The 115,343-nt window shown below is 73.1% G+C and carries 77 protein-coding genes, 1 tRNA gene and 3 pseudogenes (1 of these 81 running past the window's edge); 43 read left to right on the top strand and 38 right to left on the bottom strand.

Translation table 11 applies throughout. The features are described 5' to 3' along the window. Positions 1-478, top strand: the end of a protein-coding gene (locus tag ACGFN2_RS21975) for an MFS transporter (protein WP_393362909.1). It extends 2,165 nt beyond the left edge of the window; the window shows 478 of its 2,643 coding nt (coding positions 2,166-2,643); the start codon falls outside the window, past its left edge; its stop codon occupies positions 476-478. Between the two features lie 131 nt (positions 479-609). Continuing rightward, positions 610-1,551: an alpha/beta fold hydrolase gene (locus ACGFN2_RS21970; protein WP_393362906.1), complete on the top strand. Its 942-nt coding sequence runs from the start codon at positions 610-612 to the stop codon at positions 1,549-1,551. On the opposite strand, the gene ACGFN2_RS21965 is transcribed toward ACGFN2_RS21970, so the two are convergent. After that, positions 1,542-2,393, bottom strand: a complete 852-nt coding sequence (locus ACGFN2_RS21965; protein WP_362601240.1) for a class I SAM-dependent methyltransferase — start codon at positions 2,391-2,393, stop codon at positions 1,542-1,544. The genes ACGFN2_RS21970 and ACGFN2_RS21965 overlap by 10 nt on opposite strands. 294 nt (positions 2,394-2,687) lie before the next feature. Between ACGFN2_RS21965 and ACGFN2_RS21960 the strand changes: the two genes are divergently transcribed. Then, positions 2,688-3,803, top strand: coding sequence for a hypothetical protein (locus ACGFN2_RS21960; protein ID WP_393362903.1), 1,116 nt, complete (start codon positions 2,688-2,690; stop codon positions 3,801-3,803). A gap of 16 nt (positions 3,804-3,819) precedes the next feature. Here the strand turns inward: ACGFN2_RS21960 and ACGFN2_RS21955 are convergent, their stop codons facing one another. Both ACGFN2_RS21955 and ACGFN2_RS21950 read right to left on the bottom strand, forming a co-directional pair. Next, positions 3,820-4,695, bottom strand: a complete 876-nt coding sequence (locus tag ACGFN2_RS21955; RefSeq protein WP_393362900.1) for a serine hydrolase — start codon at positions 4,693-4,695, stop codon at positions 3,820-3,822. Positions 4,696-4,935: 240 nt separating this feature from the next. Beyond that, positions 4,936-5,739, bottom strand: a complete 804-nt coding sequence (locus ACGFN2_RS21950; protein WP_362601231.1) for a helix-turn-helix domain-containing protein — start codon at positions 5,737-5,739, stop codon at positions 4,936-4,938. 460 nt (positions 5,740-6,199) lie between these two features. Between ACGFN2_RS21950 and ACGFN2_RS21945 the strand changes: the two genes are divergently transcribed. From ACGFN2_RS21945 to ACGFN2_RS21925, 5 genes are all read left to right on the top strand, one after another. Then, positions 6,200-7,033 (top strand): M55 family metallopeptidase, encoded by an 834-nt coding sequence (locus ACGFN2_RS21945; protein WP_393362897.1) that lies wholly within the window; start codon positions 6,200-6,202, stop codon positions 7,031-7,033. After that, positions 7,026-8,390: a M20/M25/M40 family metallo-hydrolase gene (locus ACGFN2_RS21940; protein ID WP_393362894.1), complete on the top strand. Its 1,365-nt coding sequence runs from the start codon at positions 7,026-7,028 to the stop codon at positions 8,388-8,390. Before ACGFN2_RS21945 ends, ACGFN2_RS21940 begins: the two co-directional genes overlap by 8 nt. Before the next feature lie 43 nt (positions 8,391-8,433). After that, the gene (locus ACGFN2_RS21935; RefSeq protein WP_393362891.1) at positions 8,434-10,461 is read left to right on the top strand and encodes a prolyl oligopeptidase family serine peptidase; all 2,028 of its coding nucleotides are present in this window, start codon (positions 8,434-8,436) and stop codon (positions 10,459-10,461) included. Next, positions 10,458-11,390, top strand: coding sequence for an LD-carboxypeptidase (locus tag ACGFN2_RS21930; RefSeq protein ID WP_393362888.1), 933 nt, complete (start codon positions 10,458-10,460; stop codon positions 11,388-11,390). The genes ACGFN2_RS21935 and ACGFN2_RS21930 overlap by 4 nt, the downstream gene beginning before the upstream one ends. Positions 11,391-11,605: 215 nt before the next feature. Next, complete coding sequence (locus ACGFN2_RS21925) at positions 11,606-13,420, top strand: CocE/NonD family hydrolase (protein WP_393363050.1); 1,815 nt, start codon at positions 11,606-11,608, stop codon at positions 13,418-13,420. 107 nt (positions 13,421-13,527) lie between these two features. Here the strand turns inward: ACGFN2_RS21925 and ACGFN2_RS21920 are convergent, their stop codons facing one another. Together ACGFN2_RS21920 and ACGFN2_RS21915 are read right to left on the bottom strand one after the other, a co-directional pair. Beyond that, on the bottom strand, positions 13,528-13,722 hold the full coding sequence (locus tag ACGFN2_RS21920) for a ferredoxin (RefSeq protein ID WP_362601217.1): 195 nt from the start codon (positions 13,720-13,722) through the stop codon (positions 13,528-13,530). A 34-nt stretch (positions 13,723-13,756) separates the two neighbouring features. Then, positions 13,757-14,944 (bottom strand): cytochrome P450, encoded by a 1,188-nt coding sequence (locus ACGFN2_RS21915; RefSeq protein ID WP_362601214.1) that lies wholly within the window; start codon positions 14,942-14,944, stop codon positions 13,757-13,759. 310 nt (positions 14,945-15,254) lie between these two features. On the opposite strand from ACGFN2_RS21915, the gene ACGFN2_RS21910 reads away from it, so the two are divergent. The 4 genes and pseudogenes from ACGFN2_RS21910 to ACGFN2_RS21895 all read left to right on the top strand — a co-directional run bounded on the left by ACGFN2_RS21910 (position 15,255) and on the right by ACGFN2_RS21895 (position 19,405). Next, a complete protein-coding gene (locus ACGFN2_RS21910) occupies positions 15,255-15,806 on the top strand; it encodes a GNAT family N-acetyltransferase (RefSeq protein WP_393362884.1) in 552 nt (183 codons plus the stop codon). A 13-nt stretch (positions 15,807-15,819) separates the two neighbouring features. Then, positions 15,820-16,194 carry a glyoxalase superfamily protein gene (locus ACGFN2_RS21905; protein WP_393362881.1) on the top strand — a complete coding sequence of 125 codons (375 nt, stop codon included), beginning with the start codon at positions 15,820-15,822 and terminating at the stop codon, positions 16,192-16,194. Positions 16,195-16,365: 171 nt separating this feature from the next. Then, positions 16,366-17,271, top strand: a complete 906-nt coding sequence (locus ACGFN2_RS21900; protein WP_393362878.1) for an arginase family protein — start codon at positions 16,366-16,368, stop codon at positions 17,269-17,271. Between the two features lie 108 nt (positions 17,272-17,379). After that, a pseudogene (locus tag ACGFN2_RS21895) lies at positions 17,380-19,405 on the top strand (DUF5107 domain-containing protein). Between the two features lie 22 nt (positions 19,406-19,427). Here ACGFN2_RS21895 and ACGFN2_RS21890 read toward each other — a convergent pair. Then, positions 19,428-20,756 carry an aldehyde dehydrogenase family protein gene (locus ACGFN2_RS21890; protein WP_393362875.1) on the bottom strand — a complete coding sequence of 443 codons (1,329 nt, stop codon included), beginning with the start codon at positions 20,754-20,756 and terminating at the stop codon, positions 19,428-19,430. A gap of 63 nt (positions 20,757-20,819) precedes the next feature. Between ACGFN2_RS21890 and ACGFN2_RS21885 the strand changes: the two genes are divergently transcribed. The 3 genes from ACGFN2_RS21885 (at position 20,820) to ACGFN2_RS21875 (ending at position 23,133) form a co-directional block, all read left to right on the top strand. Then, positions 20,820-21,476 carry a TetR/AcrR family transcriptional regulator gene (locus tag ACGFN2_RS21885; RefSeq protein WP_393362872.1) on the top strand — a complete coding sequence of 219 codons (657 nt, stop codon included), beginning with the start codon at positions 20,820-20,822 and terminating at the stop codon, positions 21,474-21,476. 101 nt (positions 21,477-21,577) lie between these two features. Next, on the top strand, positions 21,578-22,501 hold the full coding sequence (locus tag ACGFN2_RS21880; protein ID WP_393362869.1) for an NADP-dependent oxidoreductase: 924 nt from the start codon (positions 21,578-21,580) through the stop codon (positions 22,499-22,501). Between the two features lie 113 nt (positions 22,502-22,614). Further along, a complete protein-coding gene (locus ACGFN2_RS21875; RefSeq protein ID WP_393362866.1) occupies positions 22,615-23,133 on the top strand; it encodes a protease inhibitor I42 family protein in 519 nt (172 codons plus the stop codon). Positions 23,134-23,206: 73 nt separating this feature from the next. On the opposite strand, the gene ACGFN2_RS21870 is transcribed toward ACGFN2_RS21875, so the two are convergent. The 4 genes from ACGFN2_RS21870 to ACGFN2_RS21855 all read right to left on the bottom strand — a co-directional run bounded on the left by ACGFN2_RS21870 (position 23,207) and on the right by ACGFN2_RS21855 (position 27,357). After that, entirely contained in the window at positions 23,207-23,566 is a 360-nt protein-coding gene (locus ACGFN2_RS21870; RefSeq protein ID WP_362601189.1) for a VOC family protein, read from the bottom strand. A gap of 37 nt (positions 23,567-23,603) precedes the next feature. Further along, complete coding sequence (locus ACGFN2_RS21865; RefSeq protein WP_362601186.1) at positions 23,604-24,782, bottom strand: CapA family protein; 1,179 nt, start codon at positions 24,780-24,782, stop codon at positions 23,604-23,606. A gap of 122 nt (positions 24,783-24,904) precedes the next feature. Next, positions 24,905-25,720, bottom strand: a complete 816-nt coding sequence (locus ACGFN2_RS21860; protein WP_393362862.1) for a class I SAM-dependent methyltransferase — start codon at positions 25,718-25,720, stop codon at positions 24,905-24,907. A gap of 155 nt (positions 25,721-25,875) precedes the next feature. Continuing rightward, complete coding sequence (locus ACGFN2_RS21855; RefSeq protein ID WP_362601180.1) at positions 25,876-27,357, bottom strand: phosphatase PAP2 family protein; 1,482 nt, start codon at positions 27,355-27,357, stop codon at positions 25,876-25,878. A 129-nt stretch (positions 27,358-27,486) separates the two neighbouring features. Here ACGFN2_RS21855 and ACGFN2_RS21850 point away from each other — a divergent pair, with 129 nt between their 5' ends. The 3 genes from ACGFN2_RS21850 (at position 27,487) to ACGFN2_RS21840 (ending at position 30,499) form a co-directional block, all read left to right on the top strand. After that, positions 27,487-27,936 (top strand): GNAT family N-acetyltransferase, encoded by a 450-nt coding sequence (locus ACGFN2_RS21850; RefSeq protein ID WP_393362859.1) that lies wholly within the window; start codon positions 27,487-27,489, stop codon positions 27,934-27,936. Positions 27,937-28,060: 124 nt separating this feature from the next. After that, entirely contained in the window at positions 28,061-29,278 is a 1,218-nt protein-coding gene (locus ACGFN2_RS21845) for an aminotransferase class I/II-fold pyridoxal phosphate-dependent enzyme (protein WP_393362856.1), read from the top strand. 45 nt (positions 29,279-29,323) lie between these two features. Continuing rightward, positions 29,324-30,499 (top strand): MBL fold metallo-hydrolase, encoded by a 1,176-nt coding sequence (locus ACGFN2_RS21840; RefSeq protein ID WP_393362853.1) that lies wholly within the window; start codon positions 29,324-29,326, stop codon positions 30,497-30,499. 175 nt (positions 30,500-30,674) lie between these two features. Here the strand turns inward: ACGFN2_RS21840 and ACGFN2_RS21835 are convergent, their stop codons facing one another. After that, positions 30,675-31,319, bottom strand: a complete 645-nt coding sequence (locus ACGFN2_RS21835) for a DedA family protein (protein ID WP_393362850.1) — start codon at positions 31,317-31,319, stop codon at positions 30,675-30,677. Then, the gene (locus ACGFN2_RS21830; protein ID WP_393362847.1) at positions 31,319-32,098 is read right to left on the bottom strand and encodes an MBL fold metallo-hydrolase; all 780 of its coding nucleotides are present in this window, start codon (positions 32,096-32,098) and stop codon (positions 31,319-31,321) included. The genes ACGFN2_RS21835 and ACGFN2_RS21830 overlap by 1 nt, the downstream gene beginning before the upstream one ends. A gap of 224 nt (positions 32,099-32,322) precedes the next feature. On the opposite strand from ACGFN2_RS21830, the gene ACGFN2_RS21825 reads away from it, so the two are divergent. The 6 genes from ACGFN2_RS21825 (at position 32,323) to ACGFN2_RS21800 (ending at position 39,572) form a co-directional block, all read left to right on the top strand. Then, the gene (locus ACGFN2_RS21825) at positions 32,323-34,458 is read left to right on the top strand and encodes a phage holin family protein (protein WP_393363047.1); all 2,136 of its coding nucleotides are present in this window, start codon (positions 32,323-32,325) and stop codon (positions 34,456-34,458) included. A gap of 87 nt (positions 34,459-34,545) precedes the next feature. Then, positions 34,546-35,952 (top strand): amino acid permease, encoded by a 1,407-nt coding sequence (locus tag ACGFN2_RS21820; RefSeq protein WP_393362844.1) that lies wholly within the window; start codon positions 34,546-34,548, stop codon positions 35,950-35,952. Between the two features lie 251 nt (positions 35,953-36,203). Beyond that, the gene (locus tag ACGFN2_RS21815) at positions 36,204-36,626 is read left to right on the top strand and encodes a hypothetical protein (protein ID WP_362601163.1); all 423 of its coding nucleotides are present in this window, start codon (positions 36,204-36,206) and stop codon (positions 36,624-36,626) included. Between the two features lie 231 nt (positions 36,627-36,857). Further along, entirely contained in the window at positions 36,858-38,207 is a 1,350-nt protein-coding gene (locus ACGFN2_RS21810; RefSeq protein WP_362601160.1) for a TerD family protein, read from the top strand. Between the two features lie 225 nt (positions 38,208-38,432). After that, on the top strand, positions 38,433-38,933 hold the full coding sequence (locus tag ACGFN2_RS21805; protein WP_362601157.1) for a lamin tail domain-containing protein: 501 nt from the start codon (positions 38,433-38,435) through the stop codon (positions 38,931-38,933). Positions 38,934-39,158: 225 nt separating this feature from the next. Further along, entirely contained in the window at positions 39,159-39,572 is a 414-nt protein-coding gene (locus ACGFN2_RS21800) for a nuclear transport factor 2 family protein (RefSeq protein ID WP_362601154.1), read from the top strand. A gap of 40 nt (positions 39,573-39,612) precedes the next feature. On the opposite strand, the gene ACGFN2_RS21795 is transcribed toward ACGFN2_RS21800, so the two are convergent. The 3 genes from ACGFN2_RS21795 to ACGFN2_RS21785 form a co-directional block, all read right to left on the bottom strand. After that, positions 39,613-40,428: a helix-turn-helix transcriptional regulator gene (locus ACGFN2_RS21795; protein ID WP_362601152.1), complete on the bottom strand. Its 816-nt coding sequence runs from the start codon at positions 40,426-40,428 to the stop codon at positions 39,613-39,615. Between the two features lie 189 nt (positions 40,429-40,617). Continuing rightward, positions 40,618-40,977, bottom strand: a complete 360-nt coding sequence (locus tag ACGFN2_RS21790; protein ID WP_362601149.1) for a hypothetical protein — start codon at positions 40,975-40,977, stop codon at positions 40,618-40,620. Positions 40,978-41,587: 610 nt separating this feature from the next. Then, positions 41,588-42,019 carry a hypothetical protein gene (locus ACGFN2_RS21785; protein WP_362601146.1) on the bottom strand — a complete coding sequence of 144 codons (432 nt, stop codon included), beginning with the start codon at positions 42,017-42,019 and terminating at the stop codon, positions 41,588-41,590. Positions 42,020-42,434: 415 nt separating this feature from the next. On the opposite strand from ACGFN2_RS21785, the gene ACGFN2_RS21780 reads away from it, so the two are divergent. Continuing rightward, on the top strand, positions 42,435-43,532 hold the full coding sequence (locus tag ACGFN2_RS21780) for an ArsR family transcriptional regulator (RefSeq protein ID WP_393362838.1): 1,098 nt from the start codon (positions 42,435-42,437) through the stop codon (positions 43,530-43,532). A 220-nt stretch (positions 43,533-43,752) separates the two neighbouring features. Here the strand turns inward: ACGFN2_RS21780 and ACGFN2_RS21775 are convergent, their stop codons facing one another. Together ACGFN2_RS21775 and ACGFN2_RS21770 are read right to left on the bottom strand one after the other, a co-directional pair. Continuing rightward, entirely contained in the window at positions 43,753-46,050 is a 2,298-nt protein-coding gene (locus tag ACGFN2_RS21775; protein ID WP_393362835.1) for a tetratricopeptide repeat protein, read from the bottom strand. A gap of 77 nt (positions 46,051-46,127) precedes the next feature. After that, on the bottom strand, positions 46,128-46,595 hold the full coding sequence (locus ACGFN2_RS21770; RefSeq protein WP_393362832.1) for a hypothetical protein: 468 nt from the start codon (positions 46,593-46,595) through the stop codon (positions 46,128-46,130). 300 nt (positions 46,596-46,895) lie between these two features. Between ACGFN2_RS21770 and ACGFN2_RS21765 the strand changes: the two genes are divergently transcribed. Together ACGFN2_RS21765 and ACGFN2_RS21760 are read left to right on the top strand one after the other, a co-directional pair. Continuing rightward, positions 46,896-47,390 carry an IS5 family transposase gene (locus ACGFN2_RS21765; RefSeq protein WP_393362829.1) on the top strand — a complete coding sequence of 165 codons (495 nt, stop codon included), beginning with the start codon at positions 46,896-46,898 and terminating at the stop codon, positions 47,388-47,390. A gap of 232 nt (positions 47,391-47,622) precedes the next feature. Then, complete coding sequence (locus tag ACGFN2_RS21760) at positions 47,623-47,934, top strand: 4a-hydroxytetrahydrobiopterin dehydratase (RefSeq protein ID WP_393362826.1); 312 nt, start codon at positions 47,623-47,625, stop codon at positions 47,932-47,934. 29 nt (positions 47,935-47,963) lie between these two features. Here the strand turns inward: ACGFN2_RS21760 and ACGFN2_RS21755 are convergent, their stop codons facing one another. The 3 genes from ACGFN2_RS21755 to ACGFN2_RS21745 form a co-directional block, all read right to left on the bottom strand. Next, on the bottom strand, positions 47,964-48,908 hold the full coding sequence (locus tag ACGFN2_RS21755) for a YihY/virulence factor BrkB family protein (RefSeq protein WP_362601131.1): 945 nt from the start codon (positions 48,906-48,908) through the stop codon (positions 47,964-47,966). An 86-nt stretch (positions 48,909-48,994) separates the two neighbouring features. After that, on the bottom strand, positions 48,995-50,374 hold the full coding sequence (locus tag ACGFN2_RS21750; protein ID WP_362601128.1) for a deoxyribodipyrimidine photo-lyase: 1,380 nt from the start codon (positions 50,372-50,374) through the stop codon (positions 48,995-48,997). Between the two features lie 70 nt (positions 50,375-50,444). Then, positions 50,445-51,551, bottom strand: coding sequence for a DUF1266 domain-containing protein (locus tag ACGFN2_RS21745; RefSeq protein WP_393362821.1), 1,107 nt, complete (start codon positions 51,549-51,551; stop codon positions 50,445-50,447). A gap of 102 nt (positions 51,552-51,653) precedes the next feature. On the opposite strand from ACGFN2_RS21745, the gene ACGFN2_RS21740 reads away from it, so the two are divergent. Then, entirely contained in the window at positions 51,654-52,568 is a 915-nt protein-coding gene (locus ACGFN2_RS21740) for a class I SAM-dependent methyltransferase (RefSeq protein WP_393362818.1), read from the top strand. Between the two features lie 53 nt (positions 52,569-52,621). Here the strand turns inward: ACGFN2_RS21740 and ACGFN2_RS21735 are convergent, their stop codons facing one another. The 5 genes from ACGFN2_RS21735 to ACGFN2_RS21715 form a co-directional block, all read right to left on the bottom strand. Continuing rightward, positions 52,622-53,413, bottom strand: coding sequence for a VOC family protein (locus ACGFN2_RS21735; RefSeq protein WP_362601121.1), 792 nt, complete (start codon positions 53,411-53,413; stop codon positions 52,622-52,624). 203 nt (positions 53,414-53,616) lie between these two features. Then, positions 53,617-54,450, bottom strand: coding sequence for an aldo/keto reductase (locus ACGFN2_RS21730; RefSeq protein ID WP_393362815.1), 834 nt, complete (start codon positions 54,448-54,450; stop codon positions 53,617-53,619). Positions 54,451-54,491: 41 nt separating this feature from the next. Further along, positions 54,492-55,562, bottom strand: coding sequence for a hypothetical protein (locus ACGFN2_RS21725; protein WP_393362813.1), 1,071 nt, complete (start codon positions 55,560-55,562; stop codon positions 54,492-54,494). Between the two features lie 109 nt (positions 55,563-55,671). Then, positions 55,672-57,498: an AMP-binding protein gene (locus ACGFN2_RS21720; protein WP_362601113.1), complete on the bottom strand. Its 1,827-nt coding sequence runs from the start codon at positions 57,496-57,498 to the stop codon at positions 55,672-55,674. Between the two features lie 254 nt (positions 57,499-57,752). Beyond that, entirely contained in the window at positions 57,753-58,616 is an 864-nt protein-coding gene (locus tag ACGFN2_RS21715; RefSeq protein ID WP_362601111.1) for a LysR substrate-binding domain-containing protein, read from the bottom strand. A 224-nt stretch (positions 58,617-58,840) separates the two neighbouring features. Here ACGFN2_RS21715 and ACGFN2_RS21710 point away from each other — a divergent pair, with 224 nt between their 5' ends. Next, positions 58,841-59,914 (top strand): bile acid:sodium symporter family protein, encoded by a 1,074-nt coding sequence (locus ACGFN2_RS21710; protein ID WP_393362810.1) that lies wholly within the window; start codon positions 58,841-58,843, stop codon positions 59,912-59,914. Positions 59,915-60,073: 159 nt separating this feature from the next. On the opposite strand, the gene ACGFN2_RS21705 is transcribed toward ACGFN2_RS21710, so the two are convergent. Together ACGFN2_RS21705 and ACGFN2_RS21700 are read right to left on the bottom strand one after the other, a co-directional pair. Beyond that, positions 60,074-62,023, bottom strand: a complete 1,950-nt coding sequence (locus tag ACGFN2_RS21705; RefSeq protein ID WP_393362807.1) for an exo-alpha-sialidase — start codon at positions 62,021-62,023, stop codon at positions 60,074-60,076. Between the two features lie 255 nt (positions 62,024-62,278). Further along, positions 62,279-63,223 (bottom strand): zinc-binding alcohol dehydrogenase family protein, encoded by a 945-nt coding sequence (locus ACGFN2_RS21700; protein ID WP_393362804.1) that lies wholly within the window; start codon positions 63,221-63,223, stop codon positions 62,279-62,281. A gap of 138 nt (positions 63,224-63,361) precedes the next feature. On the opposite strand from ACGFN2_RS21700, the gene ACGFN2_RS21695 reads away from it, so the two are divergent. Then, on the top strand, positions 63,362-63,805 hold the full coding sequence (locus ACGFN2_RS21695; RefSeq protein ID WP_393362801.1) for a MarR family winged helix-turn-helix transcriptional regulator: 444 nt from the start codon (positions 63,362-63,364) through the stop codon (positions 63,803-63,805). A 29-nt stretch (positions 63,806-63,834) separates the two neighbouring features. Here ACGFN2_RS21695 and fdhD read toward each other — a convergent pair whose 3' ends face one another. Further along, complete coding sequence (gene fdhD / locus ACGFN2_RS21690) at positions 63,835-64,692, bottom strand: formate dehydrogenase accessory sulfurtransferase FdhD (RefSeq protein ID WP_393362798.1); 858 nt, start codon at positions 64,690-64,692, stop codon at positions 63,835-63,837. A gap of 774 nt (positions 64,693-65,466) precedes the next feature. Between fdhD and ACGFN2_RS21685 the strand changes: the two genes are divergently transcribed. Further along, on the top strand, positions 65,467-65,853 hold the full coding sequence (locus ACGFN2_RS21685; RefSeq protein ID WP_362601099.1) for a chorismate mutase: 387 nt from the start codon (positions 65,467-65,469) through the stop codon (positions 65,851-65,853). A gap of 375 nt (positions 65,854-66,228) precedes the next feature. Then, positions 66,229-67,824: an aldehyde dehydrogenase family protein gene (locus tag ACGFN2_RS21680; protein ID WP_362601096.1), complete on the top strand. Its 1,596-nt coding sequence runs from the start codon at positions 66,229-66,231 to the stop codon at positions 67,822-67,824. Between the two features lie 21 nt (positions 67,825-67,845). On the opposite strand, the gene ACGFN2_RS21675 is transcribed toward ACGFN2_RS21680, so the two are convergent. Next, complete coding sequence (locus tag ACGFN2_RS21675) at positions 67,846-69,159, bottom strand: DUF2254 domain-containing protein (RefSeq protein ID WP_362601465.1); 1,314 nt, start codon at positions 69,157-69,159, stop codon at positions 67,846-67,848. Positions 69,160-69,285: 126 nt separating this feature from the next. On the opposite strand from ACGFN2_RS21675, the gene ACGFN2_RS21670 reads away from it, so the two are divergent. From ACGFN2_RS21670 to ACGFN2_RS21655, 4 genes and pseudogenes are all read left to right on the top strand, one after another. Continuing rightward, positions 69,286-69,370: transfer RNA gene (locus ACGFN2_RS21670), tRNA-Leu, on the top strand. A 335-nt stretch (positions 69,371-69,705) separates the two neighbouring features. Continuing rightward, positions 69,706-69,816: pseudogene (locus ACGFN2_RS21665) on the top strand (carbohydrate-binding protein); the annotation flags it as partial. Between the two features lie 721 nt (positions 69,817-70,537). After that, on the top strand, positions 70,538-71,518 hold the full coding sequence (locus ACGFN2_RS21660; protein ID WP_393362794.1) for a hypothetical protein: 981 nt from the start codon (positions 70,538-70,540) through the stop codon (positions 71,516-71,518). Between the two features lie 107 nt (positions 71,519-71,625). After that, positions 71,626-73,848 carry a condensation domain-containing protein gene (locus ACGFN2_RS21655; RefSeq protein WP_393362791.1) on the top strand — a complete coding sequence of 741 codons (2,223 nt, stop codon included), beginning with the start codon at positions 71,626-71,628 and terminating at the stop codon, positions 73,846-73,848. 318 nt (positions 73,849-74,166) lie between these two features. Here ACGFN2_RS21655 and ACGFN2_RS21650 read toward each other — a convergent pair whose 3' ends face one another. From ACGFN2_RS21650 to rfbB, 6 genes are all read right to left on the bottom strand, one after another. Next, a complete protein-coding gene (locus ACGFN2_RS21650) occupies positions 74,167-74,385 on the bottom strand; it encodes a hypothetical protein (protein ID WP_393362788.1) in 219 nt (72 codons plus the stop codon). 17 nt (positions 74,386-74,402) lie between these two features. Then, positions 74,403-74,654, bottom strand: a complete 252-nt coding sequence (locus tag ACGFN2_RS21645) for a PqqD family protein (RefSeq protein ID WP_393362785.1) — start codon at positions 74,652-74,654, stop codon at positions 74,403-74,405. 220 nt (positions 74,655-74,874) lie between these two features. After that, positions 74,875-75,873, bottom strand: coding sequence for a Gfo/Idh/MocA family protein (locus tag ACGFN2_RS21640; RefSeq protein ID WP_393362782.1), 999 nt, complete (start codon positions 75,871-75,873; stop codon positions 74,875-74,877). Continuing rightward, the gene (locus ACGFN2_RS21635) at positions 75,852-77,306 is read right to left on the bottom strand and encodes an NDP-hexose 2,3-dehydratase family protein (protein ID WP_393362779.1); all 1,455 of its coding nucleotides are present in this window, start codon (positions 77,304-77,306) and stop codon (positions 75,852-75,854) included. Before ACGFN2_RS21635 ends, ACGFN2_RS21640 begins: the two co-directional genes overlap by 22 nt. Then, positions 77,296-78,072 carry a thioesterase II family protein gene (locus ACGFN2_RS21630; protein WP_393362776.1) on the bottom strand — a complete coding sequence of 259 codons (777 nt, stop codon included), beginning with the start codon at positions 78,070-78,072 and terminating at the stop codon, positions 77,296-77,298. Before ACGFN2_RS21630 ends, ACGFN2_RS21635 begins: the two co-directional genes overlap by 11 nt. 6 nt (positions 78,073-78,078) lie before the next feature. After that, on the bottom strand, positions 78,079-79,122 hold the full coding sequence (rfbB, locus tag ACGFN2_RS21625) for a dTDP-glucose 4,6-dehydratase (RefSeq protein ID WP_393362773.1): 1,044 nt from the start codon (positions 79,120-79,122) through the stop codon (positions 78,079-78,081). Between the two features lie 280 nt (positions 79,123-79,402). Between rfbB and ACGFN2_RS21620 the strand changes: the two genes are divergently transcribed. Further along, a complete protein-coding gene (locus ACGFN2_RS21620; protein WP_393362770.1) occupies positions 79,403-80,176 on the top strand; it encodes an NAD-dependent epimerase/dehydratase family protein in 774 nt (257 codons plus the stop codon). Here ACGFN2_RS21620 and ACGFN2_RS21615 read toward each other — a convergent pair. Both ACGFN2_RS21615 and ACGFN2_RS21610 read right to left on the bottom strand, forming a co-directional pair. Further along, positions 80,134-80,811, bottom strand: a complete 678-nt coding sequence (locus ACGFN2_RS21615; protein ID WP_393362767.1) for a response regulator — start codon at positions 80,809-80,811, stop codon at positions 80,134-80,136. The two genes, ACGFN2_RS21620 and ACGFN2_RS21615, sit on opposite strands and share 43 nt — an antisense overlap. A 43-nt stretch (positions 80,812-80,854) precedes the next feature. Then, positions 80,855-82,822 carry a sensor histidine kinase gene (locus tag ACGFN2_RS21610; RefSeq protein WP_393362764.1) on the bottom strand — a complete coding sequence of 656 codons (1,968 nt, stop codon included), beginning with the start codon at positions 82,820-82,822 and terminating at the stop codon, positions 80,855-80,857. 187 nt (positions 82,823-83,009) lie between these two features. On the opposite strand from ACGFN2_RS21610, the gene ACGFN2_RS21605 reads away from it, so the two are divergent. From ACGFN2_RS21605 to ACGFN2_RS21595, 3 genes are read left to right on the top strand one after another with little or no spacing between them, the layout of a single operon-like run. Continuing rightward, complete coding sequence (locus ACGFN2_RS21605) at positions 83,010-83,993, top strand: ABC transporter ATP-binding protein (protein ID WP_393362761.1); 984 nt, start codon at positions 83,010-83,012, stop codon at positions 83,991-83,993. Next, positions 83,990-84,829, top strand: a complete 840-nt coding sequence (locus tag ACGFN2_RS21600) for an ABC transporter permease (protein ID WP_393362758.1) — start codon at positions 83,990-83,992, stop codon at positions 84,827-84,829. Before ACGFN2_RS21605 ends, ACGFN2_RS21600 begins: the two co-directional genes overlap by 4 nt. Positions 84,830-84,889: 60 nt before the next feature. Next, positions 84,890-85,021, top strand: a complete 132-nt coding sequence (locus ACGFN2_RS21595; RefSeq protein WP_393362755.1) for a hypothetical protein — start codon at positions 84,890-84,892, stop codon at positions 85,019-85,021. 82 nt (positions 85,022-85,103) lie between these two features. Here the strand turns inward: ACGFN2_RS21595 and ACGFN2_RS21590 are convergent, their stop codons facing one another. Next, positions 85,104-86,267, bottom strand: a complete 1,164-nt coding sequence (locus ACGFN2_RS21590) for a macrolide family glycosyltransferase (RefSeq protein WP_393362752.1) — start codon at positions 86,265-86,267, stop codon at positions 85,104-85,106. A 396-nt stretch (positions 86,268-86,663) separates the two neighbouring features. Between ACGFN2_RS21590 and ACGFN2_RS21585 the strand changes: the two are divergent. The 3 genes and pseudogenes from ACGFN2_RS21585 to ACGFN2_RS21575 all read left to right on the top strand — a co-directional run. Beyond that, positions 86,664-99,776, top strand: a pseudogene (locus tag ACGFN2_RS21585) (SDR family NAD(P)-dependent oxidoreductase); the annotation flags it as partial. Positions 99,777-99,852: 76 nt separating this feature from the next. Then, positions 99,853-113,790, top strand: coding sequence for a type I polyketide synthase (locus tag ACGFN2_RS21580; protein ID WP_393363044.1), 13,938 nt, complete (start codon positions 99,853-99,855; stop codon positions 113,788-113,790). Between the two features lie 222 nt (positions 113,791-114,012). Beyond that, positions 114,013-115,343: type I polyketide synthase (locus ACGFN2_RS21575; RefSeq protein ID WP_393362749.1), on the top strand; the 1,331-nt coding region annotated here is incomplete at its 3' end.

Here is a 115,343-nt window from a genome sequence, read left to right as displayed (position 1 = left end):
CGGCGACGGCACCCCCGTACGCGACGCCATGGTCACCCTCACCGACGTCCGCGGCGAGGTCGTCGCCACCACCCGCAGCGGGCGCGAAGGCGGCTATGTCATCGGGGAGTTGGTGGCCGGCGAGTACACCCTGGCCTCCAGTGCCCCGGCCTTTCGCCCGGCCGCGCTGCCGGTGACCGTCCAGGCCTCCCGGGAGACCCGCCAGGACATCGAACTCGCCGGTGGCGCGGTGCTGCGCGGGACCGTACGGGCCGGCGGCGGCCGGCCCGTCGAGGACGCCAGGGTCACCCTGCTGGACGCCGCCGGCAATGTCGTCGACACCGCGACCACCGGACCCGACGGGCTGTTCCGCTTCGTGGACCTGTCGGCCGGCGAGTACACCGTGATCGCCGCCGGATACCCGCCGGTGGCCACCGTCCTCCAGGTGGCGGGCGGCGGCCGCACCGAACGCGACCTCCAGTTGGGGCACGAGGACTGAAGGCGCGGCGACCGTTCCCGGCACGGGAAGAGTTGACGCTACGTCAAATATGCCTCCAGATAAGGAACATGGGTTAGAGGCCGGGCCACCGGGTGGCCCGGTGGCGGGGGCGGCCGTGATGGGATGGCCCCATGGCGGAGATCAGCTTTCCGGAGCCGCGCATCGGGCCGGAATGGGCGCGGCGGCGTATCGGGGCGTTCCGGGACAGGGCGGCGTTCGAGCGGTTCGCCGCGGTGTACCGGGAGGCGATGGACACCCTGCCCGAGCCCGATGAGCAGCGGACCGTGGAGACCTCGTACGGGACGGTGCGGGTGTACCGGTTCGGTACGGGGGACGGGGTGCCGCTCGTCCTGATGCCGGGGCGGCAGTCGTGCACCCCGCTGTGGCGGACGAATCTGCCGGGGCTGATGCGGAGCGGACGTCCCGTGTACGCCGTCGACGGGCTCGGGGAGCCGGGGTGCAGTGTGCAGTCGGCGCCGATGACCACCGGTGCCGACCAGGCGGCCTGGATCGACGAGATGCTCGCCGGGCTCGGGCTGCCGCGGGTGCATGTGCTGGGGGTGTCGATCGGGGGCTGGCTGGCGGTGCAGGTGGCGCTGCACCGCCCGGAGCGGATCGCCTCGGTGATCGCGCTGGACCCGGCGCACACCTTCGCCCCGCTGACCTGGAAGATGCTCGTGGTCTCACTGGGCAGTGTGCTGCCCGGGATGCCGGAGGGGCTGCGCAACCGGCTGCTGGGCTGGATCTCGGGCGGGATCGGCAATGCCTCGGAGCACATCGAGGGCCGGCTGGTCGCCTCCGGTATGCGGGACTTCAAAGTCTGCTTCCCGGCCCCGGCCCTGCCCGGCGAGGACGCGCTGCGCTCCCTCGGCGTCCCGGTGCTCGCGCTCATCGCCGGGAAGAGCATCGTGCACGACGCGGGGAAGGCCGCGGCCCGCGCCCGCACCCTGCGCGAGGGCACTGTGGAGATCTGGGCGGAGGCCTCCCACGCGCTCAACGGGGAGTACCCGGACAGGCTCGCGGAACGGGTGCGCACCTTCCTCGACGAGGTGCCCGGCGACCGTCAGGGCTGACCCGTGAGGGAGGCGGGCGCGGCGCCGAACCGCAGCCGGGTGATGAGCGGGCGGTCCGTACGGAGCAGGGGGACGACGGCGGCGCGCGGTGCGAGACGGCCGAGGAAGCCGCGGCCCGCGGGGAGCGGTACCTCCGACACCTCGCTGATGGCCGGATGGGCCCGCCACAGGTGCCCCCGGTCGGCGGCGTCCATGCCCCAGGGCATCGGGGGCAGCCGGTGGCCGCCCGGCCCCTTCGCGCCGATGCGGGTGCGGGCGCTGAAGCGCCGCGAGACGGTGTCGAACACCATCGTGCCGCCGGGGAACGCAGCGGCGCAGTCGGCGATCAGCCGGGTGGCCTGCGCGGGCTCCAGATACATCAGCAGGCCCTGGGCGGTCACCAGCACACCCCGCGCGGGATCGATGCCCGCCATCCACGCGCGGTCCCGGACGTCGCAGGCCACCAGCCGCTGCCGCGCCCCGTGGGGGAGCACCCGCCTGCGCAGTGCCAACGGGCCGTTGAGGTCGACGGTGACCCACCGGGCCCGGCCGTTGTCCACCCGCCAGAACTGGGTCTCCAGGCCCTCGCCGAGCGCGACCACGGTGCCGTCCGGCCGGTCCGCGAGAAACGCGCGCACCACCCGGTCGAAGCCGAGGGCGCGCAGCGCGATGGCCTGCGCCAGCCAGGGACGGGCGGCGCCCATCCGCTCCTCGAAGGGGAAGACGAGGTCGGTGCGGAGCTGTACGGCGCGGGGGTCGGGCAGCACGGTGTCCGGGCGGGCGGCTTCGGCGGCGCGGTGGTGGAGCGTCCACAACGCCGTTTCGGGAACTCCCCTGAGGTCTGCTGTGACGCGGCCTGGCACCGGGTTCCTCCCAGAGTGCGGGGTGGGGCGGTGAGCCCGCGGCGCGGAGGCCCGGCGGGCCACCGGGCGCACCGGCTCGCTCATGCCGCGTTGATATCCCGGCGCCGCCCCGTACGGGGCCGTTCGGGGGACCGGTCACCCGGGGGAGTGCAAAGTCCTACCGCCGCGTCGAACGGCGGGCGGGACGGGCCGTGAGCGCCGGTGACCCGTCAACGGCCCCTGTGCGCAGGGCGCGTAGGGTGCTGCCGCGGGTTCGGGGGAATCCGCCGCGGTACCGAGGGGGTCGGGGGAGCCATGGCGGCAGCGGGGTGGCGCAAGCGGGTCGTGAGCGGGCCGGCGGTGGTCGCCGTCGTCCTCGTTCTGGTCGTGCTGGCGGGCGGTGGGTACGCCGCGAAGCCGCTGTGGCAGCCGTGGTGGTACGCCTCGCGGGTCTGCGCGGGGCTGCTCTCCGCGGACGACCTGGCGGATGTGCTGCCCGCCGAGCAGCTGAAGGCCGGCAGGGAGGAGGCGGATCTCGCGCACGGCCGGTTGCGGTGCGGCGTGGACACCCCCGACGACCACTTCTCGCTGCTGGTAGAGGTCGACTCCGACCCGGACGAGGTGGACCGGCGGCTCCAGGGTGAGTTCGCCCTTCCCACCGTGCCGCGGTTCGTCTTCCCCGCGGGAATCCCCGGCTTCCAGGGGGACTTGGGGCACTACATCGTGCAGGAATGCCCGGATCTGCGCCGGGACTCCCTCGGCCGCAAACGGCGGCTGGTCACCCGGGTGACGGGCAGGTGGGACGAGAAGCGGGGCACCCCGGCCACCCTGCGGATCGCGGTCTCGGCCGCCAACGGCGCGGCGGAGAGGTCCGGTTGCGGTGCGCCGCGGCTGCCGCTGCCGCAGCGGGCGGCGCTGCACCCGAAGGCCGTGCCCCCGGCGCGGGGCGGCGCCGGCTGCGGCCGGCCGGCCCGTACCCGGCTCCCGGAGAGCCCGGCGGGCGGGCCCTGGCGGGTCGTCGCGCGCTCCGACGCCCATGCGGCGATCACCCGCTGCGCGCTCGTCGACCGCACGGGGGCGGAGTACGCCGAGCTCAGCGCCTGGTACGGAGACTGGACCGACGAGCCCTTCAGGACGCTGATCACCGGCAACGTCCGGCTTCCGCGCGGCTTCCCGCCCGGCGGCCAGGTGATGAGCGAGGACTTCGGCACCGCCGCCGCCCGCTGCGCCGGCGAGTCCGCCCACTACGAGGTGAGCGGCTCCCGGGCACCGGAGGGCCGGCGCCCGGCGGGGCGTGAACTGCGGCCGCTGCTGGTCGCGTTCGCCCGGGAGCAGGCGGAGCGGCGGGGCTGTGACCGTCTGGCGCTGCCGGGCAAGCGGATCTTCCCGAACGGGAGGCCGGGGGAGCCGGTCCTCCCGGAGGAGGGATGAGCCGGGCCGCCGGAGGTCAGTGCGTCAGATCGCGGTGGATGACCCGGGCGGCGCGCTCGACGGCGGCCACGCCGTCGTCCATGGTGTGGTTGCCGGTGGAGAGGACGGCCATGCCGTAGTCGTTGCCGTGGCCGTCGAAGGTGCCGACGCTGTTCACCCGCCAGCCGTCGGTCTTGCGCGGCAGCCAGCCGTTCTTGACGTGCACGGTGGCGGAGCCGGGGGCGCCGGCCGGGACACCCCACCGCTGGTCGGCGACGACCCGGTGCATCAGGTCGAGGGCGTAGGCGCGGGAGGGGGTGGTGAGCACCCGGTTGTCCGTGCTGAGCAGCTTCATCAGGGTGAGCTGGTCGGCGGCGGTGATCTGGGTGAGGCCCCAGGCGCCGTGCGCGCCCGGGACGGTGTGCCGCATCCCGGCCAGGGACAGGAAGTGCTTGATGCCGGCCGGGCCGACCCGGCGCCAGAGCTTGGTGGTCGCCTCGTTGTCCGACTTGGTGATCATGGCGGTGGCCAGCCGCTTCTCGTGCGGGGTCAGCGGATGGCGGGTCTCCTGGGCCTTGCGCAGCAGCGCTCCGAGCACCGTGACCTTCACCACACTCGCCGAGTCGAAGTGGGCGCCGGCCTGGAACTCGCAGTGGGTCCTGGTCCGCCGGTCGTAGATCGCCAGTGCCGAGGCGCCCTCCCGCCCGTGGAGGGCGTCGGCGAGGTCCTGGGACAGTTCGGGCGCCAGACCCGGCTGCTGCGAGGTGCACACGACCTCGGAGCGGCCCACCGGCGCACTGGCGGAGCCGGCCGAGGCCGGGGTCGCCGTGGTGAGCACCGTGAGCAGCGATCCAGCAGCCACGGCCGCGGCCAGTCCGCGGCGCGCGCAGCGCGATATGCGTGATCCGTGCATGGAGGTGGTGTCCTGTCCCGCTGTGTATCGGAGGCGCCGCCGGGCGGCCGGCCTCGGGCGGACCGGCTCCGTCGGGTCGCCGGGGCCGTAGGGCCGGCCGGTGTCCCGCTTCCTGGGTCACGGCGACGATACGGGGCAGGGTGCGGACACCCCGGAGGTTATGGGGTGGATTGTCCGTATTTGGGGGGTGTGGTCAGGGTGTGACATTCGCCAAATCCGGGGGCGAATGACATCGGACCTCTAGGGGCGTGGCAGGGCCTTTCGGGGCTTGGTGGTGCTGCGCGGTCGGCGGGTGGCGGCCGCGCGCCGTCGGCGGGCGCCGGCCATCAGCTGGCGGGTGCGGAGCGCCATCTCGATCTCGAAGCGGGTCCGCGGGTCCCGGAGGCGGGCGCCGAACAGCTTCTCCAGCTGGCGCATCCGGTAGCGGACCGTCTGTGGGTGGATGCTGAGCGCCTTCGCCACCTCCGGAGCCCCCATGCCGCCGAGCCAGGCGAGCAGGGTGGCCTCCAGACGCTCACACCGCTCCGGCGTCAGCCCCGCGAGCGGGCGCAGGCGGCGGGCGATCAGGGTGTGGGTGAGCGACTCGTCCTGGAGCAGGACGAGGGAGGAGAGGTGGTCGTCGACGAACATCACGCCGGCTTCCGGGCCGTCGTGCGTCGCCGCCAGGTCCAGCAGCCGGGACGCGGCGCGTACGGACGCGGCGGCATCCGTCGGCGACACCGCATGGCCGACGACCGCGGCGCGATGGCGCAGGACGCCCTTCAGTCGTGCCCGTCCGTTCCGGCCGTCGGCCAGCTCGGCGGGGATCAGCAGCCCCGGCGCCTCGTCCGGTGCGCTGACGAGGCAGTCGCCCAGTGCGGACGCCACCAGATGGATGTCGGTGTCGCTGCGCAGCATGACCGCGCGCACCTTCTCGGGCAGCGGACGGCCGGACCGTAGGACGCCCTCGATCAGCCGTGCCACCTGCTGGTGGCCGCCCCGCTCGATGACTTCCTTGAAGTTTGGGTTGCGATCGCAAAGGGCTTGCGCGATCAGTTCAGTCAAGATCGCGAGTTGGTCTTCACTGTCGGCTCGCGTGTCACCGCATTGCAGTAACTGGTCGCCATGGAGTGCCTCGCTCACCATTCTGCCTCTGTTTCCTTGCGTGGAAAGCTGGTCCGGCCTGTTGTACCCCACCTGGCATGTGCCGTCGGCAGCTGACAGAACTCGTTCGGAAGTCCTTACGGATTCCGTCAGAAGTCCTTCCGCTTTGCGACAGAAACTGTGCGAGATGCGGTGGGACACGAGCGTACCCCCAGCTTCCGCTTGGAAGGAATCGTGGTGCCGAGATGAAGAAGTTGTGCGCTTGTGCGCAACGGGGCAACCCTGCAACGCGCTGGACGGGGCGTCAGGACGAAGGCCCTGGTTAGGCTGGGCAATCCGTTCGGGATCGCCGAGACTGGGGCGACCGGACGGCGTCGGGTGTCGTGCGTACCGCCTTCTAGCTGCGACGGGACTGGTGCATGTGAAAATCCTCATCTCCGCGGACATGGAGGGCGCCACGGGCGTGACCTGGCCGGCCGACGTGCTGCCGGGGACGCCCCAATGGGAGCGCTGCCGCGCCATGTTCACGTCCGACGTCAACGCGGCGATCGCCGGGTTCTTCGCCGGCGGGGCCGACGAGGTGCTGGTCAACGAGGCGCACTGGACGATGCGCAACCTGCTGCTGGAACAGCTCGACGAGCGCGCGCAGATGCTCACCGGGCGGCACAAGTCGCTGAGCATGGTCGAGGGCGTGCAGCACGGAGACGTCGACGGGATCGCCTTCCTCGGCTATCACACCGGTGCGGGCACCGAAGGCGTCCTCGCACACACCTACCTCGCCAACACCCTCACCGGCGTCTGGGTCGACGGCACCCGCGCCAGCGAGGGCTATCTGAACTCCCTGGTGGTCGCCGAGTACGGGGTGCCCGTGGTGCTGGTCACCGGAGACGACCGCACCTGCCAGGACGCCCTCGGATACGCCCCGCAGGCGCCCGGGGTGGCGGTCAAGGACTATGTGTCGCGCTATGCGGCGGTCTGCCGGCCGCCGGCCCGTACGGCGGCCGAGATCCGGGCCGCCGCCCACAAGGGAGCGGCGCTGGCGGTGTGTCACGAACCGGCCCGGCGCGGCCCGTTCCGCCTGGAGCTGGAGTTCGACGCCGAACACCTGGTGGGCGCGGCGACCTGTGTGCCCGGCGTGGAACGCTGCGGGGAGCGCCGTATCGCCTACACCAGCCCGACCATGTACGAGGCCATCCGGTGCTTCAAGGCGGTCACCACCGTCGTGTCGTCCGCCGTGGAGGAACAATATGGCTGAGGCGGAGTCCGCCGGGGAGCCCGGGACCGGAGCGGCCGCCGGTGTGGACCGGCAGGCGCTCGACGAGGTGGTGCGGTTCACCTCCGACCTGATCCGGATCGACACCAGCAACTCCGGTGACGGCACCTGTCAGGAGCGCCCGGCCGCCGAGTACGTCGCCGAGCAGCTGGCCGGGGCCGGACTGGCGCCGACGCTGCTGGAGCGGCGCAAGGGCCGGACGAACGTGGTCGCCCGCATCGAGGGCACCGACCCCGCGGCCGACGCACTGCTGGTGCACGGCCACCTCGACGTGGTGCCGGCCGAACCCGCCGACTGGCGCGTGCACCCCTTCTCCGGGGAGGTCCGCGACGGCGTGGTCTGGGGCCGCGGCGCCATCGACATGAAGAACATGGACGCGATGGTGCTCGCCGTGGTCCGCCGGTGGGCCCGCGACGGGGTGCGGCCCCGGCGGGACCTCGTGCTCGCGTTCACCGCCGACGAGGAGGCCAGCGCCGAGGACGGCTCCGGATTCCTGGCCGACCGGCACCCCGGACTCTTCGACGGCTGCACCGAGGGCATCAGCGAGTCCGGGGCCTTCACCTTCCACGCCGGCGACGGCACCCGGCTGTACCCGGTCGCGGCGGGGGAGCGCGGCACGGCCTGGCTGAAGCTGACCGCCCGGGGGCGGGCCGGGCACGGCTCGAAGGTCAACCGCGAGAACGCCGTCAGCCGGCTGGCCGCGGCCGTCGCCCGGATCGGCGCGCACGACTGGCCGGTCCGGCTCACCCCGACGGTGCGCGCCGCGCTCCGCGAACTCGCCGCGCTGCGCGGCATCGAGGCCGATGTCGACGCGCCGGACTTCGACGTCGACGCGCTGCTGGGCCGGCTCGGGCCGGCCGCCAAGCTGGTCGAGCCGACGGTCCGCAACAGCGCCAACCCGACGATGCTGGCGGCCGGTTACAAGGTCAACGTGATCCCCGGAACCGCCGTCGCCCATGTCGACGGCCGGGTGGTCCCCGGCGGCGAGGCGGAGTTCCGCAGCACCCTGGACGACCTCACCGGACCCGACGTGAGCTGGGAGTACCACCACCGCGAGGTCGCGCTCGAAGCCCCGGTCGACGCCCCGGCGTTCGCCGCGATGCGGGCCGCCATCGAGCGCTTCGACCCGGGCGGCCGGGTCGTGCCGTACTGCATGTCCGGCGGTACCGACGCCAAGCAGTTCTCCCGGCTGGGCATCACCGGCTACGGCTTCTCCCCGCTGAAGCTGCCCGAGGGCTTCGACTACCAGGCGCTCTTCCACGGCGTGGACGAATGTGTGCCGGTCGAGGGGCTGCACTTCGGTGTCCGGGTGCTCGATCATTTCCTGCGCGCGGCCTGACCTGCCGACGCGTGCCCGACCGGTGGTGGAGAGGAACGACAGCATGGTGACCACGGCTCCGTACGGTGGCTGGACATCCCCGATAGAGGCCCGGACGGTCGCCGCGCACGACGGCCGGCCCGCCTTCGTCGGCGTCGTCGGCGACGAGGTGTGGTGGACCGAGCCGCGGCCCGCCGAGGGCGGCCGGCGCGCGCTGGTGCGCCTCCGGCCGGACGGCACCGAGGAGTCGGTACTGCCCGCGCCCTGGAACGTCCGCAGCCGGGTGCTGGAGTACGGCGGCCAGCCCTGGGCCGGTACGGTCACCGACCGCGGACCGCTGGTCGTCTTCAGCGACTTCGCCGACCAGCGGCTGTACGCCTACGCACCCGACAGTGACCAGGCGCCGCGCCCGCTCACCCCGCACTCCGCCGTCGGCGACGGGCTGCGCTGGGCCGACCCGGTGCTGTGCCCGGAGCGCGGTGAGGTGTGGTGCGTCCTGGAGGAGTTCACCGGCGACCGGCCGACCGATGTGCGCCGGGTGATCGCGGCCGTGCCGCTCGACGGCTCCGCCGCCGAAGACCGCGCTTCTGTAAGGGAGTTGACCGACGACCGGCACCGCTTCGTGACCGGCCCACGGCTCTCCCCGGACGGCCGGCGGGCCGCCTGGCTCGCCTGGGACCACCCTCGGATGCCCTGGGAGGGCACCCTGGCGATGGTGGCCCGGGTCACCGGGGAGGGCGCGTTCACGGACATCCGGCCGCTCGTCGGTGACCTCGGTCCCGAAGGGCCGCACGGCGGCGCGGCCGGCGAGTCCGTCGCCCAGGTCGAGTGGGCGGCCGACGGCTCCCTGCTCTTCGTCTCGGACGTCAGCGGCTGGTGGGAGCTGCAGCGCATCGACCCCGATGCCCGCGGCGACGGCGTGGTGGCGAGCCGGGCGCTGTGCCCGGGCCGGCAGGAGGAGTTCGGCGGACCGCTGTGGACCGTCGGCCAGCGCTGGTTCCTGCCTTTGGACAACGGCACCCTCGCGGTGATCCACGGTCGGGGCGCCACCCGCCTGGGCATCCTCGACACGGTGAGCCGTGAACTGGTCGACGCGGCGGGCCCCTGGACCGAATGGGCGCCCAGCCTCGCCGTGCACGGCAGCCGCGTCATCGGCATCGCCGCCGGTGCGCACAGCTCGTACGAGATCGTCGAACTGGACACCTGCACCGGACGCGCCCGGGTGCTCGCTTGCCGGCACACCGATGTGCTGGACCCGGCCTACTACCCCCGGCCGGTCGAGCGGACCTTCACCGGCCCCGACGGGCGCGCCGTCCACGCCCACCTCTATCCGCCACACAACCCCGACCACCGCGCCCCCGACGGCGAGCTGCCGCCCTTCGTGGTGTGGGCGCACGGCGGCCCCACCGGCCGGGCCCCGCTGGTGCTCGACCTGGAGATCGCCTACTTCACCACCCGCGGCATCGGCGTCGCCGAGGTCAACTACGGCGGCTCGACCGGCTACGGCCGCACCTACCGGGAGCGGCTGCGCGGCGAGTGGGGCGTGGTGGACGTCGAGGACTGCGCCGCCGTCGCCCGCACACTGGCCGACGAGGGCACCGCCGACCGCACGCGGCTGGCGATCCGCGGCGGCAGCGCCGGCGGCTGGACCGCCGCCGCCTCCCTGACCACCACCGACCTCTACGCCTGCGGCACCATCAGCTATCCGATCCTGGACCTGACCGGCTGGGCCACCGACGAGACCCATGACTTCGAGTCGCGGTATCTGGAGTCGCTGGTCGGCCCGCTCACCGAGGTGCCCGACCGCTACCGCGAGCGCTCGCCGCTGCACCGCGCGGACCGGATCACCGCACCGTTCCTGCTGCTCCAGGGCCTGGACGATGTGATCTGCCCGCCCGCGCAGTGCGAACGGTTCCTCGCCGAGGTCGCCGGGCGCGCCGTACCGCACGCCTATCTCGCGTTCCCCGGTGAGGGACACGGCTTCCGCCGCGCGGAGACCATCGTGCGCGCCGTGGAGGCCGAACTCGCCCTCTACGTCCAGACCTTCGGCATCTCCCGCGGCGATGTCCCGGCGCTGGAGCTGCGCGGATGACGGGGGCCGGGCTGGTCAGGCCCCCGCGGCTGCGGCCCGGTGACCGGGTGGCGGTGGTGGCGCCCAGCGGCCCGCTCGTGGCGGAGCGGCTGGACCGGGGGCTCGATGTGCTCCGCGGCTGGGACCTCGACCCGGTCGTCGCGCCCCATGCCCGCGGCACCCACCGCACGCTGGGCCATCTCGCCGCCACCGACGAGGAGCGGGCCCGCGATCTCCAGGAGGCGTGGTGCGATCCGTCCGTCAGGGCGGTGTTCGCGGCCCGCGGTGGCTACGGCGCCCAGCGGATGGTCGACCTGCTGGACTGGGACGCGCTCCGCGCCGCGGCCCCCAAACCGCTCGTCGGCTTCAGTGATGTGACGGTGCTGCACGAGGCGTTCGCGGTCCGGGCCGGGGTGGCCACCCTGCACGGCCCGGCCGTCGCGGGGGAGGTGTTCCTCAAGGACGACGCCACCCGGGACCATCTGCGGCGCACCCTGTTCGCGCCGGAGACCGTACGCACCCTGGCCTCGCCGTCCGCCCGGCCACTGGTGCCGGGCCGGGCCCGCGGGGTCACCTTCGGCGGCTGTCTGGCCCTGCTCGCCGCCGAGCTGGGCACCCCGTGGGCCCGGCGGGGCGCGGCGGGCGGGCTGCTCCTGCTGGAGGACGTCGGGGAACCGCCGTACCGCATCGACCGGGCGCTCACCCAACTCCTGCGCGCGGGTTGGCTGGACGGCGTCGCCGGGATCGTCCTCGGCTCCTGGGCCCGCTGCGGTCCCTACGAGCGGGTGCGGGAGGTGCTGGTGGACCGGCTGGCCGGGCTCGGGGTGCCGGTGGCCGAGGAGTTCGGCTTCGGACACGGTGAGTCCGCGCTGACCGTGCCGCTGGGCGTGGCCGCCGAGCTGGACGCGACGGCCGGCACGCTGACCTTCGAGGCACCGGCAACGGCGTGAGCCCCCCGGCTTGGGGCAGGTCCCCCTGCCGTACGGGGCGTCCGCGGTCGCCCCTCGCCCGTGGACACCTCCGCCTGCGCCCGCGGACGCCCCTGAACGCACGTCCTAACCCCGACGCGGCTACGGAGCGTTGACTCGCCGTCACCCGTGCCGCAGCATGAGCGCGCCGCTACCGACTGGTTGGTACGACCTGTGTGGAGGTCCCCGTGCCCAGCGTGTCCCGAGCCGTGCCGCGCCCCGTGCTCCGCGGGTCCCTCGCCCTGCTGGCCTGCTCCGCGCTCGCCGCGCCGCTCGCCCTGACCGGCCCCGCGGTCGCCGCGGCCGACCCGTACACCGTGACCGCGCTGAAGGTCACCGTCCCGGCCGGGGGCCGCAGTTGCACCCTGGACGCGGACGTCTACCGCCCGGCCGGGGTGGACGCCGCGCACCCGGCGCCGGCCGTGCTGACCACCAACGGGTTCGGCGGCAGCAAGAAGGACGGCTCCACCGACGGCCTCGCCAAGGCCCTCGCCGCCCGCGGCTATGTGGCGCTGGCCTACTCCGGGCTCGGCTTCGGCAAGACCGGCTGCCCGATCTCCCTCGACGACCCCGGCGTCGACGCGCGGGCCGCGAGCGGGCTGGTCGACCTGCTGGCCGGTACCCGTACGGCCGACGACGGGACCCGGGTCGACTACGTCACCAAGGACAGCGCCCGCGACCCACGGGTCGGAATGATCGGCGGCTCCTACGGCGGCGCCATCCAGCTGGCCACCGCCGCCGTCGACCACCGGGTCGACGCACTGGTCCCGTTCATCACCTGGAACGACCTCTCCTACTCCCTCGACCCGAACAACGCGGGCCGCACCCACGGCGTCACCGGACCGCTGCCCGGCGCCTACAAGTGGCAGTGGACGAACGGGTTCTTCCTGATCGGCGAGGCACAGGGGCTGCTGCATCCGCAGCTCGACCCCTCGCGGACCGGTGGCTCCGGCTGTCTGCACTTCGTCGCGCGGGCCTGCGAGACCAAGCGGCTGCTGGACTCCGGGAAGTACCCGGCGGAGCGCACCGAGGCCGTGCTCCGCTACACGCGCAGCGTCTCCCCAGTCTCGTACCTGTCCTCGGTCAGGGCGCCGACGCTGCTCGTACAGGGCCAGAACGACAGCCTGTTCAACCTCAACGAGGCGGCCGCCACCTACCGGACCCTCGCCGCGCAGGGCACCCCGGTCAGGATGATCTGGCAGGCCTGGGGCCACAGTGGCGGGATGCGGAAGCCGGCGAAGGGCGAACTCAACCTGGCACAGGGCAATCTGGACACCAGTTACGTCGGGCAGCGCGTCCTGGCGTGGTTCGACCACCATCTGCGGCACCGGACGGCGACCGGAACCGGCCCGGCCTTCGCCTACCACCGGGACTGGGTGACCGACGGGTCCGCCTACGCCACCTCGCCCGCCTTCCCGGCGGGCACCACCCGGCGGCTCTACCTCTCCGGGGACGGCACGCTCGTCACCCGCCGCGCCGCGGTGACCCGCGGCAGCCGGGAGTACCGCAACCTGCGGACGCCCACCAGCCATTCGGAGAGTTCGCTCTCCGGGATGCTGGGCCTGCCGGACGTGGCCCCGTACGACGCCAGGGGCACCCACCTCGACTGGACCTCGCAGCCGGTGGCGGGCGGGCCGGTGGACGTGGTGGGCGCGCCGAAGGTGACCCTGAAGGTCGCCTCGCCGCAGGCCGAGCGGGCCCAGCGCTCCGCGGACGCGGCCGACCGGCTGGTGCTGTTCGCCAAGCTCTACGACATCGCGCCGGACGGCCGGAAGACGCTGGTGCACCGGCTGGTGGCCCCGGCCCGGGTGCCCGATGTGACCCGGCACTTCACCGTGGAACTGCCGGGCATCGTGCACCGTTACGCGCCGGGGCACCGGCTGCGCTTCGTGATCGCCGCGAGCGACGACGCCTATGTGGGCAATCGCGGCGTGAAGCCGGTGACGGTCAGCAGCACGCCCGAGGACACCGGCGTCCTCGAACTGCCCGTCACCCAAGGGGTGTTGCGGTAGCGGATGGGGTGGAAGCCGTAGGGACAGGTGGCAGGGCGGAGCGTCGCGGGCGCGCCCCGGGCGTCAGGCGCCGGGTGCGTCGGCCGGGTCGTCCGCGAGGGGGCGGCTCAGCCGTCCGTGACCGCGAGGGCCTGCACGGGGCAGGCCCTCGCGGCCTCCCGCACCAGCGGGTCACCCGCACCGTCCTCACGGCCCGGCAGCAGGGCACTGAAGCCGTCGTCGTCCTGTGTGAAGACCCCCGGCGCGGTCAGGGCACACTGCCCCGAACCGATACAGCGGTCGGTGTCGATCGCGATCCGCATCCCGGACCCCTTTCGTCGGTCTGCCGGCCGGCCGCTACCAGGCCAGCGGAAGTTCGATCATTCCTTGCAGGGTGTCTCCGGCCTTGAACGGAATCCCCTCGGCCGGCACCGCGAGCCGCAGCTCCGGAATCCTGGTGAACAGCGAGCGCAGCGCGATCTCCATCTCCGCGCGGGCGAGGTTCTGCCCCAGGCACTGGTGAATCCCGAAGCCGAACGCCACGTGATGGCGGGCCGAACGGTCGAGGTCCAGCTCGTCCGGTGACGGATAGGCGGCGTCGTCCCGGTTGATGAGCGAGGTGGGGAACAGGACCCCGTCATCGGCGCGGATGACCTGCCCGCCGATCTCGATGTCCTCGGTGGCCACCCGCAGCAGCCCGTCCGCGATGGACAGGAACCGCAGCAACTCCTCCACGGCGGCCGGCATCAGGCCCTCCTCGGCCCTGAGCTGCGCCAGCTGTTCGGGGTGCTGCAGCAGGGTGAACGTGCCGAGCGAGATCATGTTGGCGGTGGTCTCGTGACCGGCCACCAGCAGGATCATGGCGAGCCGGACCAGCTCCTCGCGAGTGAGCGAGCCGGCCCGCAGCCGGTCCTCGATCAGCTCGTCCAGCAGCCCGTCGCCCGGCCGCTGCTCCTTGGCGGCGATCAGCCCGGTGAAGTACTCCTCCAGCTTCAGCCGGGCGTCCTCCGTCTCCTCGGCCGTCCGGCCGCTCAGGATGCGGCGGGACTCCTCCTCGAAGAACTCGTGGTCGCCGTACGGGACGCCGAGCAGGGAGCAGATCACCATGGAGGGGACCGGCAGGGCGAACGCGGAGACCAGCTCGGCGGGCGGGCCCTGGGCCAGCATCCGGTCGAGCAGCCCGTCGACGACCCGCTGGATCTCCGGGCGCAGCGCGGCGACCCGCTTGACGCTGAAGCTCGGGATCAGCATCCGGCGCTGGGTGTTGTGCTCCGGGTCGTCGACGCCGATCAACGGGGTCCGTACCCGGCGGATCGCCTCGAAGCGCTCGACCGGTATCGGGAAGGCCGGGTTCTGCCGGTCGGCGGAGAGCCGCTGGTCGGTCAGTAGCGACCGGGCCTCGGTGTGGCCGGTGACCGCCCAGACCCTGCGCCCGTCGTAGAACGTGACCTGGGTCAGCGGCCCGGCCTCGCGCAGCGGCCGGTAGCCGGCGGGCGGGTGGTAGGGACAGGTGCGGTCCTGAAAGTAGGGGACGGCTTCGGTCATGGAGTTCCTCCCGTACGAGGCTCGCGTGGCGCGAGTGGCTCGCGTCTGAGATGGCCCTGCTGCGGCGCGCCGTGCTCACCGCGCCGATCTCACCTCATGCCGGGGATGCCGGGCACGTCTACGCGTAGATCGGCCAACTTCGTTGAAAGCAGCCCGTGTTCGTGCCGCTGCGTTCCGTTCCGTGGCGGGGTGAGGGTGTCGCTCACGCCGTCCGGAGAGCGGTCGCGGCCCGGCCGGTGCGGTGCGGACGCTCCGGTGTGGCGGTAGCGCCCCGGAGGCGTCCCGCCGGCGGTCTGCGTACGATCTTCCGGTGACGAGCAACGACCGCTATCTCGCGCGCGGCCCGCGGGTGGGCATCCGGCACTTCACCGCCGCCGACCGGGACGAGTTCACCGCGCGGGCACGGGAGAGCGCGGAGCTGCACCGCCCCTGGCTCTTCCCGCCCGCCACGGACGCCGCGTACGACGGCTATCTGCTGCGGCTCCAGGAGCCGCAGCGCGAGGGCTTCCTGCTCTGCGAGGTCGCCGACGGCCGGATCGCCGGCTACCTCACGATCAACAACATCGTGCACGGCGCGTTCCGCTGCGGTGCGATCGGCTACGGCGCCTTCGCGCACGCCGCCGGCCGCGGCCTGATGAGCGAGGGCCTGCGGCTCGTGCTGCACCACGCCTTCACGGCGCTGGGCCTGCACCGGCTGGAGGCCAACATCCAGCCGGCCAACGAGCAGTCGCTCGCCCTGGTCCGGCGGGCCGGCTTCCGGCTGGAGGGCTTCTCCCCGGACTTCCTCTTCCTCGACGGCGCCTGGCGCGACCACGAACGCTGGGCGATCACCGCGGAGATGGCCGACGGCCCGCCGAAGTGATGCAATGTCCGGCATGAGCATCGACTTCCACCGCACCGTTCCGGTCTTCCGGATTTTCGACGTGGCCAAGGCCCATGAGTTCTACGTCGGCTACCTCGGCTGCACGGTCGACTGGGAGCATCGCTTCGAGCCGGGCATGCCGCTCTACACCCAGGTGTCGCGCGGCGACCTCGTGCTGCATCTGTCGGAGCACCACGGCGACGCGACGCCCGGCTCCACGGTCTACACCGAGCTGAGCGGGGTGCGCGCGCTGCACGCCGAGCTGGCCGGGAAGGATTACCCGTATCTCCGCCCCGGCCTGGAGCAGGACGAGATCGGCACCTCCCTCACACTGACCGACCCGTTCGGGAACCGGCTGCGCTTCAATGAGCCGAGTCCGAGGCGATGACACGGCGGTAGCTGAAGGGGCGCGGTGCGCCCTCCGCCCCGCCCTCGGTGAGCGCGGCCGCCGGAGCCCCGCATTCCGTTCCGCGCGTGCCAATAAGCCGGAGAACAGGGCTCTTTCGCCGGATCTCTCCAGCCCGCCCCATATCCGCCGCCGCTGTGTGACGATCAAGGTATGCGCCGTACCGTACTGATCGATGCCCCCTCCAACCTGGGACTGCGGCCGCCCGCGCCCGGCACCGTGCCCGGGTGTTACAAGCTCGCGGGCGCCCTGCGTGAGCAGGGACTGCTGCGCCGGCTCGGTGCGCTGGAGGGTGGGGTGGTGGTGCCGCCGCGCTACGACCTGGGGGACTGGAAAGAGGGGGACGGCGACTTCAACGCCGCCGCTCTCGCCGGCTACACGGCCCGGCTCGCGAACCGTATCGAGAGGCATGTGGGCAGCGGTGACTTCCCGGTGGTGCTGGGCGGGGACTGCTCGATCCTGCTCGGCGCGGTGCTCGCGCTGCGGCGGCTGGGGCGCTACGGCGTCGCCTACCTCGACGGGCACGGCGACTTCCGGCACCCGGACAACGAAGCGGTCTCCGGTCCGGTCGGGGCCGCGGCCGGGGAGGGCCTGGCGCAGATCACCGGCCGCGGCCAGGCCGATCTCACCGACCTCGACGGGCTGCGGCCGTACGTCCGCGACGAGGACGTGTGCGTCCTCGGCATCCGCGACGCCGACGAGGACCAGGCGGAGCTGACCGGGCTCGGCATCAGCCACGCCCCGGTCGGCGAGATCCGGCGGCGCGGCCCGGAGGTGGTGGCCCGCGACGTCCTCACCCACTTCCAGCGCGCGCACCTCGACGGCTTCTGGATTCATCTCGACGCCGACGTGCTCGACCCGTCCGTCATGCCGGCCGTCGACAGCCCCGACCCCGGCGGTCTGCTCACCGGGGAACTGCGGGCTCTGCTGGGCCCGTTGGCCGCCTCACCACGCTGCGCCGGTATCAACGTGACCATCTACGACCCGGACCGCGACCCGGAGGGGACCGGCGCGGCGCTGCTCACCGACCTCCTTGAGGGTGTCTTTGTGCAACCCTGACCTCGCCCGGCACGACCAGGCCCTGTGCAGAGCGGCGGACACGCGGTTCCATGGTCAACAGGAGGCCGCCGCAGCCGGGGTGGCCCGGTCCAGCATTGCGAGGCGGCCGTGGCCACGAGTGTGCGACGCACCACCCTGACCCTTCCCGCCGCCTCCCTCGGCCCGGACAACCCGCTCCCCGCGCTGTGCACCGGCCTCGACCCGCACCGCGTCGAGGTGCCGGGACTCCGGGCTGCCCGCCGACATGGCGCGGCAGCTCGGCTGGGAACCGCTGCGCTCGGTCCTGCCCGCCCCGCTGCGCGACGGCTACGGCCGGGCCCGCCGCAGCACCGACCTGGAAGCGCTGGTCCTTGAGAACGACCGGCTGCGCGCCACCGTCCTGCCCGGCCTCGGCGGCCGGGTGTACTCCCTGCTCCACAAGCCCACCGGCCGTGAACTCCTCTACCGCAACCCGGTGTTCCAGCCCGCCGCCTTCGCCCTGAACGGCGCCTGGTTCGCCGGCGGCATCGAGTGGAACATCGGCGCCACCGGGCACGGCACCCTCTCCTGCGTCCCCGTGCACGCCGCCCGGGTACCGGCGCCGGACGGCGGGGAGATGCTGCGGCTGTGGGAGTGGGAGCGGCTGCGTGACCTGCCCTTCCAGGTGGACCTGTGGCTGCCCGAGGGCTCCGACTTCCTCCACGTCGGTGTGCGCATCCGCAATCCGCACCACCACACCGTGCCGGTCTACTGGTGGTCCAACACGGCCGTCCCCGAAGGCGAGCGCACCCGCGTCCTGGCCCCCGCCGAAGCGGCCTGGCACTTCGGCTACGCACGGACCCTGCGCCGGGTCCCGGTCCCCGACGCCGACGGCGCCGACCGCAGTTACCCCCTGCGCAGCACCCACCCCGCCGACTACTTCTACGACGTGCCCGAGGGCGCCCGCCGGTGGATCGCCTCCCTCGACGCGGACGGCCGCGGTCTGGTGCAGACCTCCACCGACACCCTGCGCGGCCGCAAGCTGTTCCTGTGGGGCGCGGGAGCGGCCGGGCGGCACTGGCAGCAATGGCTCACCGAGCCGGGCACCGGCGGCTACGCCGAGATCCAGGCCGGACTGGCCTGTACCCAGCTGGAACACCTGCCGCTGGAGGCCGGCGGCACGCTCAGCTGGCTGGAGGCGTACGGACCGCTGGAGGCCGACCCGGCGGCGGTGCACGGCGCGGACTGGGGCGCGGCCCGTACGGAGGTCGCGGACCGGCTCCAGGCCGCCCTTCCCCGGGCGGACGTCGAGGCCGCCTACGCCGCCTGGCTGCCGTATGCCGACCAGGAACCGAAGGAGGCGCTGGCGACCGGGTCCGGCTGGGGCGCACTGGAGGCGGTCCGTACGGGACTCGACCTGCCCGGTACGCCGTTCGGACCGGCCACGCTGGGCGCGGAGCAGGAGCCGTGGCTGACGCTGCTGAGGACCGGGGACCTGCCGGCCGGCGGCCCGGTGCCCGGTCCGGTGCTGACCGCGCCGGCCTGGCGCGAGCTGCTGGAGTCCGCACCGACCGGCCCGTCCACCGACTACCACCTGGGTCTCGCCCAGTGGCGGGCCGGCGACCGCGCGCAGGCCGTCCGCAGCTGGGAGCGGGCCGTCGGGCACGGCGCGGGCTGTCTGCCGCTGTACTGCCTGGCCGTCGCCGAGACCGCGGCGGGCGAGCCGGCCCGCGCCGCCGACCGGTTCGGGCAGGCCTGTGCCGAGGCGGCGCGGGCCGCCTCGGCACCGGACCCCGCCGCGCGGGCCTGGCGGGTGGTGCTGCCGGCCCTCGCCCGGGAGGCGGTGCCCGCGCTGCTCGCGGCCGGCCGCACGGAGGAGGCCGCGCGGCTGCTGGCGGAGCTGCGGCCGGCCGAACCTGCCGATGGCCGCTTCCCGTTGCTGACCGCACAGGTACTGCTCGCCCAGGGGCGGCCCGCCGAGGCCCGCGAGATCTTCGAGGCCGGCTTCGAGATCGCCGCTCTGCGGGAGGGCGACGAGGTGCTCGGGGACACCTGGTACGCCATCGCCGAGCAGCTGGTCGCGGGCGGCGGTCCGGTCACCGAGGAGGTCCGTGCGGCGGCCCGTTCCGCCCATCCGCTCCCGGAGCGCTACGCCTACCGGATGCGGCCGGAGTAGCCGCGCCCGGTGCCGACCGCCGTCAGGCCAGCGGCTTGTCGAGCACCGCCTTGGTGTGGCTGAAGGTGTCCAGCGAGTACTCGCCGTGGTAGCGCCCCATGCCGCTCTCGCCGACCCCGCCGAACGGCAGTCCGGGCGCGGTGAGATGGGCGACCGGCAGCCCGAAGGTGAGCGCACCGGAGGAGGTCTCGGCCAGCAGCCGGCTCTTGGTGTCCTCGGACGCGGTGAACGCGTAGAGGGCCAGCGGCTTGTCCCGTTCGTTGATGAAGGCGATCGCCGCGTCCAGGTCGGGCACCGGGACGAGGGGAAGGATCGGCCCGAATATCTCCTCCTGCATCACGGGTGCGTCCGGGGCGACATCGGCGAGGACGGTGGGCGCCAGATAGCGCGCGGCGCGGTCGTGTGTGCCGCCGAGAACCGTGCGTCCGCTGTCCAGCAGGGCGGTCAGCCGGTCGAAGTGCCGTACGTTGACGATCCGTCCGTACTCCTCCGCGGTGGCCGGGTCGGCTCCGTAGGCCTCGCGCACCGCCGCGGCGAGGTGCGGCTCGATCTCCCGGGCGGTGTCACCGATCGCCAGGACGTAGTCGGGTGCCACACAGGTCTGGCCGGCGTTGAGGAACTTGCCGGTCACCAGCCGCCGGGCGGCCGCGGCCAGATCGGTGCCCGGGTCGAGGACGACCGGGCTCTTGCCGCCCAACTCCAGGGTGACCGGGGTGAGATGGGCCGCCGCGGCGGACATCACGATCCGGCCGACGGTGCCGTTGCCCGTGTAGAAGATGTGGTCGAAGCGCTGGGCCAGCAGGGCGGTGGTCTCCGGGACGGCGCCCTCGACGACGGCCACCGCGTCGCCGTCCAGGTGGCGCGGCAGCAGCCGGGCCAGGGCGGCCGAGGTGGCGGGGGCGAGTTCGCTGGGCTTCACGACGGCGCAGTTGCCCGCGGCCAGTGCCCCGACGAGCGGGGCGAGCGCCAGTTGCAGCGGGTAGTTCCAGGGCGCGATCACCAGGACGACGCCGAGCGGCTCCCGGACGGTGTGCGCGGTCGCCGGGAGCAGCCGTTCGGGCAGCTCCGCGGGCCGGGGCGCCAGCCAGCCGTCGAGCCGGTCCAGGGTGTGGTCGATCTCGTGGAGGGTGAAGCCGATCTCGGTGCGATAGGCCTCCTGGGGGCCCTTGCCGAGGTCGTCGGCGAGGGCGGCGAGGAGCTCGTCGCGGTGGTCGGTGAGCAGGGTGCGCAGGGCCGTCAGCTGGCCGCGCCGCCACTCCGGCGAGGCGGTGCGGCGGGTGGTGAACGTGCGGCGGAGCCGGTCGACGACGGCGGCGGCGTCCAGGTCGGGGGTGAGGGTGGGAGAAGCCATGCCGCCGAGGCTACACGAAACGAAAATATTTCGTTTCGTAATGCTGGCCGGTAGACTCCCGGTGTGGCCGAACACACCGAGAGCAACCAGACCGCGCCCCCCGGGCGGCAGCCGTCCCGTGGCCGGCCGCGGGACGCCGAGCGCGACCGGGCGCTGCTCGCGGCCACCCTCCAGGTCCTCCAGGAGAGCGGCTACGGCGGCCTGACCACCGCGGCCGTCGCCAAACGGGCCGGGGTATCCACCGCGACCCTCTACCGCCGCTGGCGCTCCAAGGAGGACCTGGTCGTCGGCACCGCCGTCAGCTGGGCGAGTGACCTCGGCCCGCAGCCCGACACCGGCAGCCTCCGGGGCGACCTCGCCGTCCTGCTCCGGGACAAGGCGGCGACGCTGGAGGGCCCCGGCGGACGGCTGCTGCACATCCTGATCGGCGAGGCCGCGCACAACGAGGCGCTGGCCCGGGTCCTGGACACCGCGATCGTCCAGCCGGTCCGCGACCGGGCCGCCGACGTGGTGCGCCGCGCGGTCGCCCGCGGCGACATCCCGCCGCTGGAGAACGCCCATGTACTGGCCGATCTCGTCGTCGGCTCCATGGTCAGCCGCCTCTTCCTGACCCCCGACGTGACGTACCGGGGCGCCACCGACGGCCCCACCTCCGGGGAGGCGGCGATCAGCGAACTCCTCCCGTTCCTGCTGCGCGCCCTGGGGGGCCGGCCGGGCTGAGGGGGCCGGGGCGAGCCCGCCCCGCCCGTCTCGTACGCCATTGCGGTGACCGTCCCCGCGACCGTGGAATGAACCCGCACCGTCACGCGTTGTAGCGGATCATGAAGGCAATCATCGCGCACAGCTACGGCGGCCCCGAGGTTCTCGACTACACCGACCACCCCGATCCGAAGGTGGGCCCCGACTCCTTCCTGGTCCGGGTCAAGGCGGCCGGGGTCAATCCGGTGGACTGGAAGATCCTCGCGGGCTATCTGGACCCCATGATGGACGCGCACTTCCCGTTCGTCCCCGGGTGGGACGTGGCGGGCGTGGTCGAGGCGGTGGGCGCGGACGCCACCGAGTACGCGATCGGTGACGAGGTCATCGGCTATGTCCGCAAGGACGAGGTGGCGCACGGCACCTACGCCGAGCTGGTCGCCGCGCCGGTCCGGACCCTGGCCCGCAAGCCGGTGTCGCTCAGCTGGCAGCAGGCCGCCGGACTGCCGCTGGCCGGGCTGACCGCCTATCAGGCGCTGGACCGGGTCGGGGTGACGAAGGGCGAGACCGTGCTGGTGCACGCCGCCGCGGGCGGGGTCGGCTCGCTCGCCGTCCAGATCGCGGTCGCGCGGGGCGCGCGGGTCATCGGCACGGCCGGCGAGCACAACCACGCGTTCCTGCGGTCCCTGGGCGCGGAGCCGGTCACCTACGGTGACGGTCTCGCCGGCCGGGTGCGGGAGCTGGCGCCCGAAGGCGTCGACGCGGCAGTGGACTTCGTCGGCGGCGGCGTGGTGGGCGTCTCGCAGGATCTCCTCAGGGACCGCAGCCGGGTGGCCTCCGTCGCCGACGGCGAGGTGACGGCGAAGGGCGGCCACATGGTGTGGGTCCGGCCGGACACCGCGGACCTGACCGCACTCGGCGCGCTCGCGGACGCCGGCAAGCTGACGGTGCCGGTCGCCTCGTCCTTCCCCCTGCCCGAGGCGGCCGAGGCGCTCCGGCAGAGCATGACGGGCCGCACCCGCGGAAAGATCGTGCTGGACGTGTCCTGAGACCTGCTTCCGCGCCCCGCGCGCGGTTCCGCCGGGGGCGGCGCGTCAAGTCGGCGGCGGGCAGGGGAGGATGGCGCTCCCGGCAGACCGCACGAGAGAAGAGACCGCCAGCCATGCCCGCACAGTCCGCACCGGAGGCCCCCGCGGCACCGTGGAGACCCACGCCCCGCATCTCCGCACGGCCGCTGTCCCTGGCGCTCCTCACGCCCATGGTGCTCGCCGCGCTCACCGGCTGCGGTCTCACCGGCCCCGCCACCTACGACCCCGACGAGACCGCCGTCGAGGCCGAACCGGGCGAGGAGTTCACCCTCTCCGTGCCGTCCAACGCCTCCCTCGGGGAGCGCTGGTACGTGGCGTCGCCGCGGCCCGACGGGGGCGTGGTGCGCGCGACCCGCGAGGACCACGAGTACCCGGACAGCGACGCGGACGGAGCGTCCGGCGGCACCCAGCTCTTCGGCTTCCGTGCCGTCGGCCCGGGGCGCACCACGATCCGGCTGATCCATTGCCCCGTGAGCGCGTGTGTCGCCGAGGGCGGCTCGGCCACCGCTTCCCCGGCTCCCTCCGACGGGCCCACGGGCGCCCCGGCCCGCAGCCGGCCCGACTACCGCACCTACACGGTGACCGTGGGCTGACCGGCTCCGGGAGACGCTCCGAGGACCGTCCGCCCGGGGGCAGCAGCGCCGCGCCGACCCCCCAGCGGACTTCCTAGGCCTCCGGACCCTGCTGCCGGTCGACGTACTCGAAGATCGAACCGTCCGGGTGGCGGGCCACCAGGTTGCGGCCGATCGGGGTGGGCAGCGGGCCGGCGATGATGTCCGCGCCGACCGCCCTGAGGTCGGCCACCGCCTCGTCCACGTCCTTGACGGCGAGGGTCGCCGTGATCTTCCGCAGTACCGACAACTCCGCCTCGGGGCCGCTCATCAGGAAGAAGCACCCGACCGCCGCGACCGCCACCCCGCCGCGCTGGAAGCGGATCGCCTCGGCACCGGTCAGCCGTTCGTAGACGCCGATCGCGGAATCGAGATCACCGACGCACACCCGCAATGAGGTCCCCAGAATGTCCATACGGGCCACCCTAGTTGGGGGACCGGCCCGGACGCGATCACTTGGCCATCATCAGACCGCTGTCCGCCGCGCCCCGGGACAGCACGATGTCCCGGATGCTGTCCCGGGCCCGTGCGTAGTCGCCGCGACCGGGCTGCCCGGCCAGCGCCGCGTTGAGGTTCACGACCCGGAACCCGTCGTTGACATCGGTGAGTTGGGGCAGGAACTCCGCCTTGCGGACCGTCCAGCGCCCGCCGGGAGCGGCCGGGCCGGCGAAGGTGAACCGGGCCATCGAGCTCTGGTTGCCGCGGCCGTCCGGCTGGTCGCTGTGGTTGAACATATGGCCCGCGAGCTGGTCGCCCATCCCGTAGACGACCCAGGTGCCGTTGACCTTCTCGTACGCCTGCGGGACATGGGCGTGGGTGCCGAGGATCAGGTCGACGTCGGGCCGTCCTCCGGTGCGGGCGGCGGTCAGCGCACGGGCCAGGGTGCGCTGTTGCTCGTCCGGCTGCTGCTGCCACTCCGTGCCCCAGTGGATGCTGACGACCACCACGTCCGCACCCGCCCGGCGGGCCGCGCGGGCGTCGGCGAGGATCTTCTTCGAGTCGATCAGATTGACCGCCCAGGGGGCCTTGACGGGCAGCGGGATGCCGTTGGTGCCGTAGGTGTACGAGAGCTGGGCGACCTTGGCGCGGCCGGCCCGCAGCAGCGTGACCCGGGAGGCCTCGGTGGCGGAGCGGGCGGAGCCGGCATGGCGCAGGCCGACCGCGTCCATGGCGCCGAGGGTGCGGTGCACCCCGTCGGCGCCGTCGTCGAGGGTGTGGTTGGAGGCGGTGGAGCAGGAGTCGTAGCCCGTGTCCTTGAGGGCCGCGGCGACCTCGGGCGGGGACTTGAAGCTGGGGTAGCCGGTGAAGGGTCCGCCGTCCCGGCCGTAGATCGTCTCCATGTGGCAGATCGCCAGGTCGGCGCCGGAGACCACCGGTTTCACCCCGGCGAACATGGCACGGAAGTCATGGCCTCGGCCCTGCGCGTCATCGCCGGACCGGCGGATGATCTCGCTGTGCGGCAGGACGTCGCCGGTCGCCAGGAGGGTGAAGGAGGAGGCGGCCAGGGCCCGCGTGCCGCCCGGTGGGGCGGACCGCGCGGAGCGGGCGGGGCCGGTGGGCTGCTGGGTGCCGCAGCCCACCGCCAGGAGGGTCAGCGCGGCTATCGCGGTGAGGCGTCGTTGTGGGGTCACGCCCCATCCATATCGGGATTAATAGGATTTATCTGCCGGGGAGGGGGTGAGGCTGGGCCGTCGGAGCGATGTGCCGGGGGTGGGCCCGTGGAGGCCGGTCCGGGCGGGGCGGACATGCGCGGTCAGACGCGGCAGAGGATCTCGCCGTGCAGGATGCCGAACCAGCCGTCCTCCTCGGCGCCCCAGGCCCGCCAGGCCCGCGCGATCCGGTCCAGCTGCTCCGCCGTGGCGTGCCCGCCGTCCACCGCGGTCCGCGCGTACGAGGAGTGGACCGTGCGGTCCGCCCACAGCTCGCTCCACCAGGACCGCTCCTCGGGCGTGCGGTAGAGCCAGGTGCCGGCCGTGGCGGTGATCGCGCCGGGGGCGAAACCGGCCTGCCGGGCCCAGGCGTGCAGCCGGCGTCCGGCGTCCGGCTCGCCCCTGTTGGCGCGCGCCACTCGCCGGTACAGCCGCAGCCAGTCAGCCATCCCCTCGGTCTCCGGGTACCAGGTCATCGCGGCGTAGTCCGAGTCGCGGACGGCCACGATCCCGCCCGGCCTGGTGACCCGGCGCATCTCGCGCAGCGCCTGGACCGGGTCGCCCACGTGCTGGAGGACCTGATGGGCGTGCACCACGCAGAAGGTGTCATCGGGGTGGTCCAGTGCGTGGACGTCGCCGACCGCGAAGCGGACGTTGGTCACCCCGCGGGTGTCGGCCGTCGCCCGGGCCCGCTCCAGGACGTCCGGCGCCTGCTCCAGGCCGGTGACCTGCCCGTCCGGCACCAGCGCGGCCAGGTCGGCGGTGATGGTGCCGGGGCCGCAGCCGATGTCCAGAATCCGCATGTCCGGCCGCAGCGCGTCGAGCAGGTATCCGGCCGAGTTGGCGGCGGTGCGCCAGGTGTGGGAGCGCAGTACGGACTCGTGGTGGCCGTGGGTGTAGACGGCGGATTCCTGTGGCATGGCCGGCTCCTTCGCGTGCGGCGGAGGGCGACCGGGCGGCGCGCTGCGGCACCCCCGGCCGCCGCCGGGCGGCCGCCCGCACCGCGCCGCGGCCGCGCCTCGGCGTGGAGTTCACACCGTACGCCGCCATCCCGAATGATGAGAGTGGCGTCTCGTCATTCGGGCAGTAGACGGTAGACCGTCAGCGCCTCGTTCTGCTTCTCCAGCGTCAACTCGTCCGGAGCGGGGGCGACTTCACCGTCGTACGCCAGGGTGGTGCCCTGCGGGAGGTCGCTGATCCGCAGCCGGGCCAGTCGCGCCTCGCCGAGCACCGGAGAGCTGCGCGGGGTGCCCGTCAGGGCCGCGAGGAGCAGCCGGGTGCGGGCCAGCCGGCCGCCGTGCACCACCCGCACATCGAGCACCCCGTCCGCTAGGTCGTGCCGCCGCACCGGAGCGAAGCCCAGCCCCCGGTACTGGCTGTTGCCGACGAACAGCAGCCACACGGCGCGCCGCTCGCCGTTGATCCGCAGCGTCAGCGGCTCGGCGGTGCGCAGCACCTCCCAGGCCGCCAGCACCCCGGCGGGCCAGGCGCCGATCCGGCCCGCCCAGCGCTCACGGATGCGCACCAGCTCCGGATACGCGCCGATCGAGAAGGTGTTGAGGAACTGCCGCCCCTCCAGGTGCGGCCCGGCCCGGAAGCGCGCCACGTCCACCGCGACGGCCTCACCGGTCTCCACGGCCCGTGCCGCCGCCGCATAGGTCTCGATCCCCAGGTCGTACGCGAAGTGGTTCAGGGTGCCGCCGGGCAGCACCGCGAGCGGCAGTCCGTGCCGTACCGCGACCGCCGCCGCGGCGTTGACGGTGCCGTCGCCGCCGAGCACCCCCAGCGCGCCGCCCAGCTCCCTGGCCCGCTCGGCGGCGTCTTCGAGGGCCTTGTCCAGCGACGGCCCGTCCGGATCGCCGCACACCGTCACCTCGGCCTTCGGCAGCACCCCGTGCACCTCCTCGGCCCGGTCCGGGCGGGCGCCGGAACGCTGCCCCGACCCCTGGTTCGCCACCACGACCAGACCCCGGCCGCCGGGCAGCGCGGGCGCCTCGGCACGCGGCCGGGCCGGCGGCGCCAACTGGGCACGGGTCGGTGCGAACCCGCGCACCGCGAACGCCGCACCGGCCCCCAGCGCGGCGCCCGCCAGCACATCACCCGGATAGTGCACGCCCGTATAGACGCGGGAGAACGCCACCGACGCGGCGACCGGCGCCAGCGCCAGCCCCCACCACTTGTTCTCCATGGCCACGCCGGTCGCGAACGCCACCGCGGAGGCCGCGTGCCCGGAGGGGAAGGACGAGGTGAGCGGCTGGCGGTGCAACTGCCGTATCACCGGCACCGCGTCCAGCAGCGGGCGCTGCCGCTGTACGGAGCGCTTGCCGAGCGTGTTCACCGTCGCCGACGCCACGGCCAGCGAGGCCACTCCGCGCAGCGCGGCCCGGCGCATCGGCCGGCCCCCGACGGCGGCCGCACCGGCCGCGAGGCCGAACCACAGCAGCCCGTGGTTGGCGCTCCGGGTCAGCCGGGGCAGTACCCGCTGCGCGCCCGGCCATTCGCGCGCCGCAATCAGGTCGAAGGTCCGCCGGTCGAGATGGGTCAGTAGCGATCGCATGCGCCACCTTGTACCCCAGACGGCCCGGAACAGGCAGCATCCCGCCGCGGCGGCCCGCGCGGCGCAGCGGAGCGCGTCCCCCGCGGGTGGCCGGCGGCACCGCTCCGGCCACTGTGCTTCCATGCCCGGATGATCAGGAGACGCCATGACCGCGACCTCGACGCCTGTGTGGCCGTGCTGGCCGAGGTGCACACCCACAGCGGCTATCCGCACCACTGGCCCGGCGAGCCGGCGCGCTGGCTGACCCCGGACGGGCTGACGGCCGCCTGGGTCGCCGAGACGGACGGCGCGGTCGCCGGTCATGCCGCGCTGTGCGGCGCCGAGGTCAGCCGGCTCTATGTCGCGCCCGCGGCCCGCGGCGCGGGCCTCGGCGGACGGCTGCTGGACGCCGTCGAGGAGGAGGCCGTGGCCCGCGGACTGCGGCCCGTACTGGAGGTGAAGGCCACCGACACCGCGGCCGTCGCCCTCTACGAACGGCGGGGCTGGCTCCGCCGCACCACCGAACGGCAGGACTGGGGCGCCGGCGAGACGGTCACGGTGCATCACTACGAGGCGCGGCCGGCGGGCCCGGCGCATTGAGTGCCGGTCCCTCCCTCCGCTGACGTGTCGCCCCCGGTCGGCACCCTGGTGATCTGCCAAGGTGGACGGGGCCGCCCGTCCTGTGGGCCCACGATCGACCCGCCGTCGTGGAGTGGAGGAACGGATGCAGCGGACCGCCCCCGGATCTCCGCGGCCCGAGCCGGACCCGGAGCCGCCGGTGGGCCTGCCGGTCCTCCCGGAACTCGCCGCCCACCTCGCCGCGGCCGCCGACCGCACCGAGGCCGAGCCCCTGGGCGGCGCCGCGCCGCTGCGCACCGCCGCCTGCGGCTACTGGGAACGCCGTGGCCTGGCCACCACCCCCGACCGGGTGCTCGCCGCCCCCGGCGCGCCGGCCCTGCTTCTCGCGCTGTACGCCGCGGCCGGCGGGGCGGTGGTGCTGCCGCGGCCCTGCTCCGCGTTGTACGCACCCCCCGCCCGGCTGCTCGGCCGCCCGGTGCACCTCGCCCCCGTACCGGCCGAATCCGGCGGGGTGCCCGACCCGTTCGCGCTGCTGGAGACCGTCCGCCGGGCCCGGATGCACGGCGACACCCCGCGGATGCTGGTGCTGTCCGTCGCCGACGACCCGACCGGCACCTGCCCCGCGCCGGAACAGCTGCACGAGGTCTGTGAGGCGGCGGCGGACGAAGGGCTGTGGGTCGTCAGCGACGAGACCCGCCGCGATCTGCTGCACGACCCGCACGACACCGTGCTGCTCAGCCCCGCCGAGATGCTGCCCGACGGGGTCGTGGTGCTCACCGACCTGCGGGCCACCCTGGTGCCCGCCTCCTGGCCCGCCGCGCTGGCCCGCTTCCCCGACACCGGCCGCGGCGCCGCCCTGCACGCCGCCGTACTGGACGCGCTCACCGCGCTGCGCACACCGCTTCCCGGCCCGCTCGGCTGCGCCGTCACCCATGCGCTCGGCGAGCCCGACGAGGTGCGCGCCAGGACGGCCACCGCCGCCCGGGTGTACGGCGTGCTCGCCACGGCGCTCCACCACCTCGTCACCGGGGCCGGAGCCGTCTGCCGCCCACCGCGCTCCGGCAGTCATCTGTACGCCGACTTCGAGCCGCTGCGCCGCCCGCTCGGGGCCCGCGGGGTCGTGGAATCCCACGCGCTGGAGCGGGCGTTGGCGCCCTGGGGTGCGCGCGGCGGCCACCGTTTCGGAGACGCGCCGGGCGCCCTGCGGGTACGCCTGGGCGCCGAGGCGCTGCTGGGCGACGGCCGGGAGCAGCGGCAGCGCGCCCTGACGGCCCCCGACCCGCTGGAACTCCCGCACATCGCCGAGACGTTGACCGCCCTGTCCCGCACTCTGGCCGGGCTCACGGGCTCCTCGCACGGCTGACCGCCGCCTCCCGCCCCGGTTCCGCCCACCGAAAGGAGCCCCTCGATGACCGAGCGGACCGAGCGCCCCCTCGCCGAGCAGCCACCCGACACCGAGCGGCTCCCCGACACCGAGCGGCTCCCGCCCGCCGCACCCGGCGACGGCGCCGGAGCGGGCGGGGGAGGGGACCACACGCCGGCTCCGGCCGCCGGGCGGCCCACCGCGGACGCGCCGCTCCTCCCACCCGCCGCCCCGCCCCCGCTCACCGCGCCGCGCCCACTGGGTGAACCCCGCACCTGGCCACGCGACTTCACCCACCGGCTGACCGCGCCGCTGCCCGGTGTCCGTGCCCTGGCCCGGATCGCCCGGGAGGGGAAACTGCGCCCGCCGCCCGGAACGCTCCCCGACATCCAGCAACTCCCCTTCGCACCGGGCCCGATGCCGGCCGCCGGCCCCACCACCCTCGCCCTCACCTGGGCCGGACACGCCAGCTGGATCATCCGGATCGGCGGGCTGACCGTACTGACCGACCCGGTCTGGTCCCGCAAGATCCTCGGTACGCCCGCCCGGGTCACCCCCGTGGGCGTCCGCTGGGAGGACCTGCCGCCGGTCGACGCCGTCGTCATCAGCCACAACCACTACGACCATCTCGACGCCCCGACCCTCAAGCGGCTGCCACGGCACACCCCGCTGCTGCTCCCCGCCGGGCTCGCGCCCTGGGCCCGCCGCCGCGGCTTCACCCAGGTCACCGATCTCGACTGGTGGGAGGCGGTCGAACTGCCCGCCCCCGGCGGCCCCGTACGCTTCGACTTCGTCCCCGCCCACCACTGGAGCAAGCGGACCCTGACCGACACCTGCCGCTCCCTGTGGGGCGGCTGGCTGCTGACCGCGCCCGACGGGCGGCGGGTCCACTTCGCCGGCGACACCGGCTACGGCCACTGGTTCGAGGAGATCGGCCGCCGCCACCCCGGTATCGATCTCGCGCTGCTGCCCATCGGCGCCTACGACCCGCGCTGGATGCTGCGGCCGGTGCACACCGACCCGGAGGAGGCGGTCAGGGCCTGCCGGGACCTGGGCGCCCGCGCGCTCGCCCCGATGCACTGGGCGACCTTTCTGCTCTCCGGCGAGCCGCCCCTGGAACCACTGCACCGGGTCCGCGCCGCCTGGGCCGCCACCGGCCGCTCGCGCGAGGACCTCTGGGACCTCCCCGTCGGCGCGTCGCGGGTGCTGGCCGGGCGCTGAGCGGTGGGGTGGGCCTGAGCGGCGGGCCGGGCGCTGAGCGGCGGGGCGGGCTGGAACGGGCGCCCCATGGCGGGGACTTCGACGGATGGGCCCTCGGGGCGGGACTTCGGCGGGCAGGCCCTAGGGACGGGACTTCGGCGGGCTGGCCTAAGGAGCGGGCTTCGGCCGACCGGCCCTACGTACCGTCCCCGTCCCGCGTGGGTCCGACCCGCCGCCAGGCCGCCGGGGCCACCGCGATCACCATGGTCACCGCGATCGCCGCCACCACCCCCTGCCACGCGGAACGGAACAGCGAGCCGCTCAGCAGCCCGATCAGCTGGTACGTCGCCGCCCAGACCAGACACGCCGGAGCGTCGCCCCGCACGAACCGCCGCAGCGGCATCGCCGCGAGCAGACACGCCAGCATCACCGGAATCCGCCCGGCCGGCACCAGCCGGGACAGCACCAGCACCAGGACCCCGTGCTCCCGCAGCCTGAGCCGCGCGCGGGCCAGCCGCTCCGGCGCGGCGCGGGCGCGCAGCCGCGCCAGCCAGCGCGACCCCTGGGGGGAGTGGCTGCCGCGCCGCCCGAGCGCGTACAGCCCCACATCGCCGAGGAACGCGGCGGACGACGCCACCGCGAAGACCATCAGCAGCCCGAACGGCGAGGCGTGATGGAAGGCGACCACCGCCGCCGAGCTGACCAGCGCCCCCGTCGGCACCACCGGCACCAGCGACCCGAGCACCACCAGCAGGAACAGCGACGGATAGCCGACCGCCTGCTGCGTCGACTCCGGCGGCACGGTCCGCGCCAGCTCAGCGAGTTCACCGAGGAGCGTCATCACACGGCCTTCGGCCGGACCGACTCGCCGTGCCCGAGCCGGTGCACCGTCACCTCGGGCGCCAGCAGCGCCACCTGCCGCTCGAACTCCTGGCCCGGCGCATGGAACTCATGCGGTCGGACGGCATCCAGACCGATCGGCCAGTACGTGCCGTAGTGCACCGGGACCACGCAGCCCGGCGCCAGCCGCGCCGCCGCCTGTGCCGCCCGCCGCGCATCGAGATGGCCGGGCCCGAGGAACGGCCCCCAGCCGCCCACCGGCAGCAGCGCCACCTCGCACGGCCCCACCTCCGCCGCCATCGTCTCGAACAGCCCGGTGTCGCCCGCGAAGTACGTTCGTGCCGTGCCCCGTACGACATAGCCGAGCGCCGGCACCCGGCGCGGTCCGCAGGGCAGCCGCCGCCCGTCGTGCGCGGCGGACACCGCGCGGACCGTCACCGCGCCGGCCGCGCACTCCTCACCCGCCCGCAGCTCGGTGATCCGCAGCGCACGGGCCGCGGCCACCCGCCGCAGCCCCGGCACCGCGGCCGTCGCCCCGCGCGGCACCACCAGGCGGGTCCCCGGCGTGAGCCGGGCCAGCGAGGGCGGGTGCAGATGGTCGGCGTGCAGATGTGAGACCAGGACGACATCGGCCCGTGCGGCCTCGGCCGGCGGCAGCGCGCCCCGCCGGCGCCGCAGATGGGCCAGCCGGCGCACGAACAGCGGGTCCGTCAGCACCCGCACGCCGGAGTCCTCGACCGTCACGGTGGCATGCCCCCACCAGGTGACCTCCACCGACACCGAGCACCTCCCGTCCCGACGGGCCGGCCCGCTCACCGCGGGCGGCCGTCTCGCTTCCCGTGTGCGTCCTCTCGATCCTCCACCATCCGGCCCGGAAAGCGGCCGATGGGGAGCGGTCGGTGCGGTTGTCCACAGGCGCTCTCGCCCTCCGGCGGCCGGTGCCATGCTGGCGGCAGGCCCCCACCGCGAGGGGCGGGCCGGAGAGTGAGGTGAACGGCGTGCGGATGCCCGGATGGAAGGCCCTCGGCGGAGCCCTGTTCCGGGTGCTCGCGGTCTGGCTGGTGTCCACCCTCACCCTGCTCGTGCTCGCCGGTCTGCTGCCCGACTTCCGGCTCCAGTCCCCGGGCGGCGACAGCCTCACCCGTACCGCCCTCACCGCCGCCCTCGGCGCCGGCGCGTTCGGCCTGCTCAGCGCGCTGGTGTGGCCGGTTCTGGTCCGTGCCCTGCTGCTGGTGCCGGCGCTCGTCCTCGGGCTGCTGGTCTTCTTCCTCAACGGCTCCCTGCTGCTGCTCGCCCTCGACCTGGTCCCCGACGCGCGCGGACAGGCCGGACCGGAGACCGCGGTGATCGTCGCGGCCGCCATGTCCGCCGCCTCCTCGGCCACCTCCGCCTTCCTCGCGGTACGCAACGACGAGGCCTACCACCGCCGGCTGGTCCGGCTCGCCGGCCGCCGCCGGGGCCACCGGACCGGCCGGTCCGGTGGCCCGGACACCCCCGGCACGCTCTTCCTCCAGCTCGACGGTGTGGGCCACGACCTGCTGCGCGAGGCCGCCCGGGGCGAGCGGCCGCTGATGCCGACCGTCGCCCGCTGGGCCGCCGCAGGCCACCGCCTCACCCCCTGGCGCACCGACTGGTCCAGCCAGACCGGCGCCAGCCAGCTCGCCCTCCTGCACGGCAGCAACGAGGACCTGCCGGCCTTCCGCTGGTACGAGAAGGACACCCGCACCGTCGTCGTCAGCAACCGGCCCAGCAGCGCCGCCGAACTCCAGCGCCGCGCCGTCGCCCGCACCGGCGACGGCGGACTGCTCGCCCACGACGGCGCCAGCCGCGGCAACCTCTTCAGCGGCGGCGCCGACCAGGTCGCCCTGGTGATGTCGGTGGCGGCCCGGCGCGGCCGGCACAACCGCTCCCGCGCCGGCTACTTCGCCTACTTCTCCGACCCGGCCAATGCGACCCGGACCGCGGTCTCGTTCGCCGCCGAGGTCGTCCGCGAGATCGTCCAGTCGCTGCGCTCCCGCTTCCGCCGCGAACTCCCGCGGGTCAAACGCGGCGGCCTCTACCCCGTCATCCGGGCCTTCGCCACCGTCGTCGAACGCGATGTGGTGGTCGCGGCCGTCATCGGCGACCTGCTCGCCGGCCGCACCGCCATCTACGCCGACCTCGTCGCCTACGACGAGGTGGCCCACCACTCCGGACCCGCCCACCCCGACGCGCTCCAGGTCCTGCGCGGCCTCGACCGGTCCCTCGCGCTGATCGCCCGCGCCGCCCGGCACGCACCGCGCCCGTACCGCATCGTGCTGCTCTCCGACCACGGCCAGAGCCACGGCCCGACGTTCCTGGAGCGCTACGGGCTGAGCCTGGGCGATCTGGTCCGCGCCGGATGCGGGCTGCCGGTGCCCCGCCGCGCGGGACGCACCCCCAGCGGGGCCGAGGCCAGGGAGGCGGCGCGGGCCGCGCTGCGCCGCCCCGAGGAGGCGGCCGGGCAGCGCCCGGAGCGTACGGGGAAACCGGACCTCGCCCACCCGCTCGTCCTGGCCTCCGGAAACCTCGGTCTGGTGTCCTTCCCCGACGTGCCCGGCCGGATCACCCGCGAGGAACTGGACCGCCGACACCCCGCCCTGCTCGCCACCCTCGCCAACCACCCCGGCATCGGTTTCCTGCTGGTCCGCTCCGCGGTACACGGCCCCGTGGTGCTCGGCCCGGCCGGTGCCGAGCACCATCTCGGCACCGGCCGGGTCATCGGCGCCGACCCGCTGGCCCCGTTCGGCGAGGGTGCGGCCGACGCCGTCCGCCGCACCGACCGCTTCCCGCACGCCGCCGACCTCATGGTCAACTCCGCCTGCGACCCGGAGACCGGCGCGGTACACGCCTTCGAGGAGCAGATCGGCTCGCACGGCGGGCTGGGCGGCGCCCAGAGCCACCCCTTCCTCCTCTGGCCCGCCGAGCTGACCCCGCCGGCCCCGGACGGCGAACCGCTGACCGGCGCGGAACAGGTGCACCGGGTGCTGCGCCGCTGGCTTGCCGAGGCGGAGGGGCCACAACTGCCCCTCGGGCCCGCCGCGGACGAACTCCGGCGCGGGATGCGTCCGCCCGGAGGTTTTCCACCCCCGGACACCACCCCGCAGGACGATCCCCGCTGATTTTGGGCGGAGGCCACCGATCGCCGACGATGGGACACCGCTCGGTAACCCCGGGTGCACAGCGCACGACGAGAGGCCCACCACGCCATGAACGACCGGCACACGCGCCGCTTCGGTCTGGGAACCGCCACCTGCCTAGTGATGGGCAACATCATCGGTGGCGGCATCTTTCTGCTGCCGGCTTCGGTGGCCCCGTTCGGCACCATCAGCCTCGTCGCCTTCGGCGTCCTGACCGTCGGCGCCGTCGCCCTCGCCCTGGTCTTCGGGCGGCTCGCCGAGCGCCACCCGGACACCGGCGGCCCCTACGTCTACGCGCGCGAGGCGTTCGGCGACTTCGCCGGATTCCTCTCCGCCTGGTCGTACTGGACCATGACCTGGGTCAGCAACGCGGCGCTCGCGGTCGCCATCGTCGGCTACGTCCACGTCCTCCTCCCGGGCCGTCCCAGCGACGCCGGCGACCTGGCGATCGCCCTCGGCGCGCTCTGGCTCCCGGCCCTCGCCAACTTCGCCGGCACCCGCTACGTCGGCCTGGTCCAGACGGTCTCCACGGTCCTCAAGTTCGTCCCGCTGCTCTTCATCGCCGTCGTCGGCCTGTTCTTCTTCGACCCGGCCAATCTCGGTTCGTTCCACGAGGGCAGCGGCAGCGCGCTCGGCGGGATGTCCGCGGCCGCCGCGATCCTGCTCTACTCCTACGTGGGTGTGGAGTCCGCCGCGATGAGCGCGGGCGAGGTCCGCGACCCGGAGCGGAACGTCGGCCGGGCCACCGTCCTCGGCACCGTCGGCTCCGCCGTCGTCTACCTCCTGGGCACCGTCGCCGTCTTCGGCACCGTCGCCCACGACAAGCTGGTGAAGTCCCAGGCGCCGTTCTCCGACGCGGTGAACGCGATGTTCGGCGGGCACTGGGGCGGCACCGTCGTCGCGATCGCCGCCGTCGTCTCGATCATCGGCGCCCTCAACGGCTGGACCCTGATGAGCGCCCAGTCCCCGTACGCCGCGGCCAAGGACGGGCTGTTCCCCGCACCGTTCCTGACCAAGCGGCGCGGGGTGCCGACCGTCGGCGTCCTGGCCGCCGCGGTGCTGGCCAGCGCCCTCACCGTGATCAACTACCTGATCGGCTCCGGCGGCGTCTTCGAGATCCTGGTCCTGATCACCACCTTCTCGGCGACCGTGCCCTACCTCCTCGCCGCCGGCGCCCAGGTCTACTTCCTCCTCACCGGCCGCCGCGACAAGGTCCGCCCCGCCCGCTTCGCCCGCGACATGACCCTCGCCCTGACCGCCTTCGGCTTCACCTTCTGGCTCGTCGCCGGCGCCGGCTACGCCGCGATCTACCAGGGCGTCCTCTTCCTCTTCGCCGGCATCCTCGTCTACGCCTGGATGGCCGCCCGCCGCACCACCCGCCAGGAAATCCCGCCGGCCACCCACCCCACACCTGCCGACGACAAGGCCCTCGCCCCATCCGCCGCGAGCACCACCACACCTCCACGAACGAACTGACGGGCCACGGCCTTCCGGGGCGGACGCGGCGTCATCCATCGCCGCACCCGCGCCCGCCTGCCCCCACCTCCGCCCACCCGCGTCAGATGCACCCGAGGCATACTGCCTTCCGGTGCATCTGACCGCTGGTGCACGAGGAGATCCGACAAGGCTCAGACAGGGGCTGCATGTATCCGGATTCCGCTGCTCAGCCCCTGACGACAAGCAGCCCGAACACCCTGCTCCGCCGCACGGCAGTCCACCTCGGCGCCATGCACCTGAGCGGAGCGCTGCTGGCGCTCACCTTCCTCGTGCCTCCGGCATGGGCTCTGGACACCTACGGAGCGGCACCCGCCGACGACCCCTCGGCAGACGTACCGCCGTTCATGATTCTCTTCGCCGCCCTGTTCAGCTGTGTGACCTTCCACGTCCTGGTGCAAATCCCCTCAGGCCTCCTGGGCAGCCGGCTCGGCAGAAACCGCGGAGCCCTCGCCACCTACGCCTTCACCCTGGCCGTCGCGGGCACACTCACCCTCGCCTTCCTCTGGAGCGTCGAGCGGGTGAACAACACCGCCGAACTCCTCTCCCTGTGGCGCGACTTCATGGCCCGCGGCTCATTGGCCTTGGCCGGGTATGTCTGGCTGACGTCCCTGTGGCCGGGGGCCGGACGCCGGTTGTCCGGTGCCGATGACTGACATGCAGGAGGGAAGCCAGTGGGCAGCGGGACGAGTGCCTTCTGAAGTGGAAGCCTCAGGTGAATTCGCGCTCTGCGCTTGAGGCGACGTACACCCCGAAGCGGGCGACCCGGCGGTGCGATTGCAGCAGCGTGGGAAGCGGGGCTATTGCGGAAACCCCTTCGGTGCGTACGTGATGTGGCAGGGTGCCCCAAAAGCCAATTGCCGAGACTTGTGTCGGGGTGGACGGGCATGCCAGACCTCAGCAAGGGTGAGAACGCGGCCGTGGCCGTCGGATGCATCACCGCTGAACTGCACACTGTGGGCGCCCCGGTCGACCTCAGCGCCCTGCTGGTCGCAGTGGACGGCAAGGTCAGGTCCGACGATGACATGGTCTTCTTCAACCAGCCTTCCGCCGAGTCCGGCGCGGTCCGCCACTTCGCCGCCGACGCCGACGGCCCCGAGCGCATCGAGGTGAACCCGGCGGCTCTGCCCCCTGAGGTGGACCGGGTGGTCATGGTCGGCAGCTGTGACCCTGAGGACGTGACACGCACCTTCCGCGAGGTGGATCAAGTGACGGTGCGCGTCGTCCATGCTGGTGCCGACCCGCTTCGCTTCCGCCCACCTGCCCTCACCGACGGCGAACGTGCCGTGCTCCTGGTGGAGATGTACCGCCGGGGGTCCGCATGGAAGCTACGCGCCATCGGACAGGGATACGCCAACGGACTTGCCGGCCTTGCCACCGACTTCGGGGTGGAGGTGGAGGAGCCCGAGGAACTCCACGCCGCGGTCGGGCAGCCTGAGGAACACTCCGTTGTACCCACCCCGGCGGAACCGGCCCCCGCCCCTCGAACGAGCCTCCTCAAGCCGCCGCTCGGCAGCATCAGCCTGGACAAACGTGGCCATGTCTCGGTCGGTCTGGACAAGCACGACCGCGACTTGGAGATCACCGCGTCGCTGGAGTGGGACGGCGGCAGTGAGCGACGTCGTCGGCTTGGAGCCGACCTCGATCTGTACGCCTTGCTCGTGCCCGCCTCGAAAGCCCTGCTCGGTAGAGCGACACCCGGAACCCTCGTCAAGTCCGGCCACACTCCGCAGGGCGATCCGCTGCCTATGCAGGCGTCAACCGGACCCGCGGATGCGAAGGGGACGCCACAGGCCACGGCGAAAAGAGACAAGAGCGCTGACGTCGTCTATTACAAGCGCCGCGGCTCGCTGAAGAAGCGCCCCTTTATCCGCCTCGACGGCGACTCGCGCGGCCCCGGCCGTGAATCCGTCCGCATTCTGCGGCCCTCTGAGCAAGGCTACGTATTGCTCTGCGCCTACTCCGCTGTGAGCAATGGCTTCGGATCGTTCCGTAGTTTCGGCGCGAAGGTCGTCATCACAGATGGCCGTGGTTCCACCGTCACCGTGCCTCTCTTCGAGAACACCAAGACCCGCTATTGGGTCGCCATCGCACTCATCGACTTCAGTGATCCCCTCGGAGCGACCGTCCGGCACGTCGAGGCTTACAGCGCCCGCATGACAGAGCGGCGCCCGGTCCTGCACCCGGACGGCACCATCGAACTGAACGCCGGGCCGGTGGAATTCAAGAGGCGGTGAACTGCCCGCCTGAACAGGCCAAGCCTGCAACGGGCCCGAACCGCGCCTGGCCCGGTCCCGAAGCGCGATGGGCGGGTCGGATGACGATCCCAGCCGTGCATCCGCGGACCGGTATGCACCCCTTCCGGTCGAGTGCAGTCGCAGTTGTTCACTGTGCAACCATCTCAACCCTTCGCAAGTCCTTCACATGCAACACAAGGTCATCAAACTGTGGAGGGATCTCTCATGCGTAAGCGTCCTGTCGTCGCTGCCGCCGCCGTTGCCACTGCCGGCGCGCTGGCCTTCCTTGCCGCCGCCCCGGCTCAGGCCGCGGAGTACCACTCGGCGTTGAAGGTCCGCGGGGTCCAGTACGACGCCCCGGGCCGGGACTCCAACAGCTGCTCCTCGGGCAACACCGACGAGGAGTACGTCACGATCAAGAACTACTCGTCGTCGGCGACCATCAACCTCAAGGGCTACGTGGTGAAGGACGCCACCGGCAATCGCTTCACCTTCACCGCCAGCCACTACCTGGAGCCCGGGGACTATGTGAAGCTCCGCGGCGGCCACGGCAGCGACTCCGACAAGTACAACGTGGTCTACCGCGACAACTGCAACTTCCTGTGGAACAACGACCGCGACACCGTCTACCTGTACAAGCCCTCGGGCAGCCGCTCGGACGTCCACTCCTACACGAAGCGCGGCTCCGACTCGGACGGCAACGGCTACATCCGCTATCACAGCTGAGCGAGGTGGTGGTGTGCGCCGTGCGCCCTCCGTCCCCACTGCACACAACTGGACCTGAGGGCTCCGCCATTACTTCCCGCGTAATCGCCTCGCACCCCGCCGCCCGGCAAGGTGAAGGCATCGGTTCACGGGCCGGCGCACTCCGGCCCGTGAACCGGTGTCAGGGGCGTGGTGCTGTTCCGGCATCACGGTTCACAGCATGTGAGGTGAGGAGTGGAGAACGTCATGACGCAGCAGCAGGAGCAGGGCGGGCGGCAGGCATCGGGCGAGGCGGACCGGTACGTGGTCGCTGTGATGCGGTACTTCGAGGCGTGGAACGCGCGAGAGGAGGGGGCATTGGGGGAGGCCGTGGGGGCGGCGTTCTGTGAGGGCATCACCTACACCGATCCGTTGGCCGATGTCGCGGGGCACGACGGGCTGGCGGCTGCGATCGCGGGGGCGCACGCGCAGTTCCCCGGTTACGTGTTCCGGCAGGTGGGGGACGTGGACGGGCACCACGACATCGCGCGGTTCGGGTGGGAGCTGGTGAGTGTGACGGACGGGTCGGCGCCGGTGGCCGGGTTCGATGTGGTGCGGCTGGAGGAGGACGGGCGGATCGGCGCCGTGCTCGGGTTCCTGGACCGGGTGCCTGCTGTGTGAGGCCCGGTCGCCCCGTACGGGCCGGGCGGGTGCCCGGCCCCTACAGTCGCACCTCCCGTAGATAGGCCGCCGTCTCCGGATCAGCCGGCAGGAGGGTTTCCACCGCGAGTTCGGAGACGGTCACGTCCATGGGGGTGTTGAAGGTGGCGATGGTGGAGGTGAAGGACAGCACGGTGTCGTCGTGTTCGATCACCATGGGGAGGGCGAAGGGGGCGTGTTCGCCCAGGGTGGCGGTTTCGTGGCCGCCCGGTGGCAGGGGATAGGCGCTCACCTCGTCGTAGAGCGCACGCAGGGGGGCCGAGCGCATCAGGGCCAACTGGCGCTCCATCTGCGAGAACAGATGGCCGCGCCACTCCCGGAAGTTGCGGATGCGGGGGGCCAGCCCGTCGGGGTGCAGGGTGAGCCGCATGGCGTTCAACGGTGGCTGCAGCAGCGACGGGGCGACGCCCGCCAGCAGCAGGGTGATGCCGCGGTTCGCCGCCTGGACCTGGTAGGTCCCGTCGACCACCAGCGCGGGGAACGGCTCGTAGGCGGTCAGCAGGCGCTCCATGCCGGAGCGCAGGGCGGCCATCGACGGGGCGTCCAGCGGGGTCTCCGGGAAGGCCGGGGCATAGCCCGCCGCGATCAGCAGGGCGTTGCGCTCCCTTACGGGGATGTCGAGGTGTTCGGCGAGCCGGAGCACCATCTCCTGGCTGGGGCGGGAGCGGCCGGTCTCGATGAAGCTGATGTGGCGGGCGGAGGAGTCGGCGCGCAGCGCCAGTTCGAGCTGGCTGATCCGGCGCCGGTCGCGCCATTCGCGCAACAGCGCGCCCACACCCGTGGTCGTCTCCGGTGACGACGCCGCAGCAGTTGTCATGGGAGGGACGGTAGCCGAGGGGCGGGGGCGGTGGGCCGGGTCGGCAGCCGTGGGAGGGGGAAGGGGCCGGACGGGAGGGCATACGGACCGGAGCCCTGCGGGGAGTGACCTACGGGGAGGTCACGTACGGAGAGGCGAAGTTCCTGGGCAACTGTCCTTGGCCACTGAAGTTGACCGGTGGCTATTGACTCACTCTTCCAGCGACGACGGCCAGACATACCCAAAGGTTTCGGCGCACTCTCGATAGCCCGCGCAGACCTCCGCGCCGTTCAGGGGGTGCGGGCGCCGGACGGCGGCGACGATACGTTCGGCCTGAAGCTTGGGGCTTCCCTCGGTCACCGCAAACCCGATCTTCAACTGGATGAACGGATCGGCGCTCTCACGCGGAACATGCAGGGAGACAAGGACCTGTCCAGGGTCCGAGTCCCACACGGAGACCCAGAACGTGTCGCTGTTCCATGCGGCCAGGGGATTCGGCACGACTAGCAACTGCTGAGCCACCAGGTCAGCGACATCCCACGCCAGCGAAGGCCGCTCGGCCAGAGCCACAATGCTCCCCTTATTCGAACCTACACGCCCCGGCCTGGAGCACACACGAGCCGGTGCTGCGAACGTGATCGCCCGCATTTTACCGACCCGGCGGCTGGTCACGCGGGCGAGTGCCTGAGACGTCAAACCTCAGCGTCAAGGACAGCGACCTCGCACACAGGCAAATCGCTGACCCACTCGCGTCTCACTCAATCCAGTCCGCGCAGTTCAAGACGAGCTGGTCGACTAACTTCGTTGCGACAGGTCACTCTCCCACGACGGTCGTCATGCCGATGACTGCCGACATGGCAAAGGAGGCGTTGCCCGGGGCGGTGAACTGCAGGCCCGCCAGGTCAGGCATGTGCCCCACAGGACGCAGCGGCCGACGACGGTGGACCGCGCCTCGTTCTGCGCGATGAGCAACGGGGCGCTCGACAGCAGTGCGAGGACCGCGAAGACCAGGGAGACGAACAGTGATCCACCGGCGCAATCTGGTGAATGTGGCGTACGACGCTGGCGCGTCTCAACACGTGCGACCGGGACGCCCGCGTGCCCCGCTCGCCGGTACGGCCGCACCGGCGAGCGGGAGCCCCGTGCGCCGCAGTAGGCGCGGGGGACGGTTGAGGCCCAGCTACTTGACCGGCGCGCAGTATCTCAGCGACCCGTTGATGACGTCGCAGATCTGGAACCGCATGTTTCTGATCGGCGGACTGTCCCAGGTGATGTCGGCGGTTCCGGTCGAGTTCATGATGGTTTTCCAGTCGCCGGTCACCCATTCGCCGTTGCCCGCGGGACCGAAATAGTAGAAGTCGAACTTGGTCTGGAGGGCGACCCCGTAGGAGCAGGTCTTGGAGACAGTCAGGTCCCCCCAGGTCCGGTAGCCCGGGTGGCCTCCGTACATGCCGACCTTCTTGTAGCTGTAGTCCCCGGACGCTTCCGAGCATCCGCTGGCGCTGTGCCCGCCGACCCCGCGTGCGTACGCGGTGGCGGGCAGAGCCAGGGTGAGAACTGCAGCACCCATGACGAGCGAACTCGCCGCGAGGGACTTCTTGAACCACTTCATGCTTCCTCCTTGCGTCGATACCTCTTGCAACTCGGGGGGACTGTGCCTGCTCCGACGCATGGGCCGGTGCGTCCCTGCCGGTGCAATGGCTGGCGTCGTTCTTGCGCTGCTCTTATGGAGCCAGTGAGCGCCTTCCGGTCAACTCCGCCCAGACGGGCCGTGGGCTGGCACTCCGTCGCGGGTGCCGGGGCTCCCGCCGGTAGCGAGCCGTGAAGGCCCGCCGTGCCGTGGTGTGCATGTCAACGCCTTCTTTCCGGGGTCCGCTGAAGCCGTCCTTGCGACGGTGGACGTTCGGCGGGAAGTGACGCTCTGACGAACAGAATTCACTCGAGCCGACCGGGTTCTCGACTCGTTTCGGTCTGTCCCGAAACGAGGGCAGGGGGAAGCATTTGGACCAGGCAGTGGGGAGGCCGTTGTGCTGCGACTGCACTTCACCGCGGAGGATTTGGCACGGGTGAAGGTCGATGTGCTGGGTCCGCTCGCAGAGACATCGCTGAGCTTGTGGAACCTCCAGCGGCGTGACGGCAAGGCGCTGTTCGGCGGCTGGCGTGCGCGCACGAGCCCACTCGTTACGGGCGATGGGCCGCACACCGCGATGTTCCTCAGCTCGCCAGCCGGGGGGCTGGTGGATCTGTTCACGCTGGTGGGCGCCGCGGGCTGCATGGGCGAGGGGCTGGAGCGGCTGATCAGTGCGCCAGAAGGGCGTCTGCGCTACGAGTTTGCCGTATGTTCAGCCACGAGCAGGCAGCGGGCGCAATGGCTGTCTGGTGTGATGGCGGCTGATCGAGAGTCCGTGCAACGGCTTGCCGCCGGGCTGCAGGACTGCCACGAGGTGGCGGTCGCCTCATACTGGGGGCGCATCCGCCACCACCTGGACGGGGAGGTGGCGCACCGGGCGCGCCTCATGGTGCGGGGTGGGGTGAGGGCGCTGCTGGAAAGCTTGCGTCCGATGGCGATGTGGAAGCCACCTGTGCTGGAGATCCCGGGCTACCGGCCGCTCGTCCACCCAACCGCCGACTTCCACCTGGGGGGTCGCCCCCTGGTCCTGGCTCCATCGGTGTTTTGCGGGCCGGTTCCCCAGCTGTTCGCCAGCCCTCAGGCCGATAGCGTGGTCATGGTGTATCCGGCCCTGAACAATCCGATCGACGCGGCCGGCCTGTGGGCTCTCCCCGCTGATACACACCGGGGCGATGCTCCGGTGCCACCGGCACTGTCCGCTCTTCTCGGCCGCACCCGGGCGGTCGTGCTGTGCGTAATCGCCGACCATCCCGCGTGCACGACGACGCAGCTTGCCCAGAGAGCAGGGATATCGCTGGCCAGCGCCAGCGAGCACGCCGCCACACTGCGCAGCGCCGGACTGACCACCCTCACCCGGGAGCGGAAGGCTGCCCTTCATACACTGAGTCACCTTGGCCTCACCTTGCTCAACACCAACGGTTCGGCTCCGGCTGGCACCCGAACACGGCCCCTGCCACCACTCCGTAAGCAGAGTGTTGGACGACTCTCTTCGTGAGCACGAAGGGGGGACAGGCGACATTCGCGGTGACGGTAGGCGCTGGGCGCTGGCCCGGCCCTCCCGGCGCCGAGGCACCGCAGTCGTCACCAAAACGGCACGCTGCTTGTCACCCATGGCAGGACCGGCAGGATTGTTGTCACCGACCTCGCTGCTCCTGCCCGGTTCCTACCGGACACGGAAGCCTCCGCTCCCGGCTGACGCGCCCCTGAGGAGCGCTTCAGACATCCTCCCCGGCGGACCGCGACTGCCCGCGGGCGAGGGTGCGGCGCGTCACCAGGGTCTGGGGGTGCTCAGGGCCCAGGATGCGCGTCTGGTCGGCCAGGAGGTCGGTAAGCAGGACGACCGCCCGGCCCCGGTCGCCGACCGCGCCCTTCCAGCGGGCGAGGGTGTGGCGTGTCGCGAGGGTCTGCGGGTGTTCGGGGCCCAGGATGCCGGTCTGGTCGGCCAGGAGCTCGGTGAGCAGGAGGATCGCCCGGCCCGGATCGCCGGCCTCGGCCTTCCAGTAGGCGAAGGCATGCCGTGTGGCCAGTCGCAGCGGATCGAAGGCGGCGAGCAGATCCCCCTGTTCGGCGAGCAGTTCTTCCAACTCGCACGCCGCCCCGACCGGGTCTCCGGCCACACCCCGCCACCAGGCCAGGCCGTAGCGGGCGGACGGAGCGGGCGGCTCCCACTGGGGCAGCGCGCCCGGACTGCGGTCGGTCGCACCGCTGCTCGCCTCCAGGCGGACCGCCATCTGCCGGTCCGCGGCTCTGCGCGCGAAGCGGACGGTGCGGCGGAGCGAGAAGGACCGGGTCCGGTAGGTCAACGCGTCCAGACGGTCGGCCAGCAGGGCTTCGAAAGCCGCGACGGCCGCCGCCGGGTCTCCGCTCTCGCCCCGCGCCCGGGCCAGACCGTAACGCGTGGCGAACGTGCTCGGATGGGCCGTTCCCAGTACGTCCTCCTTGTCCGCCAGGAGCCGCTCGAAGGCCGCTGCCGCCCCTGCGGGGTCGCCGGCCTCCATCTGCCACCACGCGATGTCGTGACGGACGAAGAGTTGCTCGACGTCCTCGCCGCGCTCCGATCGTCCTGCTCCGACGGAGAGGCCGGCTAGGAGCCGCTCGAAGTGGTGCCGGGCCTCCGCGGCCTGTCCGGCCTCGCCCAGCCGCAGGCCGAGGCGGAAGTGGGAGGCGTCGATGCCCTCGGCCGCTGTCACGGGGATGTGGTCGGCCACCGCCTTGGCGTTGGCCTGCAGCGCCGCCATGAGCGTGTCGTCCCGCTCCTCGACCGGCCAGACGTATTCCAGGGCCTCCGCAGCCGTTTCGGCATCGAGCCGGACCAGCAGGCCGCCCAGCTCCCGCCCACCCGAACCGTCGTCTGCGCGCACGTTCCGCATGAGGGCTTCCCTGGTCGCCCGCTGCACGAGGTGATGGACGCGCACCGTTTCGTGGCGGGCGCCGGGCACGAAGTCGACGAGACTGAGCCGGTGGAGGCAGCGCAGCGCGTCCGCCGCCTCCTGCTCCGTGACGACCCTGGGCACCTTCTTCCGGTCCCCGCGTGTGAGGACCATTGCTCTACGGGTGATCGCCAGGCTGTTGAGTACCGGTGGTGCGGTGAGGACCTCGGTCGGGATTCCGTTGGGGTCCAGTACCGAGGCCAGCTCCAGCACGGGCCGGGCCAGCCCCTGTGGGCGCAGGGCGTTGGCACGCTCGATGGACAGGGACCACGTTGCGGCGATGATGTCGTGGTGGTCGTCGGGCAGGTTTCCGCGCTCCGGCACCACGTCGGCCAGCTCGCGGGTGCGGTCGGCCAGTCGGGTGCGGTACTCGGCACAGCTCAGGCCGAGATCGATCAGGTAGGTGACCGCCTGGGCCAGCGCCAGCGGCAGGTGTCCCAGGTCCTCGGCGAGGGCGGCGATCTGCGCGGGCTCGTCGTCACGCTGTGCCGAGGCGAGCTTGGCGGTGAGATAGTCGACGGACTCCCCGGCGGAGAACAGGCCGATGTCGATGCGTCGGCGCCCCGGCCCGCTCAGCGCGGCATCGCGTCGGCGTGTGGTGACCAGGGCGCGGCCGCGGCGCCGCGCGGGCGGCCACAGGCCGTGCAGAGCGCCGGGATCGCCGAGGTCGTCCAGGACGATGAGCCACCTCCTCTCGGTCGTCTGCAGCCAGGTCAGCAGTCGGCCGATCGCCTCCTCGGGATCCGAGGGGTCGGCGCCGGCGACTTGGGTGCCCGCTCGCGCGTATGCCGTGGTGATCGCTTCGCGGCTGCTCGCGTTGATCCACATGAGCAGGTCCACCTCGCCCGCTTCCCACGCCGTGCGGGCGTAGTGCGCGGCGAGTTGCGTCTTGCCGACCCCGCCCGTCCCGGAGAGCAGCCGGCACACGACGGCGGTTCCGCCCTCGGCGACTGCCCGGTCCAGGAGACCGGCGGCCTCCCGGTGCTGGAAGCAGTCGGCCCGGCCGGGGACGAGCCCGATCTGGCGCGGCCAGACTTCCGGTACCGGCGGCGCGTGGAACGTGACGGTTCCGGCGCTGCCCACGGCCAGCCCACCGTGCTGAGCGCTGATCGCCGTGTGCGCGTTGAGCGACGGTACGGCGGGACCGGGTGTGGCCGCGTCTACTCCACACCCGGCGGGGGAGGGTTTCCCATGTTCACCGTCCCGATGCGGACGGCGGCGACCGAGCCGTCACCCGCCCGGACGCTCATGTTCCCGCCGACAGCCAGGCCGTCGTCCCCTGCCGAGACGCCGCCGGCAGGACGGGCGAGTGAGGCCAGCGTCGTCAGCTGGTCGGCCACTTCCGCGCGCTCGTCCGCGTCCAGGCGTCCCAGCAAGTCTTCGAACCGGTCCCGCCACACGTCTTCGAGGCGGCTGCGCGCCCGCTCGGCGTCTTCGTCTTCGGCGCCGCTCAGTTCCGCCGCCGCACGGTCGGCTCTGGCGAGGACGAGCTCCGCGTCACCCCCGTTCTCCCGTCGGAGAATGCCGCCGAGCCGCGTCCGCACGCTTTCCCAGACGTCCGTGCCGGCGGCCGCGGCCACTGCGGTCCCCGCGCTTGCGGCCAGGGCCATCAGCGTTTCGTCGAGCACTGTGTCTCCCCCAAGGCAGTGCGTCCGTACGAGCGGTGACCCGCACGCGTCTGACAGGCAACCCAGCGTACGTTCACGGCCGTTCGATCGGAACGGCACCCGCGGCATCGCCGCGGAGCGGGAGGCAGCCGCCTCGGGGGCCGGAGAAGGCTGCCGGGGCGGCCGGCGACCTGCTGGTGTAGTGCACCACCAGGGAGGCGGCGTCTACTCCTCGGCTCCGGCCGCCCTGCCGTACGTGCTCGGGGCCGTGGCCGATCCGGCCATCGCTCCGGCCTGTGTGATCCGCGAAGGTCGGCCGCGGTGACAACAACGTGCCTTGGTGACAACTATCGTGCTTCGGCTCATGGCCGTGAATCCCGCCGTCATCTGGCCTGCGACGCTGTGGGCCGCCCGCTCGCCCTCACCGTAACCGGCGGGAACAGCAACGACTGCACGCAGTTCGCCGCCGTGATGGAGGCGATACGGGTGCCCCGCACCGGCCCGGGAAGACCCCGGACCCGGCCCGTCCACGTCCTGGGCGACAAGGGCTACAGCTCCAATGCCATCCGGACCTGGCTGCGGCGCCGGAACATCCCCGACACCATCCCCGAACGGGCCGACCAGATCCGCAACCGGCTCCGGCGGGGCAGCCGCGGCGAGCGCCCGTCGGCCTTCGACAAGCAGCTCTACAAGCGGCGCAACGCGGTCGAACGCTGTTTCAACCGCTTGAAGCCGTGGCGCGGCATCACCACCCGCTACGACAAGACCACCGAGTCCCACCAAGCCGCCGTCACCCTCGCATCGCTCCTGATGTGAGCGTGACATGTGAAGACACCGCCTAAGGGAAAGATGAGGGTCGTGGACGGGTGTGGTGGGCCGGTCGTCGGGGAGGGTGTGTGTGCCGGGCCGGCCTTGCGGGGGAAAGGGGTGTCGGCGTGTCAGGCTGGGGGCCGTGAGGGGCCGCGGCCGGCCGGCGGCGGTGTGCGGAGGGCGTACGTATCGGGAGCCGGCTCATCGGAGGGCCGGCGCACGGCGAGAGGCGGGCGTGATGAATGCTCAGGCGGAACCGCTCAGCGAGAAGGAGATCGAGGAGCGGCTCGCGGAGCTGCCGGGGTGGTCGGTCGAGGGTGAGCTGCTGCGCCGGGAGTACCTCTTCCACGGGCATCTCCCGGCCGTCGCCATGGTCGTCCATATCGCGCAGATCCAGGAGGAGCTGGGGCACCACACCGACCTCACCCTGGGCTACAACCGCATCGGCATCGCGGTGAACACCCACAGCGTCGGCGGCCGGATCACCCAGCTCGACTTCGGTCTCGCCCGGCGTATCGAGGACATCGCGCCGGGCCACGGGGTGCGCTGACCCGGCGGGGCGGGCCGCCGCCCACCGGCTCAGTTGCCGGTGCGGGGCCGCACCACCCGCCCCGCACGCGCCAGTTCCACGTTGAACTGGGCGCCGGACAGCAGCGACAGATGGGAGAACCACAGCCAGATCAGGAACACCACCGGCCCGGCGAGCGACCCGTAGAGCCGGTTGAAGGTGCCGACGTACGAGGCATAGAGCGCGAATCCGGCGGAGGAGATCAGCCAGAGGAGCACGGCCACCACACCGCCCGGGGCCGCCCTGCGCACCCCGCGGGAGCTGGGCGGGCCGGAACGGAACAGCACCATCGCCAGCACCGTGGCCAGAAGCAGCAGCAGCGGCCACTTCAGCAGGTTCCAGGTCGCCTCGCCGGCCTCCCCGAGACCCACCGCCCGGCCCAGCGCGGTCGCGATCGGCCCGCTCACCAGCAGTGCCACCGCGCTGCTGATCAGCAGTGCCATCAGCAGCAGCGCCGTACACAGGATGCGCGGCGCCTTGCGCCACGGCGGCCGGTCGTCCTTGGTGCGGTGCATGGCGTGCAGCGCACGGCGGAACACCGCCAGATAGCTGCAGGACGACCACAGCGCACTGACCAGGGCGCCGCCCAGCACCACCCACGCGGCCGTCTGCTGGTGCGCCATCCCGACCAGCGCCCGGTGGACGGCCGGGCCCGAGTCGGCCGGGGCGAGCGAACTGATCTGGTTGATCAGCTGTCCGGTGGCCGGCGGATCGGCGAGCCCGATCAGCGACACCGTGACGATCAGCGACGGCAGCAGCGCCAGCACCGAGTAGTACGTCAGGCTCGCCGCCCAGTCCGTCACATCGTCGTGCCACACCGACAGCGGCGTACGGCGCAGCGCGCTACGGCACTGGGCCAGGGTCGGCAGCGCGGCCGGCTGCCGCGGCCCGACCGCCCCGAGTGCCCGGTCCAGCTGTGCCCGGTCCAGCCCTCGGCGCATCCCGCTCCCGCCCATGTCGTATCCGTCCTCTCCGTCGGTCCGCCCTGCATCATCTCCCGGCCCGGATGCCGTCCACGACACACGGCCGGCCGGTGGCCCGCTCACGTCAGCCCGCGTGCCCGCCTGAACCGCGCCAGCCCGTCCGCCAGATCCACCACCGGCTCCGGGTAGTCGCAGGCCGCGCGCTCGGGCCCGGACAGCTTCCACGGCTGGTGCACCGCCGCGCCCGCGAGCCCCGCCAGCTCGGGCACCCAGCGCCGTACGTAGTCCCCCCGGGGGTCGAACCGCCGGGCCTGGACCAGCGGGTTCAGCACGCGGTTGGGCCGGGTGTCGGTGCCGGTGCCGGCCACCCACTGCCAGTTGAGCTGGTTGTTCGCCATGTCGCCGTCGACCAGCAGATCCAGGAAGTGCCGCGCGCCCACCCGCCAGTCCACATACAGCGTCTTGGTCAGAAAGCTCGCCACCAGCATCCGGGCGCGGTTGTGCAGCCAGCCCTCGTACAGCAGCTGCCGCATCCCGGCATCGACCACCGGATAGCCGGTACGGCCCTCCTTCCACGCCGTCACCTCCGCCTCGTCATGACGCCAGCGGTCGTCCCTGGCGCGGTAGTCGGCGCGCGCCGCGCCGGGGCGGGCCGCCAGCACCTGGTGGTGGAAGTCCCGCCAGGCCAGCTGCCGTACGAACGCCTCGGCGCCGGCGCCGCCCCGGCCGGCCGCCTTGTGCACCAGCTCCAGCGGGGAGAGGCACCCGAAGTGCAGATACGGCGACAGCCGCGAGGTGGCGTCGCCCGGCAGATCGTCCTGCCGGTCCTGGTACTCGGCCATCCCCGAGCGCTGCCAGGCCCCGAACCGGCGGCGCCCCGCCCGCTCGCCGCCCTCCGGCAGCCCGGGCGAGGGCGTGCCGTCCGGGCACAGGTCCGGCGCGGACGGCAGCTCCCCGGACCGCACCTCGGCGGGGACCCGTACGGAGCGCGGCGCGGGCAGCACCGACCGCCTCCCCGCGGCCTGCCAGCGCCGGAAATACGGGGTGAAGACCGCGAAGTGGTCCTTGTCCGGGCCGGTGGGCAGCACCGCGCCCGGCGCCAGCGCCGTGATCACCGCGTCATGCACCACCAGCGAACGCCCCGCTGCCGCCAGCTCCGCGGCCAGCCGCCGCTCCCTGCGCAGCGCGTAACCGCTCACCCCGGCCGCGAGATGCACCTCCCCGGCCCCGGCGTCCGCCGCCACCCGGCAGGTCTCGGCGACCACGTCCCCCGTACGGATGACCAGCCGACCGCCCCGTTCGCGCAGCCCCGCGTCGAGATCCGCCAGCGCGTCGGCCAGGAACGCCGCCCGGTTGGGCACCACGAACCCGGCGTCAGCGATCCCGGTGTCGACGACGAACAGCGGTACCACCTGGGGCGCGGCGCGCAGCGCGGCATGCAGCACCGGCTGGTCGTGCAGCCGCAGGTCGGAGCTGAACAGGCAGATCGCTACATCCATGCCCTACGTCTACACGAACCGGCGCGGGGCGAGGCGCCCGTAGTGGGCGTCCGCAGGGGGCGTCCGCCCGTCAGGCGAAGGGCAGTCCGCGCCACGGCGAGGCCGGGTCCTGGGTGAGGACGCGGTGGAGATGCACCGCCTCCGCGTACTGCGGCCCGAACCAGCCGTTGTCGAACGCCAGCATCCGGCCCAGGGCGTAGCCCGCGGCGAACTCCTCCCACGAGCCGTACACCTCCCTGGCCCGCGCGGCGGCCTGCTGCACGGCCTGTTCGGCCTGGTGCGGGGCGCACAGCCGGGCGCCCAGACCCCAGCGGACCAGGTTGACGGCGTGCGCGTGATCCAGCGCGACCAGGGACACCACCCGGCCGTCGGCGGGCAGCAGTCCGTCCGCGCGGAACCGCTCCTCGTAGCGGGTCACCAGCTCGGGGACGGCGGGGGCGTCCGCGGCGTCAGCCGGGCCCGCGGTCTCCTGGCCGTTCGTGTCCTTCGTGTCCTTCGCGGCCCCGGCATCCCCGGCCCGCGCCCGGGCGCGCAGCGCCGCCTCGGTCTCCGCCGGGACGAACTGACCGCCGAGCAGCTGGTCCAGGCGCTGCTGCCAGCCGGCCGGGTCGGTCACCGACCACTGGTCGCGCAGGGTCTGCGCGTCCGCGGCGTGGTCGAGGAAGGCCGTACCGAGCTCGTTCCACGGCACGCTGTGGTGCACCGCGATCGGCGCACCGCACGCCAGACCCTGCGCGACGGGGCCGTGCAGCGGACCGCCGTAGTGGGTGACGAGCAGGCCGCCGGGCCGTACGCCGCCCTGGGCGCGGTGCCGCAGCCAGCCGGCGCGGTGGGTCCGCGACGCGGGCAGATAGGCGGCGCACGGCGTGCCGGGGTTCACCGCCAGCCGCCACTTGTCGTTCGGCCAGTCCTCCGCCAGTTCTTCGACCGAGACACGGTCGAAGAACTGCTGCGGCTGCCACGGCGGCAGCATGCCGCGGGTCAGGACGGGAATGCATTTACCGCCCGCCGCCGGGTCGTCGTAGACGGGCAGCGGGTCCTGACCCTGCTGCGGTACCGCCAGATACAGGTCCTCACCGGCGATCGCCGCGACCTGACCCTCCCAGTCCCCACGCGCCGTTGCTTCGCACAGCCGCCGCTCAGTATCCGTCGGCGGCGCCCATCCCGGAGTAGCCACAGGCCAAGACCCTACGATCACCCCTTCCCGCGCGGGAACCTGGGGCTGCCGGCACGGCACCGACCAAGGCACGCGCACCACCCGTCACGGAGGCTCGACGGTATGACCGACCACGACCGGCCCGGCCGCGGGCACCACCATCCGCACGGCGGCGCTCACCCCGACTGGGAGGTGCTCGGCCCGCACCTTGAGCGGGGCGCCGAGCTGTACCTGCCGCTCTACGAACAGGCCGTGTCCTGGCTGTGCGAGCGGCCTGGCGGCGCGGCCGGCGGTCTCGTTCCCGGCGGGGTGCTGCGGGTGCTCGACATCGGCAGCGGCCCCGGCGTCGTCAGCTGTCTGCTGGCCCGTGCCTTCCCGAACGCCGAGGTGGTCGCGGTGGACGCGACCGGGGCACTCCTGGAGCGGGCCCGCGACCGGGCCGACCGCCTCGGCCTCGGCGACCGGGTCCACACCCACCTCGCCGAGGTCCCCGACGGACTCGACGCCCTCGGCGGCGCCGCCCTCATCTGGTCGGGCAGGGCGCTGCACCACGTCGGGGACCAGCGTGCCGCGGTCGCCGCCCTGGCCGGTCATCTGCGGCCCGGCGGACTGCTCGCCGTCGCCGAGGGCGGCCTCCCCGCGCGCTATCTGCCGCGCGACCCCGGCATCGGCCGCCCGGGGCTGCAGTCCCGGCTCGACGCGGCCGGCGAGGAATGGTTCACGCAGATGCGCGCGGCGCTGCCCGACGCCGCCGACGAGGCCGAGGACTGGCCGGCCTTCCTCGCCGACGCCGGTCTGCGCGCGCCGTGTTCCCGCAGCTTCCTGCTGGATCTGCCGGCCCCGCTGGGCGCCGCGGCCCGCGCCCATGCCGTGGCCACGCTGGCCCTGGCCCGCGACATGTACGGCGAGCGCCTCGACGAGGACGACCGCGGGACGCTCGCCCGCCTCACGGACCCCGAGGACGCCGCCGGTGTGACCCGTCGCCCCGACGCCTTCGTTCTCGCGGCGCGGACGGTGCACACGGCGCGGGCGCAGTAGCCCACGGCCCGGCTCCGGCCGCGCCCGGGTGCCACCGGTCCGCTGTGCCCGGGTCAGCCCTGGTTCATCGGCTTGGGGTTGATCACGGCGAAGGTCGCGCCCTGCGGGTCGCGCACCACGGCCATCCGGCCGGCGACCATGTCGAAGGGCCGCTGAAGTGCCGCGCCACCGGCCGCCGTCACCTTGTCGACGGTCTCATCGGTGTCCGCCACCGAGAAGTACGCGAGCCAGTGTGACGGGGTGTCGGCCGGCATCTGCTCGGACATCGGCTGCATGCCGCCCACCGGACGGTTCTGCACCGTCAGGGAGTAGTAGTTGTCGGCGCCTTCCATGGGGGCGCTCTCGATGCCGAGGGCGGTCTTGTAGAACGCGGCGGCGGCGGACGGGTCGGTGGTGTTGAGCTCGTTCCAGATCAGTGCGCCGTGTTCGTTGACGATGCCGGCGCCGGGGAAGTCCCCGGGCTGCCAGATGCCGAACACCGCTCCGGTCGGGTCGGCAGCGATACCCATCCGGCCGAGCGTCATCACGTCCATGACGGGCAGCAGGACCGTGCCCTCGGCTCCCCGTACCGCCTCGGCGGTGGCGTCCGCGTCGGCGGCGGCCAGGTAGGTGGTCCACACGGTCGGCGGGGCGGGCTGGCCGCCCATCGGGACCGCGGCCATGATGCCGGCCACCGGCTTGCCGTTGAGTTCACAGACCGCGTAGCCGCCGGTGTCCGGGGGCCCGATCTCGCCGGTCCACCCGAAGACCTGGGAGTAGAAGTCGATGGCCGCTTGCTGGTCCGGGGCCGCGAGGTCGATCCAGCAGGGCGTCCCGGGCTGGTAGGGAGCTGTGACGTCGGGCATCAAGGCCTCCTCGATGGGGCACCTCCGCCACCCTTGCGGGCACGGCGGAGGAGCGGAACGCGGAGGGGTACCGGCCCCGGTCGGCACGCCTCGGGGACCACCCCACACTCACCCTCCACCCTCACCGCCGTCCGCCGAGCCCGCCACTCGGGTACCGCGCGGCGCCGCCCGTACGAGCGGGCGGCGCCGGAACGGAACGCGGATCAGGCCACGTCGAAGGTGGCCGGGTCCGGGCCGAGGCGGTTGCCGGATTCCAGGCCGGCGAGCGCGGTGAGGTCCGCGTCGTCCAGCTCGAAGTCGAAGACGTCGATGTTCTCGGATATGCGCGAGGGGGTGACGGACTTCGGGATGACGACATTGCCGAGCTGGAGGTGCCAGCGCAGCACGACCTGAGCGGGCGTCTTGCCGTGCTTGGCGGCGAGCTCGGCGATCACCGGGTCCGCCAGCAGGCCCTTGCCCTGGCCCAGCGGCGACCAGGCCTCGGTCACGATGTTGTGCCGGGCGTGGAAGGCGCGCGCGGCGGCCTGCTGGAACTGCGGGTGCAGCTCGATCTGGTTGACGGCCGGGACGATGGAGGTCTCGCCCAGCAGCCGCTCCAGGTGCTCGGGGTAGAAGTTCGACACGCCGATGGCCTTGGCGCGGCCGTCCGCCTGGATCTTCTCCAGAGCCTTGTACGTCTCCAGGTAGGTGTCCCGGGCCGGCAGCGGCCAGTGGATCAGATACAGGTCCACGTACTCCAGGCCGAGCTTGGTGAGGGAGGTGTCGAAGGCGCGCAGCGTCGCGTCGTAGCCCTGGTCGGAGTTCCAGAGCTTGGTCGTGACGAACAGTTCGTCACGGTCGATACCGGAGGCGGCGAGCGCCTTGCCGGTGCCTTCCTCGTTGCCGTAGATGGCCGCGGTGTCGATGCTGCGGTACCCGGCGTCCAGGGCGTGGCCGACGGCGGTGGTCGCCTGGTCGTCCTCGACCTGCCAGACGCCGTAGCCGAGCTGCGGCATCGCGACGCCGTTGTTGAGCGTGATGGACGGAACCTTGCTCACGGGAGAATCGATCCTTACGTCGGCTTTCGTCTTCAGGGATGTCAACGATCATCCGCGGTCGCGCATTCCCGGACAGCCGGACGGAATGCACGGGACGCGGGGTGTTCCCGGGCGGCCGCGAAGACCGGGGCGGGGCGGCGGCCCGGGACGCCGGGGGCGGAGCGGGGAACGGCGGTGAGTTCGCAGAGCGCGAACGACCCGGCGCACAGCACCACCAGTCCGGCGCACAGCTCCAGGGCGCCGACCAGACCCGGCAGTCCCTCGGGGACCGCGGAGGCGCCGCGGACGAGCCCGTCGGTCACCGCCTGCCCGAGCCACAGACAGCCCCCGCAGGCGAACGCCGAGGCACTGCCGCACCACGCCAGGGCCAGCGCCGTACGGACCCGGACCCGGGGCAGCAGCCCCGGCAGGACCAGCAGCACCAGTCCGGCGGCGCCGGCGAGCGACAGCAGCCCCGCGGCCCAGTGCGACGCGTGGGTGAGGACGGTACGGGCGGCCACGTCCGCCGCCGTGACCCCCAGGGCCGAACCCGCGCCCCACAGCACCTGCACGGCGCCCAGCACCGTGAGCAGCGCCGCGGCCGGCAGGAGGAAGATCCGCTGCATCGCCCGGGTGCCGGTGTCCGGCAGCGCGCCCAGCGGCCGCCGCAGCAGGCCGCCCCAGCGCTGGTGTGCGTACAGCGCGAAGGCGCCGAACAGGGTCACCGCCTCGACGGTGAAGCCGCCGTAGACGACGCCGTAGACCCACGGGGCGAGCCAGTCGCCGGCCGCGACCGGGTGGGGGACGCCGGTGACCAGCGCGGTGACGCTGCCGCCGGCGAGCCCCGTCAGCAGCGGGATGAGCAGTCCGGACGCCATCCACAACGGGAACGTCAGCAGCCAGGCCGGGGCGCGGCGGCCGGCCGGGCGGGTCAGGGTCTGGGCCACCACGGCGGCGACGGCGTCCAGGAGGAACGTGAAGACATTGGCCGCGATCCAGGTGGTGCGGCCGACGCGGGAGGTGTCGACGACGCCGATGTCGAAGCCCAGCACCCACAGCAGCTTGAGCGCGAGATACGGCACACAGGCGACGACCGCGAGCCGGCCGAGGAGAGTGAGACGACGGGAATCCATACCAGGAGCCTCGTCGGGACCGGCGCCGACGGCCTCCGTCCGACGGACGATCCCGCTCCGCCGGACGGGGGAGCGCCGCGGCGCCGCCCGGCACCCACGGCCCGGTCCGTCACGTCCGGTACAGCGCGTCCACCTCGACCGTGTAGGCCGTCTCGATCGCCTTGCGCTTGAGCTTCAACGACGGCGTCAGCAGCCCGTGTTCCTCGCTGAACTGGTTGGCCAGTATCCGGAACGTACGGATCGACTCGGCCTGGGAGACCAGCGTGTTGGCGGCGACGACCGCACGCCGGATCTCCGTCTCCAGGTCCGGGTCGCGCACCAGGTCGGTGGGCGGCAGCTCCGGCTTGTCGCGCATGGCCAGCCAGTGGGTGACCGCCTCCGGGTCCAGCGTCACCAGCGCGGCGATGAACGGCCGGTCGTTGCCGACGACGATGCACTGGGCGACCAGCGGATGCGCCCGTACCCGCTCCTCCAGGCCCACCGGCGAGACGGTCTTGCCGCCGGAGGTCACCAGGACCTCCTTCTTGCGGCCGGTGATCGTCAGATAGCCGTCCTCGTCCAGCGCGCCCAGGTCACCGGTGGCGAACCAGCCGTCGTGCAGCACGGCATCGGTCGCCTTGGTGTCGTTGTGGTAGCCGTGGAAGACCTGACCGCCGTACAGCCAGACCTCGCCGTCCTCCGCGATGTGCACGGTGGTGCCCGGTACGGGGGTGCCGACGGTGCCGAAGCGGGTCCGCTCCGGCGGGTTGGCCGTGGCGGCCGCGGTGCTCTCCGTCAGGCCGTAGCCCTCGAAGATCCGCACGCCGGCGCCGGCGAAGAACAGCCCGAGCCGGCGTTCCATCGCCGAGCCGCCCGACATCGCGTGCCGCACCCGGCCGCCCATCGCCGCCCGGACCTTGCTGTAGACGACCTTCTCGAAGAACTGGTGCTGCATCCGCAGCGAGGCGCTGGGTCCGGAGCCGGTCCCGAAGGCCTTGTTCTCCTGTGCCTCGGCATAACGGACCGCGATCTCGACGGCCTTGTCGAACGGCCCCACCTTGCCGTCCGCCTCCGCCCGGCGCCGGGCCGCGGCGAAGACCTTCTCGAAGATGTACGGCACGGCCAGGATGAACGTGGGCTGGAACGTCTGGAGGTCGGGCAGGAGCGCTCGGGCCGCCAGCTCGGGCTGGTGGCCGAGCTTGACCCGGCCCCGGATCGCCGCGACCTGGACCATCCGCCCGAAGACATGGGCCAGCGGCAGGAAGAGCAGCGTGGCCGCCTCGTCGCCCGGCTTCGAGTGGAAGACCGCCTCGTAGCGCAGCACGATGTTGTCGGCCTCGGCCATGAAGTTGGCGTGCGTGATCAGACAGCCCTTGGGGCGGCCGGTGGTGCCGGAGGTGTAGATGATCGTCGCCGTGGCGTCCGGGGTGACCGCCATCCGGTGGCGGTGCACCACGTCGTCGTCGATGTGCGCACCGGCCGCGGTCAGTTCGGCCACCGGGTCGGCGTCCAGCTGCCACAGCTTGCGCAGCTGCGGAAGCCGGTCGATCACCGAGCCGACGGTCATCGCATGGTCCTCGTGCTCGACCAGGCACGCGGAGACGCCCGCGTTGTGCAGCATCCAGAAGACCTGCTCCGCCGACGAGGTCGGATACAGCGGCACGGACTGGACGCCGATGGACCACAGCGCGAAGTCGAAGAGGGTCCACTCGTAGCGCGTGCGCGACATGATGCCGACGCGGTCGCCGAACCGGACACCCTGGGCGAGCAGGCCCTTGGCCAGGGCGAGGACCTCGTCTCTGAACTGTCCGGAGGTGACGTTCTGCCAGTTCCCCGCGTCGTCCTTACGCGCCAGTGCGACGCGGTCGGGGTCGGTTTCGGCGTGCTCGTAGACGGCATCCGCCAGCCCGCCGACCCGGGGCGCGGTCGCCAAAGGCGGGACGGTGAACTCGCGCAATGACCCAGCTCCTCGTGGTGTTGCTCACAAGGCCGCGACCGTACCCCACCGTGACGGCATCCGGCAGGGCCGTACCACGTGGCGAACGCGGCCGCACAGGAACTGGCCAACAGGAGAAAACGGGTGACTCGGGAGAAGCGGGGGCAGGCGCCAGCTGGTTCAACGCCGGACGATCACGGCGCCGGGACCATATCTGCACCAAATCTCTGCACGTGACAGCGAGCCGGCCGATCCGTCCCGCGCCCTGCCGCCGGTCAGGGCAGCTGCAGGCGGTCGCCGCCCGCGAGGATCGCGTCCGCCAGGGCCACCGCCGGGCCCCGCGCCGCGCGGTCGCGCTGTCCGTACAGGAGAACGAAATCCACGCCGCCCAGTTCCGGAAGTCCAGCACGTGGCTGAATCTGAACCAGACCTGGCGGGATCATGCCCTTCGTGTGGGCCATTACGCCCAGGCTCGCCCGAGTTGCGGCAATCAGCCCGTTGAGACTTCCGCTGGTGCAGGCGATCCGCCACTCCCGCCCCGCGCGCTCCAGCGCCTCCAGCGCCCGGGCCCGGGTCAGCGCGGGCGGCGGGTAGACGACCAGTGGTACCGGGCGCTGCGGATCGAGGCGCAGCCGCTCGGCCCCCACCCACACCAGCCGGTCGCGCCAGACCAGCCGTCCGCGTGAGTCCTCCGGGCGCCTTTTGGCCAGCACGAGATCCAGCCGGCCGGCCGCCAGCAACTCGTGCAGCGTCCCCGACAGCTCGACGGTCAGCTCCAGGTCGACCTCGGGGTGGTCCCGTCGGAACTCCTCCAGGACCTCCGGCAGCCGGGTCAGCACGAAGTCCTCGGAGGCGCCGAAGCGGAGCCTGCCGCGCAGCCGGGTGCCCGCGAAGAAGCTCGTGGCGCGCTCGTTCGCCTCCAGGATCGTGCGGGCGAAGCCGAGCATCGCCTCGCCGTCCTCGGTCAGCGCCGCGCCATGGGTGTCCCGGGCGAACAGCCGGCGCCCGGCGGCCTCCTCCAGCTTCCGTACGTGCTGGCTCACCGTGGACTGCCGCAGTCCGAGCCGGTGCGCGGCCTGGGTGAAGCTCAGCGTCTGAGCCACGGCGAGGAAGGTGCGCAACTGGGCGGGGTCGAACACGGGCTCTCCGTTCTTGGCCGCGCCGCCGGCCGTCTCCCCGGGCCGGGCGTCAGGAAGCCTGTCGCGGGGCGCTCATCGTGCGGTGCGCGTCGGCCGGGGCTCATCGTGCGATGCGATAACAGTGACCACGGTAAGCGGGGTTCCCGATCGGCGCAGGTCACGGCAGGCTGGGGGAATCCGTTCAGGCCCCGTGCCGCGAGCCGCCGTACGACCGAAGAGAGACCATGCGCCGCCCGCCCCTGCCCCGTTCCCTGTCCCGGCTGCCCGTCGACGGCTACATCCTGGCGCTGGTGGGCACCGTCGCGCTCGCCGCGCTGTTGCCCGCCCGCGGCGTGGCCGCCACCGCCGCCGAGGGGGCCTCCACCGGAGCCGTCGCGCTGCTCTTCTTCCTCTACGGCGCCCGGCTCTCCACCCGTGAGGCGCTGGACGGCCTGCGCCACTGGCGGCTCCATCTCACCGTCCTGGCCTGCACCTTCCTCGTCTTCCCGGTGCTCGGCCTGGCCGCCCGCGTCCTGGTACCGCAGATCCTGCCGCCCGCCCTCTACACCGGACTGCTGTTCCTGTGCCTGGTGCCGTCCACGGTCCAGTCCTCGATCGCCTTCACCTCCGTCGCCCGGGGCAATGTCGCGGCGGCGATCTGTGCCGGCTCGTTCTCCAGCCTCGTCGGTATCGTCGTCACCCCGCTGCTGGCGGGCCTGGTCCTGCACGGGGACGGCGGGGGCTTCTCCGCCGGGTCACTGGTCTCGATCGTCTGTCAGCTGCTGCTGCCGTTCCTCGCCGGGCAGTTGCTGCGCCGCTGGGTCGGGAACTGGCTCACCCGGCACAAGAAGGCCCTCGGCTACGTGGACCGTGGCTCGATCCTGCTGGTCGTCTACGCCGCCTTCAGCGCCGGCATGGTCCAGGGCATCTGGCACCAGGTCTCCGCGCTGCGGCTGCTGTGCCTGCTGGGGGTGGAGGCCGTGCTGCTCGCGGTGATGCTGTCCGCCACCTGGTACGGCTCGCGCAAACTCGGCTTCCGGCGGGCGGACCGGATCGCGATCACCTTCGCCGGCTCCAAGAAGAGCCTGGCGTCCGGCCTGCCGATGGCCAGTGTCCTCTTCGGCGCGCAGGCCGGGCTCGCGGCGCTGCCGCTGATGCTGTTCCACCAGCTGCAGTTGATGGTCTGCGCGGTCCTCGCCAAGCGCTTCGCGGCCTCCGCGGCCCCGGAGCCGGCGGCGGAGGGCACCGCTGCGGGAACTGCCGGGCTGGGGGAGGCCGCGGGGGAGGCGGACGCGGTGGCGGGCGGGCAGCGGCGTTAGCGGAGTCTCGCGGTTCGGCCGGCACGTTCCCGTTCCGTACGGGGGAGTTGCGGGCAGCCCGGCCTGGGCCGTGGACTGACCATCCCGTCCGCAAGACGCCCCCGGCTCGCCCGGACGTGCACGGGCCGGGCGGGCCGAGGGCGTCGTCCGCCGGGCCGGTCAGTTCCTGGCGCCCCCGCGCACCCGGTCCAGCGACAGCCCCAGGACCAGCGGGCCGTTCACCGGGGCGTTGTCGGTGCGTACGCGGGACAGTTCGGCGTCGGTCAGCGCCCGCCGGTAGACGCGTACCTCGTCCAGTGCGCCGGTGAACTGGGCGCGGCTGTCCGGCTTCTGGCCGAGGTGGACGCCGAAGACCGAGCCACGGCTGGCCGACCCCGGGACGTCGGGGGCCACGGTGGTCTCGCCCCCGTCCACCGTGAGCAGCAGCCGGCCGCCACTACGGCGCAGCGCGAGATGGTGCCAACCACCGTCGTTGTGGGCGGCGTTGGTCACCGCCTGGGCGGTGGCGGCCGGCCGGGCGCCGTCGACGGCCGTGCGGCGGGCCACGATCCGGTGGCGGGCGGGGTCGCCCGCGATCGAGATCTGCGGGGACCGGGTGCCCACCCCGCCCATCCACAGCAGTGGCTGTTCGCCGGTGGTGGCCTCCGAGCGGAACCACAGGCTGCAGGTGAAGTCGTCGCCGCCCAGGGGGAGCGAGCCGCGGAAGGGGAGGCGGACCGCATCGTCGGCGCCGTCGAAGGACAGGGCCGGCCCGAAGCGGCCGTCGGTGCCGCGGGCGCCGCCCAGGACGAGCGCGGGCCGGGCGCCGGGAGCGGTGTCGCGGGTCGTCGGGTCCGGGGCGCGCCGCGGACCGAGCCAGTCCTCGGTGAAGCGGGCGAAGCGGATCTCGTCCCGGGCGTCGGCCGCGCCGCCCTCGTACATCAGGCCGGTGACCTCACGGGAGACCGCGACCAGGTCGGAGTAGCCGGACCAGTCGGTGGTGACGCGGGCGCCCCGGTCGACGCCCTCCCAGGTGCGGCCCTCGTCGTAGGAGGAGCGGAGGGTCATGGTCCGGCGCCGGTCGGGGTCGGCGGGCGCCGCGAACAGCGTGCGGCCGGTGCGCGAGCCCGGCAGACGCAGCGCCGAGCCCTGCACCATCGGGGTGTAGAGGCCGGGGAGGGCGCGGAACGGAGCGGTGAAGGAGCCGCCGCCGTCGCGGCTGACCGCCGCGGTGCGGTGGCCCAGGTCGGTGCCGTCCTGTTCGCGGCCGTTGACGTAGACCGAGCCGTCGGAGCGTTCCAGGAGGGTCATCTCCGAGGGCTTTTGACGGAACGTCCCTTCGGAGGCGACCGGCCAGCTGTCCAGCGCGCCGATCTTCCAGGTGGTGCCGCCGTCGTCGCTGTGGACCAGCGCGGCGTGGTTGGCGGTGACCCGGCCCTCCGCGTAGCTCTCGGCGTTCATGCTGAACAGCAGCCGGCCCGCGTGCCGTCCGCGGGTGAGCTGGATGCCGTGCACCGGACCGGTGGCGTACCAGGAGTTCCACTGCGGGGGGCGGATGCTTGCGGTCAGGTCCCGGGGCGGGGACCAGGTCGTGCCGTCGTCGTCGCTGTACTGGAGGTGCGGGGTGCGGTCACAGGGGACGTCGCAGTTGAGGCCGTCGGTGCGGCCCTTGTTGTACGTCTCGGCGAGGACGATCCGGCCGGTACGGCGGTCCACGACGGGCGCCGGATTGCCGTGGGTGTCGCCGCCGCCGCGGTTGACGACCTGGAGCGGGCCCCAGGTCCGGCCGCCGTCGGCGGAGCGCTTGAGGACGAGGTCGATATCGCCCGCGTCGCCGCAGTCGTGCCGCCGGCCCTCGGCGAACGCGAGCAGGGTGCCGTGGGTGGACCGTACGACGGCCGGTATACGGAAGCAGTGGTAGCCCTGCTCCTGGGACGCCTTGAAGAGGACCTGCTGCTCGAATCCGCCTACGGGGGCGGAGGTTCCCGGCGCATCGTGCGGCGCGGCCTGGGTGGGGGCGGTCGGCAGGAGGGCGAGGGCGGTGGCGGTCAGCGCGGCGAGCAGGGCCACGGCGCGGCGGCGCCGGGGTCTGCCGCGGGGGCTGGGGTGTGCGCGGAGAACTGACGTCATGGTCCGGCCTGCCCTTCGAGGCATCGGCGTCGGGTCATCAGGACATCCCACGTCCTATGTGCATCGCGACGGAAGCTACTGCCGTGCGCGGACCGCGACAAGGAGCGTGCGCCGGTTCTCCGTGCCGCACCCGGAATTCACTCTCCCGGCCCGCAGGAACTGCGCCGGGTGCGGCAGATGCGGCGGATGCGCCGCCGGGGCCGGGCGGGCCGGATGTGCTGGGTGCACCGGATGTTCCGTACCGCCCGCCGGGCCTCACGGCCGCAGCACCACCTTGCCGAGGTTGACCCTGGCCTCGATGATCTCGTGGGCCTTCGCGGCCTCCGCCAGCGGCAGTTCGGCATGGACGGCCGCCCGCAGCCGGCCGGCGCCGGACAGCTCCCACAGCCGGGCGTGATGCTCCTCGTACAGCTCCCGGTGGACGGTGGAGAAGTGGCGCATCGTCAGCCCGGTGATGGTCTTGGCGCCCGCCAGCAGCTCATACGCCGGAACCGTGCCGCCGCCCGAGTTGAAGAAGACCAGCCGCCCGCCGGGAGCCAGCGCGGCCAGCGCGCGGGGCAGCAGAGCGCCGCCGACGCCGTCCAGGACGACATCGGCCGGCGCGCCCCAGGACTCCTGGTCGTAGGTCACCACCTCGTCGGCCCCCAGCTCGCGGAGGAACTCCGTCTTGGCGGCCGAGCTGACGGCGGCCACCACCCGCGGCACCCCCTGGAGCTTGGCCAGTTGGACGGCGAGATGCCCGGTGCCGCCGGCCGCGCCGGTGATCAGTACGGATTCGCCGTCCCGCAGTGCGGCGGTACTGAGCGCGGCGAGCGCGACGTGCCCGCTGCGCACCAGCGCCACCGCCGTCACCGCGCCCGCCCCGTCCGGGACCCGGCTCGCCAGGAAGGCGGGCGCGAGGGCGAGTTCGCTGTAGGAGCTGGTGAGGGTGAGGGAGGTGACGCGGTCGCCGAGGGCGAAGCCGGTGACGTCCGGGCCGAGCGCGACGACCGTACCGGCGATCTCACCGCCGGGCGTCCCGGGCAGCGGATCGCCACCGCCGTTGCCGTCGCCCCGTACCCGCCGAACGCACGGCAGGGTGACGCCGATCGCCTCCGTGCGGACGAGGAGTTCCCCCGGACCGGGCACCGGAGCCGCCGCGTCCTCTTCGACGCGCAGCACCTCGGGACCGCCGTAGGCATGGAATCGGACACGGCGCATGGGCGGGCACCTCCGGGTTCGACGGCCGGTGGGCACCGGCCGGATTTCATTGGGTTCCCCAACGATAGCCAGAGTCCATTGGGTCCGCCAATGGTTTTTCATTGGGTGCGCCAATGGATTTCTCGGTACCGTGACCGCATGGCCGACACCCCGTACGCCCCCAGCCGTATCCGCGCGCTCCCCAGCTGGCTGCTGGGCCGCGCCGCCGCCCGCGGGCACCGCCTGGTCGCCGAGGCGCTCGCCGCCGAAGGCCTGCGGATGATGCATCACGCCGTGCTCGCGGCGGTCGCCGAACTCGGCCCGGTCTCGCAGGCGGAACTCGGCCGGACGCTGGCCATCGACCCCAAGGACATGGTCGCGGTCGTCAACGACCTCCAGCGGGACGGACTCGTGACCCGCACCCCCGACCCCGGCGACCGGCGCAAGAATGCCGTCGAGATCTCCGCCGACGGCCGGCGGCGGCTACGCCGCACCCAGCGGCTCGGCGACGAGGCCAACGCGGAGCTGACCGCGGCCCTGACCCCGGCCGAACGCGCGCAGTTGATCGACCTGCTGACCCGGATCGCGCGGCCGGCGGAGTGAGGGGGCCGGCCGGTGCGCGGGCCGCCGCCTCAGCCGGTGGCGGCCGCCGTGTCGTCCAGGGCGAGCCGGTGCTCACCCGCGTACACGTTCATGGAGCTGCCGCGCAGAAAGCCGACCAGGGTCAGTCCGGTCTCGACGGCCAGATCGACGGCGAGCGAGGACGGCGCCGACACCGCGGCCAGCACGGGGATGCCCGCCATCACCGCCTTCTGTGCCAGCTCGAACGACGCCCGGCCGGAGACCATCAGCACACACGAGGACAGTGGCAGCCGCCCCTGCTGCAGCGCCCGTCCGACGATCTTGTCGACGGCGTTGTGCCGCCCCACGTCCTCCCGGATGTCGAGCAGTTCGCCCTCCGCCGTGAACAGCGCCGCGGCATGCAGGCCGCCCGTCCGCTCGAACACCCGCTGGGCGGCCCGCAGTCGGTCGGGGAGGGCGCTCAGCACCTCCGGTGCGATCCGGACCGGGGTGCCGGGGGAGGAGTCCAGGGACCAGCGGGCGGTGGTGCGCACCGCGTCCAGACTCGCCTTGCCGCACAGCCCGCACGACGAGGTCGTGTAGACGTTGCGCTCCAGACTGATGTCCGGGACCGGGACCCCGTCCGTGAGCCGGACGTCGACCACGTTGTAGGAGTTCTGCCCGTCCTCGGTGGCCCCCGCGCAGTAGACGATGTTCGCCAGGTCGCCGGCCTCCGCCAGGACGCCCTCGCTGACGAGGAAGCCGGCGGCGAGCGCGAAGTCGTCGCCGGGGGTGCGCATGGTGATCGCCAGCGGCTTGCCGCCGAGCCGGATCTCCATCGGTTCCTCGGCGACGAGGGTGTCCGGACGGGTGCTCACGGCACCGTCGCGGATGCGGATGACGCGGCGTCGCTCGGTGACCCGTCCCATGTCTGATCAGTCCCCTCCGCACCGGGCCGGCGGCGCCCCGGTGCTGTGTGTGCCGAGGGCCGCAGCGGCCCTTGATGCGGATCGCCGTGAACCACCGGGCCGATGGGGGCGCGGTGACCTTGGCGTTCCCATTCTCCTGCACGAGGCGGGCGGGGCGGTGCGCCGGGGACGGTCGGTGCCCCGCGGTCCGCGAGGCACCTTCTCGCCGGAGTTTTCCCTGTTCGGACGCGGTCCGTACGGCGGGCAGCGGTCCGGATCTCGGGAAAATCGAGGGGCGGTGGAGGGATGGGCGGGGTGCGGGGTGGGTAGGTGCCTGAGCCGGGGCCGGGTCAGGCGCCCGGATCATCCGGGGCCGGCCGACCGCCGCGGCCCGCGAGGTACGGCCCGGTGACGGGATCTGTGGGGGATTCCGCCACCGGGCGTACCGAAGAACCAGCCCGCCCCTTAGGGCAGGACGATGGACTGTCACCCGTACCGGCGACTTCGGCCACCGTCACCAGCGCCGCGCCGAACTCCTCCGCGCCCCGGCCCTGTTCACCCCTTCCGGCCTTCTCGACGCCGCCGCCGCCGTTCGGTCTCCCCTGACCCGGTCGCCTCCGGCCCGGCCGGCCCGGCTCCCTCCGCGTGGCCGAATCCGGATCACTCCGTTCCGATCCGCGAGACCAGCCCGGGCCGTCGGCTGTCGTCCGGGTAATGTGCAGACGATCACGCAGGACGTACCCGAAGCACCCCACCGGACCGGGCACCCGACCGAGCACGAATGGCGAGACGCACATGAGCGAAGGGACAGCACCGGCGGGCGGCGAAGCGGCCTCCGTCGCCGACGAGGCGGCCCGGGAGCGGCTGCTCTACCTGCGCGGCAGCATCGACAACCTCGACGCCGCCCTGGTGCACCTGCTCGCCGAGCGCTTCAAGTGCACCCAGCAGGTCGGCGAACTCAAGGCCCGGCACAGCCTGCCGCCCGCCGACCCGGCCCGGGAGGCCGCGCAGATCGAGCGACTGCGCCGGCTGGCCGAGGACGCCAAGCTGGACCCGGCCTTCGCCGAGAAGTTCCTCAACTTCATCATCGGCGAGGTCGTCCGCCACCACCGGGCGATCGCCGACCGTACGCACGAGGAGACGGCGGAACCGGCACGACCGGCCGGACCCACCGCGGGCTGAGCCCCGTACGCACGACGGACGGCGGGGCACCGCCCGCGCGGCAGCATCCGCGTCCCCGGCACGGCCGGCAGCGACCGGCCGCAGGGAGCAAGGCGCCGGAACGCCCCGGCGGGCGCGCCCGTGCCGCACCCCCGCACGGAGCCGGGCGGCCTGCCGCACGAAGAATGGCGCGGCCCGCCCTTGACCGCCGTACCCCACGGTCGCCTCACCCAGCTGGCCCCGCCGCGGACGCCGAGTGACACTCGCCATACCTGACGCCGGACCGTCCCGCAGTGTCGCCGCGCCCACTACCGTCCAGTAACACGGTTCCTCCGGGAGCCGCACGAGCGCCACCACCCTGCCCCTCCGGCCGTGCACCGAGAGCGGAGACACCTGATGGCCACCACCCCCGCATTCCCCGCCGACCCGGGGCGCAGCGCCCGCCCCGCGCCCGCCCCGACGCTCAGCCTGAAGCCCGGTACGTCCTGGCAGGACGCCTGGCAGCGCAGCCTGGCCGCGGCCCCCGAGGCGTTCCGCGACGACCAGGCCCTCAACCTCTGGGGTGCCGCCTGGCATCCGGACGGTCACCCGCTGCCCGCCACCAGCCCCGTCGACGGCAGTCCCGTCGCCGGTCCGCCCCGGCTCGACGCGGACGCCGCGCTGCACGCCGTACGCGCCTCCCTCGACCAGCACCGGGAGTGGCGCCACGTCCCGCTGACCGAACGCAAGGCCCGGATCTCGGCCACTCTCGACGCGCTGACCGAGCACCGCGAACTGCTCGCCCTCCTCCTCGTCTGGGAGATCGGCAAGCCCTGGAAGCTGGCACAGGCGGACGTCGACCGGGCCATCGACGGGGTCCGCTGGTACGTCTCCGAGATCGACCGGATGCTGGTCGACCGGTCGCCGCTGCCCGGCCCGGTGAGCAACATCGCGAGCTGGAACTACCCGATGTCCGTCCTGATCCACGCCATGCTGGTGCAGGCGCTGGCCGGCAATGCGGTGATCGCCAAGACCCCCACCGACGGCGGGCTGGTCTGTCTCACCGTCGCCTGCGCCCTGGCCGCCCGGGAAGGCGTCCCGGCCACCCTCGTCAGCGGCAGCGGCAGTGAACTCTCGCCCTCCCTGGTCCGCTCCCCGGAGATCGGCTGTGTCTCCTTCGTCGGCGGCCGGGACACCGGCGCCCGGGTCGCCACCGCCGTCGCCGACCTCGGCAAACGCCACGTCCTCGAACAGGAGGGCCTCAACACCTGGGGCATCTGGAACTTCACCGACTGGCAGGCCCTGACGCCGCTGCTCCGCAAGACCTTCGATTACGCCAAGCAGCGCTGCACCGCCTACCCCCGCTTCGTCGTCCAGCGCGAGGCCTTCGCCGACTTCCTCGCCACCTACCTCCCCGCCGTCCGCAGCGTCCGTTTCGGACACCCGCTGGCCGTCGCCGACCCCGCCGATCCGCTGCCCGAACTCGACTTCGGCCCGCTGATCAACGCCGCCAAGGCCAAGGAACTCGCCGATCTCACCACCGAGGCGATCTCCCGGGGCGCGGTCCCGCTGCACCGCGGCAGTCTGGCGGATGGGCACTTCCTGCCGTCCCAGGACACCTCGGCCTACTTCCCGCCGACGACGCTGCTGGCCCCGCCGCCGTCCTCCCCGCTGCATCACGCCGAGCCCTTCGGCCCCGTCGACACCCTCGTCCTGGTCGACACCGAGGCGGAACTCCTCGCCGCCATGAACGCCAGCAACGGCGCCCTGGTCGCCAGCCTCTCCTGCGACGACGAGGAAGCCTACGACCGCCTCGCACCGCAGATCCGCGCCTTCAAGGTCGGCCATAACAAGCCCCGTTCCCGGGGCGACCGGGACGAGCTGTTCGGCGGCTTCGGCAACTCCTGGAGCGGTGCGTTCGTCGGCGGCGAACTCCTCGTCCGCGCGGTCACCGAGGGCCCGCCGTCCGAACGCCTCCCGGGCAACTTCCCCGACTACCACCTGATGCCGTAGCCAGGGCCCGGACCGGCTGCCCTAGCCGATCCCCTGCCGGTCGGGGGACGAGGCGAACCGCCGGTCCGGGGCCGCCGGTACCGCACGCTCCACCGCCTGGAGCAGGAGGGTGCGGTGCCGCACCAGCGGCTCCCGCCGCGGCTCCGGTGCGAGCCGCAGCAGATCGTCGATCCCGGCCAGCATCCGCCGGGTGACCTGCGGACTGTGCGAGGCCGCCGCCCGGATCTCGGTCAGCCCCAGGTCCACCAGATCGGTCCAGGCCGGAACGTTCTGCACCAGCCGCACCGCACCCCGGCGGTCCCGGTGCTGCACCGCCCCGAGCGGCCGCCCCGCCACCGCCGCGAGAATCTGCACGATCCGGTCCAGGCACTGCACGGCCGTCGTCGGATCGTTCACCGCCGGCGACAGCGCCCGCAGCGCGATGTCCGACAACTGCCGCAGCCCCAGCCCGAGATCCTGGTGAAAGGTGCGCTCCACCCCCACCGACACCGTGCGCCGCAGCGCCCACCGGGGCGGTGCCGTCCCGCCGTGCACCGCCAGCACCGGCGTCCCCGGCAGCACGAAGTCCCCGACCCGCGGCAGCAGCCGCAGCACCACCCCCTGCCGCCGCGCCACCCGCACCAGCCGCGCCACATGTACATCCAGGACGACCCCGGCCCGGCCGGTGTGCGCGACGCGGACCGTCTCGGGCGCCAGGGAGCCCCCGTCCTCCGGCTCCTCCCCGCCGGTGCCCTGCCGGGCCAGCATCCGCAGGTTCTCCCGGGTGATCCGGTCGACCACCGGCCCCACCTGCATCAGCCGCAGCGTGGCCGACACATACGCGATGAACAGCAGCAGGCTGAGCCCCACCAGCACCATCGTCAGCAGGTTCTGCACCACGGGCACCGAGGTGATCTGCCGGACGTTGGTCTCGCTCTCGTACGAGGTGAGCACCAGCAGCGAGAACAGGAAGGTCGCCAGGAAGACGGTGAGCGTGATCTTGCTGATCCGGCTCCGGACGAAGATCCGCACCACCCGCGGGGTGAGCTGACCGCTGGCCATCTGCACCGCGACCAGCGAAATGCTGAAGACCACACCGATGAAGGTCATCATCGCCGAGCTGATCGTGGTCACGATCGTCCTGGTGTCCTCGGCGATCGACACCAGCTCCCGGACCGCCGCGTACTCCTTCTCCCGCTGCAGCAGCGCGACGATCTCAAGGTCGATCGTCGACGCCCCCCACCACAGCAGCACCGCACCCAGCAGCCCCGCCGACGGCGCGAACCAGAACGTGTCCCGCAGATGCTCCCGCAGCGGCGACAGCGCACGTGGCCTGCGCGGACCGGCACGATGCACGACATGCCCCTCATTGCCCATAAATCGAGGTTATGTGGGCGACGGATACGCAGGTGAAGGGCACTCCGAAAGCTTGGTATTGTTGTCCATGTCGCCGCGGGGAACGCCCCGCGACGATCACACCTAGTCCGGGTGGCGGAATGGCAGACGCGCTAGCTTGAGGTGCTAGTGCCCTTTATCGGGCGTGGGGGTTCAAGTCCCCCCTCGGACACCGACTGGTAGCCCGTGTGTTGCCGGAAAGTGCTGGTTGAGGTTTATCTCAACCAGCACTTTGTGTTTTCCGGAGTCGTAGGTGAGCTGCCGGACACCTCACCCGCCCTCCGTCACCCCCGTACTGCCGGGCGCCCCACCGCAGCTCGCCCGCAGTCGGTACGGGCTCCCGGCGTGTTTTCCCGGGGCTGTCGGCGGTACGCCCTGCCGTGGTGTGCCACTCCCGCCGGGGACCGGCCCCGGCTGCGCCCTATGTTCGACCGGCTGTACGGCTGGGTGGTCGGCGTCCTGGTCGTGGCCTTGTCGGTCACCGGTGGCAGCTACCTACCCGACGGTGTCACCAAGGTCCGCTTCACCATCGAGTCGGCCTACGGTGCCTCCGCGAGCAAGCAGGTAGCCATCGCCGAAATCGAATTCTTCGGCCGCTCCGGGAGCAACCACTCCTGACCGAGCGACCCGGGCCCGCTAACCACACGGCTCCCCTCGGCGGTGCGCAGGGTCTGCGCGGCATGGATGCAGCATGGATGACGAGTCGCCCGCTGCGGCGGGACGGCAGGGCACGCGGAAAGTGGAGAGTGGCGCTGCCGGTGCTGTGCAGTTCACGCAGCGTTCTCCGGTTCGGGCCGGGGCTGTGCGGTCGGGGGCGTACGGCCCGGGTGCGCTCGGTGACCTTTTCGATGTCGATCCCGCCACCGGTGCCCTGACGGTGGTCGCGCGGGGTTCCGGTCGTGCTCCTCGCGTTCCTCGTGGCCGAGTTGGGTGCAGATGACCAGGTCGCGTGAGGTGTGGTCGGGCCACTGGTCATGGATCAGATGCGAGCCGCCCGCTTGCCGCCCGGACCGGCAGCGTCGCTCCGGGTATCCGGTGGTGCGGCGGGTGTTGGGGACGGTGCAGCGCCGGTCCTGCCCGACGTTTCGCCGACTACGGTCCTGCGCACCCAACTGGCCTCCCGGCTGAGAGCCGCTGGGGGAGCGCTCCAGGGCCGCTGGAGGAAAACGCGCATGTCGCGGGCGTGTGACTACCGTTGTGAACAGGGCGTGGACGTCGCGGCGAGGAGACCGCCGGGAAGCATCGGACCGGCGTGCAGGGGCGCCGCCGGGCACCTCCGTATGGCGGTGCCGTGCAGAGTGTTCCGCCGTGTGAGAAGGGGGAGGGGCCACGCCCCCGGATGTCGATAACCGACGACCGTGCCGCCGCCGACCGCTTGGCTGATGCGCCGATGACCGTGGTCATCGACCCGGGGACGCCGCCCTACCGCACTCCGCCCACACTGGAGGTGCGTGGCCCCCTGACCGCCGGCCGTGTGGCGGCGGCCCTCGACCACGCCGCGTCGCGCACCCACGGTGGCCGGCCCTGGCCCCATCGTCTGCAGCGGCTGGGACCCGGCCACCACCTGTTGCACGTGGAGCCGCAGTCGGCAGCTGCGGCGGACGACCCGGACGAGCGTTCCGCCGCCTTCCCGGCCGGTCTCGTCGCGGACCTGCTCACCGCCTGTGACAGGCCGGCCGTCCCGCTCGGGCCGGCCCAGCGCGATCTGCTCCGGCGCCGCCGCGCCGAGCCCGACGGCCGCCCCCACTGGAGGGCGCTGAACGCGAGGGAGCCGTTCGACCCGGCCGCGGTCGACGAGGCACTGTGGGCGCTGGCCCGGGCCCACCCGTTGCTCGGCGCCCGGATCGACACCGCCGGCGACGGCGGCATCCATGTCGCGCCGCCGGTGTACGAAGCCTCGTGCACCGTCGCCGACGGAGTCGCCCGGGCGCGTGAGCGGGAGGCCGTCATGGCCGCGAGCCGCCGCCTGGACCCCGTCACCGGCCGCACGCTGTGCGCCGTTCTGCTGCGCGGGCGGCGCAGGCTGGTGGTGGCCCACGAACTTCTCGTCGACCAGCTCTCGTTGGATGTCCTCACGGCCGACCTGCGGGCTGCTCTGGCCCGGCCGGAGGAGGAACTCGCGGTTGAGGACGTGCGGTACCCGGACTGGGCCGCCGCGCTGCCTACGACGGGCTCGGACCCCCACGAGAGCGACCGCCGGCGCGCCGTCGCCGAAGGACGCGCCGCAGCCCGTGCCTTCCGCCCCGGCGCCCCCTCCCGGACGGTGCTCCGCACCGTCACCCCGGCTTCACGCTCGGCCGTGCGGCGACGGAGCGGCTGAGCGGAGCCCTGCCCCGGCGCTTCGGGCTCAGCCCGGTCCAACTGCTCAGCGGCGCGCTGGGGCTGGCCCTGATCCGGTGGCGCGGCACCGAGTGCGCCTCCTTCGACGTGTGCACCGACGGGCGGCAGGGCAGTCCCGCCCTGGCCCGTACGGTCGGGCCGTTCGCCGAGACCGAGCCCGTACTGCTTCCAGGCACACCGGACGACACCGCCCGGGAGTTCCTCGGCCGGGTCGCCGGGTCCCTCGCCGACGTGGGATGCGCCGTGTTCAGCGCGTGCCGCGAGTACACGCCCGACCCGGCGCTCCGGCTCGCCATGCGCGAACTCGTCCCGGTCCTGGTGCGTTTCACCCCCGATGCGGACGTCCGTACCGCCCCCCGGCCGGACCGGGCCGTCGTCCCGTACGCGCTCGACATCGTCGCGTGGGTGCGCGGACGCCGGCTGCGCGTCGGGCTCGACTGGCTGCCCGCCGTCCACGACGGCATCACCGAGGAGTCCGTCGGACGGCTCCTGTCCCTGACCAAGGACGTCCTCCAGGAGCTGGCGGGAGGACCCGACGCGGTGCCCTCCGCGGCGAGCACGGTCGCGGCGAGCCCGCTGCAGCGTGCACTCCTCGCCGACGCCGACGCGCACCCCGGAACCGGACGGCAGATCGAGCAGCTCCGCTGGGTCTGGCACGGCCCGCTGGACATCGCCCGGTTCACGGCCGCCTGGCAGTCGGTCTTCGACCGGGAGGCCGTGCTGCGGGCCGCCTTCGACCACCGCCCGGAGCCCCGGATCACCCTTCACGACCGTGTCGTTCCCGATGTGGTGCGCAGGGCCCACGCGGGTGCGCGCTGGTCCGAAGCCCTCGCCGACGACCGCTGGCGCGGGCTCGACCCGCGGTCACCCGGGCCGCTGCGGGTCACGCTGTTCGACGGTCCGCCCGACGACGGTACGAGCCCGCCGAGCACGCGCGTGCTGCTCACCTATCACCAGGCTCTGCTCGACACCTGGAGCGTGCGCCTGCTCCTCGCGGAGTTCTACCGCGCCTATCTGGCGGACGGCACGCTCCCGGGCGGCGACCGGCGTCCTGACCTACGCGACTACGCGCACTGGATCGAGGCCCAGGACCTCGCTCCCGCACGGGACTTCTGGCAGCGGGCCGCGCCCCGACCGGATGCCGCGTCGTCGGTGACAGCCTGCACCTCGGCGTGGCCCGCCGCCGAGGCGACGGGCCACGGACGGGCCCGGGTGCGGCTCACCTCTTCCGAGGCGGCCCGCCTGAGTGCCTGGGCCGGCCGGTGGGGCGCCACCGTGAGCGGTGCGCTGCAGGCCGCCTGGGCGCTCATGCTGTTCCGGGCGGCCGGGGCGGGGGATCCGATGCCGGTGCGGTTCAGCGTCGCGGTCTCCGGGCGGGGCATCCCGCTCGACGGCGTCGAGCGCCTGCCCGGTGCGCTGTGTAACCCGCTGCCCGTCTCGGTCGAGGTCGACCCGGCGGCCACCGTGCCCGAACTGCTGGCCGGCCTGCGCGACCAGGCCATCGACCTGGCGTCGTACGAATGGGTCTCGGCCGGTCAGATCGACGGCTGGGCGGGGGGCATGCGATGCCCGTCCGGGGCGGCTGGACAAACCGCCGACAGCCTGCTCGTCTTCGAGAGCAGCCTCGGCCCTCTGGACCGGCTGGCGCCCTCGCTCGCCGCGCAAGGCATCCGCATGGAGCTCCCCGAGACCACGGGCGCCGCGACCGCCTTCCCGGTCACCCTCTTCGCGCACCACGACGAGGCGGGCGGCCTGGTCCTTTCGGTGAACTCCGACCGCACCAGGCCGACGGACGCCACCGGACTGCTGGCCCGCTGCGCCGATCTGCTGCGGGAACTCCCGGACAGGGCCGACGAGTCGACGCCCATCGCCGGGGGCCTCGACGCATTCCCGGCAGCGGCGGCCCCTTGGCCCGCCTTCGTCACCCTGCGCCCCGGGGCGGGCGGCGTTGTGTGCCTGGTGCCCTCTCCCGGCGTTCCGCGGTCCTGGTACGCACTGCTGTCCCGGCTGTACACGGGACCCGAGTCAGTGGTGCTGCTGCGGCGGTCACCGGACGGAGTCCAGGCCTGGTACGAGGCACTGCGGGACCTGGCCGGCGCAGGGAAACCGCTGGTGCTCGGCGCATACTCAGGCGGAGGCGCCGGTGCCTACGAGACGGCTCGGCTCCTGGCGGCGGACGGCCACCGTCCACCGCTAGTGGTGCTGTCGGCCGACACCGGTACCGGCGAGGCCGTGCGCGGCCTCGCGCGACTTCTCGACGCGGCGGCCCGGCGTCCCGCGGCAGGTGAGGAGCGCTGGAGGAGCGTTTGAGAGCACGCCTCGCCCCGCAGGGATGGGTCCTGGCGCTGACCACCCTCCAGACCTACATACTCCAGCTGCGGCGGAGGCTGGGCGCGGCCATGGGACCCGGCTCACCGACGGGAGCCAAGGACGTCCTCGCCACCCCGTCGTTGCCCTCGGCGGCCTGGGCGGCGGCGGTCCTCAGTACGCCGACCGCCCAGTGTCCGGCGGATCCGCCGGAGACGAGGTGCCGGGCGACGACGACGGGATCGGTGCCCCGGTGCTGCAGTGCCCGGGCCGCCGCGCGGTGCGGCGGGCCCGGTCGGCGGCCGTCAGCAGTGCGGTGTCTCAACGGGAGAGGCAGCTCAGTGCGGCCTGGGCGAAGGCCGGACCGGCGAGTTCGGCTTCAGCCGCACGGGACTGGTCCACGACGATCACGACGGGACGCTGCCGGGCAAGGCCGAGGAGTTCGGCACAGACCGCATGCAGAACACGTGCCCCGGCGCCCTGCGAGGCAGGCTCGGGGGAGTGGCCGGCGGTGGCGAGGTCGGAGGAAAGAGGGGACACGCCGGTGCCGAAGTACGTCAGGGAACATGGTGGGCCAGTCCCGCGTCGCGCAGCTCCTCCAGCCAGGTGTCCAGGTCGGCGCGGGTTTTCCCGGGTGCCGTGCCCCACAGGGAGGCGAGCATGCGGGCCGCGGCGGCGGGATCTCCGTCGTGCTGGCGCAGGGCGATCCACATGGCCGTGCAGACGGGGGAGCAGAGGTAGCGCCTGGGCCGGACCACCGAATCCACCTGCAGTTCCAGGAACCCGTTCCCGTCGATACTGACGCTCACTTCTGGCACCGGTTGAACACGCACACTTACCTCCTGTGGCAGACATGCGCCGAAGCCGTGCTGCAATGCGGTGCCGGACACCTGACGGTAGGGCGGAGCACGGCCGGGATCCAGGCCGCGGAGCAGGCTCCGGGGCCGCGGACGACGGCGACCCCTACGCCGGCGGGCCGGATAGCCGGAGACAGGGGGTGCGCACGGCGTCGACCGCGTACGGGCCCGCTTACACCGTGAACCGCGTCGCCCGGCCCCGCACCTCGTCCAGCAGCCGTGCCTGCGCCAGCGACTCCTCCTCCAACAGGGGGAGTTCGCTGCCGCGCACGGCGTCCCGGAACGAGGTGAGCATCGACGTGAAGTGGTCCTCGGGCTCGACGGTGATCTCCGAGTGTTCCGTGCCCACGGACAGGCGCAGCACCGGACGGTGCGGGGGGGCCGTTGTGTAGACGTGGTCGACGGCCAGTGTTCCCGCACTGCCCTGGATCTCGTACCAGGAGCGGTAGTGGTGTTCCATGCCGAACCGGACCTGGGCGCTCGTCCCGTCCGCCGCGGCGAGCAGTGCGGCACCCGCGACGTCGACCCCGTACCGCTCGTCGACGCGCAGCACCGCCCCGGCCACCGAAAGCCCGGTGCCGAGGAAGCGCAGGGCGGCGCGCAGCGGGTAGACGCCGTTGTCGAGCAGCGCGCCGCCACCGAGTTCGGGGTCGTAGCGGCTGTCGCCCGCCGACCGCGGCGGGATGGTGAAGGCCGCCGACACCGTGCGTACGGTCCCGAGCACCCCCGACGTCAGGAGCTCGGCCACCCGACGGTGCTGGCGGTGATGCAGGAACATGAAGTTCTCCCGCAGCACGAGGTTGGCGCCGCGAGCCGCGGCGAACAGCCGGTCGGCGTCCGCCGTGCAGGCCGCCAGTGGCTTCTCCACCAGCACGTGCTTGCCCGCGGCCAGCGCCCGCTCGGCCCATCGGGCGTGCAGCAGCGTGGGCAGGCATACGTAGACCGCGTCCACGTCCTCGTGCATCAGCAGCTTCTCGTACGAGTCCAGGGGCTCACCGCCGAAGCGTTCGGTGAACGCGGCTGCCCGCCCCGCGTCGCGGCTCGCCACACAGGCGAGTTCCAGCCCTTCGGTCTCCAGCAGCGCCGGCAGGGTGCGGCGGGACGCGATGTCGGCGCAGCCGAGCACCCCCATGCGCACCGGCCCGGCCATCAGTACAGCGTGTGGGCGCACACGACGAGCGTGCGCAGCTCCACACCCAGGTAGTTGCCGTGCGCCAGCAGCTCGGTGAGCTGGGCCAGGGTTAGCCACAGGTAGTCCTCCGGGGTCTCCTCGGGGAAGTCGTCGGGGACGCGGACGATCGAGTACCGATTCTGCGCGTGGTAGAAACGGCCGCCCTCCTCGGACTGGACCGTGTCATAGCACACCCGCCCGGTGGGCGCCGAGACGACGTCGGTCAGGTAGGGCGGTGCGGGCTCGGCGTCCGGGCCGGCGTGGTCGGCGGGGCGGCAGTGCACGGTCGGTGCCAGTTCGGCGACGTTGAGCGTGCCGACGTCGACGCGGGCCTGCACCAAGGCGTGCAGTGTGCCGCCGATCTCCTTGACCAGGAGCGCCATCAGGCCCGGCACCTGAGGCTGGATCAGTGGCTGGGACCAAGAGCTCACCTCGCGGTTGCCCGCCGTGATGTCGGCACCCATCACCCGGAAGCGCCGACCGCTGGTGTGCGCGATCTCGTGCTCGTCGTGCCGCCAGCCGTCCGTGACAACCTCGTGGAGCGGTACCAGGCGGCGCACCAGCTCGCGCTGCGCGCGTACCCCGGTCAGCCAGCTGCCGAACTCGGCCTCGGTGTGGCGGGGCCGGGCCTCGGAGTCGTAGAAGGAGCGCAGGACGTCACCGCCCGGCGCGCCGGGCGCACCGCCCGCCGTGGGCAGGCAGGCCAGGATGGACCGGGAGTCCATGTTGACGAGATTGTCCCGGAGCAGCAGGGTCCGCAGCTGTCCGAAGGTGAACCAGCGGAAGTCCTCGCCGACTTCGATGTCGTCGTCCGGGGCGATCTCCACGACCATGTTGCGATTGCGTTTGGCCAGGAACCAGTCGGCCTGCTCGGACTGGAGCACGTCGACCAGGACCCGCGCCCGGCCTCGCGACAGGAAGAGAGCCAGATGAGGGATGCCGCGGCCGCGGTGCACACCCGTGAAGTTGGAACGGGTGGCCTGCACGGTCGGGGACAGCTGGACGGTGTTGACGTTGCCGGGTTCCATCTTGGCCTGCATCAGGAAATGCAGTACACCGTCGATCTCGCGGGCGACGATGCCCAGCATCCCGATCTCCGGCTGCACGATGATGGGCTGACACCGTTCGCCACCGGCCGTGGCGTCGCTGCGTGCCCGCAGGCCCTCGACGGAGAAGAACCTGCCGGACTCGTGGCGCAGATTGCCGTCCGCCGGGCCGAAGGACCAGCCGCGCAGCTGACCGAAGGGAACCGGCCGGACCTGGAAGCGTCCTGCGCTCGCCCGCTCGTCCAGCCACTCCTGGACACGGGCGACGGGCATCGGCGGGCTGTCGGGGACACGGGCGGAGGCCAACAGCCTGCGGGCGGTGACCGTCCGGTCAGCCGTGAGCAGGGGCCGCGGCGCGAGGGCGCCGTCCGGGGTTTCAGCAGGCATGGCCGAGCGCCTCCTCGACGATCCGGCATACCTGGTCGTGGTGGTCGTTGAGATAGAAGTGACCGCCCGGCAGCACGTGCAGGTCGAAGCCGTCGGTGCCGGCGAGGGTCTGCCAGGCACGCGCGTCGGCGACTGGCACATGGGGGTCGCTGTCCCCGGTGAGCACCGTCAGCGGAACGGTGAGGGCCGGTTCGGGGCGGTGGCGGTAGCCCTCGGCCATCCGGGCGTCGTTGCGCAGCGCGGGCAGCACCATGTCCAGCAGTTCGCTGTCCTGCAGCAGCCGGGGGTCGCAACCCTGCATCCGGGCGACCTCGGCCACCAGGGCCGCGTCGTCGCGCAGATGCGCCATGGCATGGCGTGGCCGGGTGGGGGAGCGGCGCCCCGACACGAAGAGACGGGCAGGCGACCGCCCGTCCTCGGCGCTCAGGCGGCGCGCCGTCTCGTAGGCGAGGGTGGCGCCCAGGCTGTGCCCGAACAGCGCGTACGGGCGGTCCGCCGACACACGCAGCGCCGGCACCAGGGCGTCGACGACTTCGTCGACGCTCTCCAGGAACGGCTCGTTGCGGCGGTCCTGACGCCCCGGGTACTGCACCGCGATCGCCTCGACGGCAGGCGAGAGCCGTCGGGCGACCGAGAGGTACGCGGAGGCCGAGGCGCCCGCGTGCGGGAAGCAGAAGAGGCGTACGGCGGCGGTGTCGTCGGGCCGGTAACGGCGCAGCCACGAGGACGCGGCATCCTGCGGTGCGCATGCGCCGCGGGCGTTCACTTCGGCTCAACTCCTCGTGAGGTGATGGTCGGCGGGGCCGGAGCCCGACGGCGAGGCGGGCCGGAGGCGGGCCGCCGTCGCTGCCTTCAGCGGTTCCCACCACCGGCGGTTGTCGCGATACCAGCGCACCGTCGCGGCCAGGCCCCGGTCGAAAGGGACCAGCGGCTCGTACCCCAGCTCGGCGGAGATCTTGGAGATGTCCACCGAGTAACGCCTGTCGTGAGCCGCGCGATCCGCGACGGTACGGATCCACGAGGCGTCCCGGCCGGTCAGCTCCAGGAGTCGGCCGACGAGTTGACGATTGGTCAGCTCGGTGCCGCCGCCGATGTTGTAGACCTCGCCCGCCCGGCCCTTGACCGCGACGAGCGCGATGCCCCGGCAGTGGTCGTCGACGTGCAGCCAGTCACGGCTGTTGCCGCCGTCCCCGTACAGCGGTATCGGGACGCCGTCGATCAGATGGGTGGTGAACAGCGGGACGGCCTTCTCCGGGTGCTGGTACGGCCCGTAGTTGTTGGAACAGCGCGTCACCCGTACGTCCAGACCGTGCGTGCGGTGGAAGGCCAGCGCGAGCAGGTCCGAGGAAGCCTTCGAGGCGGAGTAGGGCGAGTTGGGCTCCAGAGGATGGTCCTCGGGCCAGGAACCCTCGTCGATCGAGCCGTACACCTCGTCCGTCGACACGTGCACGAAGCGGCCGACACCCGCGTCGGCCGCCGCCTGCAGCAGCATCTGTGTGCCCAGTACGTTCGTCGTCACGAACGCCGAGGAGTCGGCGATGGAGCGGTCGACGTGCGACTCGGCGGCGAAGTGCACCACCAGATCCGTGCCACGCATCAGTCGGGCCACCAGCGGGCCGTCGCAGATGTCACCCCGCACGAACTTCAGGCGCCGGTCGTCCACCACGGGGGCGAGGTTGGCCCGGTTCCCGGCGTAGGTGAGCTTGTCGAGCACCACGGTGGCCGCGCCGGCCAGATCCGGATACGCACGGGACAACAGCTGTCGGACGAAGCACGAGCCGATGAAGCCCGCGCCTCCGGTCACCAGCACACGCATCGTGACGGGCCTTTCGCAAAGGGGTCGGGAAAGGGGGCCGGGTGGGGCTGTGCGCCGGGCGACGGCCGCCGTTGTCCGCCCGCGCACCGCGACCAGCGTGCGCACGGCACCTAGGGCAGCGGTCGAGCAACGGCGGACCCGGCTCGGACCGCCGACAGGGAATTCCACCGTTCCTCGAACCGCCCTCCGGCGGTCTTCCGGCGGCGGCCGCGATCATCGGGACGGCTTCGCGCACATTGGTGAGGGACCGTGGCCGGGTACACCACGACAGGGACGAGCCATGGACATCATCGGAGGGGGCTTCATCGCCCGGAACCTGCACCCGGTGGCCCACCGTCACCCGGACACCGTGGCCGTAGCCGCCGGGGTCTCCTGGACCAGCCAGAGCTCCGCTGCCGACTTCGCGCGCGAGGGCGAGCTACTGGACGAGACGGCCCACCGCTGCCGGGCCGAAGGACGCCGTCTGATCTTCTTCTCCACCGCGTCCGCCGCGATGTACGGAGCCGTGGACGGCCCGGCACGCGAGGGCGACCCCGTCCGCCCGTGCAACCCGTACGGTGTGCACAAGCTCGCTCTGGAGACCCGTCTGAAGGAGTCCGGCGCCCGTCACCTGATCCTGCGCCTGGGGCACCTCGTGGGCCCCGCGCAGCCCCCGCACCAGCTCGTTCCCGCCCTCGTGGCGCAGATCGGGCAGGGTACGATCCGCATCCACCGCGGGGCCGTCCGCGACCTGATCCACGTCGAGGACGCCGTCACTCTCATCGACCGCCTGCTCGGCCAGGACCTCGACGGCGAGACCGTCAACGTGGCCTCCGGACACGCCGCCTCCGTCACCGACATCGTCGACCACCTTGCGCACCGCCTCGGCGTGATGCCGCACCGGCAGTTCCTGGACGTCGCGCACCAGGGCGGCGCCCGGCACACCGTCGCCACCCAGAAGCTGCGCGCCCTGGTCCCCGAGGCCGCGCGCATGGGCTTCGGTCCCGGCTACCACCGCCTGGTCCTGGACCGCTACCTCGGCTTTGTCGGCGCACCGCCCGAACCCGTGCCGTGAAGATAGGCGAGGACGGCCAGCACCCTGCGGTTGCCGTCGTCGGACGCGCTGATGCCCAGCTTCCCGAAGATGCTCGTGGTGTGCTTGCTGATCGCCCCTTCGCTCAGGAACAGCCGCTGCGCGATCGCCGCGTTGGACCGGCCCTCCGCCATCAGCGCCAGCACCTCCCGCTCGCGGGGCGTGAGTGCCGCGAACGGCGCCTGGTGCGGGGACGAGGCCAGCAGTTTCGCGATCACGTCCGGATCCATCGCCGTACCGCCCCCGGCCACGCGGCGCACGGCATCCACGAACTGATCGCCGTTGAGCACCCGGTCCTTGAGCAGATAGCCGACCGCACCTGTCCCGTCCGCCAGCAGCTCGCGCGCGTACAACTGCTCCACGTGCTGCGACAGGACGAGCACCGGCAGGCCCGGCGTCTCCCTGCGGGCTGCCAGGGCCGCCTGCAGGCCCTCGTCGGTGAACGTCGGCGGCAGCCGTACGTCGACGATCGCCACGTCCGGCGCGTGCTCGCGCAGTGCGTCGCGCAGTTCCTCCCCGGTCTCCACCGCCGCGACCACGTCCATGCCCCGCACCGTGAGCATGTGGGTCAGGCCCTCGCGCAGCAGATGCAGGTCTTCGGCCAGGACGATTCGCAAGAGGGCTCCGTCGCTAAGGGGTCTGACAACCCTAACAGCCCGGTCACGGCCCGGGACGCTGCCGCATCGGCAGTGCGAACTCCACCCGGGTCGGTCCGCCCGGGGGGCTGTCCACCGTCAACACGCCGTCGAAGGGCGCCAGTCGGGCACGCAGCCCGCTCAGTCCGCTGCCTGCCACCGGATCCGCACCACCGCACCCGTCGTCGCAGACCGCGCCGGTGAGCTGCCCGTCGTCCACCCACAGCTCCACTCGGACACGCCGTGCCCGGGCGTGCTTGGTGACGTTCGCGAGCAGTTCACCGACCGTGAAGTACACCGCCGACTCGATCGCCGGGTCCGCACGGTCCGACAGCCCGACGACCGTCTCCGTCTCCAGCGGCACGTCGAGCGCCAGCGCACGCACGGCGTCCGCCAGGCCGCGTTCGGCCAGTACCGGCGGATGGATGCCGCGTACCAGCTGCCGCAGTTCCCGGAGCCCCTTGGCCAGGCCCTCGCGTGCCTCCGAGACCAGCCGCCTGGCCTCCTCGGGGTTCTCCTCGATCAGGTAGCCCACCGAGTCCAGCTTCATGCCGACCGCCACCCAGCTGGCCTGCGCCCCGTCGTGCAGGTCGCGCTCGATCCGGCGCAGCACCGCGGCCTGGGCGTCCGTCGTCTCGTCCCGCTGCTCGCGCAGCGCGCCGACCTGCTGCGCGAGCAGCGCCGCCGGTGTCGGGGCGAGCAGCAGACGGCTCCAACGGGCGTGCAGCGCCAGCAGCCGGGGCGCCGCGGCGAGTCCGGCGAGTGTGCCCGCCACACCCAGCAGCGGCCCCACGGCCGTGGGTAGCGGCTCAAGCAGGGGCAGCGCGCCGGTCAGCAGATTCCAGGGGCCCGCTGGGTCGTACGGGATCCACGGCCCCAGCGGCAGTACCCACAACCAGGGCCACGCCAGCCCCAGGAAGCCATAGCCCACCAGGGCCGCGACCAGTGCGGCCGGGACGAGGGAGGCCAACGGCTCGCACAGCAGCCACACCAGATCGCGCCAGGTGGTGGCCGACCGCACCGCCCAGGCGTAGCGGCGCAGCCGCGCCACCGGGCGTGGTGAGCGGTACAGCGTCCGCCCGGCCCGGTACATGCCGTCCGCGCGGGGCTCGGGTGGCAGTGGCGGCGGCGTGTAGGGGGAGGCGATGTCCACGCCCGTCCAGACCCCCGTCTGCCGCCGCCGCATGCCGACGAAGGTCCGGCTCGGCCGCAGGTAGGCCGCGAGCGGCCAGCCAAGACCCGGCACCAGGCAGAGCAACGTGCCCACCGCGAGCAGCAGCGCCACCACCGACAACAGGCCTGCGGCCAGCAGCCGCAGCACCGCTCGGGCGTGCCGTGCCGCCACCCGCCACAGTTGCGTCGGCCACCGCCGGTGTGCCGCGGTGGCGCGGGGGCCCAGGAGCGACCGGGTCCAGCGGCCGTGCGCCGCCAACAGGGCCGGACCGCACACCGGCCCGACTACCAGGGCCGCCAGTCCGGCCAGGATCCCCGCCGGGGAGGACGCGCCCGCCCCGAGTGCCGAAAGCACGGCACCGGCGGCCAACAGCGCGGCCGGGACCAGAACGGTGACGGCCGACACCAGCGGGTTGAGCGCGAGCCACAGGGCGTCCCTATGGGTCGCCGGATCGTGCGCGAGCCACTCCACCCGACGCTGGTACGCCGGGAGCCGCGGCGAGCGGTAGAGCTGGTTGCCGACCCGGTAGCGGCCCTCGGAGTCGGGGCGGGGAGGGTCGGGGGCCGGCCGGTACGGCGGCGCGAGGGGTTCGGTGGCGCACCAGGAGGAGGCGAGCCGACGGGCCAGGTTCGGTACGCGACGCAGTGCGACCGTCGGCCGTATCAGACCGCACAGCGCCGTCAGGAACGACAGGGCGAGCACCAGTGGGCAGACCGCGGACAGGGCCGACAGGGCCAGGCCGCGCGGCGGTGCGAGCGCCAGCGCCCGGGCCCGCCCGCCCGCCGTCACCGTCCCACCGGCCCTGGGTTCCTGCGCCACCGGCCAACCACCGATCGTCGAGCTGTCCCTTCCGCCCGTTTACGTTACCCGCAGGGCCCCGCCGGACCGTCACCGCAACCGGCGCTCGTGGCCACCCCCTACGGCCGTGGCGCACCCCCTAGCTCGGCGGTGGCTCCCCCCAGACTTCCCCGGCGCGTCTGTACGTGGCGAAACAGCCACTCCTAGGGTGAGTGCCGTGAATGCAGCCGTGACTGTCGCAGATCTCGTGAAGGAATATCCGAACGGTCTCGCGCCCGCAGTGGACGGCCTGAGCTTTTCCGTGCCGCACGGAGAGGTCTTCGGACTGCTTGGACCGAACGGGGCGGGAAAGACCACCACCATCGGCGTCTTGACCACCCGGGTCCTGCCCACCTCGGGCACCGCCCGGGTCGGCGGGATCGACGTGGTCGCCCGTCCGGCCCGCGCGCGCCGGGCACTGGCCGTGGTGCCGCAACGCAACAACCTGGACCGGTCGCTGACGGTCCGACAGAATCTCCTGTTCCATGCCGCCTACCACGGCTTCCGTCCCGCGGAACGGAAGAAGACCGCGGACCGGCTGCTGGAGCGCATGGGCCTCGGGGACTTTGCCGACGCCCGCGTCGACTTCATGTCCGGCGGCCAGGCCCAGCGGGTGATGATCGCCCGCGCGCTCATGCACCGGCCCTCCGTCCTCTTCCTCGACGAGCCCGCCACCGGACTCGATCCGCAGGCACGGCTGTTCGTGCACGAGCGCATCGCCGAACTGCGCGAGGACGGCGTGACCGTGGTGATCACCACGCACGACATGGACGAGGCGGAGAAGCTGTGCGACCGCGTCGGCGTCGTCGACCACGGCAGGCTCATCGCCCTCGACGCCCCCGAAACCCTCACTCGTGGCCTGCCGGGCCACACCACCCTCACCGTCACCCTCATGCTCACCGGCGCGAGCGCCGAGGACGTCACTCTCACGCTCTGTGGCGTCGACGGTGTCGAACGGGTCGAACGCCTTCCATCGGATCCCGCGCGTACGGACGAGCAGTTCCGCCTCTATACGTCCCTCGACCCGGCCGCCGTGCTGCCCCATGTCATCAAGATGCTCGAAGGTGTCCAGTGCCGGCTGAGCGACCTGGCCATCGGCAAACCGAGCTTGGAGGACGTGTTCATCCACCTCACCGGCCGGGAGCTCCGTTGACCACGACCATGGAAGTGAAGCAGGCCCACGGCGCCGGGCCGGGCGGCACCGATGCGCGCACGCCCGGCCCCATGCGGGTCTTCCTCGCCGTACTGGGCCGCGACGTCTTCGTGACCGGCCGAGAGCTGCCCTCGTTCCTCGCCCAGGTGGTGCTCCAGCCGCTGTTCACGGTCTTCATCCTGGGCAAGGTCCTGGGCGATCTCGGATACGTGGGCGGCGAGTTCAAGGACGTGCTGCTGCCCGGCGTGGTCGCACTCGCCGGGTTCACCGGAGCCCTGCAGAACACCACGCTGCCGCTCGTCCTCGACTTCTCGTACACCCGGGAGATCGAGGACCGGCTCCTGTCGCCGATGCGCCTGGAACTCGTCGCCGTCGAGAAGGTCGTCTTCGGCGCCGCCCGCGGGCTGTTCTCGGCCGTTCTCATGATCCCGATAGGCATGCTCGTCATGGGCGGTGTCTCGTGGCCGTGGAGCGCGCTGCCGGGACTGCTCGGCGTGCTCGTGCTCGGATCGCTGGTGGGCGCGGCGCTCGGCATGACGCTGGGCACCTTCGTGCCGCCGCGGCGCATCGAGATCGTGTTCGCGGTGACGCTGACGCCTCTGATGTTCACCGGAGCCACCCAGTTCCCGTGGCTCGGCCTGAGCGACCTGCGATGGTTTCAGGTCATCTGCGCGGCCAACCCGCTCACTTACTTCAGTGAGGCCCTGCGCGCTCTGCTCCTCGACGGCAGCGTCGAGTCACTGCCATTGTGGCTCTCGCTGACGGTTCTGGTGGCGGCGCTCCTGGGCTTCGGGCTGGCCGGCATCAAGGGATTCATGAACCGTGCGCTCGACTGACCGGCTGATCCGAGCGACTCGGCGGACACCGACAAAGAAAGGTACGACTACATCGTGAACGTGCGCCATCTTGGGTGGATCGGACTCCTGGGGCTCCTCGGCCTCCTGGGCTTCTCCAACGCCTGGTTCTTCGCCTTCTGTCTCTTCTTCCTCTTCTTCCTCTTCTTCCTGGCCAAGCCCGAACCGGCCTGACCACCCACAGGGCACAAGCAAGGGGCCCGGTTCCGCCGAGACGGAACCAGGCCCCTTGGTCACGTGCCCGTCCGGGCCGCGCTCACAGCCGCCCCTCGATGGCGTCCGCCGCCCGCACCGCACCCCCCGCCCCGCGTACGACGTCGCGCATCTTCTCCAGGCGTGCGGCCATGCCGGTGTCCGAGGCCAGTGCGAGTACCGCATCGCGTAGGGATTCGCCGGTCGCCGTCGACAGGTCCTGACGGCGCGCCAGCTCCAGTTCCACCAGCCGCCGGGCGTTCACTTCCTGCTCGGGCGTCGACGGCACCACGACCATCGGCGTTCCGCAGTACAGGGCCTCCATGGCACTGCCCATCCCGCCCTGCGTGACGAACGCCGACGCGTTCCGCAGCACCGCCGGATGCGGTACCCATCGATGGGCCGTGACGTTCGGCGGCAGCGGTCCCAGCGCTGCCGGATCGCCGCGCCGGCCCAGCGTCATCACCACGTTCCACGGCACGTCGCCGAAGGCCTGTGCGCACATCCGGAAGAAATCGGGGCTGTCGTTGAAGGACGTACCCAGCGAAATGAGGACCAGCGGTTTCCCGTCGGACGGGAATTCCCACTCCGTGTCGAATGCCCGGCTGCCGATGCAGGGACCCGAGAAGACGAACCGGTCGTCGAACGTCTCGCCCCTGATCTGGATTTCCCGGGGCAGGAACGCAACGTTCGTCTCCTCGATCTCCGCGAGGAAACGCCCCACGTCCACCGAGGCCATGCCGTGCTGTGCGAACAGGCCGACCAGGGTCATGAAGAACTCGCCCAGAGCGGGGTGGTTCGGGTTCACCGGGACCAGTTCCTCGGGCACTAGCGTGTCGAGCGAGAAATGCTCGTTGGCCGCGAGCGTGGGAAACGTCCGCACGGCAGGCAGTCCCCACTTGCGGGCCAGGATCCGCCCGGCCGCGAACATCGTCGTGTCGTACACGATCAGATCGGGCCGGTCGGCAGCCAGGGCCCGCTCCCCGCTCGCCAGGGCCAGCATGCCCTCGCGCAGGTACTTCAGCGGGACGCCTGCCAGTACGTCGCCGTCGACCACCGCGGCCGGCGGTTCGTCCGGCAGCGGTGACGCGTAAGGCACCACCCGCGCGCCGGTCTCCGCGACGAACGGCGCGTACGGTTCGGCCACCAGGTAGGTCACCCGGTGCCCACGCCGGACCAGTTCGGCGACCACCTCGAGGGTCGGCGTGATGTGTCCGAGTCCGGGCACATTGAAGAAAGCTATGTGTTTGTTCACGTGGCGGCCCTCTTATAAGGAACATCACTGGCCCTTGGAACACTAACAGTGCAAATGCGGCCAGCGTAGTCGGTGCTTTCTTTCGGCCTCCTTGTTCCGGCTCTTTTCGGGCGGGTCTCCAGTCTCTCTGGAGCGTTCTTCCATCGGATTCCCATAGGGGAGATCCAGGGGGTGGTAGGGGTTGGGGGGCAAGTCGCGCAAATCTAGCCTCGGCGCAGCGCTCCTCATGAAATACATCACCGGCATCGCCCGTGGCACGGGAGCGGAACGCAGGTGGAGAACGGGGACCACGTGGGGGCGACGATGCACGAGGGCGGCGCCGGCACGGCCGGCACGCGTCGAGGACCTGGGGAAGCCACCGGCCACGGCGAGGCCGTTGCCGTCGTTGGCCTTGCCTGCCGGCTGCCAGGAAGCCCCGATCCCGCGGCGTTCTGGCGCCTGTTGAGCGACGGCCGCGACGCCGTCGGCGACGCCCCGCACAGCCGGGGCGACACCACTGGACGCCCCGGCGGCCACCTCGATGACGTGACCGGCTTCGACCCGGCCTTCTTCGGGATCTCTCCGCGCGAGGCCCACGCCATGGACCCCCAGCAGCGGCTCGTGCTCGAACTCGCCTGGGAATCCCTTGAGGACGCCGGACTCACCGCTCCCGCACTCCGGGGCCGGCGCGTCGGCGTCTTCGTCGGCGCCATGGCCGACGACTGGGCGGCCCTCACCGGCCCCACGGTCGCCTTGCCCACCCCGCACACACTCACCGGCCTCAACCGCGGCATGCTCGCCAACCGCGTCTCGTACGCGCTCGGACTGCGCGGCCCCAGCTTCACCGTCGACACCGCGCAGTCCTCCTCGCTCGTCGCCGTGCACCTCGCCTGCACCAGCCTGCGCAGCGGCGAATCCGCCGTCGCGCTCGCCGGCGGAGTCCACCTCAACCTCGCCCCCGCAGGCACCGAGACCGCAGCGGCCTTCGGCGCGCTGTCGCCCGACGGCCGCTGCCACACCTTCGACCACCGTGCGGACGGCTACGTACGGGGTGAAGGCGGTGCCACCGTCGTCCTCAAACGCCTGGGCGACGCCGTTGCCGACGGCGACCGGGTGCTCTGCGTCATCCGCGGTGGTGCCGTCAACAACGACGGCGGCGGCGACGCTCTGACCACACCGTCGGAGGAGGCACAGCGCGAACTCCTGCGTCTTGCCCACCAGGACGCGGGCGTCGACCCCGCCCACATCGACTACGTCGAACTCCACGGCACCGGCACCCGGGCCGGCGACCCCGTCGAAGCGGCCGCCCTCGGCGGTGTGCTCGGTGCCGCCCGTCCCGACGAACAGCCCCTGCCCGTCGGCTCGGTGAAGACCAACATCGGCCACCTGGAGGGAGCCGCGGGCATCGCGGGACTGGTCAAGACCGCACTGCTGCTGCACCACCGCCGCCTCGTCCCCAGCCTCAACTTCGAACGTGCCCACCCCGCCGTCCCCCTCGACACGCTGAACCTGCGCGTCCTCACCCGATCCGCGGGCTGGCCCGACACCGGCCGTCCCCCGCTCGCCGCCGTCAGTTCCTTCGGTATGGGCGGCACCAACTGCCACCTCGTCCTTGAGGGCGCTCCGCGCACCGCACCCGACGACGAGGCACGCGTCGCCCCGAATCGGGCGGCCACCATGGCGTTGCCCGTCACCGCCCGCTCCGCCGACGCCCTCGACGCCCAGGCCGAACGGCTCCACGACCACCTCCCCGACGCCTCGCTCGCCGACGTCGCCCACTCCCTGGCCACCACCAGAACCGTCTTCGAGCACCGCGCCGTCGTCCTCGCCGACGACCGCTCCGCCGCCCTGGACTCCCTGTGCACCCTGGCGCGAGGCGACTCCTCGCACACGGCCGTACGGGGCCTCGCGGGCACCGGAGGGCTCTGCCTCCTGATGCCAGGCCAAGGTAGCCAGCGAGCCGCGACGAGCCGCGAACTGTACGCGGAACAACCGGTGTTCACCCGCGCCTTCGACGAGGTCCTGGCCGCCCTCGAACCCCACCTCGACCATCCCGTCGACCGGATCCTGCACGCCGAACCCGGCACCGAGCAGGCCGCGCTCCTGGACCGCACCGGCCACACCCAGCCCGCCCTCTTCGCCTTCCAGACCGCTCTCGTACGGCTCTTCCAGCACTGGGGCGTGCGGCCCGACCTGCTGCTCGGCCACTCGGTCGGCGAACTCACCGCCGCCCACATCGCCGGGGTCCTCACCCTGCCGGACGCCGCCGCCCTCGTCGCCGCCCGCGGCCGGCTCATGGAGCAACTGCCCGAGGGCGGCGCCATGCTCGCCGTCGAAGCCACCGAGGATGAGGTCCTCCCCCTGCTCGGTCAGTACCAGGGCGCCCTGTGCGTCGCCGCCGTCAACGGACCCCGCGCCGTCGTCCTGTCCGGCGACTCGGGTGCCGTCCGTGACGCCGAGCGGTACTGGACCGCGGCGGGCCGCCGCACCAGCGCACTGCGCGTCAGCCACGCCTTCCACTCCGCACACATGGACCCGATGCTCGAGGAGTTCCGCGCGCACGCCGAGGGCATCCGCCACCACGCGCCGCGCATCCCGCTCGTCTCCAACCTCACCGGCCGCCTCGTGGACGGTACCGAGGACGGCCAGTGCCTCGACGCCGACTACTGGACCCGGCACGCCCGCGAGGCCGTCCGGTTCCACGACGGCGTGCGCAGCGCCCTCGACGCCGGGATCACGACCTTCCTCGAACTCGGCCCCGCCGCGGCCCTCGCCCCGATGGTCCACGACTGTGCGGCGGCGAGCGGCACCTCGGCGCACGACGTGCTCACGGTTCCCGCGCTGCGCTCCGGACGCCCGGAGAGCACCGTCGCGCTCACCGCCGCCGCCCGGCTGTTCGTACGGGGAGCGGACATCGACTGGAGCGCCGTTTCCGGGGGCGGGCGGCGCGTGCAGCTGCCGACGTACGCCTTCCAGCGGCGCCGCTATTGGCCGCAGGAGCCGGCCGACGGGCGGCCGCAGCGGGAGCCCGGCTCACCGGAGGCCGGCTCTTCTTCGGTGCCCGGCTCTCTGGAGCCCGGCTCTTCGGAGTTCGGCTCTTCGGATTCCGGGGAGGCCCATGCCGAGGGCGCCCCGCTCGGCCTCCGGGACGCACAGGCCGTGCTCACCCTGGCCCTGGCGGAGGCCGCCGACGTCCTGGAGTACGACGACCCGTCGGGCGTACAGCCCCACCGCACATTCCGCGACCTGGGCTTCGACTCCTTCATGGGCGTCGAACTGTGCACCCGGCTGGCCTCCGCCACCGGTCTCGAACTGCCGACCACCCTGCTCTTCGACCACCCGACCCCGCAGGCGCTCGCCGAGCACATCGCCGCCGAACAGAAGGACACCACCGCACCGGCACCGTCCGCCGTGTCCCGCGCCGGCATCGGGCACGGCGACGCCGCCGACGATCCGGTCGCCATCGTCGGCATGAGTGTGCGCTCCCCGGGCGGTGTCCGATCGCCCGAGGAGCTCTGGCAGTTGCTCACCGAGGGCGGGGACGCCGTCGGAGGGTTCCCCGAGGACCGAGGCTGGGACCTCGACGGGCTCTTCGCCCCCGAGGGCCGCCACACCTCCGCCACCCGCGCCGGCGGATTCCTGCACGAGGCGCCCTGGTTCGACGCCGAGCCCTTCGGTGTCTCCCCGCGCGAGGCGCTGGCCATGGACCCGCAGCAGCGCCTCCTCCTGGAGACGTCCTGGGAGGCCCTGGAACGGGCCGGCATCGCACCCTCGTCCCTGCGTGGCCATGACGCCGGCGTGTTCGTCGGGGTGATCCCGCAGGACTACGGGCCCCGGATGCACGAATCGTCCGACGAAGTCGGCGGATACGTCCTGACCGGTACCACGACCAGTGTCGCCTCGGGCCGGATCGCCTACACCTTCGGACTGCGGGGCCCCGCGCTCACCGTCGACACGGCCTGCTCGTCGTCGCTGGTCGCGCTCCATCTGGCCTGCCAATCCCTGCGCCGAGGCGAGAGCACGCTGGCGCTCGCGGGCGGCGTCACGGTGATGACCAACCCCGGAATGTTCGTGGAGTTCAGCCGCCAGGGCGGCCTCGCGACGGACGGCCGCTGCAAGCCGTTCGCCGCCGCCGCCGACGGAACCGGCTGGGCCGAGGGCGCGGGCATGCTGGTCCTGGAACGGCTCTCGGACGCCGTGCGCAACGGGCACGAGGTGCTGGCCGTGATCCGTGGCAGCGCGGTCAACCAGGACGGTGCCTCCAACGGCCTGACGGCGCCCAGCGGACCGGCGCAGCAGCGCCTGATCCAGGATGCCCTCGCCGCCGCGCGCCTGGCGCCCGCCGACGTGGACGCGGTCGAGGCGCACGGCACGGGCACCACGCTCGGGGACCCGATCGAGGCCCGCGCCCTCCTTGCCACCTACGGCCGAGGACGCCTCGAGGGGCGGCCGCTGTGGCTCGGCTCGATCAAGTCGAACATCGGCCACACGCAGGCCGCCGCCGGCGTCATCGGTGTCATCAAGATGGTCCAGGCCATGCGGCACGGCGTCCTGCCCAGGACCCTGCACGTGGACAAGCCGACGCCGCACGTCGACTGGTCGTCGGGTGCCGTCGAACTGCTGACTGAGCCCCGTCCGTGGCACGCCCAGGGGCGGCCGCGCCGGGCCGCCGTCTCATCGTTCGGCATCAGCGGCACGAACGCCCATGCAGTCATCGAGGAGGCGCCGCCTGCCACGGTGCCCGAGGCGAGCGAGGCGCTGCCCGTCGCGGACGGTCCCACCGTGCCGTGGATCCTGTCCGCCGAGTCGGACGCGTCGCTGCGGGCCCAGGCGGAACGGCTCGCCGCCTTCGTGCGGGACCGGGAGGTCCTGCGTCCACTGGACGTGGCCCTGTCCCTGGCGACGACTCGTTCGACGCTGCGTCAGCGCGCTGTGGTGGTGGGTTCGTCGCGGGATGAGCTGGTCGCCGGGCTGGGTGACGTGCGTGCGGCGGGGCCGGTGACGGGGGGCCGGCTGGGGTTGTTGTTTACGGGGCAGGGGGCTCAGCGGGCCGGTATGGGGCGGGAGTTGTATGCCGCGTATCCGGTCTTCGCGGAGGCCTTTGACGCGGTGTGCTCTCGTCTCGACGGTGGGCTGGGGCGGTCGCTGAAGGACGTGGTCTTCGACGGGGATGCTGTTCTGGACCGTACGCGGTTCACGCAGGCTGCTCTGTTCGCGGTCGAGGTTGCCCTGTACCGGCTTGTCGAGTCGTGGGGCGTACATGCGGACGCCCTCCTCGGCCATTCGGTGGGTGAGGTCGCCGCTGCGCACGTGGCCGGTGTGCTGGGCCTCGATGACGCGTGCGTGCTGGTTGCTGCTCGCGGACGCTTGATGGATGCCCTGCCGGAGGGCGGGGCCATGGTCGCGGTCGAGGCGGCTGAGGATGAGGTCCGTGCGGCTCTGGTCGAGGGTGTGTCGGTCGCGGCGGTGAATGGTCCGCGTGCGGTGGTGATCTCCGGCGATGAGGCTCCGGTGGAGCAGGTCGCCGCGGTACTCGCCGAACAGGGTGCGCGGGTCAAGCGGCTGTCGGTCAGTCACGCGTTCCACTCGGCTCGTATGGAGCCGATGCTGGAGGACTTCCGTACGGTCGCGGCCTCGCTGTCGTATGAGACCGCGCGTATCCCGGTCGTGTCGAACCTGACCGGTGGGGTCGCGGGTCCGGAGTTGTCCACTCCGGAGTACTGGGTGAGGCATGTTCGTGAGGCGGTGCGTTTCGCCGACGGCGTCCAGACTCTCCACGCCCAGGGCGTCACCCGGTTCGTCGAACTGGGCCCGGACGGTGTCCTGTCGGCCATGGCGCAGTCCACCCTCACCGACGCCGAGGACGCCCTCTTCGTTCCGGTCCTGCGCAAGGACCGCAACGAGGCGACGAACCTCGTCACCGCGCTCGGTCAACTCCACGCCCACGGCGGCACAGTGGACTGGTCGGCGTTCTTCGCCGGTACCGGCGCCCGCCGCGTCGCTCTCCCCACCTACGCCTTCCAGCACAGCCGCTACTGGCTCGCGTCCTCCCCATCGCCCGACGGCACTGCCGTGAACGGCAAGCGGTACCGCGTCTCCTGGACCCCCGTCGCCGAGCCCGCCGTCTCCACGGCCGGGCGGTGGCTCGTGGTGGTGCCCGCCGGACTCGCCTCCGAGGCCGCGCTGGCCGTACCCGGGGCGCTGGCGCACGGCGACGCGATCGTACGGGTCCTCGAGGTGGACGTGGCGGCCGGCCGCGCCGACCTGGCGGAGGCACTGCGGGCGGAGACCGCGGCGGGCGCCGTCGATGCAGTGGTGTCGCTGCTGGCGTTCCCCGGCACCGTCCCGGACGGCGGCGCCACGCTCACCGAAGGCGCGGCCCGGACCCTCGCCCTCGTCCAAGCGCTCGGTGACCTGGAGACCGACGCACCGCTGTTCCTGCTGACCTGCGGCGCCGTCGCCACCAGGCGCACCGAAGGCACGGACTGCCCCGAACAAGCCGCCGTCTGGGGCCTGGGGCTCGTCGCGCGCCTCGAATACCCGCTGGGCTGGGGCGGGCTCATCGACCTGCCCGAAACCCTGGACGAGGGTGCGGCACGCCGCCTGCGCGCCCTCGTCGCGGAAGCGGGACCGGAGGACCAGTGCGCCGTACGCACCTCCGGGATCTTCGCGCGACGACTCGTCCGAGTACCGGAGACCGCCACCGGCCCGGAGACCGCCACCGGCCCGGAGACCGTCACGGGCCCGGAGACCGCCACCAGTAACTCCACCGGGACCGTCCTCGTCACGGGCGGCACCGGCGCGCTGGGTTCCGAGGTCGCACGCAGCCTGGCCGCCAAGGGCGCGGACCGTCTGCTGCTGCTGAGCCGCCGGGGCGCGCAGGCACCCGGGGCCGCCGAACTCGCCGCGGAACTGGCCGAGTTCGGCACCCTGGTGACGTACGCGTCCTGTGACGTGGCGGACCGCGACGCCCTGCGCGGCGTGCTCGCGATGATACCGGCCGAACACCCGCTCACCGGCGTGTATCACGTCGCGGGCGTCGTCGACGACGGCACCATGGCGACCATTACCCCCGAGCGGTTCCGTGCCGTGGCACGGGCCAAGGCCGACGCCGCGCACCACCTGCACGAACTGACACGGGACCTGCCGCTCACCGCCTTCGTGCTGTTCTCCTCCGTCATGGGCGTCACCGGCAACCCCGGCCAGGGCGGCTACGCCGCGGCCAACGCCTACCTCGACGCCCTGGCGGCCCACCGCCGCGCCGCCGGTCTGCCCGCCACGGCCCTGGCCTGGGGGCCGTGGTCCGGCGACGGCATGGCCGCCGAGGGTGACGTCGGCGAACGGCTCCTCAGCCGGGGGCTGGCCCCGCTCGACGCCCAGGAGTGCCTGGCGGCGATGCACGACGCGGTCGGCCGCGGCGAGACCGCGGTGACCTTCGCCGACGTGCGCTGGGACCGGTTCGCGGACATGGTCCGCGGCACCCGCCCCAACCGGCTCCTCGACGAGGTGGCCGCCCCGGTCCCGGCGCCCCGCGACAGCGGGGCCGGCACCACGGACGGGTCCCGCCCGTCCGCCCTCACGGACGCCCCGGCCGCCGAACGCGAGCGGATCGCGCTGCACCTCGTGCGCGACCTCGCCGCCGCGGTCCTCGGCCACCGCTCGGCCGACTCCGTGCGGGCCGCCGTGCCCTTCCGCGAGCAGGGATTCGACTCCCTCGCCTCCGTCCAGCTGCGCAACCGCCTCTCCGCGGACACCGGGCAGCGCCTGGCTGTCGGCGTCCTGTTCGACCACCCCACGCCGAAGGCGCTTGCCCGCCACCTGTGCGCGCTCACCGCGCCCGCGGACGGGCACGCCACCTCCGACGCGACCGCCCGCGACGACACGCACACCCCGGACACCATGACCGACGATCCGATCGCGATCGTCGCCATGGCCTGCCGCTACCCGGGCGGAGCCGGGACGCCCGAGGAGCTGTGGGAACTCGTCCACGAGGCCCGCGACGCCATCTCCGGCTTCCCCACGGACCGCGGCTGGGACCTCGCGGCCCTCTCCCACCCCGACCGGGACCGCCCCGGCGTCTCCGCCGTGCACAGCGGAGGATTCCTTTACGGGGCCGGTGACTTCGACCCGGCCTTCTTCGGGGTCGCGCCCCGCGAGGCCGCCGCCATGGACCCCCAGCAGCGCCTCCTGCTGGAGATCGCCTGGGAGACGCTGGAGCGTGCCGGCATCGACCCGGGCACCCTGCGCGGCACGGACTCCGGCGTCTTCGTCGGGGCCTCCCACCAGGACTACGGGCCGCGGCTGCACGACGCCCCCGAGGACGTCGCCGGATACGTGCTCACCGGCAGCGCGGGCAGCGTCCTGTCCGGGCGGATCGCCTACACCTTCGGCTTCGAGGGCCCCGCCCTGACCATCGACACGGCCTGCTCGTCGTCGTTGGTCGCGCTCCACTCCGCCGTACGCTCCCTGCGCTCGGGCGAATGCGGTCTGGCCCTGGCGGGCGGGGTGAACGTGATGGCGACGCCCGGGGTGTTCGTCGAGTTCAGCCGCCAGCAGGGCCTCGCCCCCGACGGCCGTGTGAAGGCCTTCGCCGCGGGCGCCGACGGCACCGCCTGGGCCGAGGGCGCGGGCCTCCTGCTGCTGGAGCGGCTCTCCGACGCCCGCCGCAAGGGCCACCCGGTCGTCGCCGTGCTGCGTGGCAGCGCCGTCAACCAGGACGGTGCCTCCAACGGCCTCACCGCGCCCAACGGCCCCTCCCAACAGCGAGTCATCCGCCAGGCCCTGCACGACGCGCGACTGCGGCCCGGCGACATCGACGCCGTCGAGGCGCACGGCACCGGCACCGCGCTCGGCGACCCCATCGAGGCCGAGGCGTTGCTCGCCACGTATGGGCAGCGCCCATCCGAACGGCCCCTGCTGCTGGGCTCCATCAAGACGAACATCGGCCATGCGCAGGCAGCCGCCGGTGTCGGCGGTGTCATCAAGATGATCGAGGCCATGCGGCACGGCGTCCTCCCGCCGACCCTGCACGTCGACGAGCCCAACCCGCAGGTCGACTGGGCGTCCGGCGCGGTCCGGCTGCTGACCGAGGCGGCCGACTGGCCGGACACCCCGGGCCGGCCCCGCCGCGCGGCGGTGTCCTCCTTCGGCATCAGCGGCACCAACGCGCACGTCATCCTCGAACAGGCGCCCGCCGAGGGCCCCGTCGAGGCGCCGGACGCGGGATCCGCATCGGCCCCGGGACCCGTACCGGCCCACCCGCGGGCATCCACGCGGCTCGTCGCCTGGCCGCTCACCGCCAAGACCGGGGCCGCGCTGCGGCACCGCGCCGCCGACCTCCACGCCTGGCTCGCCGGCGAAGGACGCGGACTCCCTGTCACCGGCGTCGGCCACGCCCTGGCCACCACCCGCGCCTCCTTCGACCAGCGCGCCGTCGTCCTCGGCCGCGGCCACGACGACTTCGCCGCGGCCCTCGCCGCCCTCGCCCGGGGCGAGAACGGACCGGACACTGTCCGCGGACGGGCCGCCGAGAACGGGCTCGCCGTCCTCTTCCCCGGCCAGGGCAGCCAGCGAACGGGCGCGGGCCGCGGCCTGTACGCGGACCAGCCGGCCTTCGCCGAGGCACTCGACGCGGTGACCGCCGAACTCGACCCGCATCTGGAACGGCCCGTACGCGAGGTGCTCTGGGCCGCCGACGGCACGGTCGAGGCGGAACTCCTCGACCGGACCGACTACACGCAGAGCGCCCTGTTCGCCCTCGAAGTCGCCCTGTTCCGGCTCGTCGAGACGTACGGCATCCGGCCCGGCCTGCTGCTCGGCCACTCCGTGGGCGAGCTGGCCGCCGCCCACGTGGCCGGCGTGCTCCCGCTTGCCGACGCCTGCACCCTGGTCGCCGCCCGCGGCAGGCTCATGCGGTCCGTGCCCGGCGACGGCGCCATGCTCGCCGTGGAGGCCACCGAGGACGAGGTCGCCCCGCTCGTCGCCGAGGATCCCGCACGCATCTCCATCGCCGCGCTCAACGGACCACGCGCCACCGTCGTCTCCGGCCACCGCGAGGCCGTCGAAGCGCAGGCCGCGCACTGGGCGGCCCAGGGGCGCCGCATCCGCAGGCTCCGCGTCTCGCACGCGTTCCACTCGCCGCACATGGACGCCATGCTCGACGAGTTCCGCGACGTCACCCGTGGCCTCCGGTTCGCCGAGCCCCGCATCCCTCTCGTCTCCAACGTCACCGGCGGCCTCGCCGACCCCGAGCGGCTGCGCTCCCCGGAGTACTGGGTGGAGCACGCCCGTGCCGCCGTGCGCTTCCAGGACGGCGTACGCACCGCCCTGCGCCACGGCATGGGAACGTTCCTCGAACTCGGCGCGGGCGGCGTCCTGACCGCCGTAGCCCAGGACTGCGTACCCGACGAGGGCGGCACCGCCGCGTCCGTCTTCGTGCCCGCCCTCACCGGCACCGCCGACGAGAGCGACAGTTTCACCAAGGCCCTCGCCACCCTCCACGTCCACGGCCACGCCGCCGCGCCCGACGCGCTTTACGGCCCCGGCCCGCATCCCCGCCCCGACCTGCCCACCTACCCCTTCGAGCGGACCCGCCACTGGCTCGCGACCGCACCGGCTGGCAAGCCCGCCGCAGAAGAACAGGGCACCGGACACCCGCTGTTCGGCGCGGCCGTCCGGCTCGCCGACGGCGACGGACTCCTGCTCACCGGCCGCCTCGGCACGGCGGACCACGCCTGGCCGGCCGACCACCGCGTCGCCGGCCGGATCGTTCTGCCCGGCACCGCCCTGCTCGAAGCCGTCCTCCACGCCGCGAGCCGGGTGGGCTGCGTGCACGTCGACGAACTCACCTTTGAGACCCCCCTCGTCCTGCCCGAATCGGACACCGAGTCCCTGTGCCTCCAGCTGACCGTCGGGGCCCCCGTAGAGGACGGACAGCGGACCGTCGCTGTCCACTCGCGCCCCCAGAGCGCCACCGACTGGACCCGCCACGCCGTCGGCCTCGTCGGCCCGGCCGGCAGGACCGCCCCCCAGAACGCTGACGCGGACACCCCCGCCGCCGTACCGCCCGCCGACGCCCAACCCCTCGACCTCACCGAGCTGTACGAACGCTTCACCAGCAACGGCCTCGACTACGGCCCCGCCTTCCGCGGCCTGCACGCGGCCTGGCGGCACGGCGACACCCTCTACGCCGAAGTCCGCGCCGACGCCGTGCCGACGGCCCAGGACAGCGGCACCGACGGCTTCGCCGCCCACCCCGCCCTCCTCGACGCCGCCCTGCACCCGGTCGGCTTCGGCACGCTGGAGGGCGACACCGGACAGGGCCTGCTGCCGTTCTCCTTCACCGGAGTCAGCCTCCACGCCCACCACGCCACCCACCTGCACGTACGCATCGAGCCGGCGGGCCCGGCCACCGTGTCCGTACACGCCACCGACAGCGCCGGTCAGCCCGTCGTCACCATCGACGCACTGGCCCTGCGCCCCCTGTCCGCCGACGTCGTCCGCGCCGCCGACCGCAGCCCGGGACACCACAACCTCCACCACGTCGCCTGGACCCCGCTGCCGCAACGGCAGGCCACCGCCACCACGAGGCGCGCCGTCGTCGTCGGCGCCCCCCTCGCGGCCCTCGACGCTCCCGCCCACCCCAACCTGAGCGCCCTGCTCGACGCCACCTCCGACGCGGCGACGCCCCTGCCCGACACCCTCGTCGCGCACTTCCCGCCCACCGCGCCCGAGGACACCGACAGCGCCGCCCTGCACCGCACGGCCGCCGCCGGACTGGCCCTCGTCCAGGAGTTCCTGGCACACGACGCTCTCGACACGGCCCGCCTCGTCGTCCTCACCCGCGGCGCCCTCGCCACCACCCCCGGCGAACCCGTCACCGACCTGACCGGCGCCGCCCTGTGGGGCCTGCTGCGATCGGCCCAGACCGAACATCCCGGCCGCCTCGTCCTCGCCGACGTCCCCGCCGACCACGACCTCGCCGTACTGCCCGCGGCCGCCCCCGACGAACCGCAGTTCGCCCTCCGCCGGGGCACCGTCCTCGTACCCCGCCTCACCAAGGCACCCGCCACCACCGGCCTGCCGCACCGCCCCCTCGACCCCGAAGGGACCGTCCTCGTCACCGGCGCCAGTGGCACCCTCGGCGGGCTCTTCGCCCGCCACCTGGCGACCGCGCACGGCGCCCGCCGACTGCTGCTCGTCAGCCGCAGGGGCGCCGCCGCACCGGGCAGCGACACCCTGCGCGCCGACCTCGAACAGCTCGGCGCCCACGTGGAGTTCGCCGCCGGAGACGCCGCCAATCGCCACTGGCTCGCCTCCCTCCTGGCCGCCGTACCCCCCGCCCACCCGCTCACCGCCGTCGTGCACGCCGCGGGCGCCCTCGACGACGGCGTCCTGGCCGCACTCACCCCCGAGCGTCTTGAGACCGTCCTGCGGCCCAAGGCCGAGGCCGCCCTGCACCTGCACACCCTCACCCGGGGCCAGGACCTCGCCGCCTTCGTCCTGTTCTCCGCCGCCGCCGGAACGCTCGGCACCGCCGGGCAGGCCGGCTACGCGGCCGGAAACGTCTTCGTCGACGCCCTCGCCCAGCACCGCCGCGCCCAGAACCTGCCCGCGCTCTCCCTCGCCTGGGGACTGTGGGCCGACCGCAGCACCATGACCGCCCACCTCGACGACGGCGCCGTGGCACGCCTCGCCCGGCTCGGCATCCGCCCCCTCGACACCGAGGACGGCCTCGCCCTCTTCGACGCCGCGCTCGCCGCAGGCCCCGACACCGACCCCGTCCATGTGCCCGCCGCACTCGACATGGCCGCGCTGCGCGCCGTCGACGGCCCGCCTCCTGCCCTGCTCAGCGCCCTGGCCCCCGCGCCGCCGCGCCGCGCCGCCGCACCGGCCCCCGCCGCCGCCCCGACCGCGGAGACCTACACCGACCGCCTGGCACGCCTGTCCGGCACGGAACGCGACCAGGAGCTGAGCGTCCTCGTGCGCACCCACGTCGCCGAGGTCCTCGGCCACCCCGACGCCACGGCGGTCGACCCGGAGACCGCCTTCAAGGAGACCGGGTTCGACTCCTTGGCCTCCGTGGAACTGCGCAACAGGCTCAACGGCGCGACCGGACTGCGCCTGCCCACCACCCTTGTCTTCGACTTCCCCACCCCCGAACTCCTCGCCCGCCACCTCGGCGAACGCCTGCCCGGCGGCGACGGCCCCGGAACACCGGCCGCAGCGCACGGGACGACGACGGCGACGGCCCTCACGGCAGGGGAGTTCGACGAGCTGTGGACGCGGCTCTCCGCCGCCAGGACCTCCGACACCGAGTGGCCCAGGGTCCAGGAGCAGCTGCGCGCCGTTCTCCTGGGCGCGAGCCCCGCCACCGGTCCGTACGCGCACGGCCGCCCCGACGGCCCCGATGGCCCCGACAAGTCCGCCGTCTCCGACGACGACATCGAGACCGTCACGGACGACGAACTCTTCGACCTGATCGACAAGGAATTCGGCGACTGATGGAACGCATCGTCCCCGCACCCCGAACAGTCCCGAACCCCCGAACAGCCCGCGGCAGGTGACACCCATGTCCGACGTGTCCAACGAGGCGAAGCTTCGTGACTACCTCAAGAAGGTGACCGGCGACCTCCGGCGGGCGCACCGCACTCTGCGTGAACTGGAGGAGCGTGACCGCGAGCCGATCGCGATCGTCGGCATGGCCTGCCGCTACCCCGGCGGAGTGACCTCTCCCGAAGAACTGTGGGACCTGGTCGCCGGACGCCGCGACGCCGTGTCCCCGTTCCCCGCCGACCGCGGCTGGGCGGACGACCTGTACGACCCCACCGGCGAGCGCCCCGGCTCCTCGTACACGCGCGAAGGCGGCTTTCTGCACGACGCCGCCCGGTTCGACGCGGAACTGTTCGGCATCTCCCCGCGCGAGGCCCTGGCCATGGACCCGCAGCAGCGCCTCGTCCTGGAGACGTCCTGGGAGCTGTTCGAGCGGGCCGGCATCGACCCCAAGTCCCTGAAGGGCAGCCGCACCGGCGTCTACGCGGGCGTCATGTACCACGACTACGCGGCCCGCCTTGACGGTGTACCCGACGGGCTCGAAGGCTTCGTCGCCAACGGCAGCGCGGGCAGCATCGTCTCCGGCCGCGTCGCCTACACCTTCGGCCTGGAGGGCCCCGCCGTCACCATCGACACGGCGTGCTCCTCCTCCCTGGTCGCCCTGCACTGGGCGGCCCGCTCCCTGCACCGCGGCGAGTGCGAACTGGCCGTCGCCGGCGGCGTCACGGTCATGTCGACGCCGCACACCTTCGTCGAGTTCAGCCGCCAGCGCGGACTGTCCGCCGACGGCCGCTGCAAGTCCTTCGGCGCGGGCGCGGACGGCACGGGCTGGGGCGAGGGCGCCGGCCTGCTGCTCCTGGAGCGCCTTTCCGACGCCCGCCGCAACGGCCACCGGGTGCTGGCCGTCATCCGCGGCTCGGCCGTCAACCAGGACGGTGCGTCGAACGGGCTCACGGCTCCGAATGGCCCGTCCCAGCAGCGGGTGATCCGCGCCGCGCTGGACGGCGCGGGTCTCGCGGCGTCGGACGTGGACGCCGTCGAGGCACACGGTACGGGCACCAGGCTCGGCGACCCGATCGAGGCGCAGGCCCTCCTGGACGCGTACGGCCAGGACCGGCCGGAGAACCAGCCGCTGTGGCTGGGTTCGGTGAAGTCGAACATCGGTCACACGCAGGCCGCCGCCGGCGTCGCGGGCATCATCAAGATGGTCGAGGCCATGCGGCACGAGGTGCTGCCGCAGACGCTGCACGCGGACGAGCCCTCGCCGCACGTCGACTGGTCGGCGGGCGCGGTGGAACTGCTGACGCAGCCGCGCGACTGGCCGCGCTCGGACGACCGGCTCCGCCGGGCGGGCGTGTCGTCGTTCGGCATCAGCGGGACGAACGCGCATGTGATCGTGGAGGAGGCGCTGGAGAAGGCGCCGGAGGAGCCGGCCGTGGACGGCGGCGCGGGTGCGGCCGCCGTGACTGCGTGGCCGGTGTCGGCGCGTTCGGCGGCGGCCCTCGCCGAACAGGCCGCCCGCCTTGAGGACCACGTGAGGACTCGCCCCGAACTGTCCCCGGTGGATGTGGGTTTCTCGCTGGCGACGACGCGGGCGCAGTTGGAGTACCGGGCCGTGGTGGTGGGCTCGTCGCGGGACCAGCTCCTGGACGAGCTACGGGCCGTGGCCAAGGGGACGACCACCGGGACGGTTCGGGGTCGGCTGGGGGTGTTGTTTACGGGGCAGGGTGCTCAGCGTGTGGGTATGGGGCGGGAGTTGTATGCCGCGTATTCGGTGTTCGCGGAGGCCTTTGACGAGGTCTGTGCTCGGCTGGACGGTGAGCTGGGTCGGTCTTTGAAGGGTGTGGTGTTCGATGGGGGCGGGGAGGGGCTGTTGGATCGTACGCGGTTCACGCAGGCTGCTCTGTTCGCGGTCGAGGTTGCCCTGTACCGGCTGGCGGAGTCGTGGGGTGTACGTCCTGACGCCCTGCTCGGTCATTCGGTCGGAGAGGTCGCGGCCGCGCACGTGGCCGGTGTGCTCTCGCTCGATGACGCCTGCGCGCTGGTTGCTGCCCGCGGACGCCTGATGGATGCCCTGCCGGAGGGCGGGGCCATGGTCGCGGTGGAAGCCGCTGAGGATGAGGTCCGTGCGGCTCTGGTCGAGGGTGTCTCGGTCGCGGCGGTGAACGGTCCGCGTGCCGTGGTCATCTCCGGGGACGAGGTCCCGGTGGAGAAGGTCGCGGCCGAACTCGCCGAACATGGCGCACGTACGAAGAAGTTGTCGGTCAGTCATGCGTTTCATTCGGCTCGTATGGAGCCGATGCTGGAGGAGTTCCGTGCGGTCGCGCAGTCGCTGAGGTATGAGACCGCGAGTATCCCGGTCGTCTCCAACCTGACCGGTGAGGTCGCGGGACCAGAGCTCTCCACCCCGGAGTACTGGGTGAGGCATGTCCGTGAGGCGGTGCGTTTCGCCGACGGCGTCCACACCCTCCACACCCAAGGTGTCACCCGTTTCGTGGAGCTGGGTCCGGACGGTGTGCTATCCGCGATGGCGCAGTCCACCCTCACCGACGCCGAGAACACCCTGTTCGTGCCGGTTCTGCGCAAGGGCAGTGACGAGGCCACCACCATCGTCACCGCCCTGGGCCAACTCCACGCCCACGGTGGCACGGTGGACTGGGAGGCCTTCTTCGTCGGTACTGGTGCCCGCCGCGTCGCTCTCCCCACGTACGCCTTCCAGCACCGTCGCTACTGGCTCGACGCCACCCCCCGTACCGACACCGCCACCGACGAGGGCGAGCGGCTTTTCTGGGAGAGCGTCGAGCGAGAGGACGCCGAGGCCCTCGCGCGCACCCTCGACCTGCCCGGCGCCCGGCTCGACGAGGTCTTGCCCGCGCTGGCGTCCTGGCGGCGCGGCCGCCGGGAGCAGGCCCGGCTCGACCAGTGGCGGTATCGGGTCGGGTGGGCACCCGCGCAGGACGCCAGGGCCCCCTCGCTCGCCGGAGACTGGCTCGTCGTCACCGCAGCGGGCGACATGGCGGACGGGACGTGCGAGGCGGTCGCCGCGCTCACGGCACGCGGTGCTCACGCGCTCACCCTGGACGAGGCAGTCGCCCGCGAAGGCCGGGTCGACGGCGTACTGTCCCTGCTCCCCGACGCCGCCTCCACCCTCCTGCTGTTGCAGGAGTTCGCCGGTACGGGCGCGAAACTGTGGAGCCTGACCCAGGGCGCGGTCGCCACCGGGGACGGCGACGCCCCGCCCCGCCCCGAACTCGCCGGGATCTGGGGCCTCGGCCGGGTGGCCGCCCTGGAGCACCCGCAGCTGTGGGGCGGGTGCGTGGACCTGCCCGAGGCACCCGGGGACATCGACTGGGACCGGCTGTGCGCGGTCGTCACCCACGGCGCCGAGGACCAGGCCGCCCTCCGCATGTCCGGCGTTCAGAGCCGCCGGCTCATGCCCGCTCCCACGGCGGGCGGGGCCGGCGAGCCCGCGCTGCGCGGCACCGTGCTCGTGACCGGCGGCACCGGCGCCCTCGGTGCCCAGGTCGCCCGCTGGGCCGTCGCCCGCGGGGCCGAGCGGCTCGTCCTGACGAGCCGGCGCGGCCCGGACGCACCCGGCGCGCCCGAACTGTGCGACGAACTCACCGCGCTCGGCGCCCATACCGTGGTCGCCGCCTGCGACGTGGCCGACCGCGACGCGCTTGCCGCCCTCCTTGCCGAGCACCCCGTGGACGCCGTCTTCCACACGGCCGGAACCGCACCCTCCGCATCGCTCACGGAGCTCACCCCGGAGGGCCTGGCCGAGGCGGCACGCGCCAAGACCGTGGGCGCACTCAACCTGCACGACCTGCTCGCCGACCGCCCGCTGGACGCCTTCGTCCTGTTCTCCTCCATCTCCGGCGTCTGGGGCAGCGGCGGCCTCGGCGCGTACGCCGCCGCCAACGCCCGCCTCGACGCGCTCGCCGAGCTGCGCCGCGCCCAGGGCCTGACCGCCACCTCGATCGCCTGGGGTCCCTGGGACGAGTCGGGCATGGCCGCGGGTGAGGCCGCCGAAAGCCTGCGCCGGCGCGGACTGCGGCCCCTGGCGCCCGCGCGCGCCGTCCGGGCGCTCGGCGATGCCCTCCGCCAGGGCGACACCTGCGTCACCGTGGCCGACGTGGACTGGGCGAGGTTCCTGCCCGCCTTCACCGCCGCCCGCCCCACCGCCCTCTTCGATGGCGTCCCGGCCGCCCGCGAGGCCACCGCGCACGCCGACGCGGACCGCACGGGCGAAGAACGCGCCGGGACCGGGACGGGCACGGCCACCGGACTGCGCGCGGAACTGGCCGCCCGCTCCCGCGCCGACGGCGAAGCCCTGCTGCTCGACCTCGTGCGCCACCACACCGCCGAAGTACTCGGCCACGACACCGAGGACGTCGTCGACACCCGGCGCGCCTTCCGCGACCTGGGCTTCGACTCGCTGACCGCCGTCGAACTGCGCACCGCCCTCGCCAAGGCCACCGGCCTGACCCTGCCCGCGACCCTCGCCTTCGACTACCCGGCCCCCGCCGACCTCGCCACCTTCCTGTACGCCGGGCTCGCGGGCGCCGAACCGGACCTGAAGACCCCGACGACGAGCACGAGCACGGGGCCGACGGCCTCCGACGAGCCGGTCGCGATCGTGGGCATGGGCTGCCGCTTCCCGGGCGGCGCCGAAACCCCCGAACGCCTGTGGCAGCTCCTCGCCGAAGGCAAGGACGCCGTCGGGCCGTTCCCCGAGGACCGGTTCTGGGACCTCGACGCGCTGTACGACCCCGACCCCGACCACCCCGGCACCTCATACGTCAGGGTCGGCGGATTCCTCGACGGCGCGGCCGAGTTCGACGCCGACTTCTTCGGGATCTCGCCGCGTGAGGCGCTGGCGATGGACCCGCAGCAGCGTCTGCTCCTGGAGACCTCATGGGAGGCCTTCGAACGCGCGGGCCTCGACCCGGCCGGACTGCGGGGCAGCCGTACCGGTGTCTTCGCCGGTACGAACGGCCAGGACTACGCCTCCGTCATCCAGCGCGCGGCCGACGACCGCACCGACGGCTACCTCGGCACCGCGAGCGCGGCGAGCGTCGTCTCGGGCCGCCTCTCGTACTCGTTCGGTCTTGAGGGACCGGCGGTGACGGTGGACACGGCGTGCTCGTCGTCGCTCGTCGCGCTGCACTGGGCCGCCCAGTCGCTGCGCCAGGGCGAGTGCGACCTTGCCCTGGCCGGCGGCGTGACGGTCATGTCGACGCCGGCCGCCTTCACCGAGTTCAGCCGCCAGCGCGGCCTGGCGGCGGACGGCCGCTGCAAGCCGTTCAGCGCAGACGCGGACGGCACGGTCTGGGGCGAGGGCGTGGGCATGCTGGTCCTTGAGCGTCTTTCGGATGCGGTGCGCAATGGTCACGAGGTGCTCGCGGTCGTGCGGGGCAGCGCGGTCAATCAGGACGGTGCGTCGAATGGGCTTACGGCTCCGAATGGTCCGTCGCAGCAGCGGGTGATCCGGGCGGCGCTCGCGAACGCCGGTCTGTCGGCGTCGGACGTGGACGCGGTGGAGGCGCACGGTACGGGTACGAAGCTCGGTGACCCGATCGAGGCGCAGGCGCTGCTGGCGACGTATGGGCAGGGGCGTGACGGGGACCGGCCGTTGTGGTTGGGTTCGGTGAAGTCGAACATCGGTCACACGCAGGCCGCGGCGGGTGTCGCGGGCGTCATCAAGATGGTCGAGGCCATGCGGCACGGTCTGCTGCCCAAGTCCCTGTACGCGGACGAGCCGTCCCCGCACGTGGACTGGTCGGCGGGAGGCGTGCGGCCGGCCACGGAGGCGGTGGCCTGGCCGATGGGCGGTGCTCCGCGCCGCGCGGGCGTCTCGTCGTTCGGCTTCAGCGGTACGAACGCGCATGTGGTGCTGGAGGAGGCGCCTGCTCCTGCGCTGGCTGCGCTGCCTGCGGTTGAGCCGGTGGCCGGTGCTGTGGTGGACGGCGTGCCGGTGCCGTGGGTGCTTTCGGGTAAGTCGGCGGAGGCGTTGCGGGATCAGGCGGCGAGGTTGGCGGCTGCGGTCGCGGACGAGTCGCCGGTGGATGTCGGCTTCTCCCTGGCGACGACGCGGGCGGTGTTGGAGCACCGGGCTGTGGTGGTGGGTTCGTCGCGGGATGAGCTGGTCGCCGGGCTGGCGGACGTGACCACGCGTGGGCCGGTGTCTGCGGGCGGCCTGGGGTTGTTGTTTACGGGGCAGGGGGCTCAGCGTGCTGGTATGGGGCGGGAGTTGTATGCCGCGTATCCGGTGTTCGCGGAGGCCTTTGACGTGGTCTGTGCCCGGTTGGACGGTGAGTTGGGCCGCTCCCTGAAGAGTGTGGTCTTCGACGGGGACGCTGTTCTGGACCGTACGCGGTTCACGCAGGCTGCCCTGTTCGCGGTCGAGGTCGCGCTGTACCGCCTCGTGGAGTCCTGGGGCGTACGCCCTGATGCCCTCCTCGGTCACTCGGTGGGGGAGATCGCGGCTGCGCACGTGGCCAGCGTGCTGTCCCTTGATGACGCGTGTGCGCTGGTTGCTGCTCGTGGCCGGCTGATGGATGCCCTGCCTGAGGGCGGGGCCATGGTCGCCGTGGAGGCTGCCGAGGACGTGGTCCGCGCCGCTCTGGTCGAGGGTGTCTCGATCGCGGCGGTGAATGGTCCGCAGGCGGTGGTGATCTCCGGCGATGAGGCTCCGGTGGAGCAGGTCGCCGCCGTACTCGCTGAGCAGGGTGCGCGTACGAAGAAGTTGTCGGTCAGCCATGCGTTCCACTCGGTTCGTATGGAGCCGATGCTGGAGGAGTTCCGTGCGGTCGCGCAGTCGCTGAGGTATGAGACCGCGCGTATTCCGGTCGTGTCGAACCTGACCAGTGGGGTCGCGGGTCCGGAATTCTCCACCCCGGAGTACTGGGTGAGGCATGTCCGTGAGGCGGTGCGTTTCGCCGACGGCGTTCAGACTCTCCACGCACAGGGCGTCACCCGCTTCGTCGAACTGGGTCCGGACGGTGTCCTGACGGCGATGGCGCAGAGCGTGCTCACCGATGTTGAGGACGCCCTCTTCGTTCCGGTCCTGCGCAAGGACCGCGACGAGGCGACGAACCTCGTCACCGCGCTCGGTCAACTCCACGCCCACGGCGGCACAGTGGACTGGTCGGCGTTCTTCGCCGGCACCGGTGCCCGCCGCGTCGCTCTCCCCACGTACGCCTTCCAGCACAGCCGCTACTGGCTCGAACCCGCCGCCGACAACCGGACGGGCACCGGCGTCCAGGACCGCCGCCACCAGGTCGTCTGGCGTCCGGCCACGCTGGCCGATGCGACCGGTCTGCCCGGCAAGTGGCTCGTCGTGGCCCCCGAGGGCGTGGCGGAGGAAGCGGTGGCGGCGCTCACCGCACGCACCGGCGAGGCCGTGGTCCTGCGTGTCCCCGACGGCATCTCCCGCGAGGCGCTGACCGCCCGACTGGCCACCACCGGAACCGACTTCGACGGGATCGTCGCGCTCTTCCCGGTCCTGCACCTCGCCCTCCACCTCCTCCAGGCCCTCGGCGACAGCGGCTCCGGCGCGCCCGTCTGGTGCCTGACCTCCGGTGCTGTGGTGACCGGTGACGCGGACGAGGCGACCGTCGACCCGGTCCGGTCCACCGTCTGGGGCTTCGGCCGTGTGGCCGGCCTGGAACTGCCCACCCGGTGGGGCGGCCTGCTCGACCTGCCGCGGACCATGGACGCACGCACCTGGGACCAGGCCTGCCAGGTGCTGGCCGACCGCACCGAGGACCAGGCGGCCATACGGTCCAGCGGGATCCTTGTACGGCGGCTCGTCCCCGTCCGGGCACATGAAACGGAGCCGCCCGCCACGCGTGCGCGCGGCACGGTCCTCGTCACCGGCGGCACCGGCGCCCTCGGCGCCCGGGTGGCCCGGCGGCAGGCGGCCGCCGGAGCCGAACACCTGGTGCTCGCCAGCCGGCGCGGCGAGAGCGCCCCGGGCGCGCAGGCCCTCGGCGAGGAGCTGCGGGCGGCCGGCTGCCGCGTGACGTTCGCGGCGATCGACGTCGCCGACCGCGAGGCCCTGGCCGCGCTCCTCGCGGAGCACCCCGTCGACGCGGTGTTCCACACGGCGGGCGTCGCCCACCTCACGCCCCTCGGCGAGCTGACCGCCGGCGAACTCGACGACGTGCTGCGGGCAAAGGCCGACGCTGCGCGCCACCTCGACGAGCTGCTCGGCTGCCGTCCGCTGGACGCGTTCGTGCTGTTCTCGTCCATCGCGGGCGTGTGGGGCAGCGGTGAGCAGGCCGGCTACGCGGCGGCCAACGCGTACCTCGACGCCCTGGCCGAGGCACGGCGCGCCAGGGGCCTGCGCGCGACGTCCGTGGCCTGGGGGCCGTGGGCCGAGTCGGGCATGGCCGTGGACGGCGGCGTGGAGGAGCACCTGCGCAAGCGCGGGCTGCGTCCGCTGCGGCCGGCGTGGGCACTCGACGCACTGGAGTGGGAGCAGACCGACGGCCGTGCGGCGACCGTCGTCGCCGACGTGGACTGGCACGTCTTCCACCCGGCGTTCACCGCCCTGCGGCCAAGCCCGCTGTTCGACGCCGTACCGGCCGTCGAGGAGCTGCGGGCGAAGGCCACCGCTGACGAGCAGACCCGTACGGCCGAGGCGCGCGACGACCGGGCGCGGCGGCTCGTCGCCCTCGGTGAGACCGAGGGTGTCTCCCGTGCCCTCGATCTGGTGCGCGCGCAGGCCGCCGAGGTGCTCGGGCACACCGGGTCCGACGCGGTGCACCCCGGCCGGCCCTTCCGCGAGCTGGGTTTCGACTCGCTGACCGCTGTCGAACTGCGCAACCGGCTGACCGCCGAGACGGGTCTGCGCCTGCCGGCCACCGTCGTCTTCGACCACCCCTCCCCGGAGGCACTCGCCCGCCTGCTGTGGGAAGAGGCCGCCGGCATGGACCGCGCCGAGCGCGACAGCCGTACGCAGACGCGGACCGCCGTACGGGCCGGTCGCGTCGCCGACCCGGACGAGCCGGTCGCGATCGTCGCCATGGCCTGCCGCTACCCCGGCGGCGCCCGCTCGCCCGAGGAGCTGTGGCAGCTCGTCGCCGACGGCACCGACGCGATCACGCCGTTCCCCGCCGACCGCGGCTGGCCGCTGGAGAGCCTGTACGACCCCGACCCGGACGTGCGCGGCACCTCGTACGCCCGTGAGGGCGGCTTCGTGCACGACGTCGCGGAGTTCGACGCCGAGTTCTTCGGCATCGCCCCGCGCGAGGCCCTGGCCATGGACCCGCAGCAGCGCCTGCTCCTGGAGACTTCCTGGGAGGCCTTTGAGCGGGCCGGGCTCGACCCCGGCACGCTGAAGGGCAGCCGCACCGGCGTCTTCGCGGGCCTCAACAGCCAGGACTACGCCACCGCGCTCACCGCCTCCGGCGAGGACTTCGAGGGCCACCTGGGCACCGGCAACTCCGCCAGTGTGGTCTCCGGGCGCCTCTCGTACGCGTACGGGTTCGAGGGACCGTCGATGACGGTGGACACAGCGTGTTCGTCCTCGCTCGTGGCCCTGCACCTGGCCGCGCAGTCGCTGCGACAGGGCGAGTGCGACATGGCCCTGGTGGGCGGCGTGACGGTGATGTCCACGCCGAGCATCTTCGTGGAGTTCAGCCGCCAGCGCGCCATGTCCCCCGACGGCCGCTGCCGTTCCTTCGCGGGCACGGCCGACGGCACCGGCTGGTCCGAGGGCGCGGGCATGCTCCTGATCGAGCGGCTCTCCGACGCCGAACGCAACGGGCACACGGTCCTGGCGGTCGTACGGGGATCGGCGGTCAACCAGGACGGCGCGTCCAACGGCCTGACCGCCCCCAACGGCCCCTCCCAGCAGCGGGTGATCCGGGCCGCCCTGGAGAGCGCGGGCCTGACGCCCGCCGATGTGGACGCCGTTGAGGCACACGGCACCGGTACGAAGCTCGGGGACCCGATCGAGGCGCAGGCACTGCTCACGACGTACGGGCAGGGGCGGGAGTCCGGGCGTCCGTTGTGGCTGGGTTCGGTCAAGTCGAACATCGGTCACACCCAGGCCGCCGCCGGTGTCGCCGGCATCATCAAAATGGTCGAGGCCATGCGTCACGGGACCCTGCCGAAGACGCTGCACGTCGACGAGCCTTCGCCGCACGTCGACTGGTCGGCCGGCGAGGTCGAGCTGCTCACCGAAGAGCGGGAGTGGCCGCTCCCGCAGGACCGGCCCCGCCGGGCGGGCGTGTCCTCATTCGGCTTCGGCGGCACGAACGCGCACGTCATCCTGGAACAGGCCGCCCCGCGGCAGACCGCGCCCGCAGATGAGCCGACGGGCGCCGAACAAGGCGTCGGAGAGAGCGCCGAACTCCCAGTCTCGGTATGGCCGTTGAGTGCCGGCACCGAGGAAGCCGTCCAGGCGCAGGCCGCGCGGCTCCTCTCGCACCTGGACCGGCCAGGGAACCCGGACGGCGCGGCCGACATCGGCCTCTCCCTGGCCACCACCCGCGCCGCGCTGCCCCGCCGCGCGGTACTGCACGGCCGCACCCGCGCCGAACTCGTCGAGGGCCTGACCGCCCTCGCGCACGGCACCCCGACCCCCGGCGTCGAGCGGTCCCTCGCCGAGCCGGGCGGCAAGCTCGCCGTCCTGTTCTCCGGGCAGGGCTCCCAGCGCGCCGGTGCCGGACGTCTGCTCGCCGCCGCCTACCCGGTGTTCGCCGACGCCCTCGACGACGTGTGCGCGCGCCTGGACCCCCTGCTCGACCGGCCGCTGCGCGACATCCTGTTCGCCGGGCCCGGGTCGGACGAGGCCGCGCTGCTCGACCGTACGCTCTACACCCAGACCGGACTCTTCGCCCTGGAGACCGCCCTCTTCCGCCTCTGCGAGAGCTGGGGGCTGCGGCCCGACGTCGTCATGGGCCACTCGATCGGCGAACTCACCGCCGCCCACGTGGCGGGCGTCCTCGACCTCGCCGACGCTTGCGCCCTGGTCGCGGCACGCGGCCGGCTCATGGGCGAACTGCCCGAGGGCGGCGCGATGATCGCCGTGGAGGCCACCGAGGACGAGGTCCTGGCCGCCCTCGCGGCCCACGGCGATTCCGGGCGCGACAGCGCCGCCGCGGACGGCCCCGGCGGGCGCGTCGCGGTGGCCGCCGTCAACGGCCCCACATCCGTGGTCCTCTCCGGCGACGAGGACGCCGTCGCACGTGTCGCCGCGGCCCTCGCCGAACGCGGCGCCCGCACCAAACGGCTGCGGGTCAGCCACGCCTTCCACTCGCCGCTCATGGGCCCGATGCTCGACGACTTCCGCGCGGTCGCCGAGAGCGTGACCTTCCACGCGCCCGAGCTTCCCGTCGTCTCCAACCTGACCGGCGCCGTCGCCACGGCCGAGGAACTCACTTCGCCCGGCTACTGGGTCGACCACGTGCGCCACGCCGTGCGGTTCGCCGACGGCATCGCGGCGGCACGCGCCCACGGCGTGACTGGCTTCCTCGAACTCGGCCCCGACGCGGTCCTCACCGCCATGGCCCGAATCTGCCTGCCCCAGGCATCCCCCCAGACAACCCACCAGGCGTCCCCCCAGGACCCGCCAGTCCCCGTCATCCCGGCCCTGCGCGCCGGCACCGACGAACCCCAGCAGGCCGTCGCCGCCCTGGCAGCGCTTTTCGCCCACGGTCGCACGGTCGACTGGACCGCCTTCTATGCGGGCACCGGCGCCCGCACCGTGGCCCTGCCGACGTACGCCTTCCAGCGCACCCGCTACTGGCCCCGGCCCCCGCGCCCGCACGCCGCCCCGGGCGGCAACGGCGACGAGCGCTTCTGGGAGGCCGTCGAGAACGAGGACCTCGCCGGACTCACCGACACCCTCAGCGAGACGCTGGCCCCGCTCAACGGCGACACCCAGTGGGACGACATCGGCCCGGCCCTGCCGGTCCTCGCCGCCTGGCGCCGCGCCCGACGCACGCGTACGACGGCCGAAGCGCGCCGCTACACCGTCGCCTGGCGCCCCGTCCGGCTGCCGAGCCGGGAAGAGCGGCAGGAGGCCGGTGGGACGGCCTGGCTCGTGGTGAGACGCGCGGACACCTCCGTTCCGGGCGGCTGCGCCCTGGAAGCCCAACTCACCTCCGAGGGCGCCCAGGTGACGACCCTGGCCCTCGCCCCGGACGAGACCCCCGACCGCGACGAGCTGGTACGCCGCATCACCGCAGCCGCCGACGGCGCGCCCACGGGCGTGGTGTCGCTGCTGGCCCTCGACGACGACCAGCCGCTGGCCGCGACACTGACCCTGCTCCAGGCCCTCGGCGACGCCGGAGTGACCGCCCCGCTGTGGTGCGTCACCCGCGGCGCCGCCGCCACCGGCATCCGCGACGGCCGCATTTCGCCCGCCCAGGCACAGGTCTGGGGTCTGGGCCGGACCGCGGCCCTGGAACACGGCGACCGCTGGGGCGGCCTCGTCGACCTGCCCGGCCACGGCGCCCCCGGCGACGCGGACGGTACGGACGACACGGACGGTAGGGGCACCCGGCTCTGGGAGGACATCAGCGCCGTCCTCCGCGGTACCGAGGACCAAGTCGCCGTACGCTCCGGCGCGGTCATGGCCCGCCGCCTGGTGAAGGCCGCACCCGCCGTCCGTACCGCGCCCTGGATCCCGCGCGGCACCGTCCTGGTCACTGGCGGCACCGGCGCCCTGGGCGGCCACGTCGCGCGACGCCTGGCGGCCGACGGCGCCGCACACCTCGTCCTCGCGGGCCGGGGCGGCCCCGACGCCCCCGGAGCCGGTGAACTGCGCGACGAACTGACCGCCCTGGGGGCCGAAGTGTCGCTCGTGGTCTGCGACTTCACGAACCGCGCCGCAGTGTCGGCGCTCCTCGCCGAGCACCCCGTGGACGCGGTCGTGCACACCGCGGGCGCGGCGCGGCTGACCCCGCTCGATGCCCTGACCCCCGCCGAACTGGCCGAGGTCAACGGAGCCAAGGTGACCGGCGCCGACCTGCTCGACGAACTCCTCGCCGACCGCCCGCTGGACGCGTTCGTCCTGTTCTCCTCGATCGCGGGTGTCTGGGGCAGCGGCGACCACGGCGCGTACGCCGCCGCCAACGCCCACCTCGACGCCCTCGCCCAGCGCCGCAGCGCCCAGGGGTTGCCCGCCACGTCCGTGGCGTGGGGCCCGTGGGCCGGCTCCGGGATGGCCGTCGACGGCGGAGTCGTCGACGACCTGCGCAGGCGCGGCCTCACCACGTTGGAGCCCGCGCACGCCGTGGACGCGCTCTTCGATGCCGTGGCGGCGGGCGAACCGTTCGGGGTGGTCGCCGACGTGGACTGGGCACGCTTCGCCCGCCTGTTCACCGTCGCCCGTCAGAGCCCGCTCCTCAAGGAGGTAGCGCCCTCCGCCGACGCACCCGCGCGCGGCGAAGCCCCGGCGGAGACCGCCGACGAGGCGGCCCGGCTGCGCGACCGGATCGCGGAGATGAACCCGCAGGACCGCGGTCGCGCCCTGACCGACCTCGTCTGCGCGACCGCGGCCGAGGTTCTGGGCCACGGCGCGGGCAAGCGCATCGACGCCCGGCGCGGCTTCCTGGAGCTGGGCTTCGACTCGCTGACGACCATCGAGTTCCGCGACCGGATGAACGCCCGCACCGGCATGGTCCTGCCCGTCACGGTGGCCTTCGACCAGCCCACCCCGGCGGCCCTCGCCGCCCACCTGGAGAGCGAGCTCCTCGGCACCCCCGGAACCGACCCCCTTTCCGAACTCGACCGGCTCGCCGAGACGTTCGCAGCCCTGCCGGACGAAGAACACCGCACCACCCTGGCCGCCCGGCTGCGCCGCATGGCCGACCGGCTCGACGACGGCACCGCCCGGGGCCGTCAGGACGCGGAGCACGAGAACACCGGCGCACTGGACGACGACCTCGTGGACGCGTCGGTCGACGACATGCTTGTGCTGATCGAGAACGAATTCGGGTCGTCATGACGTGGTCGGGGCCAAGGAGCCCGGAGTCAAGGAGACCGGGACCGGGACCGGGCGCAAACGGTGCGGGCCGGCACCGGCCAGCGCCCACGGCACGGCACGGCCCGAGCCGGGGCACACGCCGACACAACGAGACACGAGCCGTCACGTGCACCATCACACGCGCGACGGACTACCAGCGAGTGACCACCGCAGCCACAAGCGGTCCTGAGTGGGGGAGTTCCCGTGGCGAATGACGAGAAGCTGCTCGGCCACCTGAAGCGGATGACGAGCGAACTGCGCCAGGCGAAGCGCCGCCTGCAGGACCAGGACGACCGCGCCCACGAGCCGATCGCTATCGTCGGCATGGGCTGCCGCCTGCCCGGCGGCAGCGACTCGCCCGAGCGCCTGTGGCAGCTCGTCGCCGACGCCCGCGACGCCGTCACCACACTCCCCGACGACCGCGGCTGGGACCTGGACGCCCTCCACGGCCCGGACCCGGAGAACCCGGGCACGAGCCACTCCGACAGCGGCGGCTTCCTTGACGGCGCTGCCCGCTTCGACGCGTCCCTCTTCGGCATCTCGCCGCGCGAGGCGCTGGCCATGGACCCGCAGCAGCGCCTCCTCTTGGAGACCTCATGGGAGGCCGTCGAGCGCGCGGGCATCGACCCGGGCTCCCTCCACTCGACCACCACCGGCGTCTTCGCCGGTACCAGCAACCAGGACTACGCCACCCTCCTGAACGCCACCGACGGCTCCGAGGGCCACCGTCTCACCGGAAACGCCACCAGCGTGGCCTCCGGCCGTGTCGCCTTCACCCTCGGCCTGGAAGGCCCCGCGGTGACGGTCGACACGGCGTGCTCGTCGTCACTGGTCGCCCTGCACCTCGCCGTCCAGTCCCTGCGCCGAGGCGAGTGCGACATGGCGCTCGCGGGCGGCGCCACGGTCATGGCCACCCCCGGCGTGTTCGTGGAGTTCAGCCGCCAGGGCGGCCTGGCGGCGGACGGCCGCTGCAAGGCCTTCGCCGGCGCGGCGGACGGCACGGGCTGGGGCGAGGGCGCCGGCATGCTGCTCGTCGAGCGCCTGTCGGACGCCGAGCGCAACGGCCACCCGGTACTCGCGGTGATCCGCGGCTCGGCGACCAACCAGGACGGCGCCAGCAGCGGCCTGACCGCCCCGAACGGTCCGGCCCAGCAGCGCGTCATCCGCGCCGCCCTCGCGGATGCCCGCCTGGAGGCGCCGGACGTCGACGCCGTCGAGGCGCACGGCACGGGTACGAAGCTTGGCGACCCGATCGAGGCGCAGGCGCTGCTTGCGACATACGGCCGCGGCCGCGCGGCGGACCGGCCGCTGTGGCTGGGCTCCCTGAAGTCGAACATCGGTCACACCCAGGCCGCCGCGGGTGTGGCAGGCGTCATCAAGATGGTCGAGGCGATGAGCCGCGGCGTGCTGCCGAAGACGCTGCATGTGGACGAGCCCTCTCCGCATGTGGACTGGTCGGCGGGTGCGGTGGAGCTGCTGACGGAGGCGCGGGACTGGCCGGAGGCCGAGGGGCGTCTGCGCCGGGCGGGTGTGTC

The sequence above is a fragment of the Streptomyces sp. NPDC048612 genome (assembly GCF_043199295.1).
In the GTDB taxonomy this organism is placed as follows: Bacteria; Actinomycetota; Actinomycetes; order Streptomycetales; family Streptomycetaceae; genus Streptomyces.
The sequence above is the reverse complement of the archived record's forward strand: the minus strand, read 5'-3'. Positions and strand labels throughout refer to the sequence as shown.

Excerpts from the sequence above, each read along its gene's own strand:
- ACGFN2_RS21920 (WP_362601217.1), bottom strand. The coding sequence starts at position 13,722 with ATGCGGATCGCGATCGACACCGACCGCTGTATCGGTTCGGGGCAGTGT.
- ACGFN2_RS21620 (WP_393362770.1), top strand. The coding sequence starts at position 79,403 with ATGGACATCATCGGAGGGGGCTTCATCGCCCGGAACCTGCACCCGGTG.
- ACGFN2_RS21710 (WP_393362810.1), top strand. The coding sequence starts at position 58,841 with ATGCGCCGCCCGCCCCTGCCCCGTTCCCTGTCCCGGCTGCCCGTCGAC.
- ACGFN2_RS21935 (WP_393362891.1), top strand. The coding sequence starts at position 8,434 with ATGGTGACCACGGCTCCGTACGGTGGCTGGACATCCCCGATAGAGGCC.
- ACGFN2_RS21725 (WP_393362813.1), bottom strand. The coding sequence starts at position 55,562 with ATGGATTCCCGTCGTCTCACTCTCCTCGGCCGGCTCGCGGTCGTCGCC.
- ACGFN2_RS21930 (WP_393362888.1), top strand. The coding sequence starts at position 10,458 with ATGACGGGGGCCGGGCTGGTCAGGCCCCCGCGGCTGCGGCCCGGTGAC.
- ACGFN2_RS21875 (WP_393362866.1), top strand. The coding sequence starts at position 22,615 with ATGCCCGCACAGTCCGCACCGGAGGCCCCCGCGGCACCGTGGAGACCC.
- rfbB (WP_393362773.1), bottom strand. The coding sequence starts at position 79,122 with ATGCGTGTGCTGGTGACCGGAGGCGCGGGCTTCATCGGCTCGTGCTTC.
- ACGFN2_RS21815 (WP_362601163.1), top strand. The coding sequence starts at position 36,204 with ATGCACCTGAGCGGAGCGCTGCTGGCGCTCACCTTCCTCGTGCCTCCG.
- ACGFN2_RS21825 (WP_393363047.1), top strand. The coding sequence starts at position 32,323 with ATGCCCGGATGGAAGGCCCTCGGCGGAGCCCTGTTCCGGGTGCTCGCG.
- ACGFN2_RS21705 (WP_393362807.1), bottom strand. The coding sequence starts at position 62,023 with ATGACGTCAGTTCTCCGCGCACACCCCAGCCCCCGCGGCAGACCCCGG.
- ACGFN2_RS21695 (WP_393362801.1), top strand. The coding sequence starts at position 63,362 with ATGGCCGACACCCCGTACGCCCCCAGCCGTATCCGCGCGCTCCCCAGC.
- ACGFN2_RS21890 (WP_393362875.1), bottom strand. The coding sequence starts at position 20,756 with ATGGCTTCTCCCACCCTCACCCCCGACCTGGACGCCGCCGCCGTCGTC.
- ACGFN2_RS21735 (WP_362601121.1), bottom strand. The coding sequence starts at position 53,413 with ATGCCCGACGTCACAGCTCCCTACCAGCCCGGGACGCCCTGCTGGATC.
- ACGFN2_RS21845 (WP_393362856.1), top strand. The coding sequence starts at position 28,061 with ATGCAGCGGACCGCCCCCGGATCTCCGCGGCCCGAGCCGGACCCGGAG.
- ACGFN2_RS21785 (WP_362601146.1), bottom strand. The coding sequence starts at position 42,019 with ATGAAGTGGTTCAAGAAGTCCCTCGCGGCGAGTTCGCTCGTCATGGGT.
- ACGFN2_RS21960 (WP_393362903.1), top strand. The coding sequence starts at position 2,688 with ATGGCGGCAGCGGGGTGGCGCAAGCGGGTCGTGAGCGGGCCGGCGGTG.
- ACGFN2_RS21800 (WP_362601154.1), top strand. The coding sequence starts at position 39,159 with ATGACGCAGCAGCAGGAGCAGGGCGGGCGGCAGGCATCGGGCGAGGCG.
- ACGFN2_RS21685 (WP_362601099.1), top strand. The coding sequence starts at position 65,467 with ATGAGCGAAGGGACAGCACCGGCGGGCGGCGAAGCGGCCTCCGTCGCC.
- ACGFN2_RS21850 (WP_393362859.1), top strand. The coding sequence starts at position 27,487 with ATGATCAGGAGACGCCATGACCGCGACCTCGACGCCTGTGTGGCCGTG.
- ACGFN2_RS21970 (WP_393362906.1), top strand. The coding sequence starts at position 610 with ATGGCGGAGATCAGCTTTCCGGAGCCGCGCATCGGGCCGGAATGGGCG.
- ACGFN2_RS21840 (WP_393362853.1), top strand. The coding sequence starts at position 29,324 with ATGACCGAGCGGACCGAGCGCCCCCTCGCCGAGCAGCCACCCGACACC.
- ACGFN2_RS21870 (WP_362601189.1), bottom strand. The coding sequence starts at position 23,566 with ATGGACATTCTGGGGACCTCATTGCGGGTGTGCGTCGGTGATCTCGAT.
- ACGFN2_RS21635 (WP_393362779.1), bottom strand. The coding sequence starts at position 77,306 with ATGCCTGCTGAAACCCCGGACGGCGCCCTCGCGCCGCGGCCCCTGCTC.
- ACGFN2_RS21805 (WP_362601157.1), top strand. The coding sequence starts at position 38,433 with ATGCGTAAGCGTCCTGTCGTCGCTGCCGCCGCCGTTGCCACTGCCGGC.
- ACGFN2_RS21940 (WP_393362894.1), top strand. The coding sequence starts at position 7,026 with ATGGCTGAGGCGGAGTCCGCCGGGGAGCCCGGGACCGGAGCGGCCGCC.
- fdhD (WP_393362798.1), bottom strand. The coding sequence starts at position 64,692 with ATGGGACGGGTCACCGAGCGACGCCGCGTCATCCGCATCCGCGACGGT.
- ACGFN2_RS21760 (WP_393362826.1), top strand. The coding sequence starts at position 47,623 with ATGAATGCTCAGGCGGAACCGCTCAGCGAGAAGGAGATCGAGGAGCGG.
- ACGFN2_RS21880 (WP_393362869.1), top strand. The coding sequence starts at position 21,578 with ATGAAGGCAATCATCGCGCACAGCTACGGCGGCCCCGAGGTTCTCGAC.
- ACGFN2_RS21855 (WP_362601180.1), bottom strand. The coding sequence starts at position 27,357 with ATGCGATCGCTACTGACCCATCTCGACCGGCGGACCTTCGACCTGATT.
- ACGFN2_RS21750 (WP_362601128.1), bottom strand. The coding sequence starts at position 50,374 with ATGGATGTAGCGATCTGCCTGTTCAGCTCCGACCTGCGGCTGCACGAC.
- ACGFN2_RS21810 (WP_362601160.1), top strand. The coding sequence starts at position 36,858 with ATGCCAGACCTCAGCAAGGGTGAGAACGCGGCCGTGGCCGTCGGATGC.
- ACGFN2_RS21700 (WP_393362804.1), bottom strand. The coding sequence starts at position 63,223 with ATGCGCCGTGTCCGATTCCATGCCTACGGCGGTCCCGAGGTGCTGCGC.
- ACGFN2_RS21755 (WP_362601131.1), bottom strand. The coding sequence starts at position 48,908 with ATGGGCGGGAGCGGGATGCGCCGAGGGCTGGACCGGGCACAGCTGGAC.
- ACGFN2_RS21740 (WP_393362818.1), top strand. The coding sequence starts at position 51,654 with ATGACCGACCACGACCGGCCCGGCCGCGGGCACCACCATCCGCACGGC.
- ACGFN2_RS21835 (WP_393362850.1), bottom strand. The coding sequence starts at position 31,319 with ATGACGCTCCTCGGTGAACTCGCTGAGCTGGCGCGGACCGTGCCGCCG.
- ACGFN2_RS21915 (WP_362601214.1), bottom strand. The coding sequence starts at position 14,944 with ATGACCGAAGCCGTCCCCTACTTTCAGGACCGCACCTGTCCCTACCAC.
- ACGFN2_RS21905 (WP_393362881.1), top strand. The coding sequence starts at position 15,820 with ATGAGCATCGACTTCCACCGCACCGTTCCGGTCTTCCGGATTTTCGAC.
- ACGFN2_RS21820 (WP_393362844.1), top strand. The coding sequence starts at position 34,546 with ATGAACGACCGGCACACGCGCCGCTTCGGTCTGGGAACCGCCACCTGC.
- ACGFN2_RS21860 (WP_393362862.1), bottom strand. The coding sequence starts at position 25,720 with ATGCCACAGGAATCCGCCGTCTACACCCACGGCCACCACGAGTCCGTA.
- ACGFN2_RS21660 (WP_393362794.1), top strand. The coding sequence starts at position 70,538 with ATGTCGATAACCGACGACCGTGCCGCCGCCGACCGCTTGGCTGATGCG.
- ACGFN2_RS21680 (WP_362601096.1), top strand. The coding sequence starts at position 66,229 with ATGGCCACCACCCCCGCATTCCCCGCCGACCCGGGGCGCAGCGCCCGC.
- ACGFN2_RS21955 (WP_393362900.1), bottom strand. The coding sequence starts at position 4,695 with ATGCACGGATCACGCATATCGCGCTGCGCGCGCCGCGGACTGGCCGCG.
- ACGFN2_RS21900 (WP_393362878.1), top strand. The coding sequence starts at position 16,366 with ATGCGCCGTACCGTACTGATCGATGCCCCCTCCAACCTGGGACTGCGG.
- ACGFN2_RS21795 (WP_362601152.1), bottom strand. The coding sequence starts at position 40,428 with ATGACAACTGCTGCGGCGTCGTCACCGGAGACGACCACGGGTGTGGGC.